Source organism: Acetobacteroides hydrogenigenes (assembly GCF_004340205.1).
GTDB lineage: Bacteria > Bacteroidota > Bacteroidia > Bacteroidales > ZOR0009 > Acetobacteroides > Acetobacteroides hydrogenigenes.
On the sequence record NZ_SLWB01000002.1, the window covers coordinates 115,343 to 230,685 of the forward strand.

Annotated in this window: 95 protein-coding genes and 1 tRNA gene (2 of these 96 running past the window's edge); 48 read left to right on the forward strand and 48 right to left on the reverse strand. The window is 44.6% G+C overall.

The genetic code is table 11. The features are described 5' to 3' along the window. Positions 1-575: the 5' portion of a DNA damage-inducible protein D gene (dinD, locus tag CLV25_RS03260; RefSeq protein WP_131838210.1), read on the reverse strand. Its footprint begins 292 nt before the window's first position; the window shows 575 of its 867 coding nt (coding positions 1-575); it begins with the start codon at positions 573-575; its stop codon lies off the left edge, out of view. A gap of 651 nt (positions 576-1,226) precedes the next feature. On the opposite strand from dinD, the gene rhuM reads away from it, so the two are divergent. Continuing rightward, complete coding sequence (rhuM, locus tag CLV25_RS03265) at positions 1,227-2,219, forward strand: RhuM family protein (protein WP_131838211.1); 993 nt, start codon at positions 1,227-1,229, stop codon at positions 2,217-2,219. Between the two features lie 299 nt (positions 2,220-2,518). Here rhuM and CLV25_RS03270 read toward each other — a convergent pair whose 3' ends face one another. After that, positions 2,519-3,235: a DNA-binding domain-containing protein gene (locus CLV25_RS03270; protein WP_131838212.1), complete on the reverse strand. Its 717-nt coding sequence runs from the start codon at positions 3,233-3,235 to the stop codon at positions 2,519-2,521. 959 nt (positions 3,236-4,194) lie between these two features. On the opposite strand from CLV25_RS03270, the gene CLV25_RS03275 reads away from it, so the two are divergent. The 8 genes from CLV25_RS03275 (at position 4,195) to CLV25_RS03310 (ending at position 14,646) form a co-directional block, all read left to right on the forward strand. Beyond that, entirely contained in the window at positions 4,195-5,367 is a 1,173-nt protein-coding gene (locus CLV25_RS03275; RefSeq protein ID WP_131838213.1) for an AAA family ATPase, read from the forward strand. A gap of 1,567 nt (positions 5,368-6,934) precedes the next feature. After that, positions 6,935-8,380, forward strand: a complete 1,446-nt coding sequence (locus tag CLV25_RS03280) for a sugar transferase (protein WP_131838214.1) — start codon at positions 6,935-6,937, stop codon at positions 8,378-8,380. A gap of 87 nt (positions 8,381-8,467) precedes the next feature. Next, positions 8,468-8,722, forward strand: a complete 255-nt coding sequence (locus tag CLV25_RS03285; protein WP_317129303.1) for a four helix bundle protein — start codon at positions 8,468-8,470, stop codon at positions 8,720-8,722. A 228-nt stretch (positions 8,723-8,950) separates the two neighbouring features. Next, positions 8,951-10,564: a capsule assembly Wzi family protein gene (locus CLV25_RS03290; RefSeq protein WP_131838215.1), complete on the forward strand. Its 1,614-nt coding sequence runs from the start codon at positions 8,951-8,953 to the stop codon at positions 10,562-10,564. Positions 10,565-10,904: 340 nt separating this feature from the next. Further along, complete coding sequence (rpiB, locus tag CLV25_RS03295) at positions 10,905-11,342, forward strand: ribose 5-phosphate isomerase B (protein ID WP_131838216.1); 438 nt, start codon at positions 10,905-10,907, stop codon at positions 11,340-11,342. Between the two features lie 649 nt (positions 11,343-11,991). Next, complete coding sequence (gene nadA / locus CLV25_RS03300; RefSeq protein ID WP_131838217.1) at positions 11,992-12,987, forward strand: quinolinate synthase NadA; 996 nt, start codon at positions 11,992-11,994, stop codon at positions 12,985-12,987. A gap of 1 nt (position 12,988) precedes the next feature. Beyond that, complete coding sequence (gene ruvB, locus CLV25_RS03305) at positions 12,989-14,011, forward strand: Holliday junction branch migration DNA helicase RuvB (RefSeq protein WP_131838218.1); 1,023 nt, start codon at positions 12,989-12,991, stop codon at positions 14,009-14,011. Between the two features lie 218 nt (positions 14,012-14,229). After that, entirely contained in the window at positions 14,230-14,646 is a 417-nt protein-coding gene (locus tag CLV25_RS03310; protein ID WP_131838219.1) for an OsmC family protein, read from the forward strand. Positions 14,647-14,730: 84 nt separating this feature from the next. On the opposite strand, the gene CLV25_RS03315 is transcribed toward CLV25_RS03310, so the two are convergent. After that, positions 14,731-15,750 carry a phenylalanine--tRNA ligase subunit alpha gene (locus CLV25_RS03315; RefSeq protein WP_131838220.1) on the reverse strand — a complete coding sequence of 340 codons (1,020 nt, stop codon included), beginning with the start codon at positions 15,748-15,750 and terminating at the stop codon, positions 14,731-14,733. 4 nt (positions 15,751-15,754) lie between these two features. After that, positions 15,755-16,555: a peptidylprolyl isomerase gene (locus CLV25_RS03320; protein ID WP_131838221.1), complete on the reverse strand. Its 801-nt coding sequence runs from the start codon at positions 16,553-16,555 to the stop codon at positions 15,755-15,757. Positions 16,556-16,613: 58 nt separating this feature from the next. Between CLV25_RS03320 and CLV25_RS03325 the strand changes: the two genes are divergently transcribed. The 15 genes from CLV25_RS03325 (at position 16,614) to CLV25_RS03395 (ending at position 34,766) form a co-directional block, all read left to right on the forward strand. Further along, positions 16,614-18,905 (forward strand): patatin-like phospholipase family protein, encoded by a 2,292-nt coding sequence (locus tag CLV25_RS03325; RefSeq protein ID WP_165876971.1) that lies wholly within the window; start codon positions 16,614-16,616, stop codon positions 18,903-18,905. Between the two features lie 4 nt (positions 18,906-18,909). Next, on the forward strand, positions 18,910-20,379 hold the full coding sequence (locus CLV25_RS03330; RefSeq protein WP_131838223.1) for a lipopolysaccharide biosynthesis protein: 1,470 nt from the start codon (positions 18,910-18,912) through the stop codon (positions 20,377-20,379). Continuing rightward, positions 20,364-20,798: a dUTP diphosphatase gene (gene dut / locus CLV25_RS03335; protein ID WP_131838224.1), complete on the forward strand. Its 435-nt coding sequence runs from the start codon at positions 20,364-20,366 to the stop codon at positions 20,796-20,798. Before CLV25_RS03330 ends, dut begins: the two co-directional genes overlap by 16 nt. A 15-nt stretch (positions 20,799-20,813) precedes the next feature. Beyond that, positions 20,814-22,514, forward strand: a complete 1,701-nt coding sequence (locus tag CLV25_RS03340) for a tetratricopeptide repeat protein (RefSeq protein ID WP_207895579.1) — start codon at positions 20,814-20,816, stop codon at positions 22,512-22,514. Continuing rightward, positions 22,514-23,806: a murein hydrolase activator EnvC family protein gene (locus tag CLV25_RS03345; RefSeq protein ID WP_131838226.1), complete on the forward strand. Its 1,293-nt coding sequence runs from the start codon at positions 22,514-22,516 to the stop codon at positions 23,804-23,806. Before CLV25_RS03340 ends, CLV25_RS03345 begins: the two co-directional genes overlap by 1 nt. Before the next feature lie 40 nt (positions 23,807-23,846). Continuing rightward, the gene (locus CLV25_RS03350; RefSeq protein ID WP_131838227.1) at positions 23,847-24,239 is read left to right on the forward strand and encodes an ATP-binding protein; all 393 of its coding nucleotides are present in this window, start codon (positions 23,847-23,849) and stop codon (positions 24,237-24,239) included. A gap of 3 nt (positions 24,240-24,242) precedes the next feature. Continuing rightward, on the forward strand, positions 24,243-24,671 hold the full coding sequence (gene ybeY / locus CLV25_RS03355) for an rRNA maturation RNase YbeY (protein WP_131838228.1): 429 nt from the start codon (positions 24,243-24,245) through the stop codon (positions 24,669-24,671). A 2-nt stretch (positions 24,672-24,673) separates the two neighbouring features. Beyond that, a complete protein-coding gene (mnmG, locus tag CLV25_RS03360; protein WP_131838229.1) occupies positions 24,674-26,545 on the forward strand; it encodes a tRNA uridine-5-carboxymethylaminomethyl(34) synthesis enzyme MnmG in 1,872 nt (623 codons plus the stop codon). Between the two features lie 75 nt (positions 26,546-26,620). Beyond that, positions 26,621-28,267, forward strand: coding sequence for an adenine deaminase (ade, locus tag CLV25_RS03365; RefSeq protein ID WP_131838230.1), 1,647 nt, complete (start codon positions 26,621-26,623; stop codon positions 28,265-28,267). After that, positions 28,257-30,092 carry an excinuclease ABC subunit UvrC gene (gene uvrC / locus CLV25_RS03370; protein WP_131838231.1) on the forward strand — a complete coding sequence of 612 codons (1,836 nt, stop codon included), beginning with the start codon at positions 28,257-28,259 and terminating at the stop codon, positions 30,090-30,092. The genes ade and uvrC overlap by 11 nt, the downstream gene beginning before the upstream one ends. Before the next feature lie 30 nt (positions 30,093-30,122). After that, entirely contained in the window at positions 30,123-31,403 is a 1,281-nt protein-coding gene (locus CLV25_RS03375; protein WP_131838232.1) for a DUF4271 domain-containing protein, read from the forward strand. Between the two features lie 37 nt (positions 31,404-31,440). After that, complete coding sequence (locus tag CLV25_RS03380) at positions 31,441-32,193, forward strand: uroporphyrinogen-III synthase (RefSeq protein WP_131838233.1); 753 nt, start codon at positions 31,441-31,443, stop codon at positions 32,191-32,193. Positions 32,194-32,433: 240 nt separating this feature from the next. Next, positions 32,434-32,871, forward strand: a complete 438-nt coding sequence (gene rnpA / locus CLV25_RS03385) for a ribonuclease P protein component (RefSeq protein ID WP_131838234.1) — start codon at positions 32,434-32,436, stop codon at positions 32,869-32,871. Next, positions 32,840-33,052 (forward strand): membrane protein insertion efficiency factor YidD, encoded by a 213-nt coding sequence (yidD, locus tag CLV25_RS03390; RefSeq protein WP_131838235.1) that lies wholly within the window; start codon positions 32,840-32,842, stop codon positions 33,050-33,052. Before rnpA ends, yidD begins: the two co-directional genes overlap by 32 nt. Positions 33,053-33,104: 52 nt before the next feature. Beyond that, the gene (locus CLV25_RS03395; RefSeq protein WP_207895580.1) at positions 33,105-34,766 is read left to right on the forward strand and encodes a S41 family peptidase; all 1,662 of its coding nucleotides are present in this window, start codon (positions 33,105-33,107) and stop codon (positions 34,764-34,766) included. Positions 34,767-34,969: 203 nt separating this feature from the next. On the opposite strand, the gene CLV25_RS03400 is transcribed toward CLV25_RS03395, so the two are convergent. The 5 genes from CLV25_RS03400 to CLV25_RS03420 form a co-directional block, all read right to left on the reverse strand. Further along, positions 34,970-35,320: a helix-turn-helix domain-containing protein gene (locus tag CLV25_RS03400; protein WP_131838237.1), complete on the reverse strand. Its 351-nt coding sequence runs from the start codon at positions 35,318-35,320 to the stop codon at positions 34,970-34,972. Between the two features lie 578 nt (positions 35,321-35,898). Next, a complete protein-coding gene (locus CLV25_RS03405; RefSeq protein WP_243649591.1) occupies positions 35,899-37,023 on the reverse strand; it encodes a thioredoxin family protein in 1,125 nt (374 codons plus the stop codon). Positions 37,024-37,069: 46 nt separating this feature from the next. After that, on the reverse strand, positions 37,070-37,678 hold the full coding sequence (locus tag CLV25_RS03410; protein ID WP_131838357.1) for a deoxynucleoside kinase: 609 nt from the start codon (positions 37,676-37,678) through the stop codon (positions 37,070-37,072). Between the two features lie 78 nt (positions 37,679-37,756). After that, positions 37,757-39,277: a GH3 auxin-responsive promoter family protein gene (locus CLV25_RS03415; protein WP_131838238.1), complete on the reverse strand. Its 1,521-nt coding sequence runs from the start codon at positions 39,275-39,277 to the stop codon at positions 37,757-37,759. Between the two features lie 86 nt (positions 39,278-39,363). Continuing rightward, on the reverse strand, positions 39,364-39,999 hold the full coding sequence (locus tag CLV25_RS03420) for a histidine phosphatase family protein (RefSeq protein WP_131838239.1): 636 nt from the start codon (positions 39,997-39,999) through the stop codon (positions 39,364-39,366). Between the two features lie 196 nt (positions 40,000-40,195). On the opposite strand from CLV25_RS03420, the gene CLV25_RS03425 reads away from it, so the two are divergent. Further along, positions 40,196-40,510, forward strand: a complete 315-nt coding sequence (locus CLV25_RS03425) for a rhodanese-like domain-containing protein (protein WP_131838240.1) — start codon at positions 40,196-40,198, stop codon at positions 40,508-40,510. Positions 40,511-40,600: 90 nt separating this feature from the next. Here CLV25_RS03425 and CLV25_RS03430 read toward each other — a convergent pair whose 3' ends face one another. The 4 genes from CLV25_RS03430 to CLV25_RS15890 all read right to left on the reverse strand — a co-directional run bounded on the left by CLV25_RS03430 (position 40,601) and on the right by CLV25_RS15890 (position 45,151). Beyond that, positions 40,601-41,389, reverse strand: a complete 789-nt coding sequence (locus tag CLV25_RS03430; RefSeq protein WP_131838241.1) for a formate/nitrite transporter family protein — start codon at positions 41,387-41,389, stop codon at positions 40,601-40,603. A 42-nt stretch (positions 41,390-41,431) separates the two neighbouring features. Continuing rightward, positions 41,432-42,157 (reverse strand): pyruvate formate-lyase-activating protein, encoded by a 726-nt coding sequence (pflA, locus tag CLV25_RS03435; protein ID WP_131838242.1) that lies wholly within the window; start codon positions 42,155-42,157, stop codon positions 41,432-41,434. 76 nt (positions 42,158-42,233) lie between these two features. Next, positions 42,234-44,462, reverse strand: a complete 2,229-nt coding sequence (gene pflB, locus CLV25_RS03440) for a formate C-acetyltransferase (protein ID WP_131838243.1) — start codon at positions 44,460-44,462, stop codon at positions 42,234-42,236. 350 nt (positions 44,463-44,812) lie between these two features. After that, positions 44,813-45,151, reverse strand: coding sequence for a hypothetical protein (locus CLV25_RS15890; RefSeq protein WP_165876965.1), 339 nt, complete (start codon positions 45,149-45,151; stop codon positions 44,813-44,815). 205 nt (positions 45,152-45,356) lie between these two features. On the opposite strand from CLV25_RS15890, the gene CLV25_RS03445 reads away from it, so the two are divergent. Continuing rightward, positions 45,357-46,943: an aspartate:alanine exchanger family transporter gene (locus tag CLV25_RS03445; protein WP_131838244.1), complete on the forward strand. Its 1,587-nt coding sequence runs from the start codon at positions 45,357-45,359 to the stop codon at positions 46,941-46,943. 84 nt (positions 46,944-47,027) lie between these two features. On the opposite strand, the gene CLV25_RS03450 is transcribed toward CLV25_RS03445, so the two are convergent. Further along, entirely contained in the window at positions 47,028-48,899 is a 1,872-nt protein-coding gene (locus CLV25_RS03450; RefSeq protein ID WP_131838245.1) for a M1 family metallopeptidase, read from the reverse strand. 530 nt (positions 48,900-49,429) lie between these two features. Between CLV25_RS03450 and CLV25_RS03455 the strand changes: the two genes are divergently transcribed. From CLV25_RS03455 to CLV25_RS03465, 3 genes are read left to right on the forward strand one after another with little or no spacing between them, the layout of a single operon-like run. Then, a complete protein-coding gene (locus CLV25_RS03455; protein ID WP_131838246.1) occupies positions 49,430-49,957 on the forward strand; it encodes an RNA polymerase sigma factor in 528 nt (175 codons plus the stop codon). Next, positions 49,920-50,555 (forward strand): hypothetical protein, encoded by a 636-nt coding sequence (locus CLV25_RS03460; RefSeq protein WP_131838247.1) that lies wholly within the window; start codon positions 49,920-49,922, stop codon positions 50,553-50,555. The genes CLV25_RS03455 and CLV25_RS03460 overlap by 38 nt, the downstream gene beginning before the upstream one ends. 30 nt (positions 50,556-50,585) lie before the next feature. After that, complete coding sequence (locus tag CLV25_RS03465; protein ID WP_131838248.1) at positions 50,586-51,389, forward strand: DUF4252 domain-containing protein; 804 nt, start codon at positions 50,586-50,588, stop codon at positions 51,387-51,389. Between the two features lie 312 nt (positions 51,390-51,701). Here CLV25_RS03465 and CLV25_RS03470 read toward each other — a convergent pair whose 3' ends face one another. Both CLV25_RS03470 and polA read right to left on the reverse strand, forming a co-directional pair. Next, positions 51,702-52,148, reverse strand: a complete 447-nt coding sequence (locus CLV25_RS03470) for an RICIN domain-containing protein (RefSeq protein WP_131838249.1) — start codon at positions 52,146-52,148, stop codon at positions 51,702-51,704. A 486-nt stretch (positions 52,149-52,634) separates the two neighbouring features. Beyond that, positions 52,635-55,424, reverse strand: coding sequence for a DNA polymerase I (polA, locus tag CLV25_RS03475; protein WP_131838250.1), 2,790 nt, complete (start codon positions 55,422-55,424; stop codon positions 52,635-52,637). 568 nt (positions 55,425-55,992) lie between these two features. Here polA and CLV25_RS03480 point away from each other — a divergent pair. Both CLV25_RS03480 and asnB read left to right on the forward strand, forming a co-directional pair. Then, complete coding sequence (locus tag CLV25_RS03480) at positions 55,993-56,217, forward strand: hypothetical protein (RefSeq protein WP_131838251.1); 225 nt, start codon at positions 55,993-55,995, stop codon at positions 56,215-56,217. A gap of 402 nt (positions 56,218-56,619) precedes the next feature. Next, positions 56,620-58,287 (forward strand): asparagine synthase B, encoded by a 1,668-nt coding sequence (gene asnB / locus CLV25_RS03485; protein WP_131838252.1) that lies wholly within the window; start codon positions 56,620-56,622, stop codon positions 58,285-58,287. A 93-nt stretch (positions 58,288-58,380) separates the two neighbouring features. On the opposite strand, the gene CLV25_RS03490 is transcribed toward asnB, so the two are convergent. Genes CLV25_RS03490 through nuoE form a run of 3 tightly spaced genes read right to left on the reverse strand, consistent with a single transcriptional unit; the run spans position 58,381 to position 61,838 of the window. Beyond that, positions 58,381-60,171: an NADH-dependent [FeFe] hydrogenase, group A6 gene (locus CLV25_RS03490; protein WP_131838358.1), complete on the reverse strand. Its 1,791-nt coding sequence runs from the start codon at positions 60,169-60,171 to the stop codon at positions 58,381-58,383. A 24-nt stretch (positions 60,172-60,195) separates the two neighbouring features. Beyond that, positions 60,196-61,365, reverse strand: coding sequence for a complex I 51 kDa subunit family protein (locus CLV25_RS03495; RefSeq protein WP_131838253.1), 1,170 nt, complete (start codon positions 61,363-61,365; stop codon positions 60,196-60,198). A gap of 11 nt (positions 61,366-61,376) precedes the next feature. Beyond that, on the reverse strand, positions 61,377-61,838 hold the full coding sequence (gene nuoE / locus CLV25_RS03500; protein WP_131838254.1) for an NADH-quinone oxidoreductase subunit NuoE: 462 nt from the start codon (positions 61,836-61,838) through the stop codon (positions 61,377-61,379). Positions 61,839-62,055: 217 nt separating this feature from the next. Between nuoE and CLV25_RS03505 the strand changes: the two genes are divergently transcribed. The 3 genes from CLV25_RS03505 (at position 62,056) to CLV25_RS03515 (ending at position 63,562) form a co-directional block, all read left to right on the forward strand. Continuing rightward, positions 62,056-62,394: a hypothetical protein gene (locus CLV25_RS03505; protein ID WP_131838255.1), complete on the forward strand. Its 339-nt coding sequence runs from the start codon at positions 62,056-62,058 to the stop codon at positions 62,392-62,394. A 103-nt stretch (positions 62,395-62,497) separates the two neighbouring features. Further along, positions 62,498-62,821 (forward strand): hypothetical protein, encoded by a 324-nt coding sequence (locus tag CLV25_RS03510; RefSeq protein ID WP_131838256.1) that lies wholly within the window; start codon positions 62,498-62,500, stop codon positions 62,819-62,821. Between the two features lie 3 nt (positions 62,822-62,824). After that, complete coding sequence (locus CLV25_RS03515) at positions 62,825-63,562, forward strand: DUF6261 family protein (protein ID WP_131838257.1); 738 nt, start codon at positions 62,825-62,827, stop codon at positions 63,560-63,562. A gap of 341 nt (positions 63,563-63,903) precedes the next feature. On the opposite strand, the gene CLV25_RS03520 is transcribed toward CLV25_RS03515, so the two are convergent. Beyond that, positions 63,904-65,949 (reverse strand): glycoside hydrolase family 97 protein, encoded by a 2,046-nt coding sequence (locus CLV25_RS03520; RefSeq protein ID WP_165876973.1) that lies wholly within the window; start codon positions 65,947-65,949, stop codon positions 63,904-63,906. Between the two features lie 221 nt (positions 65,950-66,170). Between CLV25_RS03520 and CLV25_RS03525 the strand changes: the two genes are divergently transcribed. Beyond that, a complete protein-coding gene (locus tag CLV25_RS03525) occupies positions 66,171-66,656 on the forward strand; it encodes a hypothetical protein (RefSeq protein ID WP_131838259.1) in 486 nt (161 codons plus the stop codon). 225 nt (positions 66,657-66,881) lie between these two features. Continuing rightward, the gene (locus CLV25_RS03530) at positions 66,882-69,029 is read left to right on the forward strand and encodes an alpha-N-acetylglucosaminidase (RefSeq protein WP_131838260.1); all 2,148 of its coding nucleotides are present in this window, start codon (positions 66,882-66,884) and stop codon (positions 69,027-69,029) included. A 73-nt stretch (positions 69,030-69,102) separates the two neighbouring features. Here the strand turns inward: CLV25_RS03530 and CLV25_RS03535 are convergent, their stop codons facing one another. The 4 genes from CLV25_RS03535 to CLV25_RS03550 all read right to left on the reverse strand — a co-directional run bounded on the left by CLV25_RS03535 (position 69,103) and on the right by CLV25_RS03550 (position 74,186). Then, positions 69,103-70,587, reverse strand: a complete 1,485-nt coding sequence (locus CLV25_RS03535; RefSeq protein ID WP_131838261.1) for a Na+/H+ antiporter NhaC family protein — start codon at positions 70,585-70,587, stop codon at positions 69,103-69,105. Between the two features lie 72 nt (positions 70,588-70,659). After that, a complete protein-coding gene (locus CLV25_RS03540) occupies positions 70,660-72,585 on the reverse strand; it encodes an aminotransferase class I/II-fold pyridoxal phosphate-dependent enzyme (protein WP_207895581.1) in 1,926 nt (641 codons plus the stop codon). Positions 72,586-72,688: 103 nt separating this feature from the next. Continuing rightward, complete coding sequence (locus tag CLV25_RS03545) at positions 72,689-72,910, reverse strand: ferredoxin (RefSeq protein ID WP_131838262.1); 222 nt, start codon at positions 72,908-72,910, stop codon at positions 72,689-72,691. 31 nt (positions 72,911-72,941) lie between these two features. After that, complete coding sequence (locus tag CLV25_RS03550; protein ID WP_131838263.1) at positions 72,942-74,186, reverse strand: peptidase U32 family protein; 1,245 nt, start codon at positions 74,184-74,186, stop codon at positions 72,942-72,944. 291 nt (positions 74,187-74,477) lie between these two features. Between CLV25_RS03550 and CLV25_RS03555 the strand changes: the two genes are divergently transcribed. After that, positions 74,478-75,185 (forward strand): hypothetical protein, encoded by a 708-nt coding sequence (locus CLV25_RS03555; RefSeq protein WP_131838264.1) that lies wholly within the window; start codon positions 74,478-74,480, stop codon positions 75,183-75,185. 94 nt (positions 75,186-75,279) lie between these two features. On the opposite strand, the gene CLV25_RS03560 is transcribed toward CLV25_RS03555, so the two are convergent. The 8 genes from CLV25_RS03560 to CLV25_RS03595 form a co-directional block, all read right to left on the reverse strand. Then, positions 75,280-75,945: a YceI family protein gene (locus CLV25_RS03560; protein WP_131838265.1), complete on the reverse strand. Its 666-nt coding sequence runs from the start codon at positions 75,943-75,945 to the stop codon at positions 75,280-75,282. Between the two features lie 65 nt (positions 75,946-76,010). Then, positions 76,011-77,333 (reverse strand): hypothetical protein, encoded by a 1,323-nt coding sequence (locus CLV25_RS03565; protein WP_131838266.1) that lies wholly within the window; start codon positions 77,331-77,333, stop codon positions 76,011-76,013. Between the two features lie 58 nt (positions 77,334-77,391). Further along, entirely contained in the window at positions 77,392-77,976 is a 585-nt protein-coding gene (locus tag CLV25_RS03570; RefSeq protein ID WP_131838267.1) for a YceI family protein, read from the reverse strand. A gap of 366 nt (positions 77,977-78,342) precedes the next feature. After that, on the reverse strand, positions 78,343-79,638 hold the full coding sequence (locus CLV25_RS03575) for a coproporphyrinogen-III oxidase family protein (RefSeq protein ID WP_131838268.1): 1,296 nt from the start codon (positions 79,636-79,638) through the stop codon (positions 78,343-78,345). A gap of 438 nt (positions 79,639-80,076) precedes the next feature. Continuing rightward, positions 80,077-82,509, reverse strand: coding sequence for a DUF4982 domain-containing protein (locus tag CLV25_RS03580; RefSeq protein ID WP_449369355.1), 2,433 nt, complete (start codon positions 82,507-82,509; stop codon positions 80,077-80,079). A gap of 363 nt (positions 82,510-82,872) precedes the next feature. Continuing rightward, positions 82,873-83,355: an SLATT domain-containing protein gene (locus CLV25_RS03585; protein WP_131838270.1), complete on the reverse strand. Its 483-nt coding sequence runs from the start codon at positions 83,353-83,355 to the stop codon at positions 82,873-82,875. Positions 83,356-83,747: 392 nt separating this feature from the next. After that, positions 83,748-84,053, reverse strand: a complete 306-nt coding sequence (locus CLV25_RS03590; protein ID WP_131838271.1) for a GIY-YIG nuclease family protein — start codon at positions 84,051-84,053, stop codon at positions 83,748-83,750. Between the two features lie 368 nt (positions 84,054-84,421). Further along, a complete protein-coding gene (locus CLV25_RS03595) occupies positions 84,422-85,351 on the reverse strand; it encodes a hypothetical protein (RefSeq protein ID WP_131838272.1) in 930 nt (309 codons plus the stop codon). Between the two features lie 1,503 nt (positions 85,352-86,854). Between CLV25_RS03595 and CLV25_RS03600 the strand changes: the two genes are divergently transcribed. From CLV25_RS03600 to CLV25_RS03630, 7 genes are all read left to right on the forward strand, one after another. After that, the gene (locus CLV25_RS03600) at positions 86,855-88,720 is read left to right on the forward strand and encodes an alpha-amylase family protein (protein WP_131838273.1); all 1,866 of its coding nucleotides are present in this window, start codon (positions 86,855-86,857) and stop codon (positions 88,718-88,720) included. Between the two features lie 491 nt (positions 88,721-89,211). After that, positions 89,212-90,618, forward strand: coding sequence for an MATE family efflux transporter (locus tag CLV25_RS03605; RefSeq protein WP_131838274.1), 1,407 nt, complete (start codon positions 89,212-89,214; stop codon positions 90,616-90,618). A 140-nt stretch (positions 90,619-90,758) separates the two neighbouring features. After that, the gene (locus CLV25_RS03610) at positions 90,759-91,277 is read left to right on the forward strand and encodes an RNA polymerase sigma factor (protein WP_131838275.1); all 519 of its coding nucleotides are present in this window, start codon (positions 90,759-90,761) and stop codon (positions 91,275-91,277) included. 17 nt (positions 91,278-91,294) lie between these two features. Next, a complete protein-coding gene (locus CLV25_RS03615) occupies positions 91,295-91,897 on the forward strand; it encodes a hypothetical protein (protein ID WP_131838276.1) in 603 nt (200 codons plus the stop codon). A 6-nt stretch (positions 91,898-91,903) separates the two neighbouring features. Further along, positions 91,904-92,104 (forward strand): hypothetical protein, encoded by a 201-nt coding sequence (locus CLV25_RS03620; RefSeq protein ID WP_131838277.1) that lies wholly within the window; start codon positions 91,904-91,906, stop codon positions 92,102-92,104. 198 nt (positions 92,105-92,302) lie between these two features. Beyond that, positions 92,303-93,649, forward strand: a complete 1,347-nt coding sequence (locus CLV25_RS03625) for a glycoside hydrolase family 125 protein (protein ID WP_243649593.1) — start codon at positions 92,303-92,305, stop codon at positions 93,647-93,649. 153 nt (positions 93,650-93,802) lie between these two features. Then, a complete protein-coding gene (locus tag CLV25_RS03630) occupies positions 93,803-95,368 on the forward strand; it encodes a Kelch repeat-containing protein (RefSeq protein ID WP_131838279.1) in 1,566 nt (521 codons plus the stop codon). 179 nt (positions 95,369-95,547) lie between these two features. Here CLV25_RS03630 and CLV25_RS15895 read toward each other — a convergent pair whose 3' ends face one another. Next, a complete protein-coding gene (locus CLV25_RS15895; protein ID WP_165876974.1) occupies positions 95,548-95,715 on the reverse strand; it encodes a hypothetical protein in 168 nt (55 codons plus the stop codon). 244 nt (positions 95,716-95,959) lie between these two features. Here CLV25_RS15895 and CLV25_RS03635 point away from each other — a divergent pair, with 244 nt between their 5' ends. After that, entirely contained in the window at positions 95,960-96,691 is a 732-nt protein-coding gene (locus CLV25_RS03635; RefSeq protein ID WP_131838280.1) for a DUF6261 family protein, read from the forward strand. 143 nt (positions 96,692-96,834) lie between these two features. On the opposite strand, the gene CLV25_RS03640 is transcribed toward CLV25_RS03635, so the two are convergent. From CLV25_RS03640 to CLV25_RS03670, 7 genes are all read right to left on the reverse strand, one after another. Then, positions 96,835-97,563: a hypothetical protein gene (locus tag CLV25_RS03640; RefSeq protein WP_131838281.1), complete on the reverse strand. Its 729-nt coding sequence runs from the start codon at positions 97,561-97,563 to the stop codon at positions 96,835-96,837. Between the two features lie 188 nt (positions 97,564-97,751). Continuing rightward, a complete protein-coding gene (locus CLV25_RS03645) occupies positions 97,752-98,765 on the reverse strand; it encodes a bile acid:sodium symporter family protein (RefSeq protein ID WP_207895582.1) in 1,014 nt (337 codons plus the stop codon). Between the two features lie 155 nt (positions 98,766-98,920). Beyond that, complete coding sequence (locus CLV25_RS03650; protein ID WP_131838282.1) at positions 98,921-99,265, reverse strand: hypothetical protein; 345 nt, start codon at positions 99,263-99,265, stop codon at positions 98,921-98,923. 89 nt (positions 99,266-99,354) lie between these two features. Further along, positions 99,355-99,425, reverse strand: a tRNA-Gln gene (locus tag CLV25_RS03655). A gap of 108 nt (positions 99,426-99,533) precedes the next feature. Continuing rightward, complete coding sequence (locus CLV25_RS03660; RefSeq protein ID WP_131838283.1) at positions 99,534-101,234, reverse strand: PspC domain-containing protein; 1,701 nt, start codon at positions 101,232-101,234, stop codon at positions 99,534-99,536. Between the two features lie 11 nt (positions 101,235-101,245). Further along, on the reverse strand, positions 101,246-101,572 hold the full coding sequence (locus tag CLV25_RS03665; RefSeq protein WP_131838284.1) for a PadR family transcriptional regulator: 327 nt from the start codon (positions 101,570-101,572) through the stop codon (positions 101,246-101,248). A gap of 2 nt (positions 101,573-101,574) precedes the next feature. Beyond that, a complete protein-coding gene (locus CLV25_RS03670) occupies positions 101,575-102,156 on the reverse strand; it encodes a PspC domain-containing protein (RefSeq protein WP_131838285.1) in 582 nt (193 codons plus the stop codon). A 218-nt stretch (positions 102,157-102,374) separates the two neighbouring features. On the opposite strand from CLV25_RS03670, the gene CLV25_RS03675 reads away from it, so the two are divergent. After that, on the forward strand, positions 102,375-103,172 hold the full coding sequence (locus CLV25_RS03675) for a DUF2797 domain-containing protein (protein ID WP_131838286.1): 798 nt from the start codon (positions 102,375-102,377) through the stop codon (positions 103,170-103,172). A gap of 380 nt (positions 103,173-103,552) precedes the next feature. Here the strand turns inward: CLV25_RS03675 and pepE are convergent, their stop codons facing one another. From pepE to CLV25_RS03700, 5 genes are all read right to left on the reverse strand, one after another. After that, on the reverse strand, positions 103,553-104,248 hold the full coding sequence (gene pepE, locus CLV25_RS03680) for a dipeptidase PepE (RefSeq protein WP_131838287.1): 696 nt from the start codon (positions 104,246-104,248) through the stop codon (positions 103,553-103,555). A gap of 18 nt (positions 104,249-104,266) precedes the next feature. Next, positions 104,267-104,962, reverse strand: coding sequence for a HesA/MoeB/ThiF family protein (locus tag CLV25_RS03685; RefSeq protein WP_131838288.1), 696 nt, complete (start codon positions 104,960-104,962; stop codon positions 104,267-104,269). 143 nt (positions 104,963-105,105) lie between these two features. Continuing rightward, positions 105,106-105,999 carry an outer membrane beta-barrel protein gene (locus CLV25_RS03690; protein ID WP_131838289.1) on the reverse strand — a complete coding sequence of 298 codons (894 nt, stop codon included), beginning with the start codon at positions 105,997-105,999 and terminating at the stop codon, positions 105,106-105,108. A gap of 56 nt (positions 106,000-106,055) precedes the next feature. After that, entirely contained in the window at positions 106,056-107,162 is a 1,107-nt protein-coding gene (locus CLV25_RS03695; protein ID WP_131838290.1) for a hypothetical protein, read from the reverse strand. Positions 107,163-107,164: 2 nt separating this feature from the next. Beyond that, complete coding sequence (locus CLV25_RS03700) at positions 107,165-107,650, reverse strand: RNA polymerase sigma factor (RefSeq protein ID WP_131838291.1); 486 nt, start codon at positions 107,648-107,650, stop codon at positions 107,165-107,167. A 199-nt stretch (positions 107,651-107,849) separates the two neighbouring features. Between CLV25_RS03700 and CLV25_RS03705 the strand changes: the two genes are divergently transcribed. Further along, on the forward strand, positions 107,850-108,638 hold the full coding sequence (locus CLV25_RS03705; RefSeq protein WP_131838292.1) for a 5'-nucleotidase, lipoprotein e(P4) family: 789 nt from the start codon (positions 107,850-107,852) through the stop codon (positions 108,636-108,638). On the opposite strand, the gene CLV25_RS03710 is transcribed toward CLV25_RS03705, so the two are convergent. Genes CLV25_RS03710 through CLV25_RS03720 form a run of 3 tightly spaced genes read right to left on the reverse strand, consistent with a single transcriptional unit; the run spans position 108,635 to position 112,409 of the window. After that, positions 108,635-109,186, reverse strand: coding sequence for a 5-formyltetrahydrofolate cyclo-ligase (locus tag CLV25_RS03710; RefSeq protein WP_131838293.1), 552 nt, complete (start codon positions 109,184-109,186; stop codon positions 108,635-108,637). The two genes, CLV25_RS03705 and CLV25_RS03710, sit on opposite strands and share 4 nt — an antisense overlap. 5 nt (positions 109,187-109,191) lie before the next feature. Then, entirely contained in the window at positions 109,192-112,023 is a 2,832-nt protein-coding gene (locus CLV25_RS03715; RefSeq protein ID WP_131838294.1) for a hypothetical protein, read from the reverse strand. A 23-nt stretch (positions 112,024-112,046) separates the two neighbouring features. Beyond that, positions 112,047-112,409, reverse strand: a complete 363-nt coding sequence (locus CLV25_RS03720) for a translation initiation factor (RefSeq protein ID WP_131838295.1) — start codon at positions 112,407-112,409, stop codon at positions 112,047-112,049. A 133-nt stretch (positions 112,410-112,542) separates the two neighbouring features. Here CLV25_RS03720 and CLV25_RS03725 point away from each other — a divergent pair, with 133 nt between their 5' ends. Beyond that, on the forward strand, positions 112,543-115,343 hold the 5' portion of the coding sequence (locus CLV25_RS03725) for a glycosyltransferase family 117 protein (RefSeq protein WP_131838296.1). It continues 313 nt past the right edge of the window; 2,801 of the gene's 3,114 nt are visible here — the first part of the coding sequence; its start codon is at positions 112,543-112,545; the stop codon falls past the right edge of the window.

The following is a 115,343-nucleotide window of genomic DNA, read 5'->3' on the forward strand; positions in this document are numbered from 1 at the left end:
CTTTGATGTATGCCTTTTGCATCAAGTCCACCATAAAGTCCCATATAGCCGTGATTTTGGAATATAGCATAATCGATAGGGTCAATAACGCCAGCCCCCTTTGCTGTGTCAGCAAGCTGCAAGTTATGCTTTTTCATCTCATTACGGAGAAACAAGCGCTTTTCATCCTCGGTTGACAAGCGAGAATACTCCTCCATCTGTCTAATTTCCTGTAGGCGTGTTTGTACTGCAAAGTATGTTTGCCCTATGGCAACCACCTCCTTAGTAGGGTCTGCATTTTGAACAATTAAGTAACATGCATAACGTGATAGCATTACGCCATCATCGAACCCTCGTTCAGCTCCAGAACCAATTTTAACCATCTCGTGGAATTCCACGAAATGGTTATCAATCTCCTGTCCGCTGTTTTTACAAGCCTCCTTTGCTTTATCTATTACTGGCTTAAGATTTCTATACTCAGTATACTCTAAAACTTTAGACAATTCTCTTGCGCTCCAATATTCGTTTCCGTTTTCGTCAAACCTTTTTATTTGCTCAAATAGGGTTTGGCTTGGTTGGGGTAAATTTTCTGACATAATTCCTTGTGTTTATTTGATACCATCACCCTGCCAGAAATACGGCCGAAGATTCTTTTGGCGTAAAAGGTAGGATATTTAGTTCTAGCTTAGCCGTTGGTTAAGATTTTGGATTAAAGTTTTATAAAGGTAGCTGAAGGTTTTGGATGCACCAAAGGAGGGTGGCCATTTTTTTAAAGTGCATGGATGAAAATGAAAAATGAAAGGATGAAAGAATGAGCTATTTTCATTCCGCCAATATTTGCGAATTACGCGAATTACACTTTGTGGCTGAAAGAAGATGAAAAATGAAAAGTGAAAAATGAAAGATAAAAGATGAAAAATTTCGGTTCACGGTTCACTGTTCACGCCTCGCGCCTCACGGTTCACTCTTCACCCATCACTACTAACGATTTCCTACTTCCGCTTTACGACTCTCTGCTACTAGCTCTCGCGTTCGCTCGATCACAGGTTTCCTTGTTCACTCCTCCCTACTCACTGTCCACGCATCACGCATCACCACTTCCGACTATCTAATTACGCGTCATCCGCCACTATTCCCGCATCACAATTCACAAAAAGCCCTGATTATGTGGTGTAAATACCCCAAAATTCATAAATTGCAAATAAGCACCCTTTTATACGGGCAGTAAAAAAATTGACGTATTTGACATGACAAAATCTGAAATAGCTATATTTCAACTTGATAATGGGCAAGCTGAAATACAGGTAAAGCTTGATAACGATACCGTATGGCTTTCGCAAAAGCAGATGTCTGACATTTTTGAGAAAGATTCTGACACTATAGGTTTACACCTCAAAAACATATACCAAACGGGAGAACTTGATGAAGCCTCAACAACCGAGTATTCCTCGGTAGTTCGTATGGAGGGCAAACGAAAAGTTACTAGAAAAATAAAGTTCTATAATCTGGATGCAATAATATCAGTAGGGTATCGAGTTAACTCAAAAAGAGGTACTCAGTTTAGAATATGGGCAAACAGAGTTCTTAAAGACTATTTGGTAAGAGGTTATGTGCTCAACGAGCAACGTTTACTTCAAAAAGCCGAACAGCTAAAAGAGCTGCAAAGCTCGTTCAAGATTATACGCAATATACTAAAGTACAAAATTCTTACTAACGATGAAAGTTCGGGTTTACTCAAGATAATAGCAGATTACTCCTATGCACTAGATATACTAGATCGGTACGATTACCAAACATTACAAATAACATCGACTTCGGGAAAGGAAACATACCAGCTTACATACGACGAGGCTATAAAACAAATAGCAATCGTAAAAAAGGCTTATGGAAATAGCGAATTATTTGGACACGAAAAAGATGGTTCGTTCCACAGTTCAATTTCTACCATATACCAAACCTTTAATGGAGTAGATTTATATCCAAGTATTGAAGAAAAAGCAGCAAATCTGCTATATTTCATAACAAAAAATCATTCGTTTTCCGATGGTAATAAGCGAATAGCTGCTTTTCTGTTCCTCTACTTTTTGGAGCAAAATCGGATTCTTTTCGATGATTTGGGATATAAAAGAATAGCAGACAACGCCTTAGTAGCTTTAACGCTGATGATTGCCGTAAGCAATCCAGCAGAAAAAGATACTTTAGTAAAGGTTATTGTAAACTTAATAAATAGAAAAAATTGACGTTGATAAAAGAGTATCAATAAAATATGAAAAATGAAAGGATGAAAATATTCCATTCCACGAATTTTTACTTATTATGCGAATTATCCTTTGCTCGCCTTTGTGCTTATCCTTTGTGTCCTTAATGGTTGGTAGAAAATGAAAGGTGAAAAATGAAAAACTCAGTTTCGCACCGCACGGCTCACTTGTCACGCATCACCGCTACCGACTAACGATTAACTATTTCCTACTAACTCGGTGTTTGTAAAAATGAGAATGCCCCAGCCGAGGCCAGAGCATTCGATAGGAAAGAGGGAAGGCTACTCTACCACAAAGCTCTTTTTAAGGATACCTCTACGGATCTCCCTATTGGCGCAGTAGGCCTTGCGCAGCTCCATGTAGTATTCGCCTTTAGTAAGAGGAGGGAGGGTAAACATCAGCTCGCCGTTGGTAATCTTGCCAAAGTGCTGCACCTTTATTTCTTCGGCGGTCTCGGAGTTCACGATAAAAAGCCCTTCGTCGATGCTGTCGATGTCGAACTTTAGCTCGTTTCCAACCAGCTTGCCAATAAAACCCGCATGGTAGGCGTTAGACGTACCCGTAAAACAGTTGATAAACTGCTTTAGCACGGGCGAGCGTTCCACCGAGTCGTAGCGAGCCACCTGTACGTTCGAGATAGCTTGATTAAGCATCTCGCCCGATGTCACCTTTACGTTAACCGCGTGGCGGTTGCTGTCGAACGAATCAACCGGACTGCTAAACCTTCCAGAAATGGAGGGGCGAATGTTTACAATAGGTAAGCGAACGCTGCACCCATCGGCAACCTTGTTGCTCACCACCGTAAAGAGGATTTCGAGCACAGCCTTAATATCGGCAATGGTTGCGGTGCTGTTGTACTTCTGCATTTCGGCCGCAATACGGTTTACATCGTAAACATCGGTTGCGCTTACTTTAGCCATATACTCCTCGTTATCCTTGATAAGAGGGTTTTGTAAAAGATAGTACCAAAGGGTACCTGTAATTTTTTGTGATGCCATGTTTCTATTTTTTTAGGCATTACACGAAAACTAGCTTGCGTATTTCAAACCTTTAGGTACTTTTACAGGTTAACAAAGTATCAGCAGGTTAGCGTTGTGGTAGGATAGGAGCTTATGAATTAACGGTTCTACTCCTAAACTAATTAGTACATCTGGCTACGGCGTAGCACCACTGATTAGGCCATTAACAGGCGATGTTAGCGCATCGGCTGTTGGTGGCTCATTTTATGCAGCACCTAGTGCCTCATAAAATGGTTTCGTGTTAATCGCTTATGGCATACTAAATCCATTAAGGTTTAACATTAAGGGCATTGGCACTTTACAGCGCATACCACACCCATTGCTCATGATTGTTTGTTTGATTCTTGTAAGGGTTATTCACCCTTTCTTCTTCCCGGTGGTCAATTGCTTGTTCGGGATCTTCGAAAGCTGTTTAAGCTATAATCGTAATCTTCGTTTCTAAACCTGCAAACGTCAGCCTCTTCAGCATCTGGATTACAGGAACGTAATGGGGACCTTGTCAGCCCTCCGTGAGAATTTCTCTTAACAAATATCTAATAATTTTTTTTAATTATCAAAATTTATGGTGGAAAAATAGAATTAAGAAACTAGATATTAGAATTTAGACGTTAGAGACAAGATGGGAAAATGGAAAATGAAAGAATGAGCTATTTTCATTCCGCCAATATTTGCGAATTACGCGAATTACGCTTTGTGGCTGAAAGAAGATGAAAAATGAAAGATGAAAGATGAAAAATATCGGTTCACGGTTCACGGTTCGCGCATCACCCATCACGACTAACGATTAACCACTCCCGACTAACTCCGTGTTCCTCTGTTCCTCAGCACCTCTGCGTTGGGAATACCTTACAAACATTCTTGTTACAAACATTCTTGTTACAAACATTTTTGTTAGTAAAATACGTATATTTGGAGTCGATACCCTAATTTGAAAGCTTATGGATAAGCCATTTGTGTTTGGAGTTACTGCAGTCGGTGACAACTTTACGGATCGACAAGACGAAGCGAAAAGATTGTTAGCCAACTTTTTGAGTGGCGTAAATACGGTGCTGATATCCCCTAGGCGTTGGGGTAAAACCTCGTTGGTTCGAAAGGTAGGGAAGATGGCCGAGGAACAAGGGGTAAAAGTGGTGTTTCTGGATGTCTTTTCGCATCGAACCGAGGCAGAATTCTACAATGGCTTTGCAACCGCGGTGATAAAGCAAACCTCATCGAAATGGGAGGAATGGGTAGAGAACACAAAAAGCTTTCTATCGCGCGTACGCCCTACTATTTCGATGGGAACCGATCCGAACGTTGATTTTTCGGTAGGGCTAGAGCTAGATGAAAAGCGCGAGACGGTAGATGAAATTCTATCGTTACCGGAGAAAATTGCGCTAAAAAAAGGGGTAAGGGTCGTTGTTTGTATTGACGAGTTCCAGCAGGTGATGGATTTCGAAGAACCTGCAACTTTTCAGAAAAGGTTGAGAAGCATTTGGCAGCATCAGTCTGCAGTTTCCTACTGCCTGTTTGGGAGCAAAAAACATCTTATGAGCTTGCTATTTGAGAAAAAAAGCCTGCCACTTTATAAATTTGGAGATGTGCTGTACCTAACAAAGATAGATACAGATAGTTGGGTGAACTATATCGTAGCTAGGTTTGAAAGTAGCGGCAAAGAAATAAACGAGAGCTATGCTCGGTTGATCTGCAAAATGGTAGATAACCACTCTTCGTACGTTCAGCAGCTCTCCTGGTTGATCTGGTTGAGAACTGAAAACAGGGTTGACAACGAGAGTTTTTGCTTTGGATTAGACGATTTGCTAAATCAGAATTCTATGCTTTTTCAGCGCGATGTAGAATACCTGACAGGCTATCAGCTAAACTTCCTAAGAGCGGTATGCGATGGCTTAGATTCGGAGTTTACCAAAAAGGATGTAATAGCCAAGTATAACTTTGGGACATCGCCAAATGTTACACGAATTAAAAAGGCGTTAGCTGATAAAGAGATTATTGATGTTAGCTCTCAGAAGGTAACCCTAGTGGATCCTGTTTTTGGATTATGGTTTAGAAGAGAAATTCAGCATAAGCAAATACTACCATTTACCTCATCTTTGGAGGATGAAAACGTGTAAAGGATGAAAAATGAAAAATTTTCGGTTTATCGCCGCACGGTTCTCTCTTCATACTATCACTTGTTCACAGCTGCCCGTATCCTGCAGGGGAATGTCGTTAACTTAAGACTTTAAATACTCTAAAACAGCAAGATATCTCATAGTCGGAATGTGGCGTTAACGTAGAAATCTAAGTTTCCACCGTAGAAAAATGTGGCGAAGCCACTCCATAACGGTGAATATTAGCTACGCTGAGCTCCTCTTCGTTACGGTTCTGTTTGAGCGAGCGAAGCATCTACAAGCATTTCTAAAGCGATTTGCATCATAATAGCACTCCTTTTGAAAAGGGATATAACGTTATAAAGCGACCGAGCGAGTTAATATTCACCAAGGCTTTTTTGCTTACTATTTTGCCCAAACAAAAAAGTAAGAGAAGTAAAAAGTCCAGAAATTTAGGGTATTACCTACAAATGGATGCTTAACATAACGACATTGTATAGGGTAGGTAATGGCTCTATAACGTTTTAGGTGGGTAAGTCTTATTTTCTGCTCACTTTTCAACCGCTTCGCGGTTGTTGTCGTATGGTGCATAATTCCCCCGCATTGCATGCGGGGCTATTCATATTTAATCCTTACAGGATTACATCTCAGCTGCCATATGTTGCATTTATTAAGAGTAAAAGTAAAGCATAGACCTCTTTACTACTACTAGAAGCCCATAAGGGCTTCTAGGTGAATAGCCCCGAGTGAAACTCGGGGAAGTAGGACGAGGCCAATAAACAACCACGTAGTGGTTGAATGGATTATCCAATAAACCTAAACCTCACGTCCTATTCCCACCCTTTTCGTTATAGAATCTAGGTAATTTTAGGAGGCGCCATGGGAACAATTTGGAGGAATGTAAACAATTCTTGGAAACACCTACTGTACACCTTTCGTACACTAAGTCAATTAATGGAAGCATCATGACAGCTGTTGGAGGGCTGATAACACTTATTGGAAAGGAGATAACAACTGTTGGGATGTTGATAACAAATCTACACAACTCTCCACAAAACGGTGGTGAAAGGCTCCATTAGACGATGAAATGATGAAAACATGAAAAATGAAAAATTTTCGGTTTCGCGCCGCACGGTTCTCTCTTCATACGATCATTTGTTCACGCATCACGCATCACCACTTCCGTCTAACTCTGTGTTTGGAAATGAAAAATAAAATGATGAAAAATGAAAAATACTGTTCAACTCTCCCGATTAACAATTAACGACTAACTACTCCCGACTCCTTACTATCTCCATGTTGGAACAACCCACATATTTAACAATTTAGTTCTTGGATGTCCTAATTATGTTAGCTTACTTTAGCGCCGAAAAATAAATTTGGGAAAAGGGAATAGAGAATAGGGAGTAGTGACTTTGGACGCTGTGTAAGTTCTATAATCCAGCGTCACTTTTAGCATAACTATGCTATTTCATTTTCCTTCCGAATAAAATTGATCTTTATGGTTGGATATAACCCTCATAGGTTCTATTCATACCTGAGGTCTCCTGCTAATGATGCGGGTTTTATATTTTCATAATATTTGGTTATGAACAGCAAATACAACTCTTCGGGTATGTTGGATAAAAGGATGAAATTCATTCAGGTGAGCTTCGTTGTTATGGACGTGCTGCTTACCGTAGCAACCTTTAGGCTGGCACTAGTGCTGCGTAACCTCATAAAGGGAGACACAACATCCTTCAGCACCGAATACTGGATAATGCTGGCAGCAGTAGCTGTACTATGGCCTATTTCCATTATGCTATTTAACGTATATGGGTTAGGCAGCAATTCGCGTAAAAAAGAGAAACTTTCGCTTACAGCAATTCTACCAAAGCTAATTGTAGCGGTATGCTTCGCCTTTCTGGTTTGTACCACATCGCTATATCTGGCAAAAACACAGGTAATAAGCCGCGCTTTTCTGATGGTATTCTTTGTTACCAACCTAGGCGTGCTGCTAATGGCAAACTTTGTTTACAAGATGTCGCTACGGAAGCTGCTCAAAAGAACCTCCTTCTACCGCAGAATAATAGTGGCAGGTAGCCCCGATAAGGTTAAAAAGCTGGTAAAGTACCTGAATAAAAATAACGAGCTGTTTATCGACATTATTGGTACCGTACATCTAAACGGCTACGAGGATTTAAGCAGTAAGCCCAAGTTGGGCGAGTTCGAGGACCTCCCCGAGCTCATAATAAAGCACAGCGCCGACGATGTGGTGGTAACCATTCCGTACGAACACCTAAAGGAAATTGAGCCCTACATACACCGATGCGAGGCAATGGGTATTACCATCCATCTGGTAATGGATGTTTACGATATGAAAATTGCCAAAACAGGCGTATCGTCGATAGGTGTAATACCTACGCTAACATGGGCAAGCGTTAGCCTCGATCCTTGGCAAATAGTAGCAAAACGTCTTATAGATATACTTGGAGGCCTTATAGGGTTAATTCTTACCGGGGTGCTATCCATATTTATTGTTCCTGCAATACTTTTAGACTCGCCAGGTGGCGTGCTGTTCCGTCAGGTTAGGGTAGGTAAGAACGGACGTAACTTTTACATCTACAAGTTCCGAACCATGTGCAATAACGCCGAAGCTCTTAAAAAGAAGCTGATGGATAAGAACGAGATGGATGATATGATGTTTAAGATGAAGGATGATCCTCGCGTTACCCGTGTTGGCAAGTTTCTTCGCAAAACTAGCCTCGACGAGCTACCCCAGTTCTGGAACGTACTTACAGGAGATATGTCGTTAGTAGGAACACGTCCGCCAACCCTCGATGAGGTAGAGAAGTACGACCTACACCATTGGCGTCGTTTAAGCGTTAAACCAGGCATATCGGGCATGTGGCAGGTGTCGGGTCGTAACGAGATTACCGACTTTGAGGATGTGGTTAAGCTCGACGTTCAGTATATAGATAGCTGGAGTATCTGGCTCGATTTCTCCATTATTTTCAAGACGATCCATGCGATAGTAAAAAGATCGGGGAGATAGAAATGAAAGGATGAAAGGATGAAAGGATGAAAGGATTTTACTCAAATTTTTTCATGTTTTCATACTTTTGTTTTTCATTATTTTATGATGAAAGAGAATCTGCTTAAAGACTTAACCTTCAAGTTTGCAATCAGAATTGTAGAGTTGAGTAGAAATTTGCAGGAAATAACAAAAGAGTGGGTACTAGCAAAACAGGTACTAAGAAGCGGTACTAGCATTGGGGCTCTAGTTCGAGAAGCAGAATTTGCCCAAAGTAGAGCCGACTTTATCAGCAAGTTATCAATAGCCCTAAAAGAAGCCAACGAAACACAATACTGGATTGACTCTACTAAAAGAGTCTAATTTGTTTGAAATCGATTCGTTTGAAAGTTTGAACTCTGATTTAAAGTTAATAATCGGTTTACTGGTAAAATCAATAAAAACCACAAAAGGACTTTAGTCATGAAAACATGAAAACATGAAAACATGAAAACATGAAAACATGAAAACATGAAAACATGAAAACATGAAAACTTTACAAATTATTTTTCATTCTTTCATATTATAATCTTTTAATCTTTTCCTTTTCCCATGCGCAACATCTCCCTACTAGCAGTTTTTATTTTTGTTAGCCTAATAGGTAACGCCCAGCAGGTTCCAGTAAATACTGCCAATACAGGTATTTATTCTTTTATCGACGAGCTATCCAACGATGGCATAATAGATGTGGTATCGGTTACTAAACCTTACTATCGCATGGATATTTCCAAATGGCTACAGGAAGCCGATACAAAGAGGCAGATGCTATCGCAACGACAGCAAAAGGAATTAGCCTTCTACCTTAAGGATTACGGCAAGGAGCTGCATGCTGATAGAAATTTTAAGCGTCGTATAGATCTGCTTTACTATAAGGATACCCTGTTTTCGGCAACCATAAATCCAATATTGGGCCTTACAAAGGGTAAATATGGCGAACAAGATTACACCCATAGGTACAACGGTATAGATGCATTTGGATATATCGGCAAGCATGTTGGCATTTGGGCCAGCTTTAGGGATAATTTCGAGAATGAGCCTTTAACCAAACCTGCCTACCTAAACCAAGAGCTTGGAAAGAATAACATGCGCACATCGGCCGGATACGAGTACGACGAGATGCGTGGCGGTATATCGTACGGTTGGAGTTGGGGTAGCCTAGAACTCGCCAAAGATCATATACAGTGGGGGTCGGGATATAGCGGAAACAATATTCTTTCGGGCCGTACACCATCGTTCCCCTATGTAATGCTAACGCTAACGCCCGTAAAATGGTTTAAGTTTAAGTATTTCCACGGAACGTTGGTTTCCGATGTGGTGGATAGCAGCAAGTCGTATCCTATTTCTGGAGCAAAATTCGAGAGAGAAGTTTTCCGAAATAAGTATATGGCAGCCAACATGTTTACGCTACTTCCCACACGTTGGTTAGAGTTCTCGTTTGGAAACTCAACTATCTATAGCGATAATGGAATACACTTTACCTATCTCATACCTTTTATGTTCTACAGATCGTCGGACAGATCAACCTCTTCCAACAAATCGAATGGTATTGATAATAACTCATTGCTTTTCTTCAACCTATACCTTAAGCCTATTAAGCACCTAAGCATCTATTCATCGGTATTTATTGATGAACTAGGCTTAAGCAGAATGTTTAGCAAAACCGAGAATACCAACGAGGTTTCTATTAAAGTAGGAGGAAATCTGACCAACTGGCCTCTAAACAACATACAGGCAACGGTTGAATATACAAGAACCAACCCTTTCTGTTACAGGCATTACGTTCAAGCCTGTACATACGAGTCGAACAGCTACCTATTAGGCCATTACCTCGGCGACAATTCTGACGAGATATACACGGCGCTTACCGTAAAACCTATCAAAACGCTTTACCTTAAAGCATCATACACTAAAGCAAGAAAAGGCAAAACGTATAGTACCGATTTGATGAACAGTCCGGAAAGAAGGGGGCTTCCTTTTATGGATGAAGAGCGATGGATAAATAAAACCATCAGATTTACGGCAACCTACCAACCCATTAACGACCTATACATCAACTTTGGGGTAGAGAGCAGCGACATTAGCGGAGCTGATGCTAAACTTTACACACCAAAATTTTTACAGGGCAAAAACACAACTGTTTACGGTGGTATAAACATAGGATTCTAGAAACGAATATAGGGAGTCGTTAGGCAGGAACCTGTATTAGGACCCATGATACACAATTTTTCATCTTTCATTCTTTAATTCTTCAATTTTTTAATACAACAGAGTTAGTCGTTAGTCGGGAGTGGTTAATCGGGATACGTGATGCGTGAACCGTGAGTTGGGAGAAGTGAACCTGTGATCGAGTGATGGAGCGAAACAAAATTTTTCATCTTTCATCATTTTATTCTTTCATCCTTTCATTTCCCTCTTCTTGTGTCTTGATACTTGTGTTGTGTGTCTTGTTTCTAACATCTAATTTATCGCTACCTTTGCCGGTATAAAAATGCAAAACACTCTTTCAATGAAAAATAAGAAGTTGGGTATGGCAAGCGATCATGCCGGCTATGCTATGAAGGTTAAGGTTAAGGAATATCTAGAATTGATAGGCTATGAGGTTGTTGACTTTGGTACCCACTCCGAAGCAAGCGCCGATTACCCCGATTTTGCCCACCCTTTAGCCAACGCCATTGAAAATGGCGAACTTGAATGCGGTATTGCCATGTGCGGTAGCGGAAACGGCATTAACATGACGCTAAACCACCATAAGGGCATCCGTTCGGCACTTTGCTGGATTCCCGAAATTGCGGCTCTTGCCAAGCAGCACAATAACGCCAACGTATGCACACTTCCTGCTCGCTTTGTTAGCTTCGAGGAGGCAAAGGCTATTGTGGACGCCTACCTTAATGCCGAATACGAAGGTGGAAGGCACCAAGCTCGCATCGATAAGATTCCATGCTAAACTTAAGACACAAGATGTTAGTATTAAGATATTAGATTAGGCGCCTATGGCGCCTTTTTTATTTTTCAATGTATGGTCTTTACAAAAAACTAAAAACGTAAATACCTCTATTTAAACAAAAAACATATGACGTTGTTAGTAACTACAAACCAATCGTGGTACTTGATGCTTGTGTCCTGATACAAATTACACCCTGTTGATTTCTTTTTCTTGCAAAATTCAAACCCGTTGAAATTCACAGTTATTAACAGCCAAAAAAGCTAACACCTCTTTTGTTGATTACTTATGAGCTTTGGTGAGCTAGTTTTTATAACTATCTCTTGGAATAATAGTAAAAGTTGCTAAGCCAAAATAGAAGTGTTAATTCAAAGCTTTAGTTTTTAGAAAAAGCTAGCCGATATAAACAGCGTTAGCTAAGCTTTTTGGGCTGTTAAAAACAAAATTTTTACGAACTCCTAAGGCTATCAACAGCTGTTAATAAAGTTTGGAATTTGCTGTTTGTCAACTACCAATAATGGCTTTTAGCTGTTAATACATTGTTTTTAGCGTTTTAATTGTGATTTTTGCAAAAGGATGTCGTCCAAGTTATCAACACAGCTAACAGGATAACATTTACATCATTCATTTTTTTAAAAAGAAAAGAATAATAATGATTAATAGAGATGATATTTTGAAGAAGGGGTTCGTTGATACACCTGTTGATAGCAGTATCGACTTGGTTGCAGAGATTGCCCGTCTCAAAAAGGAGAAGAACGCCGTGATTTTGGCGCACTACTACCAGACAGGGGATATTCAAGATATAGCCGACTTTGTAGGGGATAGCTTGGCGCTTTCGCAGCAAGCTGCCAAAACAGATGCCGATATTATTGTGTTTGCAGGAGTTCACTTTATGGCCGAAACTGCAAAGATTCTGTCGCCATCGAAGAAGGTGCTCATTCCCGATATGAATGCAGGCTGCTCGCTGGCCGATTCGTGCAAGGCCGAAGATTTTGCCGAGTTCTTGAAGAACTACCCAGACCATACTGTTATTTCGTACGTCAATACTACTGCAGATGTAAAGGCGCTGACCGATATAGTTTGTACCTCGAGCAATGCTGTACAGATAGTGCAAAGCCTTCCGGCCGATGCCAAGATCGTATTTGGGCCCGATCGTAATCTAGGAAGCTATATCAAGAATCTTACTGGAAGAGATATGGTTATTTGGGATGGTGCCTGCCACGTTCACGAGGAGTTTAGCCTCGAGCGTATTCTCGAACTGAAGAAAGAACATCCAAACGCAAAGATTCTTGCGCATCCCGAGTGTAAGAAGCCAATTCTGCTGGTTGCTGATCATGTTGGATCTACCGCTGAGCTGCTTAAGTTTTCAATAACTGATGATGCTCAGGAGTATATTGTTGCAACCGAAACTGGAATCATCCACCAAATGCATAAGTCGAATCCAGATAAGGTGTTTATACCAGCGCCTCCGCTCGATTCTACCTGCGGATGCAACAACTGTAACTTCATGAAGCTTATAACACTTAAGAAGCTGTACAATACTTTGCTTTATGAAATGCCTGAAGTTGTGGTAGATGAAGAGGTAAGCCGAAAAGCGGTAAGGTCGATTAAGGCAATGTTGGATATTTCAGCAAAGTTAGGTTTGTAGGATGAGCGATTCTTTTGACCCAAGAAGGGCGAATACTGTTGACGTAGAAAGGGACGTGGAGGCCGAAATGCGTCCGAGGGAGTTTGAGGACTTCAGCGGGCAGGAAAAGGTGGTCGAAAACCTTAGAATATTCGTTAAAGCTGCCCTGATGCGTGGCGAAGCGCTCGACCATGTGCTTTTGCATGGGCCTCCCGGATTGGGTAAAACAACGCTAGCGCACATTATAAGCCGCGAACTAAATGTAAACCTTAAGATAACATCGGGACCTGTATTGGATAAGCCTGGCGATTTGGCTGGATTGCTAACCAACCTAGAGCAGGGTGATGTGCTTTTTATAGATGAAATCCACCGACTTTCGCCAGTTGTAGAGGAGTACCTCTATTCGGCTATGGAGGATTACACGATTGACATTATGCTGGATAAGGGACCTAGTGCTCGTTCCATTCAGATATCGGTTAATCCTTTTACCCTTATAGGTGCAACTACTCGAAGCGGATTACTAACCAGTCCTTTGCGAGCCCGTTTTGGAATTCAGTGCCACCTGGAGTTTTACGATTCAACCGTACTTCAGCGAATCGTAAAGCGAGCATCGGCAATACTGAATATAGGAATCTCCGATGATGCTGCTTACGAGATTGCGTTCCGAAGTCGTGGAACGCCCCGTATTGCAAATGCGCTGCTTCGCCGTGTTCGCGACTTCGCGCAGGTAAAGGGGACAGGCTTTATTGACGTAGAAATAGCCCGAATTTGCCTCGAAGCCCTCAATATAGACAAGTATGGGCTCGACCATATGGATAATAAAATTTTGACCACTATAATCCATAAATTTAAAGGAGGTCCGGTCGGGCTAAATACAATTGCTACCGCAGTAGGCGAAGATCCGGGAACTGTAGAGGAAGTTTACGAGCCATTCCTCATAAAGGAAGGCTTTATAAAGCGTACTCCACGGGGTAGAGAGGTAACCGAACTTGCCTATAAGCATCTTGGAGTAGATCGCTTTTCTGAACCAGGAAGACTTTTTTAGTGAGTAGTGAATAGTTAATTGTGAGCAGGTGAACTTGTTGGCGAAAAATTTATGGGTGGGGTGAAGTGTGAACCGCAGTGGAATTTTTTCATTTTTCATACTTTCATTTTTTCTGTCTTGTGTCTTGATGCTTAAGTCTAGCATCTATTTCTGTAACAAAAGTCACTTACCTGTAAACATTAGCATAGTAACTTTGTAGTAAAAGAAAAAAGTAAGCTATGGAAGATAAAGTTACCCTTAAATGGCAGGAAGGTATGACCTTCGAAGGTATTGTAAGTGGTCATAAGATTACTATTGATGCCGATGAAAAAGTTGGAGGCAAAAACAGTGGTCCACGTCCTAAAGCATTAATGTTACTTGCTTTAGCTGGTTGTACTGCAATGGATGTTATATCTATTCTTAACAAGATGCGGATGCCTTACGATGATTTCAGCATTGATGTGTTTTCCAATAAGTCGGAAGAGCATCCTGTTGTATATACCGACTTTAAAATACTCTATAAGTTTAAGGGTAAAAATCTTGATTTGGAGAAGATTAAGAAAGCTATAGATCTATCTCAAGAGCGCTATTGTGGAGTATCAGCAATGTATAAAAATATTGGACCTGTAACCTTTGAAATTGTTACAGAAGAGTGATTAAAGGGAGAAGTGAATAGTGAAAAGAATTAAATAAGAAAAGGCTTACAATTTGTAAGCCTTTTCTTATTTAATATCAATTGCTTATAAAGCCGACTTAAACTGTTTTAGGAATCGAACATCGTTTTCGAAGTAAAGACGAAGATCCCTAATTTCGTACTTAAGCATGGCAATGCGCTCCAATCCCATTCCAAAGGCATATCCGCTGTACTTTTTGCTATCGATACCGCATGCTTCCAAAACGTTAGGATCTACCATACCGCAGCCCATAATCTCGAGCCAGCCGGTGTGCTTGCACACGTTGCAGCCTTTTCCACCGCAAATGGTACACGATACATCCATTTCAGCCGATGGCTCGGTGAATGGGAAATAGGATGGGCGTAGGCGAATCTTTACGTTTTCTCCAAAGAGTTCCTTTGCGAAGTAGAGCAGCGTCTGCTTTAGGTCGGCAAACGATACGTTTTCGTCGATGTACAATCCCTCAATTTGATGGAAGATGCAGTGTGCTCGAGCCGAAATTGCTTCGTTGCGGAATACTCTACCAGGGCAAACCACTCTGATTGGTGGTTTTTGCGTTTGCATTGTTCTTACCTGAATGGAGCTGGTGTGCGTACGTAGCAGAATATCAGGATTCTTTTCGATAAAGAAGGTATCCTGCATATCGCGAGCTGGGTGCTCGGGTGGAAAGTTGAGCGCACCAAATACGTGCCAATCATCCTCAATTTCGGGTCCCTCAGCAACAGAGAAGCCTAGTTTCTTGAAAATTGAAATCATTTCGTTCTTAACCAACGAAATAGGGTGGCGTGTACCAATTTCATTCTGGGTTCCAGGACGGGTAATATCTACCTTTTCGCCTTCCTCATCCTTGTTTTCAAGAACCTCCTTAATTGAGCTGATCTTATCTTGTACTGCGTCCTTAAGAACGTTGATCTTTTGCCCTATCTCCTTTTTTTGTTCAACAGGAACATTCTTAAATTCAGCAAATAGCTGGGTAATGGATCCTTTTTTACCAAGTAGCTTAATTCTGAATTCCTCTACCTGCTGTAGATTATCTGCCTTAAAGGCTTCAACTTCGTTTAATAGTTGCTGAATTGTCTCGAGCATGATGCTATCTGATTACTTTAACGTTCAAAATAAAGATATCCTTTAGCGGACGGTCTTTAGGGTTAGTTGGTGTGGCGGCAATTTTATCTACTACCTCCATACCTTCAATTACTTCGCCAAAGATAGTGTATGAACCATCTAAATGAGGCGATCCTCCAATATTTTTGTAAACTTCTCGCCTTTCTTCAGAAATTTTAAATGGGGGAGTGCTGTTAACCTCGGCTTCAACCTTTAGGTTAATCATATTCTTAAATTCCTCTGGGCTAAGATTATTATTTTCAGATTTGGCTTTTTCTGCTTCAAATATTCTTTGGATGGTATTGAGTCTAAGTCTGTCGTTAACTTTTTTTTCTACAGCATTGAGCTCCGTATCCGTAAATTTTTTTCCTTGAACGATGTAAAATTGTGATCCAGAAGATTTACGTTCTGGATTTTCCTTATCTCCTTCTCGGGCAGCAGCTAAAACACCTCTTTTATGGAAGTGTGTGGCTACAATTTCGGCAGGAATATCGTATCCTGGACCTCCTTCGCCATAGGTAGAATCGGGCTTAGGATTTCGCGAATCGGGATCTCCACTTTGGATCATAAAATTTTTGATGACCCTATGGAATATTATTCCTTTAAAATATTTTGACTTCGAAAGTTTTATGAAGTTATCTCGATGAAGAGGGGTGTCGTTGTAAAGCTTCAGCTTAATGGTGCCTTCGCTCGTTTTAAGTATTACGATTGGCTCTTTTTTAGCTATGGCACTTGCACTTACAGCTACAAATAATGTAGTTAAAAAAGCTAATTTTTTTAGTTTCATGCGCTGGAAAAACTTTAAAGATTAATTTTAGCACAATATGCAAAGATATTGGCAAAGAATGAAGAGAGGACTCATTGTATTACTTCTTCTTTTTAGTTTTAATTTTTCTTTCTCGCAAAAGGTTGGACTTGTCCTTAGTGGAGGCGGTGCAAAAGGTCTTTCGCACATTGGTGTAATAAAAGCCTTAGAGGAGAACAACATTCCTATTGACTATATTTCGGGTACATCGATGGGTGCGCTCATAGGGAGTATGTACGCAATAGGTATGTCTCCCGATGAGATGGTTAGAATGGTTACCTCGCCTGAATTTTTACTTTGGTCAACTGGGCAAATCGAAGATGACTATCTGTATCTCTTTAAGAAGTTAGATCCTGGTGCTGCCATGTTTTCCTTCAAGTTTAGTTTGAAAGATTCGCTGAGTATTCCAAAGTTGCCTACCAATTTGATTCCTGCTCACCAGATGGATTTGGCTTTACTTGAGTATTTGGCTGCTCCTAGTGCTCTTGCGAAAAATAACTTCGATAGTCTTTTTGTGCCTTTCCGTTGTGTTGCTTCCGATATCTATAATAACAAGCAGTATGTGGCTAGGGGAGGGTACCTAGGTTCAGCAGTTCGTGCCTCAATGACATTTCCTTTCTACTTTAAGGCAATAAGCATTGATTCTACGCTTCTTTTTGATGGGGGAATTTATAATAACTTTCCTTGGGATGTAATGCAGGAAGATTTTAATCCCGATTACATTATAGGATCGAAGTGTACAAGTAACCCAACTAAGCCAGATGAAGAAAACTTGCTAAACCAGATCGAAAGTATGGTAATGGGACGTACAAACTATACAATTCCTGATAATAAAGGTCTTGTAATTGAGAATACCTTTACCAATGTTCGTCTTTTAGATTTGGGTAAGGCCAGAGATATAATTGATCAAGGATATAGATCTACCATTGCCAAAATAGATTCGATAAAACAGCACATTTCTAGAAGAACAAGTAAGGATGAAATTGCAGCCCGACGCTTAATTTATAAGAGTAAGCTTCCAGAATTAGTTTTCGATAAGGTACGATTTAAGGGGATAAATAGTAAGCAGGAAGAATATGTTAAAGGGCTTTTCCTATCAAAAAGGAATGTAAACTTTACCTTCAAAAAGTTTAAGAAGGAGTATTTTAAGCTACTTAGCGATAATACTATAACCTCAATTTTTCCTACAACTTCGTTTGACGATAGCACAAAAATGTTCGATTTATCGCTTAACCTAAAAGCAAATAACGATTTGGATGTTGACTTTGGTGGTAATATTTCGTCAAGTTCAATGAATCAGGGCTATTTGGGCTTAACCTACAAGTATTTTTCAAAAAACTATACAAGAATATTCGGTAACATCTATTTTGGAAGGTTGTACAGTTCTCTTCATTTTGGTTTTAGGCAAGATTACTCTTATCGTAAACCGTTTTTTTATGATTTGGCTTTTACATTGCAACGATTCGATTTTTTCAACAGTAATCCCGATCCATTTTTTGAAGATTTACGACCTAGTTTCTTGAAACAGTACGAGTTTTACGGGCGGTTAAATTATGGTTTTCCTATTAGTTCATCTTCTGTATTGAAGTTTGGCTATAATATTGGAAATAATATAGATAAATACTATCAAATAAAGAATTTTTTGAAAAGTGACGAACCCGATAGGACTAGCTTTAACTTTCATAAGTTCTCTGTTTCGTTTGATAAGAATACCTTAAATCAGGTAATGTTTCCATATAAGGGACGGAAGCAATACTTAAGTTTTTCTTATGTTATTGGTAACGAAGAAAATACTCCAGGAAATACTGGACCAACTCTTTCAAAAAGTGCTCACAATCATACTTGGTTGGCTTTTAGAATGTACAATCAAAGCTACCATAAGCTGAGTGATAATATATGGACAGGTTTTTTAGTTGATGGAGTATATACTACAAAGAAGGCTTTTAGTAACTATACTGCAACGCTGTTGAGTGCTCCTTATTTTGCACCGTTTCCTCAAAGTAAAACGCTGTTTTTACCCAATTATCGCTCAGAATCATATGTTGCAGTGGGTTTTATGCCTAATATTTTGTTTACAAAGAACATTTATTTGAGGTGCGAAGCTTATGCATTTATGCCATTTTATGAGATTATTAAAACAGACGAGTATTACGTAAAGTACGGAAATCTATTTAATAACAGATATTATATAGGCTCATTATCAATGGTATACAATACAATTGTAGGACCTCTTAGTCTTTCGGTTAATTACTACGATAAGGAGAATACAAAATTGTATTTCGTTGCTAACTTTGGCTTTGTTTTATTTAATCGTCGTTCGTTAGAATATTAGCACCGTGGGAAACTTAAAGAAGCTAGCAGGTCATACCCTTATATATGGCTTAAGTAGCCTTTTGGCTCGATTCATTAACTACTTAATGAATCCTATATATACGAATTACTTTAAAGATCCTAGTGAATATGCTATATACAGCGAATTTTACATTTATATACCGATCTTACTAACAGTTCTAACCTTTGGATTGGAAACGGGGTATTTTCGTTTTTCTAGTAAGTATAAAGATGTTAAGGATAAGGTTTACTCTACAACTTTCACTTTTTTGTTAGTAACATCTACATTATTTGTTCTATATACAACATTTGGATACGATGGAATAATAAGTGGGCTCGATTTATCGCCCAATAAGTGGTATGTTATATTAACGGGTTGGATTGTATTTTTTGATGTGCTCTGTGCTATTCCGTTTGTACGACTGAGAAATGAAAATAGATCTGCAACATTTGTAGTATTAAAGACGGTAAATATTCTCATTAATGTACTTTTCAATTTGCTGTTGCTTTTTGTTGTGCCAAAGCTATTTCCATCTCTTCCACCTATGGGAATTCTGGTTATATTTATAGCAAACCTGGTTGCATCTGTTACTACTTTATTCTTGGTTTTACGTTTAGCTGGTTTACCAAGTATCCGTATATCAAAACCGTTGATGAAGGAATTGGCCATATATTCAGTACCCTTGGTTATATCAGGTTTGGCAGGACAAGTAAACGATTTGTTGGATCGTTACAGTATAAAATATCTGTTGCCTGAATCTGCTAAACCAATGTTTCAGTTGGGTATTTACACGTCGAATTTAAAGCTGGCAATAGTACTTACCTTGTTTACGCAAATGTTTAGGTATGCTGCCGAACCATTTTTCTTTAATAATGTAAGGAAGGAAGATTCTGCAAAAACGTATGCCGATGTTTTTAAGTATTTTTCGGTATTTGGAATGATAATATTCTTATTAGTAACGCTTTATATTGATATATTTCAGTATTTAGAAGGTGCTAATTATCGTGAAGGACTATTTATTGTTCCAGTATTGCTGCTTTCTTACTATTTTGTAGGATTGCTATATAATCTTCAAATAATATTTAAGTTGCACGATAAAACGAGGCGTACCGTTGATGTCACCTTAGCCGGATTGATACTACTTGTAGTCTTTAATATTTTTATGGTTCCACATTTTGGTTATCAGGCAGCTGCATGGGGCCGATTGCTATCGTTTGTATTTATGTGCGTTGTAAGCTACTGGTTTGGTAAGAAAATTGTTAGTATTCCTTACGACTTTAAGAATATAGGGTTTTACTTCGTTTTTGGATTGGGTCTTTTCTTTTTAAGTAAGGCAATTCGTCCAGAAAACCTATATTTACGTATGGCTGTGAATACGCTATTATTTGGATCATACGTTTTAGTATTCCTTTACAAGGAAAAAATTAATCCAGTTACCATTGCAAAATCGCTTTTAAAATGGAAGTCAAAGTAGTTAATAAGAGTAGTTTCGATTTACCAGAATATGCAACAGTCCATTCAGCTGGATTGGATTTACGTGCTAATACCACTGATAATCTAGTTTTAGCTCCATTGGATAGGGTTATTATTCCTACAGGGTTGTTTATAGAAATTCCTGTAGGATTTGAAGCTCAAATTCGTCCGCGAAGTGGTATGGCAATTAAGCACGGTATTACAGTTATTAATTCACCTGGTACCATCGATGCCGATTATAGAGGAGAGATTAAAGTAGGGTTAGTTAATATTTCGAACGAAGCGTATACTATAAAGCCTGGCGAACGTATAGCTCAAATGGTTTTTTCAAAGCACGAAACGGTTAGTTGGCTGGAAGTAGAGCTGCTTTCTGAAACTGATAGGGGAGAGGGTGGCTTTGGACATACAGGAAAAAAGTAATTGAAATAGAATATGATGAAAAAGCAGATTCTTTTTATTGTTGCTGTTAGCTTTTGTATTACGAGTTGCTCATCGTCCTATAATTCGATGAAATCGCTTAGTAAGAATGCTAAGCTTATGTCGGATATGAACTATTACGAGGGAGTTAAACAGTACTATGGAGGATCTGCTGATAATGCAATTCGATTTCTGAACAAGGCGGTTAGCTTAAATAAGGAGAACGATGCTGCTTACTTCATTTTGTCTCAAATATATCAGGGAAAGAATAAGAGGGTTGAAGCTTTAAAAAATGCTGAATTGGCCTACACTTATTCTCCGGACAATAAGGATTACGGTTTAAACTATGCTCAAAGCTTACAGCGATTGAATAGGCTTGACTCTGCGTTAACTGTATATAATCAGTTTATTACAAAGGATTCTTCAAATACGGATTTGCTTCTTAATATGTCGCTTATTTACGGTGTAAAGGGTGATATGGTTCGAAGTATAAAGCTCTATGATGAATTTTCTACCAAGTACGGTAGCAATGAAACCATACTTGAGAATAAGCAAAAGTTGTATCTGCAGCTTAATCAGCTTGACTCTGCTATTAGTGTTGGAACTAAGCTAGTGGAGTTGTTTCCAGAGAATCCTCGCCACCTTACTATTTTGGCAGATATTTATGCTAACAAAGGAAACGATTCTTTGGCGATAGACTATAATCTTAAGGCGCTTGAACTTGTACCTACTTACCCTTTGGCGCAAATCGGTTTATCCGATGCGTATCGAAGAGAGGCTCGTTATACTGACTATTTCCGAACTCTGAACCGTATTTTTGGAAATGACGAAATAAAGAATAGTGATAAGGTAGCCTATTTTAATCAGTTCCTAGAGAATAAGCAATTCTATCAAGTTTTTTATCCAAATATAGATACGCTGATAAATAGCTTCATAGCTACCTATCCAAAAGATACTTCTATCTATCCCATTTATGCCGATCATTTGGCTAAGATGGGAAAGCTTACAGATCTAAATTCTTTTTTAAAAACCAAGTTGGATTCTGGATCGAGGGATTCTTCCTTGTTCTTTAAGTTTATTGAGCTGAATCTGTATACCAAACGATATGATACAACCAGCTTTTATGCTTCAAAAGCGATTGCTTACTATCCAAAATTGGTGAAGTTGTATCTATATAAGTCGTATGCTCTATTTCAAAGAAAGGATTTCGATTCTACTATACTGGTACTAAAGACTGCTTTACCTTACGTGAATTCGGATTCGGTTAAAGTAGATATACTTTCGATGATAGGCGATTCGTACCATTCGCTTAAAAATGATAAGCAAGCTTTTGCCTACTACGATGAGGCATTATCTATTAATCCTAATAACATACAGGTACTAAATAATTATAGCTACTACCTTTCTCTAATCGACAAGGATTTGAAAAAGGCACTTAAAATGATTAATGTAGTGCTTAAAAAGGAGCCTAACAATTCGACATATTTGGATACTAAGGCATGGCTACTTTACAAGTTAGGAAAGTATGAAGAGGCAAAAACGGTGATGCGTCAGGCATTAATATATGGAGGAAACGAAAGTGATACAATATTAGAACACTATGGGGATATCCTTTTAAAGTTGAACGAAGTAGAGACGGCAAAATTGTACTGGCAGATGTCATACGATAGGGGAAACCGTTCTGATGAAATAGTAAAGAAACTCAATATAAAACAGTAATGTACCGCTTACTACTTATACTTTTATTTTCATTTACCGCTCAAGTTGTATTTTCTCAATCGCTTAAAGATTTGCAGGAACAAAAGCGTGTTGCTGATGCCGAGATAAATAGGATTAATGAGCAGCTTAGCGCAACAAAACTCGAAAAGAATTCGACGCTTAGGCAAGTTGCCCTTATAAATTCTAAAATACAGAAGCGCAAAAAGGTATTAGAGAATATTGATAAGCAGGTTTATATTGTAAAGAGGACAATTCAAGTAAAGTCTGATACTGTATATCGTTTACGAAAGGATATTGATACTTTAAAAGTTGCCTATGCGAATACGCTAAAGCATGCTTACAAAATGCGTAATACTAATTCTGTTATTGCGCTAGTTTTTGCCTCTTCTGATTTGCATCAGGCAATTAGAAGAATGAAGTATCTTAGATCGTATAGCGATTTTAGAATTCAGCAAGCAAAATCTATTGAGGTTAAGCAGGAAGCGCTTAACGTTGAAATTGCCGATTTGAGTAGTAAGAAAAAGAATTTGGAAGTATTATTGGCTGAGAAGAATAGGGAAATAAGAAAACTCGATCAGGATGAGAAAACCTATGAAAAAATGGCTGCTCAGCTTAAAAGTAAGGAAAAGGACTTAACAAGAGAAATACAGGTAAGGAAGAATTTGAGTGATAGATTGTCACGAGAAATTAGTAGGCTTATTGCAGAGGAAGCACGTAAAGCTGCCGAGGCTGCACGTAAAGCAGCAGCACGTAGAGCAGCAGAAGCAGCGCGACGTGCAAAAAAGAATGGAAGTACAAAAAGTAGTAGCACTACTTCAAGTGCATCCGAAAGTAGTGAACCAGTTCTTCCATTCACTCCTGAAGACCGTATGATTGCTGGAAAGTTTGAAGCAAATAGAGGGCGACTTCCTTGGCCTGTAAGGCAGGGCTCTATTGTAGAAAGTTTCGGTGTGCATCAGCATCCTATACTGAAGGGTGTTAAAACAGAAAACAAGGGTGTTGATATTTCCTCCAATGCTGGTTGTGATGTTTATGCCGTTTACGATGGTGAAGTAAGTAAAATATTTCCTCTTCCAGGTGCAAATATATCCGTACTTGTTAGGCATGGTTACTATATAACGGTTTACTCCAATCTTTCGCGTGTTAATGTTGTACAAGGACAACAGATAAAGGCAAAGCAAGTTTTGGGTGTTCTTGCAAATAGCGATACTGGTGGAGAAAAACCTACGCTTAAATTTCAGGTTTGGAAGGAAACAACACCACAAAATCCTGTATTATGGTTAACACGGTAAACAGGATAAACCTTTTTTTGTTATTAGCGTATAATGACAAATGAAAATTTACAAATTCGAATCGGATCCGATTATTTTGAATGACATCGAAGAGATCGTGGTTCATTTTATTAAAGAGAATGATATACCCAAAGCTCTTCGTTATAAAATAATAGTATCATCTTTAGAAGCAATTACAAACTCAATATATCATGGGAATTGCTGCAACGTGCAAAAGAAGGTTCAATTTGGACTTGAAAGACGAAGTGATAGAGTTGTAGTTATTGTAGAAGATGAAGGTGATGGTTTTGATTATGCAAAACTTCCAGATCCTACAACTCCGGATAATATCGAAAATCCCGATGGAAGAGGAGTGTTTCTGATGATGAAACTATCGGACTATATTGAGTTTAATAAGAAAGGAAACAGAGTTCAACTTTATTTTAATATATAAGTTTTGGCAATTAATTTTTTTGCAGAGGGAGTAAGCTTTAAGCCAAAGCAAACCCTAAAGATAAAGGCATGGATAAAAGATGTTGCAGCAGAGGAAGGGTACCAGGTTGGTACCCTAAATTATGTATTCTGCAACGATGAGTATATTCTTGAAACAAATCGACAATATTTGCAGCACGATTACTACACTGATATTATTACGTTTGATTACACCGAAAAGAATAAAATTTCCGGTGATCTGGTTATAAGTATTGATACAGTAAAATCTAATGCAGAAATGCTAGGTGTTGAAGAAAATCAAGAGTTATGTAGGGTAATAGTTCATGGAGTGCTTCATCTTTGTGGCTATAAGGATAAGACGATTGATGAAGAGAAAGTAATGCGCGAAAGGGAGAACTACTATCTTTTAAAGTTTAACGTATCGATTATTTAAGTATGGTGTTTAACTACGACGTGGTTGTGGTTGGGGCAGGACATGCAGGTTGTGAAGCCGCCGCAGCTGCTGCAAATTTGGGTGCTCAAACCCTTTTAATTACAATGGACATGACAAAAATGGGACAAATGTCATGTAATCCTGCAATGGGGGGTATTGCAAAAGGGCAAATTGTTAGAGAAATTGATGCTCTTGGCGGGTATTCAGGGATTGTTACTGATAGTAGTAGCATTCAGTTTAGAATGCTTAATAGGAGTAAAGGTCCTGCAATGTGGAGTCCAAGGGCACAGTGTGATCGTTCGCTTTTTTCGTTAAAGTGGCGTGAAATGCTCGAGAATACTCCAAATCTTTTCTTTTGGCAGGATTCTGTTGTAAATCTTTTGATAGAGGATAGCACTGTAAAGGGAGTTCATACAGCATTAGGAGTTGATTTTACGGCTAAAAGTGTTGTTCTAACAACAGGAACTTTTATGAATGGATTGATGCACGTTGGACGTGCTCAACTTGCTGGAGGACGTTCTGGTGATATGGCATCATATGGAATAACAGAACAGCTGCGGCAGTTAGGACTGGAGGTAGGTAGAATGAAAACAGGAACTCCTGCTCGTATTGATGGAAGAACAATAGACTATTCAAAGGTAGTGGCACAAGAAGGCGATGCTAATCCTGAAAAATTTTCATTTCTTGATACCGTAAAACCATTAGAAAGGCAACTGCCATGCTATATTACTTATACTAATACTGATGTTCATGAAACGTTACGAGCCAAATTTGATGAATCTCCTTTGTTTAATGGTACGATTAAATCGATAGGACCTCGTTACTGTCCGAGTATTGAAGATAAAGTACGCACCTTTGCGGATAAAGATCAGCATCAACTTTTTTTAGAGCCTGAAGGGTGGGATACTAACGAATACTATATAAATGGATTTTCATCTTCGTTACCATTAGATGTTCAAGTATCTGCATTAACTAAAATACCAGGTTTGGAAAATGCTAGAATATTTAGACCTGGTTACGCTATCGAATACGACTACTTTCAACCTACTCAACTTTACCACTCATTAGAAACAAAACTCATTAGAAATTTATTTTTTGCTGGACAAATTAATGGTACAACAGGATACGAAGAAGCCGCTGGTCAGGGTTTAATCGCAGGAATTAATGCAGCTCGATCGGTTCAAAAGCAAGAATGTTTTATACTTTCTCGTGAATCTTCGTATATAGGTGTACTTATAGATGATTTGGTAACTAAAGGCGTTGATGAACCATACCGAATGTTTACTTCTAGAGCTGAGTATAGGATTCTTCTGCGTCAGGATAATGCTGACGAACGACTTACCCCTATAGGTATCGAAATTGGTTTAGTCAAAAAGGATAGAGAAGAATTGTTTAAATACAAACAAGATTCTGTTGAAAAACTGGTAAGATTGATAAATAAAACAAGTGTAACTCAAGATCAGATTAACGATTTACTAGTTAGTAAAAACACTCCTCCGATTAATCAAACACGAAAACTTGTTGATATTCTCTTAAGACCTCAAATAGTAATAAAAGATCTGCTTATACTCGAATCAATAAAAAACTTTTATAATACATTACCCTGTATACAAAAAGAGATACTACAACAGGCTGATATAAAAGTTAAGTATAGCGGATATATTGACAGAGAACGAATAATTGCTAATAAATTATCAAGATTGGAAGATATTCGAATATCTGATTGTTTTGATTTTAACAAACTACAATCTTTATCCACTGAAGCACGACAAAAATTAAGCAAAATAAAACCTAAGACTATTGGTCAAGCGTCACGAATACCAGGCGTATCACCTTCTGATATTAATGTTTTACTAGTTTTTTTAGGTAGATAAAGTTCCACGTGGAACAGATTTTTGAATTTCAATATTTAAGTTCCACGTGGAACTTAAATATAAATTTAGGAATAAATGGAGAAGATAAGAGGAAATATAGTTAATCTCAAGGAAGAAAAGATATTTTTCGGAGATGTTATAATTAGTGGTGGTCTTGTTTTTGATTTAGTTTTTATATCTGAAGAGGAAAAAGGAGAAAGATATATATTACCAGGTTTTGTTGATTCTCATATTCATATTGAGAGTTCTATGCTGGTTCCTTCTGAGTTTGCAAAGGTTGCTGTGCGTACAGGGGTAGTTGCAACTGTAAGTGATCCTCATGAAATTGCAAATGTTCTTGGAGTAGATGGAGTGGAATATATGCGATTGAATGGAGTATTGTCTGGGTTTAAGTTTTTCTTTGGGGTGCCTTCGTGTGTTCCTGCTGTTTTATTTGATAGGTCTGGTGCTGTTCTTGATTCTCGAATTGTTAGTGAAATGCTTGAGTCAGGAAACTATTTTTATCTTTCGGAAATGATGAATTTCCCAGGAGTTGTAGGAGGGGATCTGGATGTTAAAGCAAAGATTGATGCTGCTCTAAGATGTGGTGTAAAAGTAGATGGTCATGCACCGGGTTTGGTTGGCGGAGATTTAAAGGCGTATGTTGGTGCTGGTATTACAACTGATCATGAGTGTATGTCGCTTCAAGAGGCAGAAGAAAAGATTAGATTGGGAATGAAGATACAAATCAGAGAAGGAAGTGCTGCAAAGAATTTTGATTCTTTGATTGACATTGTGAAAGTGTATCCCGATATGGTGATGCTTTGTTCTGACGATTGTCATCCTGATGATTTATTGAATGGATATTTTGTTGGATTGTTGAAGCGAGCGTTAAGTAAGGGTGTAAACTTGTTTGATGCTCTTCGTATTTCCGGATATAATGCGGTGAAGCATTATAATCTTCCTGTTGGGCTTCTTCAAAAGGGTGATTCGGCTGATTTTATTGTGGTTGATAATTTGTCGGATTTTAATGTAAAAAAGACTGTTGTTGACGGAAGCGTTCTTTTTGAAAATGGGGTTGTTTGTACTAATAGTGTTGAAGTTGAAGTTGTGAATAATTTTGTGGAAAATATTATTAGCGTTGATGATGTGAAAGTGTTATCTCCTTGTGAAGATAGTGTGTTAGTTAGAGTGATTGGTGTTTTAGAAGGTGAACTTTATACTCATTCCGAAGTTTGTAGGTTGGCTGTTCAAAATGGGGAAGTTTTTTCACAAAAGGATTCAGATATTCTTAAAATAGTTGCTTTAAATAGATATCAAAAGGCAAAACCTAGTGTTGGATTTATTCGAGGTTTTGGTTTGAAAAAAGGCGCTATTTGTAGTAGCGTTTCGCACGATTCTCATAATATAGTTGCTATTGGGGTAGATGACGAAAGTATTGTTAAGGTGATTAATGCCGTTGTTGCTTCAAAGGGTGGTTTGGCTTACGCTGATGAGGATGTCGTTAAAGTTTTGGAGTTGCCTGTGGCTGGTATTATGGCTGCAGCTCCAGCTGAAAAAGTGGCCGATGAATATCGTTGCTTACTTGAAATTACCAAAAAGAGTGGTTCTATTGTGAAGGCTCCTTTTATGACTATGGCTTTTATGTCGCTAATTGTAATACCTGAGTTGAAAATTTCTGATCAAGGTTTATTCGATGTTTTAGAGTTTAAACCTACATCTCTTTTTGTAAATGAGCGATAGAAGTGTTGGCGAATACCTAAAAAAAATAGTAGAAATCCTTCCCAACCAACCTGGAGTTTACCAGTATTTGGATGAGGAAGGAACTGTTATCTATGTAGGTAAAGCGAAGAATTTAAAAAAGCGTGTTTCCTCATATTTCACCTCTAAGAGGTACGAGAGTAAGAAACTTATGGTGTTGGTTCGAAAAATACGGGATATAAAACACATTGTAGTACCAACAGAATCGGATGCGCTTCTTCTCGAAAATAACCTTATAAAAAAGTTACAACCCCGATATAACATTAACTTAAAGGATGATAAGACTTACCCTTGGATCGCCATAAAAAATGAGCCGTTTCCAAGGGTTTTTTCTACTCGGAGGTATATAAAAGATGGTACGCGGTATTTCGGACCTTATACTTCGGTGACACTCTTAAGAACATTGCTCGATTTAATAAAGCAGATTTATCCTCTTCGAACATGCAACTTAAATCTTGATGAGAGTAGCATATCTAAGGGAAAGTATAAGGCTTGCCTTGAATATCATATTGGAAATTGTAAAGCACCTTGTTTAAATTATTATTTATTAGATGAATATAATAATTTAATTAGAGAAATAGTAGAAATACTTCGTGGAAATCTAGGAGATTTGCTCTCTATGCTGAAGGAAAAAATGGAAGTTGCCGCTGCGGAGTATCGTTTTGAAGAGGCGCACGCCATCAAACAAAAAATTGAATTGATGGAGACCTATCAGAGTAAATCGGTAATCGTTAGTACGAGCATCACCAACCTCGATGTTTTTTCGGTAGTGATGGATTCGGGAAGCGCTTATGCCAACTTTATGAGGGTAAAAAACGGGATGGTTATTCAGTCGCACAATTTTGAAATAAAGCTTCAAATCGAGGAGGAGAAAGAGAACATCCTTTCGTTTGTAATTGCAGAGATTCACGAGCGACTGGGATTTGTTTCGCGTGAAGTGGTAGTACCATTCTTCCCCGACCAGGAATTTCCAAATTCAACTTACACGATTCCACAACGTGGCGATAAACTCAAACTTCTGGAACTATCTGAAAAGAATGCAAAGATGTTTAGGTTGGAGAAGTTGAAGCAGCTTGAAAAAGTAGACCCCGAAAGGCATACGGAGCGAATTCTTACCACTCTCAAAAAGGATTTACAACTTGATGAACTTCCTGTTCATATCGAATGCTTCGACAACTCCAATATTCAAGGAAGCAATCCGGTGGCTGCTTGCGTGGTATTTAGAGATGCCAAACCATCGAAAAAGGATTACCGTCACTTTAACGTAAAAACGGTTGTTGGTCCTGATGATTTTGCTTCGATGCGAGAGATTATCTATCGGCGTTATCGTAGAATGTTAGATGAGGGTGAAAAGTTACCAAATTTGATTGTTATTGATGGGGGAAAGGGGCAGCTGTCGGCCGCTGTCGAATCTCTAAAAAAGCTCGATTTAATTCACAAAATTCCGATAGTTGGGTTGGCCAAAAGAATGGAAGAGATTTACTTTCCAAACGACCCTATTCCGCTCTATCTCGATAAAAATTCGGAAAGCCTAAAGGTTCTGATGCATATACGCGATGAAGCACACCGTTTCGGTATCACTTTTCACCGAAATAAGCGCTCGAGCAGTTTTATTAAATCGGAAATAAAATTGATACCCGGTATTGGAGAAAGGAGTGCAATGGAACTTTACGGAAAGTTTAAAACGGTAGCCAAAATGCGCGAAGCCTCGCAGGAGGAAATAGCCCAAGTTGTTGGTGCACATCGGGCAAAAATAATCTTCGAATACTTCAATTCAGGGAGCAACGATGGCAGTCAAAACTATTAGCGCTATATTTGCCGCTGTAAAATACTTGGAATGATGTCTGGTGATACGCTGAATGTAAAGAAGGAGGCTCCAAAGGTGGAACAGCAAGAACTAACCGCACAAACGGTGAAACTTGCTCCCGTAAAGTCGTATACGGCTAGCTACTACCCAACACTTTTGGCTACAGATATTGATAAGGGTACTTATAGCCATCATATGGCTCAGGAAGCGCTTGAGAGCATACTGCCTTCGAGTATTATGCAAAAGGCTACCGCTCCAAGCGAAGAGGAAGTTGCAAATTTTAGGTTTTACGAGCATAGTGGGGTGTCAGTATCTTTAAATCAGCTTCAGGTTAATACAGAGGCTAAAAACAACATTAACGACAGCACCAGAGTACTGCCTTCTAATTCCATCTCGGATAGCCTAACTGTAACCGTAAAGGACTCCTTGGCTTTAAGGCCCGCAATAGATTCGCTTCCATCTGTAAATATTCCCGAACAAACGTTTTACTTTTCGGATATAGACTCTTCGATGCTAGCGAGATTTGATATTCCGGAGCTGATTTCTCGAGATTCTTATATTTTACTGGAAAGTCATCCCGAGTTGGTTTTTGGTAAGTATAGCAAACCTGTTCAACTAGTGCAGGCTTCGAAGGTGGGCATCGCAAAAGAGCGTGATACGCAAAACCTTGGTTTTATAAGCTTCTGTATGTTGACGCTTGGCCTAATACTTTTTATGGTAAGCCTTAAGTTTCAGTACAAGAATGTTGAATTGGTTGCAAAAGGCTTTTACAGCTTTCGTGAGGCTCGAAAGGTTTACCAAAGCCGTTCGCTCAACTTTAAGCGTTTTTCTATTCTTTCAACGGTTTTTTACCTGCTTACGTTTACCGTTTTTTTGGTGCTTTTAATACAGAAATATGCTGGCAATACTGTTAAGGAATTAGGAATACTACCTACCTATCTTCTTGCTTTTGGTCTTCTTTTTGGGCTATATATGCTACGAAACTGGACTTGGAAAATGTTGGGTAACGTGAGCAGAAACAAGGAGTTATTTGGTGAAGTTAGCTTTAACCATATGGTTTTTTATGCTATTTTCTCGCTTTCAATTTTTCCCTTACAAATTGTAGCTTCTTACACTATTAAGTCTGTATCTTTGTTTTTTATTCAATTATCTATTTATTTTATTACCATAATTTTACTGCTATTTATCATTAGAACATTAAGACTATTTCTAAGCCACAGAGTTTCATTTTTCTTTTGGTTTTTATACTTTTGCACTCTCGAAATACTGCCCGTATTGCTAGCGCTTTATTTTGCTGGGATAGTTGGTTAAGTATTGGTAATTAAATAATTAATAAAAAATTACAGCCTTGAAAGTCAAGAGAGTACTTATTTCGCAACCTGATCCAGGTTCCGAAAAGTCACCATACCAAGACACTGCAGAAAAGTATGGGCTCAAGATCGATTTTCGTCCTTTTATTCAAGTAGAGGGCGTAAATGCAAAGGAGTTCAGACAGCAAAAAATTGATATTCTTGCTCATACGGCTGTTATTTTTACTGCGCGGACAGCTATTGACCATTTTTTCCGTATCTGCGAAGAACTCCGAATCACGGTTCCTGAAACAATGAAGTACTTCTGCATTTCAGAATCGATAGCGCTGTACCTTCAGAAGTACATCGTTTACCGCAAGCGCAAGATCTTCTTCGGTAATGGAAAATTTGAGGATTTGATGGATTCAATTGTAAAGCATAAGGACGAAAAGTTCCTTCTTCCGCTTTCGGATATCCACAAACCAGAAATTCCTAAGGCGCTGGATAAGTCTAAGATTACCTACTCTAAATCGATCCTCTTTAAAACCGTAAGTAGCGATCTTTCGGATTTAAGCTTAGATAAGTACGATTTGGTAATTTTCTACAGCCCTGCAGGTATTACCTCGTTGAAGGAAAACTTCCCAGCCTTTGAGCAAGGGGAGAAGAAAATAGGTGCTTTTGGGCCAGCAACCTCTAAAGCAGTTAAGGACGCTGGCTTATCTTTAGATATTGAAGCGCCAACACCCGAAGCTCCTTCGATGGCAAAAGCGCTAGAGCTATTCGTCAAGAAGAACCACAAGGATAACAAGTAAAGCCAACGGGCTTAACCGCATAGTCGCCTTAAATCTTTTTCGCTTTGAAATTGTTTAAGGCGATTTTTTATTGGGTAAACTTTACCTTACGACCCTGTAAAGTTTGCTTGCCGCAGCATGCTGCTGTATTGAAATAAGCTGTAGCTTTATGGCGATTAGCTTATCGTTAAATTTTTATATAGGATGATTAGCTCATTTGGCACCTTTAGGGTATGGTAAGAAACTTGCTAATTGATATTTTTGAAAGTAACAGAACAGCCAATGAAGGAGAATAGGTTTTATAAAACCGAACGGCTATGCAGCAAAAAGGATTTTGAGCAGCTTTTTACCGACTCGAACTCTTTTTTTGTGTATCCCTTTAAGGTTGTTTACCGTACGGTAGATTACTCCGACAAGGAGTACTTGAAAGTTGGGATGAGCGTTTCCAAGCGCAACTTTAAACGGGCGGTTAAGCGCAACTACATTAAGCGGCGAATTCGCGAAGGTTTTAGGTTGAACAAGCAGCCGCTAAAGCTGTTGCTAGAAGAGCGTAGGGTTGGGCTCCAGCTTATGCTTGTATACGTTTCGAAGGAACTGCAAGAGTATGGCGTTATTGAACCAAAAATTAGGATAATTCTTGAAAAGCTTGCTAAAATACTTTCGAAGGATGCTGGTATGGCTACTCCTTCTGCCGATTAGGTTTTATCAAGTGGCTATTTCACCGCTAAAGCCTCCATCGTGCCGTTTTACGCCTACCTGTTCGGCTTATGCCGTAGAGGCGCTTAAAAAGCATGGTCCCATAAAGGGACTTTGGTTGGCCATTTGGCGTGTGCTTCGCTGCAACCCTTGGGGAGGAAGCGGATACGACCCGGTACCCTAATCGAACTAAACCGTAACACCTTTTTTCGACTATGAATAGGATAAAACTTTTGATGAAGAACGCAAAACGTTACGCCGCTTTTGCCTTTATAGGGGTGGCTTTGTTTGCCATGTTCTCGTTTACCAGCCCTGATAAAACCAGCCCAAACTACAACTTTGCCAAAAGCTTGGAGATCTTCTTCAACGTTCTACGTGAGATCAACGTGTTCTACGTTGATCAGGTGAAATCGGAAGATATGGTAAAGACGGCCATTAACGAGATGCTCTCGACGCTCGATCCCTACACAACCTACATTCCCGACGAGGATATGGAAGACTTTGAGTTTATGACTACCGGACAGTACGGTGGGATGGGGGCGCTTATACGCAAGTCGGGAAACTACATCGAAATATCGGAACCCTACGAGTCGTTCCCTGCTGCTAATGCAGGATTGGTTGCCGGCGATTTGCTTGTAGGCATAGACGGAAAGTCGATCGAGAAGCTGGATGTGTCGAAGGTAAGCGCCATGCTTAAGGGTAAACCCGGCTCTAAGATGCAGCTACGCGTTGTTAAGCTTCGCTCGAAGGATACCATAAACGTAACCATTACCCGACAGGTTATCCGCATCCCAGCGGTTCCCTTCTACGGTATGGTTAAGGATAAGGTGGGCTACATCCGCTTTACCAACTTTACGACCGATTGCAGCAAAGAGGTAAAAGATGCGCTGGTTAACCTAAAGAAGCAGGGGGCAACTTCTATCGTTCTCGACTTAAGGGGGAACCCTGGTGGATTGCTCACCGAGGCGGTAAAGGTGGTTAACCTCTTTGTTCCACGTGGACAGCTGGTGGTGAGCACTAAGGGAAAAATCAAGGAATTCGATGCAACCTACAAGACCGAAACAGAGCCTGTCGATACCAAAATTCCGCTGGTTGTGATGGTTAATAGTGGCTCGGCCTCGGCCTCGGAAATTGTGTCGGGTGCCCTGCAGGATTTGGATAGAGCCGTGGTGGTTGGCAACCGTACCTTTGGTAAGGGGCTGGTGCAAACAACGCGTCCGGTTGGCTACAACTCGCAGGTAAAGATTACCACTGCCAAGTACTACATTCCTTCAGGTAGATGTATTCAAGCGCTTGACTACACGCATCGTAATGCCGATGGCAGCGTAGGCAATGTTCCCGATTCGTTGATTACCGCATTCAAAACGAAAAACGGAAGGGTGGTTTACGATGGTGGCGGTATTACTCCCGATGTGAAGGTCGATCTTGAACAGATCAGCAAGATTAGTATAAGCCTTATTGGTCGTGGTTTGATTTCGGACTACATCAATGAGTACTACGTCAAGCATACCGAGGTGCCCGATATCCGCAGCTTTAAGCTCGCCGATGCCGATTACGACGAATTTGTGAAATTCCTCGAGAATAAAGAGTACGACTATACAACCCAAACCGATGTGCTGCTAAAGCAGCTCGAGGAGGCCGCCAAGAGGGATAAGTACTACGCCCATGCCGAAAAGGAGCTGGAGGTGCTTAAGAAGCAGCTTTCGCACGACAAGAAGAAGGACTTGGTGCTCTTTAAGGAGGAGATAAAGTCGTACCTCGAAGATGAGCTCATTGGCAGGTATCACTACCAAAGAGGAAAGATTGAGCGATCGCTGATTACCGACCCTCAGGTGCAGCAGGCCCTTAAGCTGGCCGAAGACTCCAAGAAGGCGGAAGCGCTGCTTGCCAAGAAGTAGAAGGATAGCTTTTAAAATACCGTAAAGCCCGTTGAGCAATGCCCGGCGGGCTTTTTTATGCAGCAAGTTCTTCTGCTTATTTTCTAGGCGGCAGCTCCGTCGAGCGTTGGATGCTTGAGGTTGCTCCGTTGGGTCATCAAGTGGCAATCTCTTTGTTAGGGCAATGTTGTTAAGCTAGGCATTTTTGAGCAGGAAGTGGGATGCTACTTCTTGTAGAGGCTGGCGATAAGCTCCATTGCCTGATCTACCTTATCGGCTGGAACACTTTTGAGCATTGCCTGCAGCGCTGCCTCGTTGGCCATGTTGCGGCGGAGGGCCTGAAGCGGATGGTCGGCTTCCAATGGGTGCTTTGGGTCGGGAACCCATTCCATTAAATCGTTGGGGGTGCAGCGTAGCAGCTTGCAGAGGTCGAAAAGCTCCTGAAAGGTAATCTGTGTTTGGCCCATAAGCATCCGGTAGCTTTTATGGTAGCCGTATCCGTTGCTCCTAAGGAATTCTATGGGCTTGTTATGGCCCCGTAGAAGGATAATCCGCTCTAGGTTGTATTTTATCATTAGGTTTAAGTTTTGGATTCAAGGTAAGTATACAAAATATTGGGTGTTTTTTCTACAAAATCGAGGCTTTTTCGTTCAAAAGTAGCAGGATATGCTTGTATAATTGCTCCATATGCTTGTATAGCTGCTTTATATGCACATATAATTGCACCATATGATCGTATAATTGCTTTATATGTATGTATACTTTCTCTATATACTCGTATAGTTGCTTCATATGCATGTATAATAGCGTCATATGCATAAAAAGTAGCATTTATAGGTCTGAAAATTTCGATTTTAAAGCAGGTGATAGGAGCTTTGCTCTAGATGCTGCCTGCTTTTTGGTTGATTTAGAAGCGGCATTGGCTTAATTGGGCTTTTGGGGTAAAGAATAGCGTGGATCTGCTATCGGATGTGGTGCGCTGAGAGCCTAAGGAGGGGGAAGTGGGCATGAAAAAGCCGGATTGGGAGAAAATTCCAATCCGGCTTTCATTTTTATCGTCAAGCGATGCTAATCGTATTCTTGCTCCACAACAACCGGCAAAGGTAAATTCTGCGGCTCTTTTGGGCCTTTTTCGCGATTTTGCGGCGCGGGTCTACTTCTTGGTTTCTTCGGTGGTGCCGCTAAGCTTGCCCTTCATCTTTTCGAAGTAGGGCTTAGCCTTTGGCTCCTTAAGTGATGCTATAACGGTATCGATGTAGGCGCTTACGAGCAGCTTATCGTTTTTGGGAGCGCTATCGGCTACGAGGGGCACGATCTGCGAGAGGATGCTGTAGCTTTCCTGGTCGCTAAGATTGGCGTTCTTCATCGAGGTGGTAACCAGTCCGGCAAGGGCGCTTCCGTTTTTGGCGAATTTGGCATCGGCCATGTCTAGGATCAGGTTAAACTTTTGGATGTTTGCGGGCTTGCTGGCGCTAATCAGGTTGCGCAGCTTCAGAGCCTCCTCCTTGCTGTACACCGATCCTTTACGGTTAACTAGGAATGACATTGCCTTTTCGGTAAATACGCTCGAGATCTTGGCGTCAACGGCCGAATCGCCAATAGCATCGGTAAACTTGATGCGGTTGGTTAGGATGAAGAGGAATTCCTTGCTCGAGGCATCGTTGATGAAGTCGTTGTAGATGGGCCAGTTCTCCTTGGTTATTCTATCCTTCTCCTTAAGCGAGCGGAGGTAGGCTGTAGCCACATCCTGTGCACTGTCTTCCATGTAGGCATCCTGCAGCGTCTTCAGGTAGCTCTTTACGAAGTCGGGCTCGCGGTTTCCGTTTTGGTAGCTGGCCTGCTGACCGGCGAGCGAGGTGGTTGGATTCATTCCTACCTTAACCTTTTCGATGAATTCGTCAGCTTCGGCACCTCCTACGATTCGGTGCACCAGGTTGCCTTCGGCATCCAGAATCAGAAAGGTCGGATAGGCCTTAACGGCGTACTTCTTGGCCAGCTCGATGCCTTCGCCCTTTTCCATATCGAACTTAACGTTTACGAAGTTGGCGTTAAAGAAATCGGCAACCTTATCCTGTTTGAAGACGGTGTTGGACATATACTTGCATGGGCCACACCAGGTGGCGTACCCGTCGAAGAAAATAAGCTTGTTGGCGGCCTTTGCTTTTGCAAGGCTTACGGCTAACGTGGTGTCTTCGAAGCTAACGCTACGGTTTTGGGCTAGTAGGCTTCCGCCGAAGGTCAGCGGGAGCAGTAGCAGCATTGATGCTAGTTTTTTCATTGTTTGGTTTTGTTTGTATATGGTTACTTCTGTAATCCTTAAGAGCCTAAATGGCGAGCTCCTGCTTCACCAGTTCAAGAACCTTGCCAAAATCTTCCTTCGATTCGATGAAGTTGAGCTTATCGATATCGATGGTAAGAACCTTGCCGAACGTGTAGCTCTTAATCCAGTCTTCGTACAGCTCGTTAAGGTTTTTGAGGTATTCGCGGTTGATGTCCCTTTCGTACTCGCGGCCGCGGTTGGTTATTTGCTTGACTAAAGTTTTGGGCGATGCCTTAATGTAGATGAGCAGGTCGGGCGGCTGTATAAGCGAGGTGGTAATGTTGAAAAGGTCGATATACGTGTTGTAGTCTCGCTCGTACATTAGCCCCATTCGGTAGAGGTTGGGGGCAAACACAAGGGCATCCTCGTAAATGGTCCTATCCTGTATTACATTTTCCTTTCCCTTGCGTATTTCGACAACCTGTTTAAGGCGCGAGTGCAAAAAGTATATTTGCAGGTTAAACGACCACCTAAGCATATCCCGATAGAAATCGTTGATGTAGGGGTTCTGATCCAAACCTTCGTACTGTGCTTTCCATCCAAGACTTTCGGAGAGCATTTTGGTTAGCATAGTTTTACCACTCCCGATGTTTCCGGCAACTGCAATTTGTATCATCTTCTTGTACCATGGTTTTAGATTACCTGTTGAAATATGCTAGCATTGTATTCGATTCTTTAATGATATGCTACTCTATTGCTGGTTCCTATTTATCGAGAGTAGCTTATCAATGTAATCGCGATTGTTGTATAGGCGAGGAACCTTATGCTGTCCGCCAAGCTTTCCGCTCTGCTTGAGCCATTCGTAGAAAACGCCTTTTCTTAGCGAGTGTACTACAGGGCGTTGTAGCGTAATGCTCTTGAACCTTTTTGCCTCGTAGTCCGAGTTTAGCCGTATCAGGTTTTGGTCGAGTATGGATGTAAACTCGTCTAGGCTATCGGGTTCCTTTTCGAATTCGAATAGCCATTCGTGACCGCCTTTAGCATCCGAATCCATGTAGATAGGAGCCGCCGTGTACTCGCTAACGATGGCGCCTGTTTTTTCGCAGGCTGCTTTAATAGCTTGTTCGGCGTTATCGATAATAAGCTCTTCGCCAAAGGTGTTGATGAAGTGCTTTGTACGCCCGGTAATGCGGATTTTGTGGGGATATAGCGAGGTAAACTCTACCGTATCGCCAATAACGTAGCGCCATAGTCCACCGTTGGTGGTAATTACCATGGCGTAGTTAATGCCCGTTTTGACATCGGCTACGGTAAGCGGTGTAAACGACGTATCGAAGAAGTTATCCATTGGGATAAACTCGTAGAAAATACCGTAGTCGAGCATCAGCAGCATGTCGTTGGTTTTCGGATCATCCTGTAGCGCAAAAAATCCCTCCGAGGCGTTGTAGGTTTCCATGTAGTTCATGGCATCCGAGGGGAATAGCCTGCGGTACTGCTCGCGGTAGGGGGTAAAGCTAACGCCCCCGTGGATGAATAGCTCCATGTTGGGCCAAACCTCAAAAAGATTGCTCTTGCCGGTATGCTCTAGGATGTACTTCATGAGCACCATGTTCCACGACGGAACCCCGGCAAAGTAGGTGACGTTTTCGGGGATTGCCTCTTCTGCAATTCGGCGCATCTTTTCCTCAAAATCGGGGATAAGCGCAACCTTTTGGCTTGGCGTTCGGAAGAGATCGGCCCAAAACGGTATGTTTTCGATAAGGATAGCAGAAAGGTCGCCGGTAAATGCTTTTTCGTTTAACCGATCTATCTGATGGCTTCCGCCTAGGGTTAGTCCTTTGCCTGTAAAAATTTGGGTCTCGGGATGGTTGTAGTTGTAAATGGTGAGCGTATCTTTTCCACCCTGAAAGTGTACGCTATTCAACGATTCTTCGCTAACGGGAATGAACTTGCTTTTATCGTCGGTTGTGCCAGATGACTTTGCAAACCAGCAAATATCTGTTGGCCAAATCACGTTCTGCTCACCTTGGCGAACACGTTCGATGTAGGGCTTAGCCTGATTATAGTCTTGCACCGGTGTTCGCTGCTGAAATGTTTCTATGCTTCGGATAGAAGAGAAATCGTGCATTTTACCCCATTCTGTACCTTTTGCCGTTTCTACCAAGCCTTTGATAATTGTTGCCTGAGTTTCGAAGGGGTATTTCCGAAACTCGTCGATGCTTTTAAGCCGTTTGGTACTAAGAAAGTTTACGATGGAGTTGATTATTGGCATTGGCGCTTGGTTCTATTTTCCCCAAAGATATTTATTTACCTTTTTTAGGCAAATACTTGATAAAATTTGTGCGACTTGGTATCGTTCTAGGTTATGCTTAAAGCTTCGGTATGCGCATTGTTGGCAATACATACCGGAGAAAAGCTGCCTGTTTCGTAGTTGTAATCAAAAATGGAAACGGCAAGGTTGGCATGAAAGTACTTCTCCATGTTGGAGATTGGCAGGTTTAGCAGGTAGCACATAAGAATTCGGAGTGCTCGCCCATGCATGCACACAACAACGTTGGCTTCCTGTTTTCTCGATAGAACTGTTTCTAGCGCGTCCTTCATTCTTTGTAGTACCTCATTGGGGCTTTCCCCTTGCTCCGCTTTTGCGTCTCCTTCATTATTCTTCCATTGTTCTAGGAGGCTCTTTAGGGTAAAGGTTCCGGTACTATCGAACATTTCTTTGCCCTCCATGATGCCGAAATCCATTTCGTCGAATCCACCTATAATTTCGTGGGGAATCCCACTTTTTAGTAGAGGGGCCATTGACTGGTGTGTCCGCTGTAGCGACGAGGTGTATACTTTATCAAAAGGAATGTGCTTGTAGTGCTGGTAAAAGGCTTCGGCTTGTTGATGGCCAAGCGCGTTTAAAGGCGCATCAACTCCTCTGCCTTGAATGAGATTTTTGCTGTTACAGTCGGTTTCGCCGTGGCGAACAAAGTAGATTCTTTTTGTCATGGCTTTGTTGGTTGCTGGTTCAAAGATAGAATTTCTGGAAAAAATGCTGCTTATTGCCTTTTGATCCGTACTATCCCCTTACTTGATCTGCTACCTTTCAAAATAATCTTTCTAAAAACTTGTCTTTTGTGACATTAGTTACCGAACATTGACGCTGGGGTGGCGTTATTTGTAGAATAAAATAAAAGTTATCAATATGGGGTTTTTTAGTAACCTTTTTGGTTTAGGTCCGAAGGTGGATTTTAAGGCAGTTGTTGAGCGTGGAGCTACTATTGTAGATGTTCGTACTCCTCAAGAGTTTGCAACTGGTAATATAAATGGATCGATTAACATTCCAGTTGGCTCTTTACCTCATAAGTTGAAAATGCTAAATAAGAACAAGCCTATCATAGTGTATTGTGCTTCTGGATCTAGAAGCACTTCTGCCAAATCATTTCTAGATCAGCAGGGTTTTGAAGAGGTGTATAATGCAGGCAGCTTTCATGGGTTTTACAGGCACTTAAACGGATAGTTCTTTTATCTTTTGCATAACGTAAAAAGGGGCCAACAAGCCCCCTTTTTACGTTTTTGAAACAGCACTATGCGGTAGGTCTGATTCCTTCTATATTTTCTTTTCACCGTAGGCGTACCAGTAAAGTAGTCCAACAAGGATACTTCCTCCGACAATGTTACCCAATGTGGCAGGTATAAGGTTGTTTACGATAAAGTCACCCCAAGTAATTGGAGCACCTAGTAGCATCGCCGATGGAATAAAGAACATGTTGGCAATGCAGTGCTCGAATCCCATTGCAACGAAGGCCATTATCGGAAACCAAATACCTAATATTTTTCCAGAAATATGATTTGATGCGTAGGCCAACCACATGGCAATTGCTACAAACCAGTTGCAGGCCATTCCCTTAAAGAAAACTTTGTAGAATGGCGCCGTTGTTTTTACGTTGGCAATATTGATGGTGAACTCTTTCCAAGGCTCTGCGGTAAGTGCTCCTGTAAGGTACCCTACGAAGTAGGCCACAAAGAGGGCACCAAAAAAATTTCCGAGGTAAACTAGTCCCCAGTTGCGTAGCATTTGGGCTAATTTTAGCCTTCCAGATGCTACAGGAGGAATGAAGTAGGCTGTGTTACCGGTAAAAAGTTCTCCACCTGCAATTGCAACCAGCATAAGACCAACTGGAAACGTAGCACCCATCAAAAATTTGCTGATCCCTGGGTTTTCAGCCGAAATACCGGGTACGCCGCCCCCTATAACAATTGCAAGTAATCCTCCTAATGCGATGTATGCACCTCCTAAGAAGGCGAGGACAAGGGTGGTTGATGTAGAGTTCTTGGTGCGGGCTTGCGCCGATAGGCCAACAACCTCTACTATTTGCTTTGGTGAATTAAAATTCATCAATAGTAATTTTTATGCTAGATGTTAATTGCTTATTAGTTTCTAGTTTACCACTACTAATTTGAAGTAAGGCTCAAGAATACTTTTGGCTCGTTTAAGTTGTTCAGGTGTGTTTTCAGGAACACCGTCGAGCTGGTACTTCATGTTCAAGTGCTCGTACTTGTGCTTTCCTAGGGTGTGGTATGGAAGAATCTCAAGGCGTTCTACGTTGGTAAAATCCTTAAAATGCTCGCCTAGTGCTTTTATGTGCTCTTCCTGATCGCTATATCCGGGTACTAACACGTAGCGCAACCACATTTTAATCCCATTATCCCGGAGATATTGGGCCATTTTGAGCGTTCTATTGTTTTCGTGGTTGGTTATTTTGCGGTGCCATTCGTCGTTAAAGTGCTTGACATCGAGTAGGACAAGATCTACATATTTAAGTAGTTCGGCAACGTCATTGTTGAAAACACTTCCATTGCTATCTATACATATGTTGATGTTTTCTTCTTTTAACTTTTTAAACAGCGGTATAAGAGCCTTAGCCTGAAGCGTAGGTTCACCTCCAGAAATGGTAACGCCACCTTTTTTGCCAAAAAATGATTTTTGGCTAACGGCCATTCGAACAATCTCCTCAATTTCGGTAGGTGTTCCTCCTTTAAGGGTTATGGTATCTGGGTTGGCGCAGTATAGGCAATTAAAGTTGCATCCTTGGAGAAAAACAACTAACCTTAAACCTGGACCATCAAAAGTGCCCATTGATTCGTAGGAATGTACGTTTAGCATTGCGTATGTGGGTATTTTAAAAATACCCCTGACAGCGTTTTAAATTCTGTCAGGGGTTATCTTATAGCATTTAAGATTACATCTTATCGAAGAAACTACGCGAGATAACTTCGAACTGTTGCTCGCGGGTTAATCGGACAAAATTTACTGCGTAGCCAGACACACGGATGGTTAGCTGAGGATAGTTCTCAGGATGTTCCATTGCGTCTTGAAGCATCTCGCGGTTGAGCACGTTCACGTTAAGGTGGTGGGCACCTTTCGAGAAGTAGCCGTCCATCATCGAAACTAGGTTATCTAGCCTATCTTCTTTGGTTGCTCCTAACGATTTAGGAATAATTGAGAAGGTGTTAGATATACCGTCTCTCGAGCTATCGTAGTCGAGTTTCGATACGGAGCTTAGCGATGCGATAGCCCCCTTGGTATCGCGTCCGTGCATTGGGTTTGCACCAGGAGCAAAGGCAACACCTTTGGCGCGGCCATCGGGGGTTGCTCCAGTTTTCTTTCCGTACATTACGTTAGAGGTAATAGTTAGGATCGAAAGGGTTGGCTCTGCATTCTTGTAGGTTGGCAGCTGGCTAAGCAGCGAGTTGAAGTATGCAGGAATTTCAACGGCAAACTGGTCCACACGATCATCGTCGTTACCGTAGTATGGGAATTCGCCTTCGATGTTGAAGTTAACGGCTAAGCCTTTTTCGTCGCGAACTGGAGTAACCTTAGCGTACTTGATGGCAGAAAGCGAGTCGGCTACAATTGACAGACCTGCAGCGCCGTAGGCTAGGTTAATTTTAGGATCGGTATCGATAAAAGCCATCTGCGACTTTTCGTAGTAGTACTTGTCGTGCATGTAGTGGATGATGTTCATCGAGTCGTTGTAAACGCGAGCCATCTCCTTAAGCACAATTTTGTAGTTGGCCATTACCTCATCGAAATCGAGTACCTCGCTCTTAAGTGCAGGGATTCCCTTAACTACTTGCTTACCGGTAATCTCGCAGCGGCCTTCGTTAATTGCTAGAAGAAGAGCCTTTGCAAGGTTGGTACGAGCGCCGAAGAATTGGATTTGTTTTCCGATTTCTTGGTATGAAACGCAGCAGGCAATACCGTAATCTTCAGAGTCGCGGGTTTCGCACATTAGGTCATCATTCTCGTACTGAATAGATGATGTATCAATAGAAACCTGAGCGCAGAAATGCTTGAAGTTCTCTGGAAGTGATGGCGACCAAAGAACGGTCATGTTTGGCTCTGGCGATGGCCCTAGATTGTATAGAGTTTGAAGGAAGCGGAATGAGGTCTTAGTAACCTTAGTGCGGCCATCGGCAGTTCTACCTCCAATTGCTTCGGTTACCCAAGTTGGGTCGCCTGCAAAGATTTCATTGTAGGCATCCATGCGTAGGTGGCGAACCATGCGAAGCTTAATTACGAATTGGTCGATAAGTTCCTGAGCGAACTCTTCGGTAATCTTTCCGTTTTTAAGATCGTATTCGATATAGATATCAAGGAATGAAGAAACGTTGCCCAGCGACATTGCTGCACCATCCTGCTCCTTAACGGCCGAAAGGTACGCCATGTACACCCATTGAACCGCTTCTTGAGCGCTGTATGCTGGACGCGATAAATCTAGGCCATAGTAGGTACCTAGCTCCTTGATCTTGTTAAGGGCTTTAATTTGCTCGCTAACCTCTTCGCGAAGGCGAATGCGGTGCTCGGTCATTGGTCCACCAAGGTTGGCAAGGTCGTGCTTCTTAGCGTCAATTAGGCGGTCGATACCGTAGAGCGCTAAGCGGCGGTAGTCGCCAATGATACGGCCACGGGCGTAGTTATCGGGTAGTCCGGTGAGGAATCCTAGGGAGCGGAAAAGGCGAATTTCGTCGGTATAGGCTTCGAAAACGCCATCGTTGTGGGTTTTCGCATAGTTGGTGAAGATATCTAAAACATGCTCATCAACCTCGACGCCGTGTTCGCTACATGCTTTTTCAACAACCTTAATGCCACCGTATGGCTTCATGGCGCGCTTAAGCAGCTCGTCGGTTTGTAGCCCTACAATAAGCTCGTTCTCCTTATCGATATAGCCAGCTTTGTGCGAGGTGATGCCCGACACTACCTTGTTATCGATTTTGCGAACGCCGTTGTTTTCACTTTCCTCCTTGAGGGCTTGCTTGCAGATGTCCCAAATTTTCTTGGTACGCTCGCTTGGTCCACAAAGGAAGGATGCATCTCCCTCATAAGGGGTAATGTTTTTGTTGACGAAATCTTTTACGTTGATCTCGTTTTGCCAAACCCCTTCGTTGAATTTGATGTTTTGATCCATTTTCTATTGTAAAGATTAATGTTTCCTGCTTAAAGGACATAACTCTCCCGTTCTAACTCGTCGTTAGGCACAAATTAGCCGCATTGATGAGATGTGTTAAGGCTTCAGTCAACCGTGTGAAAAGCGCCTTGTATTACAAGAGGATAGACCTACGGGATGCGGGTTGAACTAAAAAGTAACAAACCGTGCACAAAAGTAACGTCTTGTTTAGAATTATTCAAAAGAAGGATGGGCGGGCGGAGCTATATATGTTTGTTATTTGTTAACGAGCTTCAAACTAAGGGTTAGCCTATAATGCGAAAGGCCATCCCGCTAGGGACAGCCTTTCTAATGTATGGTGTGGCTTAATCTTATCTTCTTGATGCTTCTTTTTGGTAGTTGGTTTCGTCCTCGTCGTCGTAGATTTCGTCGTCGAACTCTTCGTCCTCCTCTTCGTCGTACTCGTCATCCTCAAAGTCTTCGTCGTCGAACTCCTCGTCGTCTTCTTCTCCATCATCGTAGAAGTCGGCGATAGATTCGCGCTTGTACTTTTGAAGATCGTACTCCTCTTCGAAATCATCGACATCGTATAGCTCTTTCTTTTCGTTTTTTGGCTTTTTGTCGGGAACTAGCTTTTTCCCTTTCTTAGAATCACCAGAGTCGAAAAAATCCTCTTTTGAGTTAGGTCGAAATTCTTTATTTGCTTTCATTTCGGAGCCGAATTAGTAAAATTACCGAATGGTACTAGTTTTTTGTTTTAGTTGTTAAACACTGTGGCAATTGCCATTACTTATGGTGCAATTTTAAAACTTTTTTTGGACTTTAGCATGGAGCGTAAAATATTTTGTTGCTTCTTTTTTATTTTTTGCCAGTAGGTTAAGCTTACCTTTGTATTGTATCAAAATAAAATGTGTAATGGATCTATTAAGTACTTCTTATTTTGCTCTATTCCTTATCATTGCTCTGGGCTTTATACTTGGCTCTATAAAACTGAAGGGTATTTCGTTAGATGTTTCGGCTGTAATATTTATTGCGCTGCTTTTTGGGCACTACGGAATTGTTATTCCTTCTGATATTCAAAACTTCGGGATGATCCTCTTTATTTTTACGATAGGCATACAGGCAGGGCCTGGTTTTGTTGACTCGTTTAAGAGTAAGGGACGCGATTTGGCAATCCTAACCATCTTTCTTATAGCTAGCGCAGGGGGAATAACCTACCTTCTTTCGATGCTTACCGGCTTAAACTCGGATATTTCAACGGGGCTTCTTTCGGGAGCGCTTACCAGCACGCCCGGTTTGGCGGCGGCTATTGAGAGTACGCATTCTACGGTGTCGTCTATTGGTTACGGTATTGCCTACCCGTTTGGGGTTATTGGGGTGATTCTTTTTGTGAAGCTTATGCCATATCTTTTGAGGGTAAACCTTAAAACGTTGGAGGAAAAACTCGAGAAGGAGCAGTTTAACGAGTTTCCATCGCTGCATGCGCGTGTGTTTAGGGTCGAGAACCAAAACGTTATTGGAAAGTCGCTGCAGGAGCTGCGTATCCGTACAATGACAGGAGCAAATATTGCGCGTATCCTTTGCAATAACGAAGCGGTGGTTGCTACGCGCAATACGGTGCTTAACGAGGGGGATATCATTAAGGCGGTGGGTACGCTCGATGCCCTTGATAGGGTACAGCTGCTAATAGGGCCTTCCGTTAATATGGAACTGTCGCCAAATAAGAACTACGTTCTTGAATCGTTGCTGGTAACCAACAAGAAGCTTATTAATACCACGCTAGGATCGCTTAACTTGTGGGGTAACTTCGATGTTACCGTTACCAGAATTCGCCGCTCGAGCGTTGAGATTACGCCTACACCCGATATACAGCTTAAGCTGGGCGATAAGCTGATGGTTGCCGGACACAAGGACGATATGGTGGAGGTTGCCAAGCTACTTGGTAACGACGCCAAGGCACTGTCATCAACCGATTTTTTCCCTATTGCAGCAGGAATTGTGCTGGGCGTTTTATGCGGAAAGATCAGCATCTCGATGGGGCCAAACTTTACCTTTACCCCAGGCTTAACCGGTGGAGTTCTTATGGTAGCCATCATTTTAAGCAGTATAGGGAAAACCGGTCCTATAATGTGGACAATGACGGGGTCGGCTAACCAGCTTCTTCGCCAGCTGGGATTGCTGCTCTTTTTGGCGGGTGTTGGAACATCGGCCGGTCAGCATATTGTGGCTACCTTCGAGCAGTATGGCATTATGCTCTTCTTGGTTGGTGCTGCCATTACCCTAATTCCTATGGTTATTGCAGCGCTCGTTGGGCATTACATCTTTAAGATGAACATTTTTTATCTGCTTGGCACTATTACGGGTGGTATGACCAGCACGCCTGGTCTTGCAGCTACCGACAGCATGACGAAAACAAATATTCCGACGCTAGCCTACGCAACGGTTTATCCCATTGCGCTGGTGCTGCTGATAATCGTGATACAGATTTTGAGCTACTTCTAGGGTGTAAAATACGAAGAGGCCTCGCAACTGCGAGGCCTCTCTTATTTTTTGGGGTATGGCATTTGGCCGTCAAGCGGGCTACAGCTAGTTGACCCGATACGTGTTGTTTGCTGCAAAGGCATCGGGGATGTTGGCATCGCCTAGGGCAACCTTAGCAACCTTTTTGTCGAAGGTCTGCTTTAGCCTCCAGGTGCTACTCTTTTCCCAAACCTGTGCGGTATGGTAGATGGTTTGGGTGGTTCCATCGTTGAAGGTGACGGTGAGCTTTATGGGCACGGGGAACAGCCCCTTCTTGGTAACGGTCAGGTTAACCTTGTCGTCGCTGATGGTAACATCTTCTAATGCCAAATCGGCATAGCCGTACTCGTAGAACCAGGGGTTCCAGTACCACGAGTAGTCTTTACCCGTTACCGAGTTGATGGTGTAGATAAGGTCGGTTGGCGTTGGGTGCTTGCTCGCCCAGCGGGTAACGTACTCCTTAATCACCTTTTGGAATACTTTCTCGCCCAGCATATCGTGCAGGAAGTAGAAGCCAACAGCTGCTCTGCCGTAGTTCTGCATAAAGCTGGTGGCCACGTTTAGGTTGGTGGATGGCACCGATAGCGGAACGTCGTTGGTGGTGCCCATGGTTCGTTTACCCCATGCCGCGATATAGTAGTGGGCGTTGGTATTCCCATACTCCTGTTCGATGGCCTTAGGGATAAACGTTACGAGGCCCTCGTCTATCCAGCCGTAGAGGGTTTCGTTGGTGCCCACCATAAAGGGGAAGTAGCTGTGGCTAACCTCGTGCGAGGTTACGAATGCCTTTTGTATCGGATCGGTTACGGGGCCATCGTTGCACATCATAGGGAACTCCATCCCGAAGTCGCCCTCGTAAACGGTCATGTGGGGGTAGGGGTAGGGTACGCCAATCAGCTTTTCGGAAAGGCGCTTAATGGAGCGCTGCGCTATCTCGGCGACGTTTTCGCCCGCTGTCGACCCAACCTTATAGACGGCATTCACCAGCACGCGGCGCTGGGTAGCGGGATCAACCTCTACGCTGGTGGCATCCCACACGTAGCTGTCGCTTACGCCAAAGGCAAAATCGGGCACGTTGGAGGCCTTAAAGCGCCACACGTTTTCGGTATCCGCTTTAAGGATGCTGTTGCTGGCGATATCCTCGGCGGTTATCACCCTTACCAGCTGGTCGGACTTTTTCGCGCTGGCTATTCTCTCCAGAATCTTGTCCGAAAAGATGGCATCGGCATTTTGCAGCTCACCGGTTGCCCAGGCCACCTGATTCCTGGGGAGCGTAATCTCCACATCGAAGCTGCAGTAGTCGTTGTAGAACTCCTGTAGCCCGGTGTAGCTGTCGGTGCTCCATCCGTTGATGTCGTCGTATACGGCTATCTGCGGATACCAGTAGGCAACGAAGTAGGTGCCCGTATCGTATCGGCCCATGCGGATTTTTGTTTTGTTGGGGAGCTTTACCTTCCAAGCGATATCCAGCGTAACCGAGGTATTCGCCTTAATGCTTGGTTTCATGGGGATGATGGCGTTGGTGCCCGCGTACTTCAGCTTTTCGGTGCTGATTGGTGATCCGTTAACGCGTATCTCTTGCAGCTCTACGCCGTTATTCAGGTCGGCAGGGTCTACGGCAGACTGGCGCTCGGCACCTGCCTTAAAGAGGTTGGGATAGAGTCGAAGAATAATATTCCTTAGCGAGTCGGGGCTGTTGTTCTCGTATACGATGGTCTCGCGCCCCACCAGCACGCCCGTCTTGGGGTCGAAGGAGGCCTTAATCGTATAGTCCGATCGGTTTTGGAAGTACTTTGGTCCCGGTTTACCGTCGGTGGTGCGGGTTCCACGCTCGATGGCCCGCTGCACGTTGAGCGGTACGAACAGCTTTGGCGGCTGCGCCATCAGCTGAAGGCTTAACAGCAAGCCTAGCGATGCTACAATGGTTCTGCGCTTCATAGATTTCTGTTGAAGAAGGTTGTTTTTTGCCTAAAGACGCACGAGGAACGGAGATGTGACGGGGAGAAGAGTATCAAGATGCAAGATTCAAGACATAAGACTCAAGACTCGAGACGCATGGCTTATCTTGTAGTTCTATAAGAGAATCACTTCGCGAAGAGATGGTCCAACGAAGATATTTGACGCATCACTTCGCGAAGTGATGGCCAAAAAAAGATTTTTGATGCATCAATCTGCGAAGTGATGGCCCAAAAAAGATTTTTGACGCATCACTTCGCGAAGTGATGGCAAAAAAAAGTTTTTTGGCGCATCAATCTGCGAAGTGATGGCCCAAAAAAGATATTTGGCGTATCACTTCGCGAAGTGAGGGTCATCCCAAAATTTTTTGACCATTAAAAGTGGCAAAAGCCCATTTTGGGCGTTTAGATGCTGTGTAAACGGCTACCTTCATCCCATCAAAAAAAAAAAGTTGCTGCGCAGCTGTAATAGAATCGCCACGAAATCGTCTTTAAGGAAACAAGCGACAAAAAATGCTCACGATAAATAGCCCAACCATACGAAATCGGCTGCTTCGGGTTGCCCTCCGCCTGCTGGGGAGCAAAGACGATGCCGAGGATGTGGCGCAGGAGGTGCTGCTGAAGCTCTACCAGCGCAGCGATGTGGAGGAGCTCAAGAACGTGGAGGCCTACGCCGTAACGATGGCCAAAAACCTCTGCTTCGACATCAAGCGAAAGACGACAAACCATCGAACGGTAGAGCTAGAGCAGGCCGACGGGAAGCACGAGAGCCAAACGCCCCATACCTGCCTCGAGCAGGCCGATACCTACGGCTTCGTCCGGCAAACGATGGAGGAGCTAAACGACAGCTACAAGCTGGTAATCCAGCTGCGCGACATCGAGGAGCTGGAGTTCGACGAGATTGCCACCATCATGGGCATGAACGAGAACCAGGTGCGGGTAACGCTCTCGCGAGCCCGAAAAAAGCTGAGGGATGCCCTCGTAAACGATAAAAACTTTGAGTATGGAACGGATAGCGGAGCTTTTAAACAGGTACTTTGAGGGTGAAACCTCGATCGAGGAGGAGCGGGAGCTCAGGGCGTTCTTCCGTACCACGCAAATACTACCCTCGCAGTGGGAGGACTACCGAACCATCTTCGGCTACTTCGATGGCGAGCGGGCCATTGTCAGCGACAGGGGCGCTGCGGCCCTACCCGTTAGGCATCGGGTAAGGAATATCGCCTGGCTGTCGACCGTTGCAGCGGCTGCTGCCTGTGCTGTCTTTGCCTTACTCTACGAGGTAAAGGAGCCTACGATTGTTGCTCCGGAACGAAGCGTAGCCCAAGCGGTGAAGGTCGAAAGGGTGGAGGAGGTTAACCGCGTTGCCCCTCAGCCCGCGAAGGTGGCACCGGTTGCCATCAGCAAGGGTAAGAAGAATAGGAAGGTTGCCCCTGCTAAAGTAGAGGAAGCCAAGAGCCGCATCGTTAAGCCAGCCCGCAAAAGGCAAACCATCGATGCCCTCGAGGAGGTGAATGGGGTGGATAATAGTTTGAAAAAATTTGAGGTAATCCGCGACGTAAACCGCTCGCTATCGCCCCTCTCGAGCTTGGCCTACCTGGAAAAGTATTGCCCTGCCGAAGACGAGAACAACAAAAAGTAAAATAGTATACAACCCAAAAACTCAATCAGGATGAAAAAGTTACTCTTCATCGCCCTACTACTTGTAGGGGGTGCTGCTACCGGTATCAGCAGCACATCGGCCCAGTGCAAGATCGACGATATCTACGAAAAGTATCGCACCAACGAGCGCTTCAACAGCGTAAACATGAGCAAGGAGATGCTCACCCTTGTTGCTGCTCAGCACAACGCTGATCGCATAAAGGAGGATGTCAAGAACATGAGCAGCGTCAAGATCCTTTCGGTAAAGGTTCCTAGCAGCAAAAAGGGCCATAGTTTTGGTATCTCTACAAATGGAAATGGTTCGGTTTACTTCGATAGCGAAGCTTTTGAAGCAAACTTGAATGAATCGTTAAGCGAATCGCTGAGTAGCATCAACGAAAGTTCTACAACTCTTACTAAGGAACAAAAGGAGGAGAAGGAGAAAAAGATAAAGGAAAAGTTGGCGCAAAAAGAGGCTCAGCTTAAAAAGAAGATGGAAGAAAAGCAGGCAGAGGTAAAAAAGCGAAAAGAAGAGGCTCAAAAGAAGCAGGATGAGATTAAGGGACTGATGGAGCAGGTGGCTAAGGATGCCAGCTCGTGCATCGAGGCCTCGAAGTACGCCGAGCTGATGAGCGTTAACGAGGATGGCAAGCTGGTAAAGTACTTTGCCAAGATGGAGGCCGAAAAGATAAAGGAGTTTGTAGTGGTAACCAAAAGCGATCGCGAATACAGCCTAATTATCATCAAGGGCGACGATGTAAAAATCCAATCGGTTAGCCGTCTCAGCTACCTCATACCAAGCGCAAAAATTGACGTAGACGATTACATCAATTAAATGTTGTCGTAGAGACAGGTTTAAAACCCGTATCTCTCAAAATGAACGCCGATAATCGCATTAACGTAGAGACAGGTTTCAAACCTGTCTCTTTTTTGTCTATTTCTGCTTCTTCGAGCTTCCACTGCTGGCAATGGGCGCCATTCCAGCCTAGGCATGATTATTTCTAGCGACGATATTGATACGGAATACCTTTACTAGCGTTGTAAATATTAAATTGAAGTACAATATCCATTACCATTACGATTATCGCCGTAAAGAATAGCAATACTATAAGCAATATTTTAATCGTTTTGCGTTTCATTGGGCTGACTAGCGCGAAGCATTTACTTCCGGTCGTTGTATTTCACGGGGACTGGTCAGCATCAATTCTGCTACGCTTTCCAGCTTCCACTGCTGGCAGTACGCTCCATTCCAGTATATGTTGTGTACCCTACCGCTAAAGCAGGCATCTAAAACTCTCCCGGTTGCCTTATGCACAATGCAGCAGTAGCTGTCGCCAACGTTATCAATCGACCATTTTTGGTTGTCGCTTCCATTCCATTGGCGGGTGTAAACGTCGCCTCGTGCGTTTCCCTCAAGAACCAGCTGGGTAAAATTCTGGACGATTCGGTAGTAATCATCTTCCACCTTTTCGAATAGCCAGCGTTGGCTACTTCTGCCGCTTCGCTCGTTTGCGCAGACAACCTCTTCTTCACAATCCAGGACACTACCAATGCTTCGGTTAGTAATCTTGAAATAGGACTCTTGGATAATCATTTCTTTTAGTTTTTAATTTTGATTAGAGATTACTTATACTCCATCCTCGTTTCCTCAAAAAAGTACAGGGGCAAATTACGGAGGCTCTAGGTGGTTGTCAATGATTCTAGGACGGGCAGAAGGCATAAACAGCGCGAAATGGAGCTAAGGACTATGGCGCAGAATGGAAGGTTTCAAGTAGAATACGAAGGTTTCATAAACCTGCCGTAGAGGTGGGTTTCGAACTAGGGTTTTAGCTTTCAAACCAAATTCTTCAATACAACGAGACGCATGCAATGCGTCTATACCCCTGAAACGCTCATTCTGGGTGGTAGAGACGCGATGCTCGCGTCTTGGAATATTATGAATAGATTTACCCCAATGTTTCGAACTCGTCCAACCTATTAGTTTTAGAAACTTGTGCTGATTAAAAAAATAGGGGCAGGTTCAAAACCTGCCCCTATAGCGTTTATATCACAAATCTCAATACGTAAATCTCACATCAGCTTAGTGCGCCACCAACCAGTTCTCGCCCACGCCCGCCTCGGCGGTAAGCGGAACGGCCAGCTGCGCGGCGCTCTCCATCTTTTCGACAACCAGCTGCTTCACCTCGTCGAGTTCGGGCTTGTACACGTCGAAAACCAATTCGTCATGTACCTGCAGCGTCATCTTGGTGCGGAGGTTGCGGCGCTTTAGTTCGGCGTGGATGGCAATCATGGCAATTTTGATGATATCGGCGGCGGAGCCCTGCAGCGGTGCGTTGATGGCGTTGCGCTCGTCGAGGCTGCGGCTCATGGCGTTGCCTGCATTGATGTTGCGCAGGTAGCGCTTGCGCCCGAAGAGGGTGGTTACGTAGCCGTCGGCACGTCCCTGCTCGATGACGCGATCCATGTAGGCCTTTACGCCGGGGTACGACTCGAAGTAGCCATCGATTAGCTCCTTGGCCTCGCCCCGCGGAATGTTCAGCCGCTGCGAAAGGCCGAAGGCCGATATCCCGTAGATGATGCCGAAGTTGGCTGTCTTGGCCCTACCGCGTTGCTCGCGCGTCACCTCCGACGGTTTCACGTGGTACACCTTGGCGGCGGTTGCCGTGTGGATGTCGGCGTTGTGGATAAAGGCCTCCACCATCGACGGGTCGTTGCTGAAGTGGGCCATCAAGCGTAGCTCAATCTGCGAGTAGTCGGCCGAGAGCACCAGATGCTCCTCGTCGCTGGCGATAAAGGCGCGGCGAATCTCCTTGCCGCGCTCGTCGCGGATGGGTATGTTTTGCAGGTTGGGGTTGTTGGAGCTAAGTCGGCCCGTTGCCGTTACCGTTTGGTTGTACGAGGTGTGGATGCGCCCATCCGTTTTGCTTATAAGCGCAGGCAGCGCCTCCACATAGGTGGAGAGCAGCTTCTTCACGCCACGGAACTCCAGAATCTTGTCCACAATGGGGTGCTTATCGCGAAGCTGCTGGAGCGTCTCCTCGCTGGTGGAGTACTGCTTGGTCTTGGTCTTCTTGGTGGTATCGCTAATCTTCAGCTTCTCGAAGAGGATTACCCCCAGCTGCTTTGGCGAGCTGATGTTGAGCGTTGGATCGCCCGCCATCGCCTTAATCTCCTCGTCTAAAACCAAAAGGTCCTTCATCAGTACGCCAGCGTACTCCTTTAGCGCGATATCATCAATCTTAACGCCCGTAAACTCCATGTCGGCCAGCACGGGCATCAGCGGCATCTCTATTGTTTCGAAGAGCTCCACCAGCCCCTGCTCCTTTAGGATTGGCTCCAGCTTGTTGCGCAGCTGCAGCGTTACGTCGGCATCCTCGGCGGCGTATTCGGCAATCTTCTCGAGCTCCACGCGGTCCATGGTGCTTTGGTGGATGCCCCTTTTGCCGATGAGCTCCTCGATCTCTACGGGCGAGTAGTGGAGGTAGGTCTCGGCGAGGTAGGTCATGTTGTGGCGCAGCTCGGGCTCAATCAGGTAGTGGGCAATCATCGTGTCGAAGAGCTTACCGCGAAGCTCAATGCCGTTGGCCTTAAGCACCTGCATGTCGAACTTGATGTTCTGTCCCGTTTTGCCGATGGCCTCATCCTCGAAAAGGGGGCGAAAAATCGCCATAATTTCGGCCTGACGGCCGGTAGTAACGGGTACGTACCACGCCTCGTGCTCGCGGATGGCGAACGACATACCTACAATACGATCCTCGAATGGGTTTAAACCAACGGTTTCGGTATCGAAGGTAAACTCGCCGTTGCCCCGGAGGGTAGCTACCAGCTCCTCCATCTGCTCGTTCGTCTCGGCAATGCGGTAGGTGTGGGGCACATTCTCTATGGTTTTGTACGCCTTGACAGCTCCGGCTGCCGCCATGGGCGTATCGCCGAAGAGCGACATCTGCGCCGACTGGGGTGCAGCCTTTTCGGGTGCCGCACTGGGCACAGCGATGGTAGGGGTCAGCTCCATCTCCTTGATAAGGGAGGTAAACTGCATCTCGGTAAAAATCTCCGCAAGCAGCTCGCGGTTGGGCTCCTCCATCACCAGCTTCTCCTCGTCGAAGTCGACAGGCACGTTGAGCTCGATGGTGGCCAGCTTCTTCGAGAGCATCATCTGCTCCTGAAAGTTGACGATGTTCTCCTTCTGCTTCCCCTTCAGCTTGTCGGCGTTGGCCAGCAGGTTCTCCACGCTGCCCCACTCGCCGATGAGTTTGCAGGCGGTTTTCTCGCCCACGCCCGGCACGCCGGGGATGTTGTCGCTGGCATCGCCCCAAAGCGCGAGGATGTCTATCAGCTGCCGTGGCTCGGCAATGCCGTACTGCTCGCAAATCTCCTTCGGACCCAGAATCTCAATATCGTTATCGCCCTTTTTGGGCTTGTACATGCGGATGTTGTCGGTAACCAGCTGCCCGTAGTCCTTGTCGGGCGTCACCATGAAGGTGGTGTAGCCGTGCTTCTGGGCGCGGTGCGCAATGGTGCCGATGATGTCGTCGGCCTCGTACCCCTCGGCCTCGAGGATCGGGATGTTCATTGCCCTAAGGATATCCTTGATGATGGGCGTCGCCTTGCGGATGTCGTCGGGTGTCTCGTCGCGGTGGGCCTTGTACTCGGGGTAGAGCTCAGTTCGGAAGGTAACGCGACCAAGGTCGAACGCCACCGCTAGGTGCGTAGGGTCTTCCTTCTTCTTGATCTCGAGCAGCGTTCGGATGAACCCGAAGATGGGCGAGGTGTTGAGCCCGGCGGCGTTCATCATCGGGCGGTTGATGAAGGCGTAGTGAGCCCTGTAGATGAGCGCGTAGGCATCCAGCAGGTAGAGGCGTTTATCCATGTTGCGTATTATTTGCTTCCGGTTGATTTTGATACGGCAAGATAGCAAAAGATTGGGGGAGTTTCTAATGGAGTAGATGAGTTGTAGAGCCGTTGCACTGCAACGTCTCTACCTGTTTCCCATAGTGCATACTAGATTGTGGCGGTAAGTAGAGACAAGGCATTGACTTGTCTCTACTGCAAACAATCGGTGAAAGGGTTATGATTTTGGCCTCCGTCTTCAGAATCTTTACCCTGTTAAGACTAGGCTCTGTCTAAGCTTTTGTTCCTGAAACTCTAGCTGCTTAATTCGTCTGTTAAATGTTTTGAATATACGAGTTTAAAGGCGTAACGTACTCCAGAATTAAGCGTCTTAATGTTGAATCCGATCAAAAGATTAAGTCAACAAACGGATTCAGATCTTTGTCTTAGGTAACAACCCTTAAAGAGTAAGGTCATGAAAGCAATAATTATATTTATAGTTTTAGCCTTAATGCTTGTTTCCATCATAGTTAAGGCATCTAAGCTAATCAGCGAATCTAAAAAGGCACACCACTGCTAAGCGTAGGCATTGCCTAGGTTTATTCCATATGAAAAATAGGCTCGAAACAAAACCCCGTGTGAGGTTTTCCACTCTAGCAGAGCTGGAGGCAAAACCGCGCATGAGGTTTCTCATTCTAGCCGAGCTGGGAGCAAAACCCCATATGAGGTTTTCTACTCTAGCAGAGCTGGAGGCAAAACCTCAAGTGAGGTTTCTCACTCTAGCGGAGCTGGGGGCAAAACCTCATGTGAGGTTTTCCATTTTAGGCGGCTAGAGTACAAAACCTCAGCTGAGGTTTACTTTACGGGCAATGGAGTGCGATTTTGGTGGAGTGGCGCTGTTGGATTGGACTAAGAATTCTTATCCGGTCGGCTGTTCCCTGTGCAAAAAAGCGCACCGCTGTGCTAACCTCAATATCTATGAGGTTAGCAGACAACCCAAAATTGTACCGTAACCGTCTGAATATTTGTACTCGTTTAGCTTGATGCTGTTTTTTGTAATCTACTTTTGGTATGATGGAGCATGAAGAATAGGCGATGATCGTCAGCTTATTATTCAACCAGAATGTGTGGAGGAAAATGAGTACCAGCATTATTTAGCTTGCATTTGTGGGCAATATGGAGTTTATTGCCAAAATCCGATATCGGATAACGAAGAGACAACTAATTTAATTTTTATGTGTGGAATAGTCGGAGTTTTCGATTTGAAGTGTAAGTCGGCAGATTTACGCCCACAGGTGCTCGATATGGCCAAGCGCATACGCCACCGTGGTCCCGATTGGTCGGGCATCTTCTGCGACGACAAGGCGATCCTCGCCCACGAGCGCCTGTCTATTGTAGACCCAGAGTCGGGTCGCCAACCCCTGTACAGCAAAGACCGAAATTTGGTGCTCGCTGTTAATGGCGAGATCTACAATCACCTCAATATTCGAAATCAGTACGCCAATAAGTACGAGTTCCAAACCAACTCCGACTGCGAGGTTATCCTTGCGCTTTACCAGGAGAAGGGGCCCGACTTCCTCGAAGACCTGAACGGTATCTTCGCCTTTGCGCTGTACGACCGCGAAAAGGATGTGTACGTGATTGGCCGCGACCACATGGGTATCATTCCTTTGTATCAAGGATGGGACCAGTACGGCAACTACTATGTGGCTTCGGAGCTCAAGGCCCTCGAAGGGTACTGCAATAAGATTCAGGAGTTCCTACCTGGGCACTACCTCTACAGCAAGGATGGCGAGATGAAGCGCTGGTACACGCGCGACTGGATGGAGTACGATGCCGTTAAGGATAACGAAACCGATATTGCCCTTCTTCGCAAGGCTTTGGAGGATGCCGTTCACCGTCAGCTGATGTCCGACGTGCCCTACGGGGTTCTTCTTTCGGGCGGATTGGACTCGTCCATCATATCGGCTGTTGCCAAGAAGTACGCCGCAAAGCGCATCGAGAGCGGCGACACGCAGGAGGCCTGGTGGCCACAGCTGCACTCGTTTGCCGTTGGCTTAGTGGGCTCACCCGATCTAGCCGCTGCCAAGATGGTGGCTGAGCATATCGGAACCATCCACCACGAGATCCACTTTACCGTACAGGAAGGGCTCGACGCCGTTCGCGACGTTATCTACCACCTCGAAACCTACGACGTAACCACCGTTCGCGCATCAACCCCAATGTTTTTGCTGGCAAGGGTTATCAAGTCGATGGGGGTAAAGATGGTGCTTTCGGGCGAAGGCTCCGACGAGTTATTCGGCGGATACCTCTACTTCCACAAGGCACCCGATGCTAAGGCGCTGCACGACGAGACCGTTCGTAAGCTCAGCAAGCTGCATCTGTACGACTGCCTCCGTGCCAACAAGGCGCTCTGCGCTTGGGGCGTTGAGGGTCGCGTGCCCTTCCTCGACAAGGAGTTTATGGATGTTGCCATGCGCATCAACCCTAAGGATAAGATGTCGGGCGAAGAGCGTATGGAGAAGTGGGTTCTCCGAAAGGCTTTCGAGGATTATCTACCCGAGAGCGTGGCGTGGCGCCAAAAGGAGCAGTTCTCCGACGGCGTAGGCTACAGCTGGATCGACTCGCTGAAGGAGCTAACCGCCACGGAAGTTTCCGACGAGCAGCTAAAGAACGCCAAGTTCCGCTTCCCGCTTAATACACCAATGACCAAGGAGGAGTACTACTACCGCTCGATCTTCGCCGAGCACTTCCCCAGCGATCAGGCAGCCGCCTGCGTACCATCGGTTCCATCGGTGGCCTGCAGCACGCCCGAGGCTATTGCATGGGATAAGTCGTTCAAGGATATGCTCGACCCATCGGGCCGCGCCGTAAAGAGCGTGCATAAGAAAGGGTACAAGTAGACTACAAACTACAACTCTATAATCAAAAAGCCTGTAAGCATCGTATTGCTTGCAGGCTTTTTTGATATGTTCCCCGAGCGGAGTCGAGGGGTACTAGTACCCCTTCCTAGGCTTATAGTGCGTATGTAACAGGTCGTGCGCCTTATGGCTGTTAGGCTCGCCGAGGAAGAGCTTGTAGAGGAGCTTCACCTCGGGGTTGTCGTGCGACTTGCGAATTGCCAGCCCCATATCCTCGGCGTAGATGGCAGCTACCCGTTTTGAGCGTATCTCGCTGCTGGTTGGTATCGGCTGTCCACCGCCTCCAATACAGCCGCCTGGGCAGGCCATTACCTCTACAAAGTGGAACTGCAAATCGCCACGACGAATGCCTTCCACCAGTTTCTTGGCATTGGCTAATCCGTGGGCAACTGCTACCTTTAGCTCAACTCCTTCGAGGAAGCTGTACTCGGGTTTTACGTTGGTTAGTGTCAACGAGGCCGATTTAATTCCGCCGAAACCTCGAACGGGAGTGATGTTCAGCTTCTCGAATGGAACTTCAGTTCCTGTTACAATTTCCCAAGCCGTACGTAGGGCTGCTTCCATAACCCCACCCGTCGCACCGAAAATGACGGCTGCACCGGTCGATGCGCCCATAAGGCTATCGTAGTGCTCGTCGGAGAGCTTCATAAAGTCGATTCCCGTTTGGCGGATCATCATGGCCAGCTCGCGGGTGGTGAGCACGTAGTCTACATCCTGATAGCCACTATCGCGCATCTCGGGTCGCTTGGCTTCAAACTTCTTGGCCGTGCAAGGCATAATCGATACCGATACCATGTTTGATGGATCGATCCCCTTCTTGCGGGCGTAGTAGGTTTTGGAAAGGGCACCAAACATCTGTTGAGGCGACTTGCAGGTGGAGAGGTTGTCGAGCATATCGGGGAACAGGTGCTCTTGGAACTTAATCCAGCCCGGCGAGCAGGAGGTCATCATCGGAAGGGCAACCGTTTCGTTGTCAACCAGCGCTCGTTTAAGGCGGCCGAGGAGTTCGGCAGTTTCTTCTACGATGGTGAGGTCGGCGGTAAAATCGGTGTCGAGAACGCTGTCGAAGCCAACCAGCTTAAGCGCCGAAACTAGCTTGCCGGTAACGCGCATCCCGGGAGGAAAGCCCAACTCCTCGCCTAAAGCGGCACGTATGGCTGGTGCTGTTTGCACCACCACAAACTTCTCGGGATTGTTGATAGCCTTCCAAACCTCCTCGATGTAGGTTTGCTCTACCAGTGCAGCGGTAGGACAGCGGTTGACGCACTGTCCGCAGTTGGTACAAACCACCTCGGATATGGGCTTACCCATAAAAGTTGATATCTGCTGCTTATCGCCCTTATAGGCAACGGTAAGAGCCCCGATGCCCTGTAGCTCGTCGCAGGTACGTACGCAGCGCTGGCAGCGGATGCACTTGGTATCATCCTTCATGATGGAGGGTGATGATCTGTCGACTCTAAAGTTTTTAAACTTAAGCAGGTTCATAAAGGTGTACTCGCCGATACGGTACTCGGCGGCCAGCTCCTGTAGCTCGCAGCTGCCGTTTTTAAAGCAGCGCGTACAGTCGGAGTTATGCTCCGAAAGCAGCAGCTCAATAACATGCTTGCGGGCAGTACGCACCTTTTCGCTGTTGGTAAGCACCTCCATTCCCTCGGCAACGGGCGTTGCGCACGAGGCTGCGAGGAGCTTGCTGCCTTTCACTTCTACTACACACACCCGGCAGTTACCGGCTATCGATAGGTCGGGATGGTGGCATAGCGTAGGGATGTTAAAGTTGAGCATCTTGGCGGCTTCGAGAATGGTGGTCCCTTCGCGAACCGAGATGGGGATGTTGTTTATCTTGAGGTTTACCTTAAACTCGTTCATGTTCATGGCTTAGAAGGTTTGGGGTTAGTAGATGATCTCTTCGCGGAAGTTATCAATGATGGAGTTGAATGGGTTGGCCACGGACTGTCCCAATCCGCACTTGGAGGCGATCTTCATAGTGGCGGCTAGCTTCTTGAGATCGTCGAGGTATTCGGGTTTACGCTCGCCGCGCTTTACGGCTTCGATGCCTTTTAGCAGCTGCTGGCAGCCCACGCGGCAGGGGGTACACTGCCCGCACGACTCTTCGCAGAAGAATTCGAGGTAGTCGTGTAGCACATTGTACATTGATCGGGTAGAGTTGAATACCATCATGGACCCTCCGGTAGGTATTCCTTCGAATCCGATTATGGTATCCTTAAAAAGCTTGCGCGGAACGCAGTGGCCCGATGCTCCACCCACCTGTACGGCCTTGGTGTCGCCATCGCCAAACTCAGCAACAAACTCGTCGAGGGGCATGCCCAGCTCCAGCTCGTAGATGCCGGCAATAGGGGTATCGCCCGAAACGGAGAATACCTTGGAGCCCGAAGAGGCTTTGGTGCCCATTTTTCGGAACTGCTCGGCACCAAGGCGCGCAATCATGGTGATGTACACCAGCGTTTCCACGTTGTTGATTACCGTTGGCTTACCCTCAAAGCCCCACTGGGTGGGGTAGGGCGGCTTATTGCGGGGCTCGCCGCGCTTGCCCTCCATGCTCTCGAAAAGGGCGGTCTCCTCGCCACAGATGTAGGCTCCGCTACCACTCTTTATTCCGATGGTAAAGTTGAGCCCCAGCTCCTCTAGGGTCTTGTTAAAGATCTGAATATGCTTAAGCAGCTCGGGTAGCAGGAAGTTGTACTCGCCTCGTAGGTAGATGTACCCTTTTTGTGCTCCGATGGCGTAGCCGGCGATGGCCATGCCGGTTAGTACCTTGTAGGGTACGGTTTGGAGGATTTCTCGATCCTTAAAGGTTCCCGGTTCGCCTTCGTCGGCGTTGCATACCACGTACTTTACGGCGCTATCCTCCGTTTTGGCGAAGCGCCACTTCAGCCCAGTTGGAAAGCCTGCGCCCCCGCGTCCGCGTAGACCTGAGTCTATTACTTCAAGAATAAGATCGTCGGGAGTTTTTTGGATGGACCGCTGGAGAATTTGAACTATATCGGAGTAGGGGGTATCGAGGAATATCAGGTCTACCTTTTTCAGATTTTTTGATTCCATGGCGCTTGGTTTTAGTGGCGGTACTTGTTGATGATGGCTATGGCCGATTCGGGTGTTACCTCGGGGTAAACATCGTTGTTGACGAGCATTACGGGCCCTTTGTGGCACCAGCCTAAGCAGTTTGCGGTAAGTAGCGTGAACTGTCCATCGGAGGTGGTGCAGCCATTGCGAACGCCAAGAGCTTCTTCGAGAGCAGAAACAAGCTGTTCTTTGCCCTTCATATGGCACGAGATGGTCTTGCAAACGCGGATGATGTTGCGGCCACGGGGAACCGTATCGAGAAAGGTGTAGAACGAGGCGGTCCCGAAAACGTCGGCGGCCGAGATGTTGAACTCCTGCGCTACGGCTACCATAGCCTCTTCGCTAAGGTAGCGCTCCTGTTCGACGATATCCTGAAGTACGGCCATAAGGCTGCTGCGCTGGGTTCCGTGCTTTTCCGCAAGCTGGCGTACGAGCTCTTCGATTTGCGTCATAGCTGTTGCAATTAGTGGTTACTTGGTTGGGTTGTTACTGCGATACCTTAATGCCGAAATCTGGTGGTAGGAGTAATTAACTTGATAACGTTAATGGGAATAAACTAGTTTAAATTTTGCTGCAAAAAGTTGCATCGGGGAGCATTATCTATTTAACAAAAAACTATATTTGAGCTTACAAGCTGATATTTTGACAGCTAAACCTACAAATAGCATTATGGATAGTAAAGATATCGACCTAACGAACATCGATGCTAGGCTTCAGGAGCTCGAAGAGCTGGCTGAGGTGATCAAATCCTTGCAAAAGGACCCAAACCATAACCCTGAAGAGCTGGAGCTGCTGGCTGAGGAGCTAAAGAAGCGCGTCTACGAGCTGGAGACCTTTTTGCTGAAGGCCAAGCTGGAGGTGGACAATCGGCTTGTGAGGAAGTCGGCCGCCTACTACTACCACGTAAAGGAGCTGGCCGAGGCGGGCGATGCTGAGGCAAGGAAGGTTTACGAGGATCTCCGTCCCTCGTACGAGGCCTACCTCCGCTCGAGCATCGAGCTCAACTAGCGAAGCCCTAGCCGTAGCCGCCTCGGCAACGAGCTTTCGCGGCTGCGGGGCCATTCCTGAGGTCTCGGGAATCAGCTTTCACCATTGCAGGGGCATTCCTGAGGTGTCGGGAATCAGCTTTTACGGTTGCGAGGGCATTCCTGAGGTGTCGGGAATCAGCTTTTACGGTTGCGAGGGCGTTCCTGAGGGGTCGGGAATCAGCTTTCACGGTTGCGAGGGCGTTCCCGGGGTCTCGGGAATCAGCTTTCACCATTGCAGGGGCATTCCTGAGGGGTCGGGAATCAGCTTTCGCGTTTGCGAGGGCATTCCCGAGGTCTGGGGCTGCAACTTCCGAAGCAAGCTCACCAGCACCGTTCGGGCGATGAATACGAAAAATAGTGCACCAAACCATACGACTGATTTGTTTACTTACCTAATCAAATCTTAGATCATGAAACAGCTATTAGGAACCAGCGGCATGAACACGTCGGAGCTCTACGAGTACACCTCGCAGACGCTGAGCATTGCTCGCCAGCAGGGGCCTCTTCTGGTTTCGAAGTCGCCGCTCTACCTAGCCGTAGAGGCGAAGTTCAACAAGTACGACGAAGGCTTTAAGAAGGACGGCAAGAGCATGCTCACCGATCCGATCTTGGCCTTGGATGCCGACCGCGATAGGATCGTAAAGTGGCTTTACTACACCGTTATGGGCCTATCGTTCTCTTCTAGTGCAACGTCGGTGGAGGCGGCAACGCTTCTGCTCTCGAAGCTCGACACCTACGGATTGGACCTGATTCGGAGCTCCTACAGCGAAGAATCGGCCATGATTAAGGGGCTACTCAACGATTTCAAGCAGCCAGACTATGCGGCGGCGGTGGCGAAAGCTGGCGTGCAGCCCATTCTGGACGAGCTGCAATCGGTACAGAACAGCTTTGATACGCTCTTCGAGCAGCGCCGCGAGGCCACCCAGGAGCGGCTCAACATCGAGGCGGCCAGCACCGCCCGTAAGGAGCTCGAGGCTGCCATTCGCGGTTTCCGTACGCTGGTTGCCGGCATGGCCATGGCCGAACCCACCTCGGAGTGGGGTAAGGTTAACGACCTGCTGCATCAGCTCGATGCCGAGTACGCCAAAAAGCTACGCACCAGGGCTACCCTTCTTGCCAAGCAGAAGAAGGATTCGGAAACGAAGTAGCCCTACATCCTCTCACTAGGTTTGGACGCATAAAAGAGGGGCGATCTCCCAAAAGGAGGTCGCCCCTTGCTGTAGTGGAATTCGATGTGGAAGGTAGTTCTCAAGCGGCTCGTGGCTATGCCGTACCCCTCGGCTCCGCTCGGGGTGCGAGCGCTACCCTTCCGCTACCCTTCCGCTCCCCGAGCGGAGTCGAGGGGAAGTCTCGTGGGCTTTTAACCCCCGACATAGGCCGTAGCACCGATATAAAAGTCGTAGAGCCGTTGCATTGCAACGGCTCTACCATGTCCAACGGAAGACCTGACAGGTTTTTAAAACCTGTCAGGTCTTCCGAACAGTATCGTTTACTTCACCTCCTCGATGCGGATGGCGGCCCCACCGCCTGCGGCCAGCTTAAGCGTTAGCCTATCGGCCTTCGTTACGGTTGAGGTCTTGATGTCGATGGCCTCGGGGTTGGTTTCGTAGTGGGCGTTGCTGCCGTCTACGTAGCTCACGGCTCTGTACTTCTTACCTGCCGTTAGTAGGGATAGCGGGATGCTGAGCTCGCGGGCCTTCTCGTTGCTGATGGCGCCAATATACCACGTTGTACCCTTACGGCGTGCGGTTACCACGTACTCGCCGATGGAGGCATCCAGTACCCTAGTCTCGTCCCAGCTTGTGGGCAGCTGCTCGATGAACTTGAAGGCTGGGTTGCCCTCGTAGTTCTCGGGCAGATCGGCGGCCATCTGCAGCGGGCTGTAGAGCACCACCATCAGCGCAAGCTGGTTGGCAATGGTGCTATGCACGGCCGAGTGGCCGTTATCGAGGTCGTTCCACTTCTGGCGCTTCCCGGCATACTTAGACAGGTCTATGTCGAAGATCCCCGGCGTGTAGTCCATCGGTCCGGCCATGCCGCGAAGGAAGGGCAGCGTGCAGGTGTGGCTGGGTGGATTGCCCTCGCTCCAAGCGTTCCACTCCATGCCGCGTACCCCTTCGGCGGTCATTAGGTTGGGGTAGGTGCGGCTCAATCCAGAGAGTACAATTGGTTCATGCACGTCGAGCATAATTTTATACTTGGCCGCGGTGCGCATCACTTTGTTGTAGTGCTCCACCATGCACTGGCCGTGGTGGTTTTCGCCCTCGGGGGTAACAGGACCTGCATAACCAGTCTTAACGATGTCGATGCCCACCTTTTTGTAGAAGGCGAAGGCTGAGTCGAGCTGCTGCTCGTAGGTTTGGGTATCGCCGCCGGTTTCGTGGTGGCCAATGATGGCAACTTCCTTGCTCTTGCCGTAGTCAACCACCTTTTTGATGTCGAAGTCGGGGTAGGGGGTTACGAAGTCGAAGGCGCCCTTCTTGCCCCAGTTTTCCCATCCAGTGTTCCATCCCTCAATTACCAACCCTTTGATGCCGTGCGCTGCAGCAAAGTCGATGTAGCGGATGGCGTTTTCGGTGGTGGCGCTATGCTTAGGCCCCATGTTCCATGTGCCTATGCCTAGGTGCATCTCCCACCAAATTCCGATGTAGGTCATTGGGGTAATCCACGACACGTCGGGCAGCTTGCAGGGCTCGTTGAGATTTAGCACAAGGTTCGATTCGATGAGGCCACCGGGTCGGTCGGCCACCACAAATAGGCGCCAGGGTGTTTTAAGCGATTTCTTGCACTTCACCAGCGTACCATCTCCCCAAGGAGCCAGGTTTCCCTTGAACGTTGAGGCGTTCTCGCGCTTTAACGTCATGGTAGAGTAGCGGTCTATGGCCGCCTCGTGCATGGTTATGTAGGTTCCGGTCGATTTTTGTAGGGTGAACGGCATGGCAACGTGCGTTGCGCTATCTAGGGGCGTTTGGTAGAACGTCTTCTCGAGCGTGTTGTAGTCGGCCCAGCTCCACCAGCAGCGGTAGCTGCCGGCAAACTTTACGCGGCTCTCCTCCGATGTCACCACAATATCGTCAACGCCGTTTTGCTCGGGTATCTCGTAGCGGAAGGCGAAGCCATCGTCGTAAGTTCGGAAGAAGAGGTTAACCAGCCGCGACTTCTTTAGGTCTCTAAGTTCTAACTTCATTTCGGTGTAGCGGTTTCGAACCGAGGAGTACTGTCCCCATACCGGCTTCCATGTTTCATCGAACTTGCTAATGGATGCTTTTACCAAGCTGAAGCGGGTAAGGCTGTCGCGATTTTGCAGCACAAATCCCAGCGACGATGGGAGTACCAGCGTATCGTTCTTATAAACGAGCGAGTAGCATGGCCTACCGTTTCGAAGGGTAACCGTAGCTTTTATTTGCTTTGACGGTGAGGTAATGGCATTGCTGTAGGATTTAGGACCAGCCCAGCTTGTAGCCGAGACAAGGAGGCTAAGAGCCAGCAAAAGACTTGCAGATGCAATTCTTGGATGTAATAGTTTATGCTCCATGTTCGAAATAGTAGTAAAATGATGCAGCAAGCGCTGCTTTTGCATGTGACTAGGCAAAACTAGATAAAATGTGGGTATTACCTACTGGTGGGGTGTGCGGTTGTAAAAATAATTCTGCTGATGATGAGCTAATTCTATGTGCATTTAGTATGAATGATCGTATTTTTTTGTTTTTTTGTCATATTGAAAAAAGGGGATAATACTCAAATTTCATTGCTGTTATGAATAAACGGATTACTTTACTGGGTGTTGCTTTTGTTTTTATAGTACTGCTTTCTACAGTATTATACTCCTGCGAATCGAACCAAAAACCAGCATATACGGGTGAGTGGGTAATGATGGATAGTTCGATGTTTTACACAAAGGATAGCTTAGTTCGTAAAGCAACCTATGCTCTTGGAGAATCAGACTTTACCATAACCTACTCATCAATTAACGATACGGCTAAGGCTTTTGTTGATTCTTTAAAAATAAGGGGTAAGCTATTGGTAATTGCAGAAAGCATGTCTTTTCAGGTGAAAGAATTCTCTGTAATACCCGATACGGTTAAAACTTTTGTTACGCTAAAGAGTGCAGTGGATACGGCTTATCGTAGGGTTGCTGAGGATTATGGAATAGATACTCTCTCTACTTATAAGTTTAGGGTGGTTAATAGCAGAACGCTGATGCTTAAAAAGGGAGAAGTTGAAAGCACATATCATCGTTAGTAACCTATAAATTCTATACGGAAAATGCTGCTCCCTAAGGAGCAGCATTTTGTTTTTATAGCCACTCATAAGTAAATGCATAGATAGGATAATCAAAAGTTTACTTATTTTGTCGATTCTATTTTCAACAACACCATAGTAAATGAGGATGTTTTCTCTAGAAATGAGTTAGCTACGGTTCAAAAACAATCGTACTACATCCTCTTATAACCAAATTATCTACCAATGAAAAAAGCTTTAACCCTCACCGTTCTGCTGTTTATGGCGAGCATGTTGCAAGCTGAAGATTTTCGTTCGATTACCGATGTTGCCAACCGGGTTGCCCCTTGGCTAAAAGGAAAAGTTCAGGTTGAAAAGGTTCCTAAATCTTCCGGCAAAGAATACTTCGAACTCTCAACCTACAAGGGGAGGCTTCAGGTGAAAGCAACCACCACTTCGGCTGCTGGTATGGGAATAAACTACTACCTAAAATATTATTGCAACCGCCACTACTCGCAAACGGGCAGCAACCTTGCTCCGCTGGACAAACTTCCCGAAATCGAAAAGCCGGTAAGGGTTGAGACTCCATTTAAGTATCGCTACTTTCTTAACTACTGTACGCTTAACTATTCATCGAGCTTTTGGGGATGGAAGGAATGGGAGCGTGAACTCGATTGGATGGCGCTTAATGGAGTGAACCTTGCATTGGCCACCATCGGAACAGAAGAGGTTTGGCTTAACACCCTACGTAAGTATGGCTACACGGATCAGGAAATTCTGAAATTTCTTCCAGGTCCAGCTTTTAACGCATGGTTCCTTATGGGTAACCTCGAAGGATGGGGTGGGCCAATCTCTATGGAAATGGTTAAGGAGCGCACGCAAACTGCGAAGAAAATATTGGCACGCATGCGCCAGTTGGGCATCGATCCGGTTTACCAAAGTTTTTATGGAATGGCCCCAAATTCCTTAAAGGATAAGTTTCCTAAGGCAAAAATAATCGACCAAGGAAAGTGGGCGGGAGGCTTCAAGCGCCCCGTAATTCTGCTTCCAGGCGATTCGCTCTACAACGCAATGGCCGATACCTACTACCGTGAGGTGAAGAAACTTTACGGCAATTTCAGTTTCTTTGGGGGAGAGCCGTTTCATGAGGGAGGTTCTGCAGGAGGAATGAATGTCTCGGAAGCAACTCATAACGTGCAGAAAGAGATTCTAAAGCACTTCCCTAATGCTACTTGGGTTCTGCAAGCTTGGGGTGGTAATCCGAGCCCAACATTTCTCAAAAAGCTAGATCCCAAGCATACCCTTATACTCGATCTGTTTGGCGAGATGGGAAATGTATGGGAAAAGCGCAAGGGATTCGAGGGGCATCCTTGGGTGTGGTGCATTGTAAACGACTTGGGCGAAAATCCGAGCATGTTCGGTAAGCTCGATCGCATGGCAAAGGAGCCTTTCCGTGCTATGAATAGCGAGGTTGGCAAAAATATTGCTGGTGTTGGTGCCATGCCCGAGGGTTTTATGAACAATCCGGTTACCTACGACCTTATCTTTGACCTCGCTTGGCATAGTTCAACTTTCGATATTAACGAGTGGGTAAAGGGATACATAAAAGCACGTTACGGGAGACTTACTTCAGATATGTTTCAGGCGTGGAACATCCTGCTCCAAACAGCCTACCGTAGCGAACCATACTTCTATCAAGAGGGAGGTACCGAGTCGATATTCTGCTCACGTCCGGATCTCGATTTAGAGACTACATCGTCGTGGGGAACTTCTAAGCTCTACTACGACTATTCTAAAATGAAACCTGCTATAGAGCACTTCATAAAATCGATAGATAGCCTAGGCAATGTGGATGCTTTCCGTTACGATCTTATTGATTTTACCCGACAAATCATCGCCAACGAGGGTCGCGAAACCTACTACAAGATGAATGCAGCCATAAAGGCGAAGGATCACGAGACGTTTGATCAGCAAGCGAAGCTATTTTTGGAACAAATGAACGACCAAGAACGACTTTTAAGCACCCGAACCGGATTTATGGTTGGCCCGTGGATAGAGGCGGCAAAAAAACAGGGTAAAAATGCAGCGGATAAAGATCTCTACGAGCAGAATGCTCGTATGCAGATAACCATTTGGGGACCTTTAGATCCAAATACCAACTTACACGAGTATGCCCATAAAGAATGGTCGGGTATTCTTAATGATCTTTACATACCTCGTTGGAAAATGTTTATTGAAGCAAATCGTAACGCAATTGCAGGACATATGGTTGAAAAACCTGATTATTTCTCTCTAGAAAAGAAATGGATAAGCAATAGAAATGTTTATCCTATTCAGCCCCAAGGCGATCTTCTGGAAGTGGCAAAAGAGTTGTTAATAAAGTACAGTAATTAAAAGAATAGGCCTTCTCTAATACGAGAAGGCCTATTCTTCATATTTATATGTGATTCTTGTGCGTTGATGCTTCTTATATTGGTTTTGCCCAAATGACATGAATCCCATATAGTATTGCAGCACTTAGCAGTAGTACCACCGTTGCAGGAACGCTCATTGCTAAAGCCCAAAAACCAACAAACGATACAACTATCACCGTCATTACCTGCTTAAAATGTGACTTTACGTGGTTGATGGATGATACTCCCATTGACGATGCACCAAGTATCGTGATATCTGAGTAGGGAATTAGCAGGTCTCCAGCAATAGATCCGCCAATCACTGCACCCGAGACAATATAAACCATTTCGCCTCCGCCGCCTAATCCCATGGCCATTCCAAAAGCTATTGGCATGGTGATTGCCATAGAACTCCAGCAGAATCCTGTTGCTACACTAATTAGTAGCGCCATCAAAAATACAATCGATGGAATCATTGATGCGGTGATGAAAGGTTCAAGAAGAGATACTATGTATCCTCCTGTATTGAGTGTTGCAGAAACTTCGGTTAGTCCTGTTGCCCAAAGGATAATTAATGCAGTTGGTAGCATATGCATTATTCCACTTTTAGATGAACTAAAAAAAGATTTTATATTGATAATCTTGTCTTTAAAAAGTATAGTTGAAGAGTAAATGATTGTTGCAAGAGTAGCACCTAACAGTACCTCTATTGTTGGTGCTTCACCAATAATATCGATAGGCGTAAAGTTCCCTCCTCCTTTTATCTTAAGAGCAATGATTCCTGCTACTATTATTCCTACTATAGCTAGTATAACCAGCATTATAATTGGGTAGATAAAGGTTTTGTGGGATACTTTGGGGTTGATGTTTTGCATCTCTTCAATGCGTGATTGTGCTCCAGATTTCATTCTTTTGCCCAGCCATTTTCCTGAAAATGCCGATATAAATGCAAAAAACAATAGTAGGTATATGAATAAGTTATATGGAATCATCTTTACCAAATATTCAGTAGATGATATTTCCAAGCCAAAGGGTTTTCCAGCATCAACCATGAGCGAACCCTCGTAGGCAGCCCAAGTAGAAACTACTGCAGCAGAGGCGATGGTTGCAGTATTATCAATCAGGTAGGTTAGGTATACCTTTGGGATACGCTGCTTGGCGGCTACCGACCGCATTGAAGTGGCACTAATCAGGATGCTCGCATAATCGTCGAAAAATAGGAACAGGCTGATAAAAAATGTTGAAACTCGTGTCTTTTTAGGCTTGTCGAGATAGTGAATGATGTACTCAGCAAACTTTTCGAATGCACCGCTAAAGCGCAGTAATTCTAGTAGTGCCCCAACTGCTAGAATAAAGAGAATTATCATGTTGCGTTCGAAGTTGCTAAAGCATAGTAAAACGTAATGTAGTAGCTCCTTTGGGAATGCGGTAAACGATGGGGCAACAACAAAGCTACCTACTACAACACCCAAGAAAAGCGCCCAGGTTACCTTTCGTGTTGCAAATGCAACCACAATGGTAACTAAAGCAGGAAGGAGCGATAGAAAACCGTACTCCATTTTTATATCAATATTATCAGGTTCAACAAAATAAGTGGCTTTTTATTGGCCACTAACGAAATATGTTCGAATCTACTGCACTACTGAGTGACCTTTGTCTGTGAGCATTCTTTCCTCTTCTGGAGTGCATACCTTTATAAGTCCTTCATTTAACCCATGTATTTCTACATTATAGTCTCTGTATACTTGAAGAGCATTAACAATTTCTTCGGTAATAAGTTGACCAGGAACAAGGAATGGAATTCCTGGAGGATAAGGAACTATCATGGTAGCACAAATTCGCCCGATGGCATTGCGTAATGGCATGAGTTCTCCATCGGTATAGAAGGCGAAGCGAGGTAGGTACTTAATTGGTGAGAGTTTAAGCTTAAAGTCTTTCCATATTTCGTTTACGGCTGCTTCAGGTTGATTTCCGCTCATACGCTCGATGCTTTCGAGTGCAAAGTATAGGCGGTTAATTTTACTTTGTGTTGTTCCGATGGTAATGAGTAGCGTGAGTGTGTTGAAGGTTGTTTTTTCTACTTGTATGTTATGCTTGGTCATAAGGATGCGCTCCACCTCGTGGGCCGTGTAGCCCGAGTTGGTAACGTCGATTGTAACCTTAGTTTTGTCTAGTCGGATGTTATCATTCTTGACTTCCTCAGAAATTAGGTCCTCTAGTTCCAATACCCTAAACTTCTTGAGTGAGTTAATAGATTTCTTTAGCATCTCCGATAGTTTTAACGCATTCGATAGTAGCGAATATCCTTCGAGTACCATCTGTTTGCGAGCGATGTCGAGCGAAGCAATCATGGTGTACTGTGGCGATGTTGAGGTATGCATGTTGAGGTTTTCGGTGAAGAACTCGCGGTTTTTCTCGAAATCCGGATCTTGAACATGAATCATCGATGCTTGGCTAAAAGCCGACATGGTTTTATGCGTCGATTGGGTGGCATAATCGGCACCTGCTTCCATCGCGCAAGGTGCAAACTCGGGGTGGAAATGGGCATAACCAAACCAAGCTTCATCAACAATAATCTTAATGTCCCTATTGTGAGCTTCTTTTACTATATCAGCTATATCGTAAATTAAACCATCGTAAGTGCAATTGGTAAGAATTATTGCTTTCAGTTTTTTACCATCGGCAATTGCCTTATCCATCTTTTCGATAATCTGTTTTTTCGGGATTGGCCCAAATATGCCGTATTTATTATTAACTGATGGCATTAAATAAATAGGTTCAGCACCGCTGATAATCACTCCGTAATGAACAGACTTGTGACAGTTGCGGTCGAGTAGGATGGCATCGCCTGGTTTAAGTAAGGTTTGTATCAGTATCTTATTGGAAGTAGACGTTCCGTTGGTGGCAAAGAAGGTGTAGCGCGATCCGAATGCACGGGCCGCCAGCTCCTGCGCCTCTTTGATAACGCCTTTGGGCTCGAGCAGCGAATCGAGCGCCGGTACCGACACCGATAGGTCTGATGCAAACATGTTGTGACCAAAGAATTCGTAAAAGTCCTTTACCCAAGGAGAGTTCTTTACCGAAAAACCGCCAGCATGACCAGGAGTATGCCACGAATCGCGAGTGGTGTTAGAGTAGTCGACTAGCGCATCAAAGAATGGTGCCCTGATTTTTCCGTTGTAAACCACGCTATGAATTTTGCTGGCAATTTCTTCGTAGTCGTTATCGCCACGGTAGAAGTAGCCGCTGAGTAACCCTCCGGTGGTATATATTTCGCCTGCCGTTTTATTAGTGAGCAGAAAGATATCTACTTCGAATCGGATCTTGCTGATATGCTTGAACAGTTCCTCTCCAACAACGTACGATTTATCGCTATCGCTTATCGGAACTTTCCAAGAGGTAAGAACGGCTTGAATGGAGCCATCGTTGAGCAAGTGTTGCTCCGCTTCGGCAACATTTTTTGCGGTAAGCATATTCATACCTTGCTTTTCGAGCAGCGAGGCAACTTCGCGGAGGCGTTTAGCTTCCGGATCAATTAAAAGGATGGAATAGTTCATAGCCAATCAAATATTATAGTTACAAATCTACCTGTTTTTTTCGTAAACATAAAAAAGCGTCAAAAAGACGCTTTTTATAGTATCTAGTATGTAGTCTCTTTTGTTACTTTATCACTAAGATACATCGTGATGGGCAGCTAGCAATGGCCGATGATAGTACGTCATCATCGTCAGGAAAGAGTTCCGTGACTGTCGAATCTTTTTCGGGGCGTCCTCCATAGAGATTTGCTTTGCCATTTTCGTCCATTACAAAGTAGGCTGCTGCAATATCCATGCAGTTTCCGCATCCAATGCATTCGAGAGGAGTTAGCACAATTTTTTTCATTTTTTTTCTGTCTCGTTTATTGAAATCTGTGCTACTCTTCTTCTACATTGACCATTTTGTAGAGCTTATCGCCACGACGAACTTTGTCTAAAGGTAGCGAACAGAGAACTCCTTTGTTGGCCTTTTCTGTTTCTTCTAAATCTACTCTTATTTCTTTAACTACGTCTTCAACAACACCTGTTGTTGGACCCATAACTACAATGCTATCACCTTTATGAAGTTCGGCAGCTTCAATCTGTACTTCAGCAACGTTAAGTTTGCCAAAGTAGTTGGTTACTTTGCCTACGTATACCTTTCTTTTGGTTGCCTTAGAACCGTATACTTTGCTCCATTCTCCCATTTTTCGGCCAAGATAGTACCCATCCCAAAAACCTCTGTTAAATACTTCGGATAGACGGCTTTCCCATTGGTCAATTTTATCCTTTGAATAGGTTCCATCAAGAATGGCATTTACCGCCTCGTTGTAGGTTTCCACAACACGCTTAACGTACTCGGCCGAACGTGCTCTACCTTCTATCTTTAATACCCTTACACCAGCTCCGATAACTTTATCAAGAAAACCGATGGTGCAAAGATCTTTTGGAGACATTATGTACTCGTGGTCGATCTCTAGCTGATTTCCTGTTTCCTTTTCGGTAACCACGTAGGCTTTTCGGCAGGTTTGCTGGCAGGCACCTCGGTTGGCAGAGGCGTTATTCTCATGTAGGCTCATGTAGCACTTACCCGAAATGGCCATACAAAGCGCACCATGCACAAACATCTCAATTTTTACAGGCTCGCCGTATGGTCCACGAAGATCTTCCGCAATAATTTGCTTGTGGATGTTCTTCACCTGGGTCATGTTGAGCTCGCGGGCGAGCACCACCACATCAGCAAACTGGGCATAGAACTTTAAAGCCTCGTAGTTGCTTACGTTTAGCTGGGTTGATATGTGAACCTCCACATCGTTGGCACGAGCATAGGAGATTGCAGCCATATCCGAAGCGATAATTGCACTAACCTCCGACGTTTTTGCGGCATCAATAACCTTACGCATCATCGATATGTCGTGGTCGTACATGACGGTATTCAACGTTAGGTACGACTTAACGCCATTCTCGTAACAAATGGAGGCAATGTTACGCAAATCGTCGAGCGTAAAGTTGTTTGAAGACTTTGAACGCATGTTCAGCTGTTCCACGCCAAAGTAAACGGAGTTAGCTCCGGCGTTAATGGCGGTCATTAGCGATTCGTAGCTACCTACGGGCGCCATTATTTCTATATCTTTTCGTGTCATTGCTTACGGTTGGATGATTGGCGGCAAAGATAGTGATTAGATATGATTTGTCTTTTTATAGTCTGATAGTTACCAGATATTAACCATTATAGGCGGGATTTATAGGTATAGGTTGTGTGACCTTTTTAAAAAAAGCTATACAAAAATCCTTCTATAAGGGCGGTAATGTTAAATGTAGATTATATTTCGTTAGCTTAAATCTTTATGTTTGGTGCGCGATTAATGGGGTGTTAATAAAACGGTAGGCCCAATGCCGTCAATTGTTAAACCTTTAATATTAAGAAGACCCACATGAGAAAGAATCTAATCTTAGCCTGCGTGGCTTTAGTCGCGCTCGCAGCATGTTCAAATGATGATGACAAGAATGGTAACTTTGGTTTAGAATTTAAGGCTGTTAAGGAAACCTCTACACTTAAAGCAGCAGTTCTATCGGATTTCGATATTACCGATTTTAATGTAATGCTTGGTGAGGTGGAATTTGAATTCGATCAGAATCCAGACAACCCAGCTTATTTGCCTGAAGAGGTAGAGTATCGAGGACCATTTGAGTTTGCCATTTTAAAAGGAAAACAGCTTGGTAGCATTACGCTTCCTGAAATTTCACTTCCTGTAGGACCTCTTGAGGAGATTGAATTTGATATTGAGCAAAACAAGAGTTTGCCGACTTCTCATTCAATGTACGGGAAAACGGTTTTAATTAAGGGAACCTATAAAGGTACTCCTATTGAAATCTGGGACAATAGGGAAGCCGAGCTTGAAATTGATTACGAGACAGAAGCTGATAGAATTACTCTTACCTCGCAGCTTAGCTGTTTGGACGTAAAGGTTAATGTAAATGGCATTCTTGCTAGCCTAGTTGCTGCTATCGATCCTACTAAACTTGTTGATACCAACAAAGATGGTAAGATTCAAGTTGGCCCAGGAAGTCCTGATAAGGTAGAACTTTCAGTAAGCTTGGCTGAACTTATCGATAAGAGTAGCTCGTTAGATAAGAACTAGTAAGGTTAACTTAAAGTATGATATTGAGCGGGGATTGGGCACCCGCTCTTTTTTTTCAAATATTGATTTCTGTGATAACAGGAGGAGGGTCTTATTAGAGTTTTTGCATCTGTGGTAAAGTAGATTTCCCTGTTAATGGTGTTGTATAGTTTGTGAGGGCGTTTTTGTGAACAACTGCAAGAACATTGAAGCTAATAGTGATTTCGCGGTCTACAACGATCATCCCAAGCATTGCGGTTGGTTGCTTTATTTTAAAATCGGTCATGCTAATAACTTCGTTGCCTGTAATTCTAAAGGTGTTTTTGTCTATTTGCTGAATAAGAATGTCCACATTCACATCGCGTGTGGTATTGGCAATCGTCATGCTTATGGAGGCTTGATACTTTGCTGTTTTGTTTGGATATCGTGCAACGAGTTTAGCCTCTTTGAGATTTAGCAGAATGAATGGATATTTGTCTGCAATAAGCGATTTGCTAAGATCTTTTTCAATGAGCTTACTGCCGCAGTTGAGCGATTTTACCATCAGGTCAACATCGGCATTGTAAAAGCTAACCAAGTTTATTCCTTCTGGTTCGAAGGATAGCAGATCTCCTTTTTGTGCAATATTGGCGGTGTAGCACTTGAATGTGTTGATATTGCTTTTTCCGGAAATGGATATTTGGCTATTGGGTAGTATTTCATACGAATAGGAGTGTATGTTGGGGCTGTTTGAGGCTCCAAAAGCGATAAGAGATGCCTGAAGTAAAAACTTTGCTAGCATTGGCAACTTATTAATAGCAGGGGGCTTTGTGAGTGCCTCCCTGCTATATCGTTTTCGATTAAGCGTTAAAAACCAACAACTGCTTCTACTACAAGTCCATCAAACTTGCCTCCATTGTAAAGGTTGTTTGTAGGGAACCCGTTGTATTTTTGTTTAACGTATTCTGCTTTCAACAGAATGTTCTTGGTGAAGAAGTAACCCGCTGCGAAAGCGTTGCGGGTAATGCTGGCATCCATTGCTGTTGGTAAAAGTTCGCCGCTTAGCTTGTTGTAGCGCGCTCCAACATAGAAGTTTTCCTTTTCACCAAAATAGTAGAGAAGGTCTCCGGCTATTTGATTAACCTTGCGCTTGTCTACCTGAGTGGCTGCGTTGGTGTAGGGACGTCCTTTTGCCCATTCGTAGGTTCCGAAGAACTCAAGGCCATGGTACTTAGTAAACAAGTTAGTCATAAGAGAGCTTACCTGGTAGTCAAAGCCTGGAGAGAAGCGGCCAGTGGTAAAGTTTGCAGTTAGATCGGTAGAGTTGGTAAGAACTCCCCAATAGTGAGAGCCGCCACGATCGCCCGCATATAGCGTATTTCTTGTTGACCCACCGTTGTAGTATCCCGATTGGGTAACGCGTACTCTCCATCCATCAACGGGGTAACCGTCAAAGCCCACCTTCCCATATATGGAAGGTTTTTTTGCTCTGGTTTCGCCTGTTGCGGTATTGGTCTTTTCAATAACGTCGCCTTTGAGCAATCCGTTGCTCAAACCTGCTACGCCAAGAAAACTGTTGTATTTAACCTCTACCTCGCCCGCAATTTCGGTTGCAAAAGCATCCATAATAAGGTTTTCTGCAAAAGGATTTAGGATGGAGTTTCCATTGTCGGTACGGCGGAAATGTGCATCACCGTAGTTAATCTCCATGTGACCAACCTTGATAGTGGTATACTTCATCAGGTTGTCGAAGAACTCTCCTTTAATAAATGGAAGCTTATCCATTTGGACGTAGCCCCCTTTTACCCAGGTTTCGTTGTGGTGTCGAGCAGCAAGGTAAAGGGTAAGGTTAAGCTTAACGCCGTCGGCAAGTTGAGCGTCAAACGTCATGTTTGCCGAAGCAAGGCCAAAACCATTCTCAATAGGGGTGAGCTTGTTTTGGTCAACTCCATTTACAACATTTGGATTATTGCTGTGCTTGAGAGTTTGAAATGATTGTGTAAAGCCAGCCCCTACTCTAAGCTTCTGACCTGTGTAGGCCACAGAATCTTTCTTAGATGTTTCGAACCTATTCTTCCCGTACTGGTCGTTCTTGTTGTGGTACTGTATTTCGGCAAACTGAGCCGATGCTCCTAAAGAGCTTGCTCCCAGAAGCGCAAGTACCAAGGCGAATCTTACTTTCGATTTCATTGTGGTGATATTAATTGTTAGAACCTGTTTTTCCAGCGACATACTGGTGGTTATTTTGCTACTTCTTAAGAAGTAGGTAGATGTTTAATGTTACATCGTTGGCCGTTTTAAGCGTTCCAAGCAGCGCAGTTGGTGGCTTTAGGTTAAAGTCGCTCATCTTGATTCGTCTTGATGTACGCACCTCAATGTCGCCATTGCCCTGTGTAGTTGCTTTAACTACGAAATCAACCGGAATAGTTGTTGTCTTAATGGTGATATTGCCCGTAAGGTTTATGGTTGATACATTTCCGGAAGTTTGAACGCCATTTATTTTTGATAGTACAAACTTGATTCGGGGGTAGTTTTCGGAATCAAAGCATTCCTTTATTTTTTTGTCCATAATGCTACCCTTTGAGCCAGCAAGAGAATTGGCGTCGACATCTACTACTGCTGATTTTATTCCTGTTATCGTATTGTTCTCAACATAAAAATCGGAGATGCCAGAAAGCTTTCCGACCGATGCAGTCCAATCGTGAATGTTCGAAGTTCCTACGATTTCCACCTTTTGAGTTTTTATCGTATATCGAACCTGTGCAAAAGCAGACTGGGTGCATAGTATTAAGAGCAGTACAAGTGCGGGAATGAAGTGGACTATTCTCCTCATAAGTTTCGATTTTAAATTGTTTTCATCTAAACGTACGAGTTACACTCAATGTTAAGTGTTTTAAATTCAAATAGAGTATAAATAGCAGTCTATGTACTCTAGTGCTCCAAACCAGTTTTAAGTGTGTAAAACGATTTATTTTTGCTGTTTGTTTGAAAACAGTCTAAATAAGAATAGTAAAACAGAATCTTTTCAAGTGTTTTATAGGATACAAATAGTAGATATTTGGGTAATTGCGATTAAAACAGCTGATGCTTTTGCCTCCAGGCAATCTGGATAGCATACTTGCAAATGTGGCAGCAACTCTAATGGTTGAATGTTTTGATGGGACGTATGTTTTTGTATGTCTGATTGGGGTAGGGGATATTATAATATTACCTTTTCTGGCCAAGGATTTATTTTGGACGTCCCCCAAAGCTTACTTATGTAGCTTATAGAGAAAAAATCCTCAAAAGCATGAATCCAATATGTTCCTTTATCAGTTAATTCTATCAGGTCATTCCTGTAATCTAAAAATCCAACTTTGTTCAGTAGCTTCATATATGTTCCGTACTTTTCATCAAAGCTTCGGTTAAACCGCCGTTCGAAATCGCTTTTCCTGAATTTTGTTTCATAAATCCGCCAGTAAAGCCACCCTGCCATCTGTGATTTCTCTGATAGATTTACCGATAATGCAATTGGCGAAGTGTTACTATCAATTGCCTTTACATATTCTGCCACATTAAATGTGTTCACATAAAAAATATCTTTGAGATAAGAACCGCCACTGGCACCTAGTCCTAGGTAAGAAGGAACAGTGACTGAACAATATTTGTCAACCCCCTTTTGAGTAAACGCCCATACAGACGATCGATAGAAGCCAGAATCGTAAAAAATATCTTCTATCACCTTTAGGAATTTTCTTCTCCGTAGAATTGTTGCCGCTGCATTCTTGTTTTGAGTGACTTCCCGCCCAAATCGCGTGTATGGGAAACGAAACAGCGGGTATGTAGCCGCTTGATTAACTCCAAGTTTGACCATGTCGTATACAGCCTGTTCAACTTCTGCTGTAGTTTGACCAGGTAGGTCGAAGATATAATCGATGTTTACACACTCGAAATCTTTGGCGACAGCTCTTTCCATAATATCTTTGACCTCGCTAACGCTATACGGTCTTTCCAACGCTTTCAAATGCCTGTCCTGAAGAGCTTCGACACCAACGCTAAGGTATTTAACACCTAGTGCTTTCAAGGTATTCAGGTTTTCATTACTAAGATGGTTGGGGTGGCTTTCAATGTGAATGGAACACTGCATATTAAAATTCTTATAAATGGCATCAAGAATATCCCCAAGACCGTTGCCCAACATGGAAGTTGGTGTGCCACCTCCAATGTAAAAGCTCGATATCGGTTTGCCATCCATCATATCGGCATATTTTTCAACCTCTTTTATTACGGCTTTTGCATATTTTTTAGCCATATCATCCCGGAATATCTCTTTGTTGTATGGACAATACGGGCATATCTGGTTGCAAAAAGGAATATGCAGGTACAATCCAATTTTATCAAGTTCATGAATATTTCTTGCTATAGAATAGTCATCAGGAATAGTGTTCTGAAACTTTATTTCGCGCTCACCAGTTAGCTTTTGGCTTATTTTTCTTCGTATTACATCTGAAATCATAACCACAGGTATTTAATCTAAATCATTACAGTGCTTTTTAGAATAATACTTTAACTCATAGAGAGCTTGTAAACAATCAGAAATATTTTAGGAATGGCACTTGATGCTTCAGTAGTCAGCGTGTAGTTCCTCATCTGCTTATCTAACTATATACAAGTTAGTGAATAATTAAGGTTTTGTCAAAATGCCGGAAATGTTGGCTGTATGGGCAACAAGCACCTGCGGGCTGCCGTTCCTTTGCTAAACATGGGCTTTTATAGAGCCTTGTTTGACAAAGGCAAAAGCCCATCGCTGTCAGGCAATAACAGAATAGGCGACAGCAAAAAAATAGCGCAGCCTTTGGTGTAGCTGCGCTTGTTTTTTGTTTGGAGATGTCTTGGGTCGCTCTTTCAATAATCTTTAGCCGACATTATAGCTTGTAGCCTGTAATTAGCAATCTTATTCCTTTATGGTTGATATTGTTAGCTTACCTTCCTTGAGCTCATCACCCGAAACCGTTAATTCCATATTTCCTGCTTGGGTCGATGACTGAACCAAGACAACTAGCTTGCCACTAAAGGCCTTCATGGTGGGCTTGTGGAACACCTCCAGCGAGGTTGCATCGCCATTGCAAGCGGCCCTGTATTTGCCGGTGCCCTTTACCTTAAAGTATAGCCTGTTGGAGGCGTTGGGGCAGGGGTTACCCTGCTTATCGACAATGGTAGCGGTTACGTAGCATAGGTCTTCGCCATTTGCGGTGATCGTTTGCCTGTCGGCTTCGAGCTTAATATGATGGGGTTTGCCTGCTGTTACCACTGTTTTTTCGGCAGCGGGTTTTCCCTTATCGTCGTAGGCCACCACTTTTAATGTTCCCGGCTCGTACTTCACATCCATCCACATCAACCGGTAACGGTTTAGCTTCGATTGGGTACTCTTTTTTTGTATCCCCTGGCTTTTCCCGTTAACAAAGAGTTCGGCGCTGTTGTAGCTTGTGTATACGAAAACTGGAGTTGTCTGACCCTCGCGTCCTTCCCAGTTCCAGTGGGGAAGAATGTGTAAAGTAGTGTCTTTTGTGTTCCAACGGCTACGGTATAGGTAGAACCTATCTTTAGGCAAGCCTGCAAGGTCGCAGATGCCAAAGTAGGAGCTTCGCGAAGGCCAGTAGTTGTCGTAGGGTGTTGGCTCTCCTAGGTAGTCGAAGCCCGTCCATACAAATTCGCCGATAACCCAAGGTTTGTCATCCTGCTGAATGAAGTCATCTTCTGGGATATTCGACCAATCGCAGAATTCTAGGTCGTAGGAAGAGCACTGTAGGTCGGGATAGGTTTTATCTGGTTTGCTTACAACCGGAAATTTGTAGATGCCCCTCGAGCTTACCGTCGATGCTGTTTCAGATCCCAAAAGAATCCCCTGAGGAAATCTTTGGTAAGCTTCATCGTAGAGGTGCACGCGGTAGTTTAGGCCCGGAATGTCCAATATAGCGCCAAAGCCGCTTTCCATTACCGCCTTAACCTGATCCATCCCCACGGTTACGGGTCTAGTTGGGTCTTCGCGATGGAAAATATCCTGAAGCCACTTTAGCCTTTTTACTCCGTCGCTGCCCCACTGATCTGGCACCTCGTTACCGGCGCTCCACATTACAATGCAGGGATGATTTTTGGTGGCGCGTACCAGGTTCTCCACGTCTTTTTCTGCCCATTCGTCAAAGTACAGGTTGTAGCCATTCTTTACCTTTGGCTTTTTCCATTCGTCGAAGCTCTCGGCTAGGAACAGGAAGCCCATTTCGTCGCATAGCTCCAGCTGCTCGATGGAGGGCATGTTGTGCGACGAACGAATGGCGTTACAGCCCATATCCTTCAGGATGGTTAGCTGTCGTTTGAGAGCCGCCCGGTTTACTGCGGTACCAATGGGACCTAAGTCGTGATGCAAGCACACCCCTTTGAACTTTGTTACCTTACCGTTAAGCTCGAACCCCTTGGCGGCGCTGTAGCTGATCTGGCGTATCCCGAATCGGACAACCTCCGAGTCTTTTAGCGCATTACCCTGGTAGAGCTTTAGCTCGGCTGTATATAGGTAGGGCGTTTCGGGGCTCCATAGATTGGGATTCTTAACGGTAATGTTCTGCTCTATTTCGTTGCCGAATCTTTCCGACGAAACTTTTTCGGCTACCGTATTGCCTTTGGCATCCCTAATCGTTGCTTTTACCGTAAGGTTTTCGCCCTGAACCTGCGAGCGGATGTTTACCCTGGCGATGTTATCGGAAACGGATGGCGTTGTGATAAAATGTCCCCAATGCTTAAAGTTCTCCCGATTCTTGACGATTACCCTAACCTTGCGGTACAATCCTGCGCCCGGATACCACCGGGACGAAAAGGGTTGGTTTTCGAGCCGGACCGCAACTACGTTCTTCTTGCCCGCTTGTAGGTAGCTTGAGATATCGAAGTAGAAGTAGCTGTAGCCGTAAGGTCGATTTCCAACTTTTACGCCATTTACAAACACCTCGGCATTGCTCATGGCTCCGTCAAAGGTGATCAGTGCCTGTTTATCGTTGCTGAATACAGGTAGATCTAGCGTGGTTCGGTACCAGCCCACCCCGATAAAAGGCAAAGCTCCCGTTCTACCCGTTTTTTCCGTAGCCACCTTCTCGTTGTTCTGCTCTATCCTGACAACCTGCTTATCGATCTCCTTATCAAAAGGACCGTAAATCGCCCAATCGTGGGGTATCTTTACCGTCTCCCAGTACGAGTCGTCGAAATCAGCTCGTGAGGCGGATGCATTATCTGCTCTAGAAAATTTCCATAAGCTCAGCTCCTTAACTTCGGTTTGCGCCAAAGATGTTGAACCGTAAGCTAGCAGCAGCAGGATAAAAGTAAGACTTCGTCTCATGTTGATGTCTGGTTTTAAATGATTCGATGGAGATACTTTAGGGTAGCAAGCACCTCGGGTTTCAGTTCTCTCAGCTTGGGATACGGCGGTTGTGTAGTAGTAAGCTGCCGCTTATCGCTTTAACCGTTTGTGTATACCTCAAATGGTAAATATAAACCCAAAGATCTTTGAGACCAAGAGGTTTTAAAGAAAGGATAGAGGATGCGACCTGTGCTAGATACAGGCTCTACTTTTATCCTCCCTTACTCTGTTTGAGCTTAATAGGCGTGGTTCATCTGCTGCTTGAGCAACGAAAGTGCTTAGCTTATACCGCGTGGTTTATCCGTTGATGCTTACTGGTGGGGCGGTCTTCTCGGTTGGTTGCTTGTGCTATTTCTCCTTCGAAGTTGCCTTGTTGACCTTTTTATGGGCAATGTCGTAGATTTTATTAGGAATAGCAGGCGTACTTTTTTCCAGCTCGCTCCACTTCTTGTTAATTTCTTGGAGCTTGTCAATGTCTTTATCCGATAGCCCTTCCAATATTTTTAACTCCAGATCGCGCCTTAGCTTGCCAAACGAAGCTAGGGCCTGATTGTGCATGGCTGCTAGTTCGCCATACTTTAAAAATGATGTGGCAGCGGATGTTAATGTGGTTATTATGCTGATTAATCCGGCAATGACGATCCAGTACTTGTTTCCGGTTTGTGAAATGGAGGTAAAAATTGCCGTGGCAACTAGTGCCGATAGTAGGGTTGAGATAAGTCCAATTACTCGATTGAGCATGGCATAGTGAGAAAAGGCAATGCTGTGAGCTACATGTCTGATGCGTAAGCCCTTTTCCCATTGTTTGATGGTTTTATTATCCTCTTCCATGTTGTTTAGAATTCAGCGTATAGTGTAAACAATGCCTTTGCTCCAAAAGTTTCCTAGAGCCATTCAAGAAACGCAGGAACGATCAAACGAGTGCAATATGGGAGAGAATAATTAATGCTATTAGTGGGGTTGTTCCAGTCTTGGTTTTCACGAACTGTTTCTTAAGTCGAGTTGTTCCCCGAACGTACCCCGAGCCGCTTCCCGAGCGGATTCTAGGAGTCCCCCGAGCGGAGTCGAGGCGTCCCCCGAGCGGAGTCGAGGGGGGGGCATTGTTGAAGAGTTCCTCTCGACTCCGCTCGAGGAACGGAAGCCTTGAGTGTTCTCCGATTGCTCCCCCGAGCCTTACCCCGAGCCGTCCCCCGAGCGAAGTCGAGGGGGGAGTCGAGGGGGGCCTACTCCCTATTCCTAAAATGGCTTTTATTTTGGCAGATTGCTAAATCATGAAGGTTTTGAGGTTTACTCTCAATAAGCGCCTTTTTCTTCTTATGGCTCCAGTTCTGGATCTGCTTCTCCCTATAGTAGGCCTCATCGATTCGGTTAAACTCCTCGAAGTACACCAGCTTTACGGGTAGGTTCTTCTTGGTGAAGTTCGCGCCTTCTCCATTCTGATGCTCGGACAGCCTTCTTTCAATATCGTTTGTGCTTCCGGTATAGTATAGCCCGTTGGCGCATTCGAGGATGTACATGTATCCTTTCATGGTTGGATGTGGTTGGTGACCTGTACCCCTCGACTCCGCTCGGGGTACGGAGTTCTGTTCAATGTTCTTCTAGCGCATCCCGAGCGTTCCCCGAGCGGAGTCGAGGGGGAGTTGTTGAAGAGTTCCTCTCGACTCCGCTCGAGGAACGGGAAACTTTGAGTTGTCTCTCAAGCGGAATCTATGTGCTTCCCGAGCCGTCCCCCGAGCGAAGTCGAGGGGAAGTTGAGGGGAAGTTGTTGAAGAGTTCCTCTCGGCTCCGCTCGAGGAACGGGAAACTTCGAGTTGTCTCTCAAGCGGAATCTAGGTGCACCCCGAGCCGTACCCCGAGCGAAGTCGAGGGGGGTCGAGGGGAAATCGAGGGGGAAGGGCTAGTTCACCCCCTCCTTCTTCTTCAGCATTACCTCTAAGCGTAAGGGGGTATTGTCGGCAACGGTAAACTGCTGGATGTGCGTTTCGCAGCCAATCTTTTCTACAATCATCTCGTAGATGTCGAACTCGCGCTTGTTGTTGCGGATTTCGCCGGATTTGCCCGTTCGTCGGTCGATCAGCACGTAGGGCTTATCCTTTTCCTTTTTGGTGGTCGACTGCACCACCACACGGGCATTCTCTTCGGGTTTTCCGGTTTCGCTGTTTACCACGGAGATGGTAAATAGCAGCTCGGTATACTCCTTCTTGTTACGTACTTCGGTATACCCCTTAAAGGCTTCGGGATGGGTGAGGCTGATGATGTCCACCACCATATCCATTTCGTTTAGCAGCTCCTTGCCTTCCTCAATGAGCGCATCCAGCTCCACTCGCTTTACCCTTTTCTCCTCTTGGTATGCCTCCAAAGCGGTATTGGCGGTTGTCAGCTGCTGCATGTTTGCTTCGATAGCAGCCAGCTGCTCTTCGGTAATGTTGTAAATGGCAAGGTTGGTAAGATTATCGCGGGCAATCTTTAGCACCGACTTTACGCTGGCTTGGATAGCCTTATACGTGGCACGTTTTATCTCTGTACGGGTGATATGCAGCTCGGCTACCATTGCCGTATTGTTCTGCTTCGTAAAGTACACCTCAAGCGCTTTGATTACCGCATACAGCGGAGCTACAACTTTTTCGCTTGCGAAGGTTACAGCTACTACTACCGACTTGTTTTCTGTGGCGACGAACTCTAACACCTTTTCGGTCTTTCCGATTAGCGTATCCGATTTGGTTAAAAGCTCCTTAGCTGCTGGCATCGAGTTAATAGCTTCGTTACCCTTTGCGTACTTGCATACTGCCGAAATCATTCGTAGGAATACCTTGTTAAATTCTTTCATGGAACTAGTTTTTAGTTGGATCTAAGACACTGTTGTAAGCTGTTTTGTGCTTGTTGTTTTAGGTTTTGACTTTTGTTTTCGCTGGTGCCATCTTTAGCGCCTACCATTGTCGGGGCTGTAGGGGGCTACCAGAGATTTTTCTACCTTAATGCCCAAATTTACAGCTGGGTATCCGTATTTTTTATGTAGAAAATACCTGTTTTGCTAAAACAGGTATAAATACGGGTATCGCACTAAAAGCGGGTGATTTTTACGTGCTTTTTCGGAGTTGTCCCCCGAGCGGAGTTGAGGTGCTCCCCGAGCGAAGTCGAGGGGGGAGTTGTTGATAGGTTCCTCTCGGCTCCGCTCGAGGAACGGAAGCACCGAGTGTTCTTTCCGAGCGCTCTCTGGGCGTAGTCGAGGCGTCTCCCCGAGCGAAGTTGAGGCGTCCCCCGAGCGAAGTCGAGTGCCCCCCGAGCGGAGTCGAGGCGTCCCCCGAGCGGAGTCGAGGCGTCCCCCGAGCGTAGTCGAGGCGTCCCCCGAGCGTAGTCGAGTGTCCCCCGAGCGTAGTCGAGGGGGGGGCAAGGAAACCCCCATTTAGCTTAATACTATTCCTATTGAGCTAAATACTTTCTGTTAAATATGCCCAGTTTGTTGATAATTTAGTTTATTGTGTTGATATTCAGATTTTACGAGTCAATTACATGTCGAAAAAATTGACGATACGCTCTAATATTCTGCGAAATATTAGCATACATAAAGAAATTTGAACAAAACAGAGGGTTACTAATCGAATTCAGACAAACACTTCAGTAAAATTATGAAACACTCATCCAAGAAAATCAAACACTAGCATAAAAAAATCAAACACTTTGCTCCGATTATTAGCTGCTAACTTTCAAAAATCGATTACTGATGGGAAAAGCTGCGAGCTATCTCTCAAAAATGGGTGAACAACCTAAAACACGGCATCACCCATTCAATTCTACGCATTACTAGATTAATTCTAGGCATCACTTACCCAATCCTACGAATCACTACCTCAATTCTGAGAATTACTTCCTCAAAAAAAGGAAACACTTTCGCGTGGTTCTTCTTTTGCTGGTTGTAGAAATTGCACACTTGCCTGCCGAAAACTAAAGTACCCATAGCTCTACCCCGTACGGTACCTTGTAGCCGTACTACTCATCCCTGCTTTATAGCTACTTTTCTAAAAAGCACCATCACTTCCCTTCAAAACACCAACACTTCCACAAAAAACGGAATCACATTTTCTGAGAATGGATCTTCCCTAACCTGATAGACGGGGGAAACCAGCCGAAATCCTAGGGAGTACCCATCTTTCTATTGCAAAAAGTCGTCGGTTTGTACCGAATGGCATTCCCTTCATCCTTCATTCTACCCATACAGGCTTTTTGCCCTTTAGCGCTTGGCCTATTTTCCTTATGTTCGATGTTGTAAATTGCAGCTGGTGCGCAATAGTATCGCTGAGCCAATTACCGGAATAAAAACAACACTCGCATAATGAAGAGATCAGCTTTATCAATGGGCTTCTGCATCGCGCTGCTTTCGGGCAGCGGCGTGCAGGCGGCCTCAGCGACAGGTGGCAGCGCTGCCGGCGTTGTGCCTCGCCATAAGGAGGTAATCTACCAGGTTTTTCCCCGCCTCTTTGGGAATACGAATACCACCAATAAGCCTTGGGGAACCATCGAGGAAAACGGTGTGGGTAAGTTCAACGATTTTACCGATAGGGCGCTTCAGGAGATTCGCAACCTTGGCGTAACCTACATCTGGTACACGGGCGTTCCGCATCATGCGCTAATTGGCGACTACACCACGTACGGCATCGCCAACGACGACCCCGATGTGGTGAAGGGGCGTGCCGGATCGCCCTACGCCGTTAAGGACTACTACAACGTTAATCCCGACTTGGCCGTTGATCCTACCAAGCGCCTCGACGAGTTTAAGGCGCTTATCGCCCGCACCCACAAAAATGGGATGAAGGTGATTATCGATATCGTTCCAAACCACGTGGCGCGCAGCTACCGCAGCACCGTTTTCCCCGCTAGGGACTTCGGGCGCAACGACGATACCTCGGTGGAGTACAAGCGCGATAACAATTTCTACTACATCCCCGGAAAACCCTTCGAGGTGCCCGAGTTTAAGAACGGCTACCTTCCGCTTGGCGGCGAGCGTCATCCATTATCGGATGGCAAGTTTGATGAAAACCCTGCTAAGTGGACCGGGAACGGTACTCGTTTTGCCCGTCCCGACTTCTACGACTGGTACGAGACGGTAAAGATCAACTACGGCATTCGTCCCGATGGTACAAAGGACTTCCCCGAGCTGCCTGCCGGGTTCGATAGGAAGTCGTACAAGGAGCACTTCGCTTTTTGGAAAAACAAGGATGTTCCAGATTCTTGGAAGAAGTTCCGTGACATTGCCCTCTACTGGCTTAGCATGGGTGTCGACGGATTTCGCTACGATATGGCCGAGATGGTGCCCGTCGAGTTCTGGAGCTACATGAACTCCTCCATCAAGATGAAGAACCCCAACGCCTTTTTGGTTGCCGAGGTGTACAACCCCAAGGAGTACCGTAGCTATATCAGCAAGGGTAAGATGGACTACCTCTACGACAAGGTTGAGCTGTACGATACGCTTAAGAATATCATTCAAGGACGTGGGCTTACCGATCATATTGTCGGAATTCAGAATGGTCTTGCCGACATCGAGCACCACATGCTGCACTTCCTAGAGAATCATGACGAGCAGCGCATTGCCAGCCCCGAATTTGCCGGAAGCGCCGCCAAGGGCAAGCCTATGATGGTGGTTTCTGCAACAATCAGCACTTCGCCAACGATGCTCTACTACGGGCAGGAGGTAGGAGAGGCTGGTAGCCTAAACTCTGGCTTCGGAACCCACTCGCGCACCACCATTTTCGACTACGCGGGCGTTCCAAACCATCAGCGCTGGATGAATGGCGGTAAGTTTGATGGCGGCGCCCTTACCACCGACGAAAAGGAGCTACGCGACTTCTACAAGCGCCTGCTCAACTTCTCCACCAGCAGCTCAGCCCTTACGGGCAAGTATGCCGAGATCCAAACCGTAAACCGCAAGGATACCAAAGGCTACGATCGTAATATTTTCTCGTTCGTGCGCTGGAGCGGCAAGCAAAAGCTGGTTGTTATCTCCAACTTCGACGCAAAAACCACGAGCCGCTTCAACCTTACCATCCCTGCCAGCATCATTAAGGCTTGGGGATTGAAGAACGGTAGCTACACCCTAAAGGATGCGCTATACGGAACCACCGCTACCCTAAAGGTGGCTAAGGGAGTGGGTACCGTTGATGTTTCTGTCAAACCTTTGGAGTCGTTTATCTATATCTTGTAAGTAAGGTAGGCTATCTGCTATACTGAAAAATCCCATTAGTGAAAAATCTTTTGGGATTTTTTGTTTTCTCCCCAAAGCAAATGTCATACTTTTGCGGGGTATAAACTTAAAACGTAAAAAGATGAAGATGTCGGTCAGCTGCTAACGCTCGAATAGGGACATTTCAAAGAACACGCAATCCTTTCCTCAAAGGGGATTCAAAACCCTTCTCGAACGTTACCAATTCAGTAACAACCTTTTTGGCAAGCATAAACATCTCCTCTCTGAACCTTGTTTTGCCCGAAAGCGTCAGGCTATTTAGTTAGTCATCGTTTGTTTTTCTATTGCATACGCACCCGATGCGTATAAGCATATTCTTTGCATTCTGCTTAGGCTATACGTTGTAGCGCTAACAGAACTTTTACTGCTTAACCTATTGGTGCTCGTATTTAAGCTTGGCAAGACTACGGCGCTACTAGGAATAAACTGTACTATACAGCTATTGGTAAACTATGAATTTTCAACAAAAAATTAGACAACAGTACGCAAAACCGGGAGGAATACAGGAGCTACTTTTCTTGGCACTCCCAATGATTATATCTACCTCGTGTGACGGAATTATGACCTTCACCGATAGGCTTTTCCTTGCCCGAGTCGATTCGGCGCAGATGAACGCCTCGCTAGGAGGAGGCGTCTCGCTACAGGTGCTTATGTTCTTCTTCGTTGGGCTGATTGGCTACTCGACAGCGCTTGTTGCCCAGTATTTTGGGGCAAACGAGCGGCAGAACTCCGCAAAGGCATCGTTTCAGGCAATGCTTGTGGCGTTGGCGGCGTGGCCGGTAATCCTTGCCTTTACTCCCTTCGCCGAAAGCTTCTATAGGATGATGGGAATTCCCGCTGCTCAGATAGGTTTTCAGGTGGAGTACGTCAACATCTTAGCATGGGGCTCCCTATTTGGGCTGCTGCGCTACGCTTTGGGCTGCTACTTTACCGGAATAGGTAAAACAAAGATTGTTATGAAGGCTACCCTTTTGGCAATGGTGGTAAATGTGGTCTTAGACTACATCCTGATATTTGGTAAGCTTGGCTTTCCGGCCATGGAAATACGGGGTGCGGCCATAGCAACCATTAGCGGATCGTTTTGTGCGGTGTGCGTGCTTCTTGTTGCTTACTTTAGGAAGGAAAATCGTCAGGAGTTTCATATTTCCCAGTCGTTCCATTTCGATTGGAAGATTATGAAGAAGCTGCTCTACTACGGCTATCCTGCTGGATTGGAAATGTTCCTAAATTTTATGGCATTTTCGGCAATGGTGTCGCTTTTCCATGCTAAGGGAGAGGTTGTGGCAACCGCTACAACGATCATGTTCAACTGGGATTTGGTTTCATTTATTCCTCTACTGGGAATAGAGATTGCCGTAACCAGCTTGGTGGGTAGATATATGGGTGCTTGTAGGCCTCAGGTGGCCCATAGGGCTGCACTGTCGGCTATTAAGATTGGAGTCGTCTATTCTACGGTAATTCTCTTCCTCTTTGTTTTGATTCCAGAAGTGCTTACGCGGGTATTTGCACCTAGTATTGCTTCGGAGCTATTTGAGCAGGCCGTGCCAATAGCAACGTTGATGATACGAATAGCAGCCTTATACGTTTTGGTGGAAGCGCTAGTGGTTGCGCTGGTTGGCGCATTACGTGGAGCCGGAGATACGCATTTTACCATGATAGCATCTGTTGCATCGCATTGGCTATTTGTTCCGATCCTGTACCTGTCGCTCAACGTCTTTAACTTTTCGATAGGGCTTAGCTGGTTCCTGCTGGTGCTCTTCTTCTTTATGTTTAGCTCTGTTCTCTACTTCCGATTCCGTAGCGGGAGGTGGAAGAAGATAAGGGTTATCAACGAGGAGGTTAAGGAGATGGCTATGTAGGAATCGAATCTAAAAACGCTACTATCCCCGGTGCTTCTTTTGGCTACCGGGGATTTTTATTTTCAAGGTTCGGAATGTAACATTTCGTATACTTGGCGTCAAAAGGGTGTAAAATGATTGAGAAACCTTAAATCAACCTAATGGAAAACGACAAACAGCTCTTCGAAAAGCTCTTTCGGGCCAATCGCGACCGGGTTTTCCGTCTTTGCTGCCTCTACACGGGCGATACCGATCAGCGCAAGGATCTGATGCAGGATATCTTCATCCGTGTATGGGAAAACCTCAGTTCCTATAGGGGCGAGGCTGCCATGAGCACTTGGATCTACCGCATTGCGCTGAATACTTGCCTAACTCACGTCCGTAGCCTTAAACGGGGATTGCAAACTCGATTGATGCCCGATGGCTTCGATGTTTTAGAAACAGAGCCACCTGCTGGTACAGAGCCCAGCATCGAGCATCTGATCCGTTGCATTAACCTTCTGGAACCCTCCGAACGAACCATTATTGGCCTATACCTCGAGGATTTGCCTCAGCGGGAGATTGCCGATATCCTAGGTATCTCCGAAGCCAATGTTAGGGTGAAGATTCACCGCATTAAGCAGCGCCTAAGCGAAATAGCAGCTGAACAATTTCCCCAAATAAGGCAAGCTGCGGTATAACCATCAATTCTAAAGCCATGAATATAGACGATTTTAAGAATAGCTTCCAGTCGCTATCGTACAACAGCGACGAGAATATGAGTGTAGACTTTACCCGCAAGGTGGAGGGCGTTGTTGAAAAAGTACGCAAAGAGGATAAGCGGGATAAAACATTGCTAGTTGCCGTAAGTATTATGCTTATCGGTATTGGGATTCTATATACCATAGGAGGTATCGTAAAGTATTTGGATAACCCTGAGGGAAATGGTTCTTGGGGATATGCCATATACGTACTGGGAATTATTACCGTGATTCCCTACCTCATCTATAAGATTCGTCAGATTAATCACACCTGCTACGACATTCCCGTTGTTAAGTTTATAGCAAACGTAGAGAAGCGTTACGCCTTGTTCCAACTCGAACAGCTATTTATACTCCCTTTCTTAGTGATGGCCAGTATTGCGGTATGCTACATATTTGCTGATGGTAAGCCGTTGACCATTCAAAGTATACTTACGGCTCAAATTCCGCTTATCATTGGGCTTACCGTTGGACTGATTATCGGTGTAAGCCTCTGGTATCGTCGAAAGAAGCCCATTCTCGATGAGCTGCGCAGCATTCGTAAATCGATGGAGGGATAGGTTATCATGAAACGACTTAGAAACATCGTTGCCCTTGCTGCTCTGGTAATGATTGCTATCGCAGCGACCCACCTAAACTTCAGCAACCTATCGTGGGAGGTAAATGCAACAAGCTATAAGTCGATGATTGCTATGGCTTGTACCTTTTTTACGATGGTTAGCTGCAATAGAATTGAGGCTCGAAAACGTCGTACCGTACAGGAATAAGCTGCCTTTTTGGTAGTATGTAGAGCCAAGGCATTGCCTTGGCTCTACTTGTATGCTACAATTCCACTACATTTCCACTACATTTCTTACATTCGCAGTACTATTATCATCAAACACTACACTATGAGAGTAAATTTAACTAGCTACACGCGAAAGACAATGCTGGCACTGGGTGCTGTGCTTCTTAGCGGCAGCCTGATGGCGCAAACCTTTCCTACGGTGCGCGTAGCCAAGGAGCAGCGCAACTTTTCGAGCCCTGCCATCGAGCGTACCATCGAGCAGATGCAGTCGAAGATTGCCGATAAGGAGGTGGCGTGGCTCTTCGGCAACTGCTTCCCCAACACGCTCGACCGTACCGTAAACTTCACCGAGAAGAACGGAAAGCCCAACACCTTCGTTATTACCGGCGATATCCACGCCATGTGGTTGAGGGATTGCACCGCGCAGGTGTGGCCTTACCTTCCCTTTATGAAGGAGGATAAGAACCTGCAAACCCTTATTGCGGGCGTCATCAACCGCCAGGTGGAATGCGTGCTGATTGACCCTTACGCCAACGCCTTCAACATGAACAAGGAGGGCAGCTACTGGCAGCGCGACCTTACCGATATGAAGCCCGAGCTGCACGAGCGTAAGTGGGAGATCGACGGGCTATGCTACGTCATCCGTCTTAGCTACCACTACTGGAAGATGACTGGCGATGTAAGCCACTTTGACGCCGACTGGCAGAAGGCGATGAAGCTTATCGTGAAGACCTTTAAGGAGCAGCAGCGTAAGGAGGGTAAGGGCCCCTACAAGTTCCAGCGCGAAACTCCCGTTGCCACCGACACCCAGTTTGGCGGCGGATACGGTAACCCCGTTAAGCCTACGGGCATGATCTGTTCCATGTTCCGTCCATCCGACGATGCCACCATCTACCCATACCTCGTGCCATCCAACTGCTTTGCCGTGGTGTCGCTACGCCAGCTGGCCGAGATGGCAACCGCCATCACCAAGGATGCCGCCTTTGCCCAGGAGTGTAAGGCGATGGCCAACGAGGTGGATGCCGCCATCAAGAAGTACGCCATCGTCAACCATCCGAAGTACGGAAAGATCTACGCCTTCGAGGTGGACGGCTACGGCAACTACCTGATGATGGACGATGCCAACATCCCATCGTTGCTGTCGCTGCCCTACCTAGGCTACGTTAGCGCAAAAGATCCGATCTACCAGAACACCCGCCGCTTTGTGTGGAGCAACGATAACCCCTACTTCTTTAAGGGTAAGGCTGCCGAGGGCATCGGCGGACCGCACGTGGGCGAAAACATGATCTGGCCAATGGCCATCATCATGAAGGGCATCACCTCCAACGACCCTAAGGAGATTGAGAGCTGCCTCCGCATGCTGAAGCGCACCCACGCCGCAACGGGCTTCATGCACGAGTCGTTCCACAAGGACGACCCCGCCAAGTTCACCCGCTCGTGGTTTGCTTGGGTAAACACCCTCTTCGGCGAATTCCTGATTAAGGTGGAGCGCGAGCACCCCGAAATCCTCAAGAAGCAGCTGTAAACGGTCTGCGGTAGAGACGCCCTATAGGGCGTCTCTACATAAACAACCCACCCCGGCAGCGCATGGCTACCGGGGTGGGCTCGTTTTATGGGGAAAATTTATTGCTACTTTTGCGGGCAAATAAAGTATTTCTAATTTTTTTAAATAAATCTCATGAGAAGGCTGGCTCTCTTTTTAATGGTTTTTTCCCTGCTTTTTGTTTCCTGCGAGAAGGATGAAGGGGATAAAGGGTGTGTAAAGAATATCGCGTTTTCAACATCTAGCTCCTTTGTTGGTGTTACCGGTATCCTTACTGAGGCAACCAAGTATAAGTACCTTGTTATTAGCGAAACCCCTAACGTTTCGGAGGCTACTGGCGTTGTTTACTGCGATTCAGCGGGTGTGTCTGCAAATTTCTTCATTAGGGCTTCTAATCTATACTCCAACACCAAGTACTACCTTAAGGTGTTCTATCGCGATGCCAGCGGGAAAACTATTTATAGCCCAGAGTATACTGTTAATACAGATAACAGCACAGCCGCTACAACATTTAATTCGGTGGTAAAACTAGATACGCTGATAGGTGGGAGAGCTTGTCATCTGTTAAAGTACTCCTTTAAAACGATTAGCGATTTAAGAAATGCTGAGTTTGGCGTATGCTACTCTAAGGCGACGGATCCAGGAACAGCTCCTGTTCCCACCGTTAGCGATAAGGTGATAAAGGGTACGCTTGGTAAGGACGGAATCGTTACTTGCGACATCTCGGAGGTAAACTTTAATGAGATGGAAAATGTTCGCCCCTACTTTAAGAACTCGAAGGAAACGGTTTACGGTTCTGTTTTTACCTACTCTAAACCTTCATGGTTACCCTATATGGTATTATCTGGTAGCTACTCTTTCAATTTAGGAGCCATCTCGTACAAGGGGAAAGGATACGTATTTTCAGGAGGGGGCTCTAGTGATATGTGGAGCTTTAGTCCAGCTGGCATGACGTGGAGTAAGGAGGTTTCTATTAAAGACATTTTCTCAATAGATGGCAACCCCTACGAAATTTTCACCATTAAGGCTGCACCCATTTCTAATGGATTCCTATTCTTTTCTAACGGATTGCTAACCGTTAATAGGACGGATTATGTAGCTGTATACTCTAATTGCATCTATTCCTACAACACGACAAGTAAAGCTTACACCCAAATTCTTCCCAATGGGCTTCCTGATGTCGTTTTCAAATACTCCAAGCGCTGCGATGGTTTTGGCATAAATGGGCAGCCATACGTAGCAATTTATGGAGGATCTGTTAGCAACGAAGAGCTTTCGAGGGGTACGTATATTTATGCGTATGATGAGGTTTCGCGGACGTTTAAGGAGGTAACGGCAAATAGTGAGCGTACGGGCGTTAAAGATGCTGCTTTTTTTGCAGTCGGTAACATGGTGTTTATGGGTGCTGGGAGCTACTCTGTTTTCGAGACATTAACAACCGATTTTTGGTCGTACAACGTAAGCACAAAGGTGTGGACACGGCTGAAGGATGCGCCAATTTCAAAGTTCGTAAAGTCGTTTGTTTACAAGAACAGGTGCTTTGCTATCGGTTCCGATAATAACCTGTACGAGTACGGCGTAGGCAACGATTCGTGGACGATAGTTGAAAAAATCCCGTACACCATTGATGCGGTAATGCCGATTGACGATGGCCTATACCTTTTGAACGGGAACCGAATTTTGAAGAATGTATCCCTTTAGCTTCGCTGCATAGGGCGGATTATTTTCTTGTACCCTACTTAAAAGATACAACCCTCCCCGGTAGCCACGCGCTGCCGGGGAGGGTTGCTTTTTAGGGGTATCGCTCCAAATTATGCTATAGTGCCCATTCGAAGCGCGTAATCCTCCCGCTAGGGCGGGAGAGTAGAGGTGGGTAAATCTTAGCTTTCCACCTCCACCTTGCTGGTGGCCTCTAGCATTGCCTTTGCCTTGTCGTTTTGCGGCACCTCCACCAGCTTAAAAATCCCCCAATTCCCTTTCCAAAACCCTTGCATGACCTCATTCAACCCCTTCCAAAACTTTTTTAGCCCTTGCATGAGGTCATTCAAGCACCAAAAATTAATTTTTAGCCCTTGAATGAGGTCATGCAGACACCAAAAACATGTTTTTTGCCCTTGAATGACCTCATGCAAGCATCAAAAACAAATTTTTACCCTTTGAATGACCTCATGCATGTAGTTTGGAGGGGTGAATGGTCGTGAATCACGAAAAAGCAGGTAAAAATTTTTATCAAAAATATCGTGTTAAATAAAATTTTATATATTTAAGGCTGATTAACCAAACAAAATACATATGATAGAACCACATTCATTTCAGGCGATGCGCATTACCGAGAAGGGCGCATTCGCCGATAAAGTGCTAGCTAAAGCTAACCCCTACGGCGAAAAGGATACCGAGCTAAAGCCCCTTATCGAGGAGGCCACCAGTAAAAACCAAATTTTCAGCAAGGCCATGCAGAAGCTGAGCTTGGCGGCCATCACCAAGCTCATGAACGAGGACGATGACCAGCGCGACAGCGGCATCGGCAACCTGGAGAGCTACGCCCTGAGCTGCTCCAAGCGCAAAGATCCCGTTTGGGCGAAAGCCGGGCAGGAGGTAGTAAACGCCCTTAAGGCCGTTGGCTGGGATATGAACTACCGGGGTAACCAGGATGAGACCAAGCTTATTGACATCTTCCTGGAGCAGATTGAGGCGCAGCCAACTCTAAAGCAGGCCCTTGCCACCATCAGCGCGCAGGGCTGGATCGACGAGATCCGCGAGGGGCAAACCAACTACAAGCTGCACGATGCCCAGCGCGAGGCGGCCGAAAAGCCCGGCAGCAGCATAACCTCGAGGGAGGCCGCACGCGACCTAGGCTTCGCCATCGACAAGCTGTTCCGCTACATAAACTTCCAGATCGAGTTTAAGGGGAGCGCCACCTACGCCACCCTTGCCGACGAGATCAACAAAACAATTGCGGCGTATCGGGCCACCATCAGGCAGCGCGCCACCCGCGCCGAAAACGACGAGAAAGAGAATTTGTAGCCCATAGAATTAAATGTTAGAATTGAAGAGAGATTATTATTAGGCTAACTAAAAAAAGCCCCAGCTCGAGCGGTTCGACCTGGGGCTTGCTATTTTTAAGAAGTAGGTTAGCTACCGGGCATGCCGTGTGGCTACCAATATTGCTACCACTTTACCTCCGCAAACTTCTTAGGATCGAAGATGGTGGTGCTTACCGGAGCGTTGGGCTTTACGTTGAAGTAGCGCTCCACCATGTAAGGGCGGCTGCTGTTGCGGTAAAATCGCACCTCGGTTCCCACGGGTAGGCCATCGAAGTACTCGTATCTGGAGAACTCCACGCTGCGGGCGTTGTCGCCTGTGCGCTCCTGCATCCTAAGGAACAGCAGCGTTTCGGCATCCACCCAAAAGCACTTCGAGGTGGTGTCGCCCACCATCCAGGCCTTGCGGCCCATGCAGGTCGATGGTTCGATGCGGTTGAGGTTGTAGCCCATCTTTTCGGTGCGCGTAATGCTTTCTTCTGGGGTGATGTTGTTGACGTCGAAGCCCAGCACCAGCAGGTCGTGCATGCGGTAGCGGGTGCTCTTGAGCGCCCCTTTCTCGAAGGTGTAAAGGCTGTCGTTGGCAAAGATAACGCCGTTGCCGCTATCCCAGCTGGTAAACTTCAGGATTAGGTTGCTGGGCGATAGGTAGGCCTCGTGCCAGACATCCTTTGATAGGAGCGAATCGTTTCGGTAGTTGAGCACCTCCTGCGAGAAGGTGAGCGTGGTGTAGAACCGGGCGTGGTTCTTCTCGTACATCTGGCGGATGAGCTCGCGCCCCGAGGCGGGCTGCTGGGCGTTGGCGGCGCCAAAGGTTAGGAGCAGGACTGTAGCCGTAAGGAGTTGTTTAAGCATGGGGTTGTCGTTTTTGGTTAACGGTTATTTCGATATCCCATAAACGAATATTTTTTCGGATTGTGACGGTATAGCTTTGCCTCAAATGAGGTATCAAGTATCACGATATGCGTATCACGACAAGTTGAACCACGTTGGAGATGTGGTCGAATTTCGTGATACGTGATACATGTGTCGTGATACTTTTATTACTCCACCTCCTCACTCATCCGCTGCGCAATGAAGCTCACCAGCACCAGCTGCATGGCGTGGTACACCATAATGGGCAAAAGGATGATGCCCAGGTTGCCCATTCCCGAAAAGATGATGCTCGACATCACCGTACCGTGCACCAGCGACTTCTTGGAGCCGCAGAACAGCGCCGTGATCCGATCCTCGCGGTTAAACCCGAGCGCTTTCGACACGATGCTGATTAGCCCGTAAACGACGTAGAAGAGCACCACAAGGCCAAATGCTAGCGTCAAGAGGTCCATCCACGCAAGCTGCGCGAACAGGTTTTGGCTAAACGACTCGCTGAACGACATGTAAACGATCATTAGGATGATCGACTGGTCGAACAGCTTTAGCTGCCTGCCGTGCCTCGTGGCCCAGTCGCCCCAGCGGCGGTTGAGCAGCATCCCTACGGCAACCGGAACCAAAACCTGTACGATCAGCTTTACGATAACGCCCGAAAGATCGCTCATCTGCCCGTTGCCGGAGGTCAGCACCAGTCCCATCCAAACGGGCGTAATAAACACCCCTACGAGCGCCGAAATGCTAGCGTTAAAGATGGCCGCCGGGATGTTGCCCTTGGCAATGGAAACCATCACCACCGACGACGACACCGTGGAGGGTAGCGCCGCCATAAAGAAGGCGCCCAGCCATAGCAGCTGCGTTGCCGGGGTCGAAAGGAGGTGCATCGCCACCAGCACAATCAGCGGAAAGACGATGAAGGTGGCCAGCTGTACCACCAGGTGGAGATGCCAGTTGCCTAAGTCGCTGCGCAGCTTTTGGGGGCTCAGCCGCATGCCGTAGAAGAGGAATATCAGCGATACCCCGATATCCGAGATGATGTCTAGGTTGATTGGGCCACGGTAGATTCCTACTTGGGGGAAGAATCTACCAAGAAGTATCATTCCAATAATTGCCAGGACAAAGCGATCGAACTTTACCTTGCGGATGCTCCTCCAGAACGGCTGATGGTGTATGGTTTGTTTTTTCAAGATGCTAGTTTTTAGATAGCGGAACAGCGAGTTTGCCTTGTAGAACTATATCCCCTCCTAGGGAGGGGTAGGGGTGGGTTTAGGCTGTTTGAATAGCTCTTTCCGAATAACTTCAGTATAACTCCCGTTTAACTTCCGATTAACTTCATAAAAAGTTAGGCTAGCGGATCGAAGTTGTAAAGGCTTTCATCCTCCGATATGGGTCGGCGCCCGTACGGCTCCAGCACCAGCTTTACGATCTTTACGCCCAGTCCAGCGGCCAACTTTCTCTCCGTTTGGCTGATGTTGGCATCAACCAGCTCGGTTAGCGCCGACTTTACCGGAAAGTTCCCCTTTTTGAATAGCGGGTTGCTGATGAAGGTGTTCTTTACCTCGTGCTCAATCACGTCGCCCTTTTCGGTAAGCAGCGCAAAGGTAAACGCCTTAATGGCGTAGAAGCGGTAGTTGATGGTTATTTGCTCGCGAACCTCAGCATCGGAGGTGATAAAGTTGTAGGCCATATTCAACGTTTTGGGTTGATGGGCAAAAGTAGCAAATAGGGGGAAGATCGGAAAACAAAAAAGGCCCAAGCGTTAGCTTGAGCCTTTCGTTGACCTACCAGGATTCGAACCTAGACTGACTGAACCAAAATCAGTAGTGCTGCCATTACACCATAGGTCAATTAAGCAATTCGACTATGTTTCTGTTCGTTTCTATCGCAATTGCGGTGCAAAGATAAGCACAGTTTCGAAACCTGCAATACCTCCTAGGTAGATTTTAAGGTTCTTTTTAAAACTTATCGGTGGCCTTAACTACAACGGTATCTACCTCCTCAAGGTTTTCGTTGTCGAAAGAGCTGCTGCCCGACTCGTTAAAGATGTACACATCGTTCTGTTTTTTAGAATTGTACTTTTTTGTAGAAGGAAGCACATCCTTGCTAATCCTGTACGCCTTGTCTTTTGGGATAAGAACGGTTAGCTCGATTCCCTTTAGGATTCGGTCGCTAAGCTTAAGCGGAATAGCTGGCGATATTAGCAGCGAATCGCCTTTAAAGGTTGCGTCAAACTCGATTTCTTCGGCGGTTTGGGTAGCCGTGTTGTAGTTTCGGCCGGTTGCCCATTTCTTTACCACCACTTGAGGCTTATCTATATTCTCGCTAAACTCTACATCTACAATCGGACGAATATAAACAGTGCTGTTCCTATCAATCTTGGCGTTTTGTGTGTTTTCGGCAGATACAATTGAGAATCCGTGATGGTGTTTCCAGCCGTGGTGATACTTGCCAAACCTTACGATATCCTCGCCATTAATGTTGACGTTTACGTTGTCGAAATCATCGTCGCTATGCTTTTCCAGCGAAATAAGCACATCGTTAGGGTTAAGCTTAACGGCATTGCTGTAGGCAATGGTCAGCGTATCGATGGGGGCTTGCGCGTATACGGTTTCGTTAACCGAGCTGTTGCCACCAAACGAACCCTTAAGAGAGAGTATTCCTGTAAACATAGCAGCAAAGAGTGCAACTACCCAAAGTACCGTAAGTGGAACAACGACAAAGCGGGTGCGGAAGCGAGATCTGAACAGCAGCTTAATCATCAGGATAATCATTAGTACGGTTGGGATGATGACCAGCGCAAAGAGCGATAGCTTAAACCATATTAGGTGAGGGAAGAAGCTGCAAACAATGCCGAATAGGGCAAAATCCATGTCATGATCGAACGAAACGAAGTTGTTGACTACCCAAGGCTCCATTCCGAAGAGGGAAACCAGCAGCGCGGTGCTTACCGCCAATCCAACAACTACGAATATCGAGGCAAAGAATATGGCAAATACCTTAACGATTACCCCCACTATGCTTAGAATGGTTTCGCCTGCGGTTCGAATGTGGGGAGCCACATTCTGGGCTTCCTCACGGATGCGTTGCTCCATGCTGGAAACGTTAACCTTCTTGCCTTCCATCTCGAGCTTTTGTCCAACGCTAAGCGCTAGGTGGGTAGATATCCAAAGAACGATATAGGTTAATGGGAATATCCATCCAATGCCAATGGGTGATCCGATAAGGGTTAACCCAACAAAGGCGATTCTGAAGAGGACGGGATCAATGTTAAAGTAAGCGCCTAATCCTCCACAAACTCCACCGAATACCCTATTGGTTGATGATCGGTAAAGCCTGCGTCCTGAAGATATGGTGCTAAATCCGTAGCTGCGTTGTTCTCCAGTTTTCTCGCCACCTTCGTCGAGCTCCGATGGATCGCCTATGCGCGAAAGCACGTCTTTAACGTCGGCAAGGGTAACCACCTGATCGGGGGTTAGAATCTTTCCATTGAGAAGCTCGGCTATGCGCGACTCGATGTCGGCAACAATTTCCTGCCCATCGGCACGATGGCTGAATTGGGCGTGAAGCCTGTCGGTGTAGGTTTTTAGCTCGTTGAAGGCGCTCTCGTCAACAACGAAAGCTATACCGCCAATGCTAACTTTATGTGTTGTGTTCATGGTATTAGGTTTTACTTATTTCGGATAGTTTTGATCTGCTCAACGAGCTCGTCCCACGATTGGTGCAGCTCTTTCAGGTAGTCTCGTCCCTGCTCGGTTAGCGAGTAGTACTTGCGGGGTGGCCCCTGTGGCGACTCCTCCCAGCGGTAGGTTAGCAGCCCTTGGTTCTTTTGTCGGGTAAGCAGTGGGTAAAGCGTTCCCTCTACTACAATCATCTCGGCGTCCTTCAGGTCGCTGATGATGGTCGATGCGTAGGCGTCTCCCTTTTCGAGTATCATCAAGATGCAGTACTCGAGGATGCCCTTACGCATTTGCGCTTTGTTGTTATCGATATTCATGGCTATCTCCTATTTTTCATTTGTTGATACTCACGTTCCAAGTTTTCTGGGGTGATGGGCTCACCGCGCATCTCCAACCTTTGAGCTGGGGTAACAGCTAGGGGAGTGATGATCCAGATTAGAGGGTAAAGGATGATGGTTACACCACCTAGCAGCAGTGCGATAAAGATGATGCGGAAGAGGACTGGGTCGAGGTTGAAGTAGTGGCTCAGCCCGGTACAAACGCCACCGATTACCATGCCATCGGGATCGCGGTAAAATTTCTTGTAGGCCATAGGGGTTCGTTTTTGATCGTTTGTGTAAGCCGATTGGAAAGAGGTTCCTGCATCTAAGTCCTCCTCGTCGCCGAGGGTAGCAATCGCCTGCTTTACCATGCGGAGGTTAACAACCTGCTGTGCCGATTTAATCTCTTGGGCGAATAGCTCGGCTATTCGTGCCTCGATATCGGAGATAATCTCTTCGCCACCGGCTTGCGCAGAGTACTTACGCTTCAGGGCTTCGATATAGGTGTTTAAGCGAGCGTATGCATCGTCATCTACTACAAAGCTCATTCCTCCGATATTAACTGATAGTGTTGTTTTCATACCAAATACTGTTTATTACACTTTATTGTGTTTTGCAAGTATAACGCTTAACCTAGGTACTTGGTTACACATAGTAGTATGTTTTTTTCATATTTTTGGAAAATATTTTTTATAGCATTGATTTGATGAATATTATATATGATATATTTTTCGATGGATAGGGTGCAAATAGCGGAATTGATCGTCTTTTTTGTAGCTTTACCCAAAAACAAAACGCTATGCCAATAGCCGAACTCCGAAAAATGGCTGCAGCTGCCACTTCTGATGGGCAGGTAAGCTATCGCCTATCGACGCTCGATGGTGAAGTAAATATGAATGAGCTAATAGGGAAAGCCATTCGCCTAAGGTTTACCGGCACCATACGGTGCATCAGCTGTGGGAGCATCACCAAAAAGTCGTTTGCGCAGGGGTACTGCTACCGCTGCTTCATTTCGTCGCCCGAAACGGAGCCCTGCCTGCTAAAGCCGCATCTTTGCCAAGCGCATCTGGGGGTTGCCCGCGATATGGCTTACGCCCAGGAGCACTGCCTTATCGATCACTACGTGTATCTCGCTCGCTCGGGTGGACTAAAGGTCGGTGTTACCCGTCACACGCAAATCCCTACGCGATGGATCGATCAGGGAGCTTGTCAGGGCTTAATTATTGCCCAAACGCCCAACCGCTACCTAGCCGGAGTAATTGAGGTGGAGCTCATGAAGCATTTCAGCGATAAAACCAACTGGCGCGCCATGCTCACCAATAGCGAACCCGAAATTAGCTTGCTCGACGAGCGGGATAGGGCAATTAGTGCCCTAAACGACGAGTTGGCTCAGTATGCCGTTGCGGATAGGGCAATTCTGAACCTCTGCTACCCCGTTGAGGCGTACCCAACAAAGGTTGCCTCCCTGAACTTCGATAAATCGCCCGAGGTTGAGGGTATTCTGAAGGGAATTCGAGGACAGTACTTGATCTTTGAAGAAGGGGCGGTGCTGAACCTGCGAACCTTTAGCGGCTACGAGGTGGAACTTAGCTGGTAGGTGGAGATCACAGAAATTTTAGCGATGTAATGGCATTCCTTTATCGGCGGAAGCTCATTTCAACGATGTAATGGCATTCCTTTATCGGCGGAAGCTCATTTCAACGATGTAACGGCATTCCGCTACTGGCGGAAGCTCATTTCAACGATGTAATGGCATTCCGCTACTGGCGGAAGTGCATTTCAATGATGTAATGGCATTCTGCTGCTCGCGGAAACCCATTTCAACGATGTAATGGGTTTTCGCTGCTGACGAAAAAGTATTTGCTCGACAAAACGGTGTTTTTTCGATAATTTGGAGAGAATGGCATCATCCCTATAAAGAAAGCACCGCAGCAGTAAAGGCTACGGTGCTTTCTTATGCTATCCGCTAAGGTAGAACTAGAACTTTAGCGCGTTGATGTCGGTAGTTTCGATAGGCTCCTGTCCGTACTTGAATACGCGAAGCGGTTTTGGACCGATTAGTTTGTATTCGTTGACCTCTAGGCGGATCATACAGCCTTCGCGTAGGCCAAGAACCATAATATCTTGGTTCAGCGCAATGAACTCTTCAATACGCTGCTCGCGGGTTTCGCCGGCATGACCATCGGGATGGGCATCGAGGTAGTGAGGATTAATCTGGAAGGGAACTAGGTTCAGCGCATTGAACGATTCGGGCTCCGTGATAGGCATATCGTTGGTGGTACGGATAGTTGGACAGGCCATGTTCGAACCGGCGCTCCATCCGATGTATGGAGTTCCACATAGCACCTTGCGGCGAATGGCATCAACCAAGCCGTTGTTCTGAACGCACTGCAGCAGGCGGAAGGTGTTGCCACCACCTACAACAATAGCCTCGGCCTTTTCTACGGCCTCAACGCAGCTGTCGAACTTGTGAATCGACTTAACCTCTACGCCAACTTCGGCCAGACGGTTGGCCACCTTTGCTTCGTATTCGTCGTACGAAAAGGTTACTGCAGCGTATGGAATGAATAGTACGCTTTTAACTTCGCCCAAAAAGTTTTTGATTTCGTGTTTCGGGTATTCGAGATACTGTTCTCCAGCGTTGGTGGAGTTGCTTATTAGTAGTAATCTCATGGTCAGCTTTTATTTTAATTAAAGTTGTTCTGTTCCAAAGGTATTTACGTCGCATTTTCGGAGGAAGGAGCTTGCTTTCCCAAGGAGGGCATTTATTGCCACAGCGGCTGCTGCACCTCCCGATATCGAGCTAACGTAGCTTGGGTAGTAGTAGTCCGACTTATAAATGGCATCTATGTCGCTAATTGCTCTGCCTATTAGGGCTAAAGCATTATCGCCGGTGGCGCAAAGAAGGTACGAATGGAAGTTACAGCCGGTTGTCCAAACAAGTATCTTACCCTTCTTCTGGCAGTAATCTCCGATCAGCAGTAGTGTTTCCTTGCTGTAGCTGGCGTAGATTACGATTTCGGAATCATCAAGGATCTCCTGTATGTTAGAGTCACGGAGCTCCACGTTCTTAATGTTGACGCGCTCCACCAGCCTCATGTTGATGAGCTTTTCCTTGATGGCGATGGTCTTCAACTTGCCGATATCTCCTTTAGAGAAAAGGCTTCCTTGTGGAAGGGTAAACTCGTCTATCGATCGGTGGTCTACAACCTTAATGCTGCTTACACCAGATGTTATTAGCGAAAGGAGGGTGCTAACGCCCACGCCGGTAAGGCCTACTACTGCTATCTTGGAATTTTTCAGCTTGGTTATCTCTTCAAGTCCAAGGCCTTCGAGCTCCATTATTCTGGCAAAACGTCGTTTCTCCCAATCAACAAGCTTGTCCATTTCGATTCCTGATGTTTATGCTAATTCTGTCGAAATGTACAGCTTAATTTTGGGTTGCCAAAGATAATGTGGCGAACAGTATAGTATAAAAAAGCGGGAGCTTCCATTTTTGGAAGCTCCCGCTTTTGCTAAAAGGTATATTTCTAGAAGTTTAATGTAACGCCTGCTGCAAATGGGTAGAGTTCGGGACCCTTGCCATCTTGGAACATTTGGGTAAGCGAGTAGGTTGCATATACACCCCAATCGTGGTATCCAAGTTTTGCCATTAGGCTTGCGCGGAAGGGGTTTAGGTAGAAGGCATTCCAGTTTTTGTCCTTTTTTTTGCCGTTGTCGTCAACAACAACCTTTGTGTGAGAGTTTAGAAGAATTGAACCAACTACACCAAAAGAGGCGTACATCGATCTGTCCTTTCCACCGTTAACCTCAATTGCAACAGGAACGTTTAACCACCAATCTGTTAGCTTGGTTTTTCGGATGTTTTTACCAGGATAGAGATCGCTCAGGTTTTTAACTGCCAACACGCCATTTTCCTTCTGAACCGTGATTTCGTTGTCGAAGCGGTAATTGTGCCATTCTGTTCCAATACCAGCTGTTAAGCCAACGTATTTGGTGATAGGCTGGGAGACGCTCGTGAGGTTTAGCACTACGTTGATGGATTTAGAATGGTTTAGGTCCATCTGTTCGTAGCCGGCAGGAAGCTTAGTGCCTCCATTGCTGTTGAAGTAGGTGTTAATGCCAAGACCAAACCCATCTAGGTGCGAATGGAACCTTTTGCTTTTTTTGTTACCTGAAGTCCAAACAGAGATATCGCCCGACTTATTCTCGTAAACGTAAACACCTTTTTTCCCAACCTTAACAGCTACGGTGTCTACATCCTTAATCTCGAAATCGTTGATACCCTTGTCGGATTTCTTTACAATCACGGTATCAACCAGCATTTTTTGGTCGATCTTAATGGTATCCTTTTTTTCCTCTGCATTTGATACTACTGCAAATAGAAGAAATGCTGGTAGTATTGCTAACAATTTTTTATTCATGACTTTACGTGTTTTTTTGTTTGTTTTGCTGTATGACGAATAGCTGTGCTCGAAAGTTACTTGTCCTCGTCATATTTTTTCGAGTATTTTAGGTACCCAGCCTCTAAATTGACGGCCATAAGGTTTCCTTCTGCATCATACTTGCTCGAATACTGAACGTTAGTTCCAAAAATAGAGTTTAAGCCATTGATGGCACGTGCAATGAAGACGCCTTTACGTCTTCCTTTTATGTCTTTTATTTGTTGCGAAATGGTTTCGCTTTCCATTTTTGCCTTTTCCAAAAATACTGTCAAATTTGTAGCAATTTCTGAACTATTGTTATTGCTTTCAATATTTTGATATAATGACATTTGACTTGATTTAACTATATGGTTAGTTAAATCAATATCTTTTTGTTCAACCATTGCTAGGTTGGTTGGTTGTATATGGTCTATATGAATTTGCTCTCTAGATATACTAATGGTATCTTTCTTTGTACTTGTTGAATTTATATCATTGTTAACGTTGTTATTACCGATATTAATTTTATTATTATATTCAGATATATGTTGTTCTGCAAGCTGACCCGTTGCTTGTGGTTCGTCAATAATCAGACCTGTTTCACCGTTTGCGCGCCCTGGCGTTGCAGTAATGCCAGGCTGAATATTGGTACTAAGCTCCTTTACTTTTTCTTCGTTTATAGTAAAGTAGAAAACAATAAGTACTGCTGATGCAATACTTGAGTATGTTATTAAATTACTTTTAAACTTTGATTTAAAAACATTTTTCTTAAGTTTATCTTTAAATGGACATTCAACCTTTTCTACGGCTAGTTTTGTCTTTTGAAAAATGTCAAAATCGGCTTTAAGCTTTGCATTGGTAGCAATCGACCCGTCTAAGATTATTTTCTCGGAGGGTGTAATGTCTTTCTCTAGTTCGGCAACGCATAGGTAGTCGAAAGAGGAAAGTTCGTATCCTATCTTTGGATTTCGCTTAATGGTGATCGGTGAAAAGTCTTCTTTCGTTATTTTGAATTCTCCTGTTTGTTCCATAAGCAGGTAGAATTCCTCTTCTAGATCAGGGTTGGCTGCAAGAAAATGTAACAGCCTTTCAACCATCTCGTCAGAGAGGTTCCCGTCAAAGTAGTCGAGAAAATACTCTTCGTAGTTTTTTCTAGTGATCATGGCTATATTACGTTTTCTATTTTACCAATGTAGCTCTTTAAAAAAAGGCGGGCTCGGTATATGTACACCTTAACTTGGGATTCGCTTAAGCCTGTAATGCTCCCGATTTCTTCGTAGGTGTATCCCTCATAGTCGCGCAAAAGTATTACCGATTTCTGATCTTCGGGAAGCAGCGAAAGGCCTTTTTGTAAAATTTCATTCAAATCAGGGCTAACTGTTGTAACCGAATCGGTGACGCGTTCTAGTCCAACATCTTCGCCTATGCGCTTTTTCTTACGGATGAGGTCTATAGTTGCATGGTATACCGTCGTGAATAGGTACGACTTTGTTTTTTCGAATGCAATTTCTTCAACTCTCATCCAAAGTTTTTCAAAAGTATCTTGTACGATGTCATGGCATAATTCGCTATCTTTTAGCATTTTTACAGCAAACCTGTAAATGCTATCAGCATATAGATCAACGCACTTGTTATACTCGTGTGGAGTCATCTTTTTTCTTATGTTTTTACTATGACGATTTAATCATTCTAAAGTTACAGGTGGTTAAAGGTAAAATGAATATTTTTACCTTTTCGTTAGAGGTTAATTTTGGAATGGGGGTTGAAGGATGGTTCTGCTTAAATAAAGCAGGTTTAAAAGTAGATTCCTATGCTGAAATTGTATATAAAATAAACTTAAGCTGATAAAAATGAAACGAATTTTTGGGATAGTCGCTGTTGCTGCTACTTTGTTACTTGTAAGCAGCAAGCCTATTGGAAAGGATCAAGAGTCAGTTGCGTCTGATTACCTTATTCAGGCTGTTTTATGGTATCAGTCATCTCCAGAAATGCAGGCGCTCTACCTGCAAGGATTTAATATGGCAAAAACAAATCTAGTTTCCTTTGTTAAGGATCAAACTGATAAGCCTAAGGTTGTTGTTGTTGATATTGATGAAACGATGCTAGATAATAGCCCATTTGAAGGTCGTTTGATTCATACTGGAAAATCTTTCAAACCCGAGATATGGAAGGAATGGTCTGATAAGGCAAAAGCGAAGGCGCTACCAGGTGCAGTGGATTTTACAAGGTTTGCAAAATCTCTAGGCGTAAGGGTTATCTATATTAGCAATCGTGATACTTCCGAGATTGCCGGTACGCTTAAAAATCTTAATGATGAAGGATTTGAGTTTGCCGTGAAGGAGAACGTATTCTTTAAAACTAACGAATCATCGAAGGACGCTCGTCGTAAGCAGGTTTCGGAGAAGTATGAGATTGTAATGCTTATTGGAGATAACCTTTCGGATTTTAGTACGGTATTCGATAAACGCGATGGCTCTTCTGAGTATGCTAGGTTAAATGAGCTGAAAAGTCAGTTTGGCTATCGCTACATTATTTTACCAAATCCAACATATGGCGATTGGGAAAAACCTATCACCAAAGGTTGTAAGTCTGAATTGGAAAAATATAACGCTCGAAAAGGGAAAGTTGTTGGCTTTTAGCGTTTAAAAATGTTCTTTTCGGTTACGACCATGTTGAGTGGAACATCGTGCTGATCAACAGGAACTTCATCAACAATTTGAAAGTTGTAGGCAACGCCAATTTTTGCTGCGACCGATTCCGAAAGGAGTCGGTCGTAGTAGCCTTTGCCCCTTCCCATGCGGTTACAGTTAGCATCAAAGGCTACTCCTGGTACTATTACTAAATCGATTCCGCTAATTTCAATCTTTTCTTCCGATGTTGGTTCTAGGATGCCAAATATTGGTTCAGGCTTCATTTTTTTTACACCTTCAAATCTGACCAGCTCTAGATCATTGCCCTTAATTAGTGGGAGGTATACTTTTTTGTGCTTAGACCATCTTTCTACAGCTTGATGTGTTATAACTTCGTCGTTCATCGACCAATAGGAAAGTATGGTTGATGATTTTTTGAAAGCTTCGGTTTGTTCTACTTGGGCAAAGATTTTGTTTGAAAATTCTTCCCACTCTTTTCTGTCCTGCTGATTCTTTAGGCTTTTTATTGTAATTCTCAGCTCTTTCTTGGTTGTCATAGGTGCTAGTTGAAATGTATTGAAAAAAATGAATTCCAAGTAACTGTTCCGTTATTATTGTAGGAAATTCGTGCTCCTGTTGTAATTGGGAATGTGCTTCTAAGTAAATTTAAATCGAATAGGACATCTGTCCCTGTTGATGAGTAAACGTTCTTTGGGTAGATCTTCCCTATAACCTTGTTGTTCTTGTCTACAACGTACGACATTTTAGTGTTTTCGGCAAAGTCAGCAAAAAGATTGAGACGAATTCTTTTTAGATATACTAGCCATGATAGGTTAAAATCGGGATATGCAATGGGGAAGCTGTAGTCGTTAAACAAGGCTTTGTAGTAGTTCGATCGGTAGGAGCTAGCGTATCCACGCGGAAGTGTGAATGCGTTAGAGTAGTAGTATCTATCAACTTCTTGATTCTGGTAGCAGATCCTCGTCATAAACCCATGGTTTTTGAAAAGTCCAGGTGTAATTATTCCAAGTCGGTATGCGTATAGGCGTCCGAGGTTCTCGTGCTCAAAAGGTGCCGCTGCCGTTTTGAAGTAGGCGTTTATTCCCCAACGAGGAAAAATATTCTGATGGGCGAGTTTCATTTGCAAAGCACCATAAAAGGACGATGTTATTTGATCTAATCCTTTTTCATACTTAGCCTTTGAACGATTGTATAGTATGTCGTTATAGTGACTATATTCAATAGATGGTTGAAGCAATGCATTCCAAGATCCGTATGAAAATTGTAAAGGTAAGTATGACGAGGCTGCCACTTTGAAGCGTCGTAGAGTACTATCCATTTTGTATTTTGGATTGCTAACTTGATAAAGCAGTGGTGTTGTGTTGTACCTGTCGAATCGGAGGTTGAATACAGGGAGCCATCCTTTAAACGTGTGGCTTATGTCAATAATGTGTCCATCAGGTGTGTAACCATATCCTAGCGTTGTGAATGAGGTGCTTAAGAGGTTTTGTGACATTATGGTGAATCCTGGGTATACATTTAAGTATAGATCTTGGATGTCGGCCGGGTCGAAGTAAAAAGGAGCCCAACTGTGAAAATTAAAAAGATGGGTTAACCTGTTGTACTTTTTTACTTTAAGCATAGGCTTGTTGGGAATGCTATCTTGCAGATTAATGGCAACATTTTTGGATAGCAAATCTGCAACCGGGTAGTTAGGGGTCTTCTTTTCGTTTGCTATGGGAGCTGGGCTTGTTGTTCTTTTTGAAAGTTTATATCCATTTAGGTGGTATTCAGAAAGGATTAATTTTGATTTGTCTATAAATTCATAATTACTTATCCCATAAATCGGTTCATATAGTTTATTAAAACTATTTGTTGATTTATTGTAAGAATACAGGCACGATTTACCCGAGTAGTCAGATATGAAGGTTATTGAATCACGAAAAACCTTAACGTCGTTCATATTTCTACGGCCAAAGTTTAGTAGGGTGTCAATTGTACTGGACGAAAGGTTTTGCTTTACCACTATCATATTGTCATGGCTATCGAGCGTTACGTAGGCAAGGTTATTATCGGTCCATTGTAGATCTTTGGCTTGTTCGAACGGGATTGGGAATTCGTTTATGCGTTCAAAATTTTTGGAGTACAGTCCGATTGACAGCTTATTAGAGGGCAAATTTTGTAGGGTTGCAAGAGAATCGCCTTTAAGAGTTGGGTAAGAGTAGTATTTGTGATTGGAGAGAACCGAATATGATTTGCTTGTAATGGAATACTTACGTATTACAGAATATTTAACCTGTGCCCAACGTCCTGCATACATGTATTCTGTCCAGTATATATTCTCTCCATCGGTAACAGGTCTAGAATTTATAGCTCCTATTGATTTTAGCTCTTTCTCTTTTCCGTCCGAGTTAATACGAATAAGCTGTGGGTTTTTTGATAGGGAAGTTTTAAATGCATACGTGTTGTTACCAACTTTAAGTGGGAAATTGTAGTCAGAGTAATTTTTTATATAATGCTTATTTATTGGATTATAATATTTATTAATTGATAAATTACTCCATGTTGAATCGTAATACGAAATGCTCTTTTTGAAGAGTTCTTCTCGTGTATTGTTTGTGTACTTTTTTATTCCAAACGAAAAGGGTGCCAAAATGAATGGTCGCTGTGTTGTATATCTGGCGACTTTGTTCCAAATGTCATTGCCGTATTTGGCTCTAGCGTAGGATACCATGTGATATCCTAAGCAATAGTGATTTGGAATTGGTATTTTGTACGATCCGTTTAGATATTGATCGAATTTTAGGTTGAATTCTTCAGCAAGTCTGGTCCGATATTCAAGGTTGAAGTTTGCGCTTCTTCCTCTTCCTGATTGGGTGTAGGCAGTTTCGGATGCTACAGCGTCTCCTTCGTAGAACCAAAGTGGTACTAACGACGCCATTAAGCCTATTCCTTGCTCTCCTAAAATGTAGAAAGAAATGCCCGTAAGTCCCTTGTAGAGGGTGGAAATTTGGGATACATGGCGAAATTCATGAATGGCCAACTCACGAGACCATGATATCGATTCGAAGTCATGAGGGGGAAGTGCCATAAGCTCCATTCGTTTAGGAGCCCAAGAAACGAACCCATTTGAAATTGAATTTTTAGTATGTATTAGTACTTGTATTTTTTTGGTTTTTATTCTTTTATCAAATTGAGCGTTATTGTATGATTGCTCTAGCATTGCTGCTATTCGGAGTGCATAATCGTTCAGGTCTTGTGGAAATACAACCTTGAAATGGGGTGTTTCTACGTAGTTGTATTTGACGCTGTAAGGATCTTCGCCTACTGCGTAATATTGGCCAAAGCTGCTATAAGACAGGAGTAAAATAAAAATGACTAAGATCCTTTTCATTAACTGCGAATGTGATAGAATAATTAACCTCCAGCCTTCTTTGCCTTGTAGCCTGCTTTTATGAGTAGATCTAGAATCTTTTCTCTGAAATCGCCCTGAATAAGAATTTCTCCATCTTTGACAGTTCCTCCAACTCCGCACTTGGATTTTAGCATCTTCCCAAGCTCTTTTATATCTTCTTCCGATCCGCTAAAGCCTGTAACTAGCGTAACCATTTTTCCTCCGCGCTGTTTTTTATCGAGCATTACGCGCAGATTCTGATGCTTAGGCTCTAGAGTCTCTTGATTCTCGTTATTGTCCATCTGCTCGTACTGGAAATCTGGATTTGTGGAGTAAACAACGTTAAGCCTGTCCTTCCAGTTGTTATCCTTTTCCTTTTTGGCCATTTTCAGTTCAAATTTTCGGGCTAATATAGCTAATAGCTTGTTAAAAGACGATCGTTAACCTTCAATCCTATTGATAAAAAGATTATTTTCGCTTGATTTTAGAAAATAAATGTAAATCAGATATAATACGAAAATGAAGAACTTCAAATTCTACAACTTACTCGTTGGTTGGATTACTTTTGCCATTTCGGCAATTGTATACTTGCTTACCATCGAGCCATCGGGTAGCTACTGGGATTGCGGTGAATTTATCGCAACTGCCTTTAAGCTTGAAGTAGGACACCCTCCGGGGGCGCCGTTGTTTATGATCATGGCTAGGTTTTTTACCCTATTTGCCGGAGGTAATCTGGAGCTCGTTGCTACAATGGTAAATGTGATGTCAGCGCTGGCAAGTGCTTTCACCATTCTGTTCCTTTTTTGGACGATTACCCATTTGGCCCGTCGTATCTATGCTAATACCGATGAACTCAATGCGAATCAAATTTTCGGGATTATTGGTGCTGGTTTTGTTGGTGCTTTGGCGTATACATTTTCGGATACATTCTGGTTTTCTGCGGTAGAAGGTGAGGTTTATGCGATGTCGTCGCTGTTTACCGCGGTAGTATTCTGGGCGATTCTTAAATGGGAAAATGATTTTGGAAAGCCCTACGCTAACCGTTGGATTATCCTTATCTCTTACCTAATGGGCTTGTCGATTGGGGTTCACCTTTTGAACCTTCTTGCCATTCCTGCTATCGTATTCGTGTTCTACTTTAAAAAGTATAAAGTTACTAAAGTTGGGGTTTTAAAGGCATTGGGTGTTTCGGCGCTGATCCTTGGTGGTATACTTTACGTGATTATCCCTGGTTTTGCAAAGGTAGGATCGTGGTTTGAGCTGCTGTTCGTGAACAGCTTTGGGCTTCCTTTCAACTCTGGCTTCTTCTTCTACCTAGCATTATTGGTAGGTGGGCTAATTTGGGGCGTTCATTATACCTATAAGCATGGTAAGGTTATTGGCAATACGATACTGCTTTGCGTTTCGGTTATCATGATCGGTTACTCGAGCTACACCATGATTGTTGTTCGTGCATTTGCCGATACGCCAATCAACGAGAACGATCCTGAAAATGTATTTGCTCTTATTAACTACTTGAATCGCGAGCAGTACGGCGATCGTCCTCTTGTTAAGGGACAGTACTTCTCTGCGCCTATTACCAGCACAACTCCTCGCTACTCGTATACCAAAAACGAGAAGGAAGGAAGGTATGATAAGTTTATTATTTCGTATAACTACGATTTCGATTCGCAGTTTGAGACGGTGTTTCCTCGTATGTACAGCATGCAGAAGGATCATATTGATCAGTACATGACCTGGGGCAACGTTAAGGGTAAACAGGTGATGACTACCAACGCGAATGGAGAAGAGGAGGCTACCATTGTGCCAACCTTTGGGGAAAATGTTGGATTCTTCCTCAGCTATCAGGTTGGGTACATGTACATGCGCTACTTTATGTGGAATTTTGTGGGTCGACAAAATGATATACAGGGTCAGGGTGGAAGCCTGTACGGCAACTGGCAGTCGGGCATTCCGTTTATTGATAGGATGATTACCGGAAGCAACGATACGGTTGATTACCTTAAGGACAATAAGGGTAGCAACAAGTACTTCTTCCTTCCGCTGATTCTTGGCCTTATCGGTATCTTCTACCAGGTTCAGCGCGATCCGAAGAATGCCTTTGTGGTAGGTTTGCTCTTCTTCCTAACCGGATTGGCTATCGTAATCTACCTAAACCAAACACCGCTGCAGCCTCGCGAGCGCGACTATGCCTATGCTGGTTCGTTCTACGCGTTTACCATTTGGATTGGTCTTGCGGTGCTCTCGGTTCAGGAATTCTTGTCGAAGAGGGTTAAGGGACTTGCCGCTCCTGCGCTGGCAACGGCTCTTTGCCTATTTGCCGCTCCGGTGCTTATGGGCGCCCAAACTTGGGACGACCACGACCGATCGAACCGCTACATGGCCGAAGATTTTGCCTACAACTATCTGCAAACTACACTTCCCAATAGTATTATAATTACCAATGGCGATAACGATACCTTCCCACTATGGTTCCAGCAGGAGGTTAAGGGTGTTCGTACTGATGTTCGAATTATGAATACTAGCCTTTTGGGAACCGACTGGTACATCGACCAGATGAAGAAGAAAGCTTACGAGTCGAATCCGCTTCCTATCTCTATTCCACGCGAAAAGTACGTTCAGGGGGTAAACGACCAGATCGTTGTTATGAATAAGGTTGAGGGCTACCACGATGCCAAGGAGGTGATGGATTTCATCCTCGATTCTGATCCTAGCACCAAAATACCGTACGGTAACGATCTGATTAGCTTCACGCCAACCAGCTTCATCAAGATACCCGTAAATAAGCAAAATGCTATTGCCAGCGGTATTGTTGCGGCTAAGGATGCCGATAAGATGGTGGATACGCTGTACATCAACATTAAGAAGCGCGATTTGAGCAAGAGCGACTTCGTGATACTCGATATCCTTGCACACTACCAGTGGAACCGACCCATATACATCGTATCTCCAGGTGGTGATGGCGACTTAGGCTTCTCCGACTACCTTCAGTTCGATGGCTTTGCGTACCGTCTGGTTCCTATAAAAACGCCTCACGATCAGAACACGCTTGATGCCGGACGCGTTGATACCGATGTGCTCTACAACAACCTGATGAAGAAGTACCGTTGGGGTACCATCAACAATCCGAATATCTACGTTGATCAGAACATGAGCCGTACCGTTGTACAGGTGCTGCGCATCCGCGACATGTTCAGCAAGCTAGCCGCTGAGCTCATCAAGGAGGGCAAGCTGGATAAGGCGCTTAAGGTGCAGGATAGGGGAATGGAGCTGGTTCCGTTTAGCATGTACGCGCCCGAGTTTATGCCTTACAGCATTCC

What these genes read in the sequence shown, in the direction of transcription:
- CLV25_RS03695 (WP_131838290.1), bottom strand. Translation starts at nt 107,162, where the DNA reads ATGATCACTAGAAAAAACTACGAAGAGTATTTTCTCGACTACTTTGAC.
- CLV25_RS03375 (WP_131838232.1), top strand. Translation starts at nt 30,123, where the DNA reads ATGATGTCTGGTGATACGCTGAATGTAAAGAAGGAGGCTCCAAAGGTG.
- CLV25_RS03610 (WP_131838275.1), top strand. Translation starts at nt 90,759, where the DNA reads ATGGAAAACGACAAACAGCTCTTCGAAAAGCTCTTTCGGGCCAATCGC.
- CLV25_RS03670 (WP_131838285.1), bottom strand. Translation starts at nt 102,156, where the DNA reads ATGAAAACAACACTATCAGTTAATATCGGAGGAATGAGCTTTGTAGTA.
- CLV25_RS03685 (WP_131838288.1), bottom strand. Translation starts at nt 104,962, where the DNA reads ATGGACAAGCTTGTTGATTGGGAGAAACGACGTTTTGCCAGAATAATG.
- CLV25_RS03595 (WP_131838272.1), bottom strand. Translation starts at nt 85,351, where the DNA reads ATGAAAGAATTTAACAAGGTATTCCTACGAATGATTTCGGCAGTATGC.
- CLV25_RS03280 (WP_131838214.1), top strand. Translation starts at nt 6,935, where the DNA reads ATGAACAGCAAATACAACTCTTCGGGTATGTTGGATAAAAGGATGAAA.
- CLV25_RS03320 (WP_131838221.1), bottom strand. Translation starts at nt 16,555, where the DNA reads ATGAAACTAAAAAAATTAGCTTTTTTAACTACATTATTTGTAGCTGTA.
- CLV25_RS03340 (WP_207895579.1), top strand. Translation starts at nt 20,814, where the DNA reads ATGAAAAAGCAGATTCTTTTTATTGTTGCTGTTAGCTTTTGTATTACG.
- pepE (WP_131838287.1), bottom strand. Translation starts at nt 104,248, where the DNA reads ATGAGATTACTACTAATAAGCAACTCCACCAACGCTGGAGAACAGTAT.
- CLV25_RS03530 (WP_131838260.1), top strand. Translation starts at nt 66,882, where the DNA reads ATGAAAAAAGCTTTAACCCTCACCGTTCTGCTGTTTATGGCGAGCATG.
- CLV25_RS03525 (WP_131838259.1), top strand. Translation starts at nt 66,171, where the DNA reads ATGAATAAACGGATTACTTTACTGGGTGTTGCTTTTGTTTTTATAGTA.
- pflA (WP_131838242.1), bottom strand. Translation starts at nt 42,157, where the DNA reads ATGCTAAACGTACATTCCTACGAATCAATGGGCACTTTTGATGGTCCA.
- nadA (WP_131838217.1), top strand. Translation starts at nt 11,992, where the DNA reads ATGATTAATAGAGATGATATTTTGAAGAAGGGGTTCGTTGATACACCT.
- CLV25_RS03285 (WP_317129303.1), top strand. Translation starts at nt 8,468, where the DNA reads ATGAAAGAGAATCTGCTTAAAGACTTAACCTTCAAGTTTGCAATCAGA.
- CLV25_RS03325 (WP_165876971.1), top strand. Translation starts at nt 16,614, where the DNA reads ATGAAGAGAGGACTCATTGTATTACTTCTTCTTTTTAGTTTTAATTTT.
- CLV25_RS03650 (WP_131838282.1), bottom strand. Translation starts at nt 99,265, where the DNA reads ATGGCCTACAACTTTATCACCTCCGATGCTGAGGTTCGCGAGCAAATA.
- CLV25_RS03640 (WP_131838281.1), bottom strand. Translation starts at nt 97,563, where the DNA reads ATGCTTAAACAACTCCTTACGGCTACAGTCCTGCTCCTAACCTTTGGC.
- CLV25_RS03555 (WP_131838264.1), top strand. Translation starts at nt 74,478, where the DNA reads ATGAGAAAGAATCTAATCTTAGCCTGCGTGGCTTTAGTCGCGCTCGCA.
- CLV25_RS03575 (WP_131838268.1), bottom strand. Translation starts at nt 79,638, where the DNA reads ATGATTTCAGATGTAATACGAAGAAAAATAAGCCAAAAGCTAACTGGT.
- CLV25_RS03545 (WP_131838262.1), bottom strand. Translation starts at nt 72,910, where the DNA reads ATGAAAAAAATTGTGCTAACTCCTCTCGAATGCATTGGATGCGGAAAC.
- CLV25_RS03515 (WP_131838257.1), top strand. Translation starts at nt 62,825, where the DNA reads ATGAAACAGCTATTAGGAACCAGCGGCATGAACACGTCGGAGCTCTAC.
- CLV25_RS03705 (WP_131838292.1), top strand. Translation starts at nt 107,850, where the DNA reads ATGAAACGAATTTTTGGGATAGTCGCTGTTGCTGCTACTTTGTTACTT.
- CLV25_RS03520 (WP_165876973.1), bottom strand. Translation starts at nt 65,949, where the DNA reads ATGGAGCATAAACTATTACATCCAAGAATTGCATCTGCAAGTCTTTTG.
- CLV25_RS03425 (WP_131838240.1), top strand. Translation starts at nt 40,196, where the DNA reads ATGGGGTTTTTTAGTAACCTTTTTGGTTTAGGTCCGAAGGTGGATTTT.
- CLV25_RS03560 (WP_131838265.1), bottom strand. Translation starts at nt 75,945, where the DNA reads ATGCTAGCAAAGTTTTTACTTCAGGCATCTCTTATCGCTTTTGGAGCC.
- CLV25_RS03590 (WP_131838271.1), bottom strand. Translation starts at nt 84,053, where the DNA reads ATGAAAGGATACATGTACATCCTCGAATGCGCCAACGGGCTATACTAT.
- CLV25_RS03625 (WP_243649593.1), top strand. Translation starts at nt 92,303, where the DNA reads ATGGCGCAAACCTTTCCTACGGTGCGCGTAGCCAAGGAGCAGCGCAAC.
- CLV25_RS03550 (WP_131838263.1), bottom strand. Translation starts at nt 74,186, where the DNA reads ATGACACGAAAAGATATAGAAATAATGGCGCCCGTAGGTAGCTACGAA.
- CLV25_RS03460 (WP_131838247.1), top strand. Translation starts at nt 49,920, where the DNA reads ATGGAACGGATAGCGGAGCTTTTAAACAGGTACTTTGAGGGTGAAACC.
- CLV25_RS03270 (WP_131838212.1), bottom strand. Translation starts at nt 3,235, where the DNA reads ATGGCATCACAAAAAATTACAGGTACCCTTTGGTACTATCTTTTACAA.
- CLV25_RS03660 (WP_131838283.1), bottom strand. Translation starts at nt 101,234, where the DNA reads ATGAACACAACACATAAAGTTAGCATTGGCGGTATAGCTTTCGTTGTT.
- CLV25_RS03620 (WP_131838277.1), top strand. Translation starts at nt 91,904, where the DNA reads ATGAAACGACTTAGAAACATCGTTGCCCTTGCTGCTCTGGTAATGATT.
- CLV25_RS03290 (WP_131838215.1), top strand. Translation starts at nt 8,951, where the DNA reads ATGCGCAACATCTCCCTACTAGCAGTTTTTATTTTTGTTAGCCTAATA.
- CLV25_RS03720 (WP_131838295.1), bottom strand. Translation starts at nt 112,409, where the DNA reads ATGGCCAAAAAGGAAAAGGATAACAACTGGAAGGACAGGCTTAACGTT.
- ruvB (WP_131838218.1), top strand. Translation starts at nt 12,989, where the DNA reads ATGAGCGATTCTTTTGACCCAAGAAGGGCGAATACTGTTGACGTAGAA.
- CLV25_RS03450 (WP_131838245.1), bottom strand. Translation starts at nt 48,899, where the DNA reads ATGAAGCGCAGAACCATTGTAGCATCGCTAGGCTTGCTGTTAAGCCTT.
- CLV25_RS03665 (WP_131838284.1), bottom strand. Translation starts at nt 101,572, where the DNA reads ATGAATATCGATAACAACAAAGCGCAAATGCGTAAGGGCATCCTCGAG.
- rpiB (WP_131838216.1), top strand. Translation starts at nt 10,905, where the DNA reads ATGAAAAATAAGAAGTTGGGTATGGCAAGCGATCATGCCGGCTATGCT.
- CLV25_RS03310 (WP_131838219.1), top strand. Translation starts at nt 14,230, where the DNA reads ATGGAAGATAAAGTTACCCTTAAATGGCAGGAAGGTATGACCTTCGAA.
- asnB (WP_131838252.1), top strand. Translation starts at nt 56,620, where the DNA reads ATGTGTGGAATAGTCGGAGTTTTCGATTTGAAGTGTAAGTCGGCAGAT.
- CLV25_RS03430 (WP_131838241.1), bottom strand. Translation starts at nt 41,389, where the DNA reads ATGAATTTTAATTCACCAAAGCAAATAGTAGAGGTTGTTGGCCTATCG.
- CLV25_RS03615 (WP_131838276.1), top strand. Translation starts at nt 91,295, where the DNA reads ATGAATATAGACGATTTTAAGAATAGCTTCCAGTCGCTATCGTACAAC.
- CLV25_RS03710 (WP_131838293.1), bottom strand. Translation starts at nt 109,186, where the DNA reads ATGACAACCAAGAAAGAGCTGAGAATTACAATAAAAAGCCTAAAGAAT.
- CLV25_RS03455 (WP_131838246.1), top strand. Translation starts at nt 49,430, where the DNA reads ATGCTCACGATAAATAGCCCAACCATACGAAATCGGCTGCTTCGGGTT.
- CLV25_RS03315 (WP_131838220.1), bottom strand. Translation starts at nt 15,750, where the DNA reads ATGCTCGAGACAATTCAGCAACTATTAAACGAAGTTGAAGCCTTTAAG.
- CLV25_RS03420 (WP_131838239.1), bottom strand. Translation starts at nt 39,999, where the DNA reads ATGACAAAAAGAATCTACTTTGTTCGCCACGGCGAAACCGACTGTAAC.
- CLV25_RS03445 (WP_131838244.1), top strand. Translation starts at nt 45,357, where the DNA reads ATGGATCTATTAAGTACTTCTTATTTTGCTCTATTCCTTATCATTGCT.
- CLV25_RS03565 (WP_131838266.1), bottom strand. Translation starts at nt 77,333, where the DNA reads ATGAAATCGAAAGTAAGATTCGCCTTGGTACTTGCGCTTCTGGGAGCA.
- CLV25_RS03345 (WP_131838226.1), top strand. Translation starts at nt 22,514, where the DNA reads ATGTACCGCTTACTACTTATACTTTTATTTTCATTTACCGCTCAAGTT.
- yidD (WP_131838235.1), top strand. Translation starts at nt 32,840, where the DNA reads ATGCTGGTATGGCTACTCCTTCTGCCGATTAGGTTTTATCAAGTGGCT.
- CLV25_RS03540 (WP_207895581.1), bottom strand. Translation starts at nt 72,585, where the DNA reads ATGAACTATTCCATCCTTTTAATTGATCCGGAAGCTAAACGCCTCCGC.
- CLV25_RS03675 (WP_131838286.1), top strand. Translation starts at nt 102,375, where the DNA reads ATGCCAATAGCCGAACTCCGAAAAATGGCTGCAGCTGCCACTTCTGAT.
- CLV25_RS03570 (WP_131838267.1), bottom strand. Translation starts at nt 77,976, where the DNA reads ATGAGGAGAATAGTCCACTTCATTCCCGCACTTGTACTGCTCTTAATA.
- CLV25_RS03600 (WP_131838273.1), top strand. Translation starts at nt 86,855, where the DNA reads ATGAAGAGATCAGCTTTATCAATGGGCTTCTGCATCGCGCTGCTTTCG.
- uvrC (WP_131838231.1), top strand. Translation starts at nt 28,257, where the DNA reads ATGAGCGATAGAAGTGTTGGCGAATACCTAAAAAAAATAGTAGAAATC.
- CLV25_RS03715 (WP_131838294.1), bottom strand. Translation starts at nt 112,023, where the DNA reads ATGAAAAGGATCTTAGTCATTTTTATTTTACTCCTGTCTTATAGCAGC.
- CLV25_RS03480 (WP_131838251.1), top strand. Translation starts at nt 55,993, where the DNA reads ATGAAAAATAGGCTCGAAACAAAACCCCGTGTGAGGTTTTCCACTCTA.
- polA (WP_131838250.1), bottom strand. Translation starts at nt 55,424, where the DNA reads ATGGATAAACGCCTCTACCTGCTGGATGCCTACGCGCTCATCTACAGG.
- CLV25_RS03535 (WP_131838261.1), bottom strand. Translation starts at nt 70,587, where the DNA reads ATGGAGTACGGTTTTCTATCGCTCCTTCCTGCTTTAGTTACCATTGTG.
- CLV25_RS03415 (WP_131838238.1), bottom strand. Translation starts at nt 39,277, where the DNA reads ATGCCAATAATCAACTCCATCGTAAACTTTCTTAGTACCAAACGGCTT.
- dut (WP_131838224.1), top strand. Translation starts at nt 20,364, where the DNA reads ATGGAAGTCAAAGTAGTTAATAAGAGTAGTTTCGATTTACCAGAATAT.
- CLV25_RS03395 (WP_207895580.1), top strand. Translation starts at nt 33,105, where the DNA reads ATGAAGAACGCAAAACGTTACGCCGCTTTTGCCTTTATAGGGGTGGCT.
- CLV25_RS03490 (WP_131838358.1), bottom strand. Translation starts at nt 60,171, where the DNA reads ATGAACGAGTTTAAGGTAAACCTCAAGATAAACAACATCCCCATCTCG.
- CLV25_RS03405 (WP_243649591.1), bottom strand. Translation starts at nt 37,023, where the DNA reads ATGAAAAAACTAGCATCAATGCTGCTACTGCTCCCGCTGACCTTCGGC.
- ade (WP_131838230.1), top strand. Translation starts at nt 26,621, where the DNA reads ATGGAGAAGATAAGAGGAAATATAGTTAATCTCAAGGAAGAAAAGATA.
- CLV25_RS03700 (WP_131838291.1), bottom strand. Translation starts at nt 107,650, where the DNA reads ATGACTCCACACGAGTATAACAAGTGCGTTGATCTATATGCTGATAGC.
- CLV25_RS03635 (WP_131838280.1), top strand. Translation starts at nt 95,960, where the DNA reads ATGATAGAACCACATTCATTTCAGGCGATGCGCATTACCGAGAAGGGC.
- CLV25_RS03605 (WP_131838274.1), top strand. Translation starts at nt 89,212, where the DNA reads ATGAATTTTCAACAAAAAATTAGACAACAGTACGCAAAACCGGGAGGA.
- CLV25_RS03470 (WP_131838249.1), bottom strand. Translation starts at nt 52,148, where the DNA reads ATGATTATCCAAGAGTCCTATTTCAAGATTACTAACCGAAGCATTGGT.
- rhuM (WP_131838211.1), top strand. Translation starts at nt 1,227, where the DNA reads ATGACAAAATCTGAAATAGCTATATTTCAACTTGATAATGGGCAAGCT.
- CLV25_RS03505 (WP_131838255.1), top strand. Translation starts at nt 62,056, where the DNA reads ATGGATAGTAAAGATATCGACCTAACGAACATCGATGCTAGGCTTCAG.
- CLV25_RS15890 (WP_165876965.1), bottom strand. Translation starts at nt 45,151, where the DNA reads ATGAAAGCAAATAAAGAATTTCGACCTAACTCAAAAGAGGATTTTTTC.
- CLV25_RS03690 (WP_131838289.1), bottom strand. Translation starts at nt 105,999, where the DNA reads ATGAATAAAAAATTGTTAGCAATACTACCAGCATTTCTTCTATTTGCA.
- CLV25_RS03275 (WP_131838213.1), top strand. Translation starts at nt 4,195, where the DNA reads ATGGATAAGCCATTTGTGTTTGGAGTTACTGCAGTCGGTGACAACTTT.
- nuoE (WP_131838254.1), bottom strand. Translation starts at nt 61,838, where the DNA reads ATGACGCAAATCGAAGAGCTCGTACGCCAGCTTGCGGAAAAGCACGGA.
- mnmG (WP_131838229.1), top strand. Translation starts at nt 24,674, where the DNA reads ATGGTGTTTAACTACGACGTGGTTGTGGTTGGGGCAGGACATGCAGGT.
- CLV25_RS03630 (WP_131838279.1), top strand. Translation starts at nt 93,803, where the DNA reads ATGAGAAGGCTGGCTCTCTTTTTAATGGTTTTTTCCCTGCTTTTTGTT.
- pflB (WP_131838243.1), bottom strand. Translation starts at nt 44,462, where the DNA reads ATGGATCAAAACATCAAATTCAACGAAGGGGTTTGGCAAAACGAGATC.
- CLV25_RS03465 (WP_131838248.1), top strand. Translation starts at nt 50,586, where the DNA reads ATGAAAAAGTTACTCTTCATCGCCCTACTACTTGTAGGGGGTGCTGCT.
- CLV25_RS03495 (WP_131838253.1), bottom strand. Translation starts at nt 61,365, where the DNA reads ATGGAATCAAAAAATCTGAAAAAGGTAGACCTGATATTCCTCGATACC.
- CLV25_RS03350 (WP_131838227.1), top strand. Translation starts at nt 23,847, where the DNA reads ATGAAAATTTACAAATTCGAATCGGATCCGATTATTTTGAATGACATC.
- CLV25_RS03585 (WP_131838270.1), bottom strand. Translation starts at nt 83,355, where the DNA reads ATGGAAGAGGATAATAAAACCATCAAACAATGGGAAAAGGGCTTACGC.
- CLV25_RS03400 (WP_131838237.1), bottom strand. Translation starts at nt 35,320, where the DNA reads ATGATAAAATACAACCTAGAGCGGATTATCCTTCTACGGGGCCATAAC.